Origin of the sequence: Dyella sedimenti, from assembly GCF_022760995.1 — a bacterium.
Taxonomy (GTDB): Bacteria; Pseudomonadota; Gammaproteobacteria; order Xanthomonadales; family Rhodanobacteraceae; genus Dyella; species Dyella sedimenti.
Genome location: NZ_JAKWJO010000002.1, coordinates 1 through 115,343 on the forward strand (window position 1 = coordinate 1; position 115,343 = coordinate 115,343).

88 protein-coding genes, 1 tRNA gene and 4 pseudogenes (1 of these 93 running past the window's edge) are annotated in these 115,343 nt (G+C 65.5%); 44 read left to right on the forward strand and 49 right to left on the reverse strand.

The features are described 5' to 3' along the window. A pseudogene (locus tag MJ605_RS05315) lies at window positions 1–225 on the reverse strand (type II secretion system protein GspE); the annotation flags it as partial. Window positions 226–526: 301 nt separating this feature from the next. On the opposite strand from MJ605_RS05315, the gene MJ605_RS05320 reads away from it, so the two are divergent. Continuing rightward, entirely contained in the window at window positions 527–1,315 is a 789-nt protein-coding gene (locus MJ605_RS05320; protein ID WP_243040034.1) for a TatD family hydrolase, read from the forward strand. 56 nt (window positions 1,316–1,371) lie between these two features. Here MJ605_RS05320 and MJ605_RS05325 read toward each other — a convergent pair whose 3' ends face one another. The 4 genes from MJ605_RS05325 to MJ605_RS05340 all read right to left on the reverse strand — a co-directional run bounded on the left by MJ605_RS05325 (window position 1,372) and on the right by MJ605_RS05340 (window position 4,846). Continuing rightward, entirely contained in the window at window positions 1,372–1,905 is a 534-nt protein-coding gene (locus MJ605_RS05325) for a pseudouridine synthase (protein WP_243040035.1), read from the reverse strand. A gap of 37 nt (window positions 1,906–1,942) precedes the next feature. Continuing rightward, window positions 1,943–2,836 carry a class I SAM-dependent methyltransferase gene (locus tag MJ605_RS05330; RefSeq protein ID WP_243040036.1) on the reverse strand — a complete coding sequence of 298 codons (894 nt, stop codon included), beginning with the start codon at window positions 2,834–2,836 and terminating at the stop codon, window positions 1,943–1,945. A gap of 145 nt (window positions 2,837–2,981) precedes the next feature. After that, window positions 2,982–3,776, reverse strand: a complete 795-nt coding sequence (gene thiM / locus MJ605_RS05335) for a hydroxyethylthiazole kinase (RefSeq protein ID WP_243040037.1) — start codon at window positions 3,774–3,776, stop codon at window positions 2,982–2,984. 158 nt (window positions 3,777–3,934) lie between these two features. Beyond that, complete coding sequence (locus tag MJ605_RS05340; RefSeq protein WP_243040038.1) at window positions 3,935–4,846, reverse strand: LysR substrate-binding domain-containing protein; 912 nt, start codon at window positions 4,844–4,846, stop codon at window positions 3,935–3,937. A 104-nt stretch (window positions 4,847–4,950) separates the two neighbouring features. On the opposite strand from MJ605_RS05340, the gene MJ605_RS05345 reads away from it, so the two are divergent. Continuing rightward, the gene (locus MJ605_RS05345; protein ID WP_243040039.1) at window positions 4,951–5,142 is read left to right on the forward strand and encodes a hypothetical protein; all 192 of its coding nucleotides are present in this window, start codon (window positions 4,951–4,953) and stop codon (window positions 5,140–5,142) included. A 60-nt stretch (window positions 5,143–5,202) separates the two neighbouring features. Here the strand turns inward: MJ605_RS05345 and MJ605_RS05350 are convergent, their stop codons facing one another. After that, window positions 5,203–7,407: a beta-glucosidase family protein gene (locus tag MJ605_RS05350; protein ID WP_345779517.1), complete on the reverse strand. Its 2,205-nt coding sequence runs from the start codon at window positions 7,405–7,407 to the stop codon at window positions 5,203–5,205. A gap of 130 nt (window positions 7,408–7,537) precedes the next feature. Between MJ605_RS05350 and MJ605_RS05355 the strand changes: the two genes are divergently transcribed. Continuing rightward, window positions 7,538–8,482, forward strand: coding sequence for an aldo/keto reductase (locus tag MJ605_RS05355; protein ID WP_243040040.1), 945 nt, complete (start codon window positions 7,538–7,540; stop codon window positions 8,480–8,482). A 12-nt stretch (window positions 8,483–8,494) separates the two neighbouring features. Here MJ605_RS05355 and MJ605_RS05360 read toward each other — a convergent pair whose 3' ends face one another. The 3 genes from MJ605_RS05360 to MJ605_RS05370 form a co-directional block, all read right to left on the reverse strand. Further along, window positions 8,495–11,431: a bifunctional diguanylate cyclase/phosphodiesterase gene (locus MJ605_RS05360; protein ID WP_243040041.1), complete on the reverse strand. Its 2,937-nt coding sequence runs from the start codon at window positions 11,429–11,431 to the stop codon at window positions 8,495–8,497. A gap of 155 nt (window positions 11,432–11,586) precedes the next feature. Beyond that, window positions 11,587–12,672, reverse strand: coding sequence for a TraB/GumN family protein (locus MJ605_RS05365; protein WP_243040042.1), 1,086 nt, complete (start codon window positions 12,670–12,672; stop codon window positions 11,587–11,589). A 330-nt stretch (window positions 12,673–13,002) separates the two neighbouring features. Continuing rightward, on the reverse strand, window positions 13,003–15,231 hold the full coding sequence (locus MJ605_RS05370) for an NADP-dependent isocitrate dehydrogenase (protein ID WP_243040043.1): 2,229 nt from the start codon (window positions 15,229–15,231) through the stop codon (window positions 13,003–13,005). 306 nt (window positions 15,232–15,537) lie between these two features. Here MJ605_RS05370 and cas1f point away from each other — a divergent pair, with 306 nt between their 5' ends. Further along, on the forward strand, window positions 15,538–15,981 hold the full coding sequence (gene cas1f, locus MJ605_RS05375; protein WP_243040044.1) for a type I-F CRISPR-associated endonuclease Cas1f: 444 nt from the start codon (window positions 15,538–15,540) through the stop codon (window positions 15,979–15,981). A gap of 188 nt (window positions 15,982–16,169) precedes the next feature. Here the strand turns inward: cas1f and MJ605_RS05380 are convergent, their stop codons facing one another. From MJ605_RS05380 to MJ605_RS05390, 3 genes are all read right to left on the reverse strand, one after another. After that, on the reverse strand, window positions 16,170–19,301 hold the full coding sequence (locus MJ605_RS05380; protein ID WP_243040045.1) for an efflux RND transporter permease subunit: 3,132 nt from the start codon (window positions 19,299–19,301) through the stop codon (window positions 16,170–16,172). A 325-nt stretch (window positions 19,302–19,626) separates the two neighbouring features. Next, window positions 19,627–22,863: an efflux RND transporter permease subunit gene (locus MJ605_RS05385; protein WP_243040046.1), complete on the reverse strand. Its 3,237-nt coding sequence runs from the start codon at window positions 22,861–22,863 to the stop codon at window positions 19,627–19,629. Between the two features lie 172 nt (window positions 22,864–23,035). Continuing rightward, window positions 23,036–24,328, reverse strand: coding sequence for an efflux RND transporter periplasmic adaptor subunit (locus MJ605_RS05390; RefSeq protein ID WP_243040047.1), 1,293 nt, complete (start codon window positions 24,326–24,328; stop codon window positions 23,036–23,038). 367 nt (window positions 24,329–24,695) lie between these two features. Here MJ605_RS05390 and MJ605_RS05395 point away from each other — a divergent pair, with 367 nt between their 5' ends. After that, window positions 24,696–25,193: a c-type cytochrome gene (locus tag MJ605_RS05395; RefSeq protein WP_243040726.1), complete on the forward strand. Its 498-nt coding sequence runs from the start codon at window positions 24,696–24,698 to the stop codon at window positions 25,191–25,193. A 140-nt stretch (window positions 25,194–25,333) separates the two neighbouring features. Here the strand turns inward: MJ605_RS05395 and MJ605_RS05400 are convergent, their stop codons facing one another. Further along, window positions 25,334–25,921: an acyl carrier protein phosphodiesterase gene (locus tag MJ605_RS05400; protein WP_243040048.1), complete on the reverse strand. Its 588-nt coding sequence runs from the start codon at window positions 25,919–25,921 to the stop codon at window positions 25,334–25,336. A gap of 45 nt (window positions 25,922–25,966) precedes the next feature. Between MJ605_RS05400 and MJ605_RS05405 the strand changes: the two genes are divergently transcribed. The 6 genes and pseudogenes from MJ605_RS05405 (at window position 25,967) to MJ605_RS05435 (ending at window position 34,263) form a co-directional block, all read left to right on the forward strand. Beyond that, window positions 25,967–26,656, forward strand: a complete 690-nt coding sequence (locus MJ605_RS05405) for an alpha/beta hydrolase (protein WP_243040049.1) — start codon at window positions 25,967–25,969, stop codon at window positions 26,654–26,656. 74 nt (window positions 26,657–26,730) lie between these two features. Continuing rightward, window positions 26,731–27,846, forward strand: coding sequence for a cell division protein ZapE (gene zapE, locus MJ605_RS05410; RefSeq protein ID WP_243040050.1), 1,116 nt, complete (start codon window positions 26,731–26,733; stop codon window positions 27,844–27,846). A 454-nt stretch (window positions 27,847–28,300) separates the two neighbouring features. Further along, entirely contained in the window at window positions 28,301–28,816 is a 516-nt protein-coding gene (locus tag MJ605_RS05415; RefSeq protein ID WP_243040051.1) for an Hcp family type VI secretion system effector, read from the forward strand. Window positions 28,817–28,884: 68 nt separating this feature from the next. Next, window positions 28,885–31,139: pseudogene (locus MJ605_RS05420) on the forward strand (type VI secretion system Vgr family protein); the annotation flags it as partial. Between the two features lie 260 nt (window positions 31,140–31,399). Beyond that, window positions 31,400–33,142 carry an esterase/lipase family protein gene (locus MJ605_RS05430; protein WP_243040052.1) on the forward strand — a complete coding sequence of 581 codons (1,743 nt, stop codon included), beginning with the start codon at window positions 31,400–31,402 and terminating at the stop codon, window positions 33,140–33,142. Between the two features lie 83 nt (window positions 33,143–33,225). Further along, on the forward strand, window positions 33,226–34,263 hold the full coding sequence (locus MJ605_RS05435; protein WP_243040053.1) for a T6SS immunity protein Tli4 family protein: 1,038 nt from the start codon (window positions 33,226–33,228) through the stop codon (window positions 34,261–34,263). A gap of 73 nt (window positions 34,264–34,336) precedes the next feature. On the opposite strand, the gene MJ605_RS05440 is transcribed toward MJ605_RS05435, so the two are convergent. Further along, complete coding sequence (locus MJ605_RS05440; RefSeq protein ID WP_243040054.1) at window positions 34,337–34,534, reverse strand: hypothetical protein; 198 nt, start codon at window positions 34,532–34,534, stop codon at window positions 34,337–34,339. Window positions 34,535–34,747: 213 nt separating this feature from the next. Between MJ605_RS05440 and MJ605_RS05445 the strand changes: the two genes are divergently transcribed. After that, entirely contained in the window at window positions 34,748–35,125 is a 378-nt protein-coding gene (locus MJ605_RS05445; protein ID WP_243040055.1) for a peptidase C13, read from the forward strand. A 265-nt stretch (window positions 35,126–35,390) separates the two neighbouring features. After that, complete coding sequence (locus MJ605_RS05450) at window positions 35,391–37,079, forward strand: putative bifunctional diguanylate cyclase/phosphodiesterase (protein ID WP_243040056.1); 1,689 nt, start codon at window positions 35,391–35,393, stop codon at window positions 37,077–37,079. Between the two features lie 80 nt (window positions 37,080–37,159). Here MJ605_RS05450 and MJ605_RS05455 read toward each other — a convergent pair whose 3' ends face one another. Both MJ605_RS05455 and MJ605_RS05460 read right to left on the reverse strand, forming a co-directional pair. Next, window positions 37,160–38,842 (reverse strand): AMP-binding protein, encoded by a 1,683-nt coding sequence (locus MJ605_RS05455; protein WP_243040057.1) that lies wholly within the window; start codon window positions 38,840–38,842, stop codon window positions 37,160–37,162. A gap of 118 nt (window positions 38,843–38,960) precedes the next feature. Then, the gene (locus MJ605_RS05460) at window positions 38,961–41,063 is read right to left on the reverse strand and encodes a TonB-dependent receptor family protein (RefSeq protein ID WP_243040058.1); all 2,103 of its coding nucleotides are present in this window, start codon (window positions 41,061–41,063) and stop codon (window positions 38,961–38,963) included. Between the two features lie 587 nt (window positions 41,064–41,650). Between MJ605_RS05460 and MJ605_RS05465 the strand changes: the two genes are divergently transcribed. The 6 genes from MJ605_RS05465 to MJ605_RS05490 all read left to right on the forward strand — a co-directional run bounded on the left by MJ605_RS05465 (window position 41,651) and on the right by MJ605_RS05490 (window position 49,274). Beyond that, window positions 41,651–43,450 carry a methanol/ethanol family PQQ-dependent dehydrogenase gene (locus tag MJ605_RS05465; RefSeq protein WP_243040059.1) on the forward strand — a complete coding sequence of 600 codons (1,800 nt, stop codon included), beginning with the start codon at window positions 41,651–41,653 and terminating at the stop codon, window positions 43,448–43,450. Between the two features lie 68 nt (window positions 43,451–43,518). Beyond that, window positions 43,519–44,355 carry a transporter substrate-binding domain-containing protein gene (locus tag MJ605_RS05470; RefSeq protein WP_243040060.1) on the forward strand — a complete coding sequence of 279 codons (837 nt, stop codon included), beginning with the start codon at window positions 43,519–43,521 and terminating at the stop codon, window positions 44,353–44,355. Window positions 44,356–44,368: 13 nt separating this feature from the next. Beyond that, a complete protein-coding gene (locus MJ605_RS05475; protein ID WP_243040061.1) occupies window positions 44,369–45,136 on the forward strand; it encodes a c-type cytochrome in 768 nt (255 codons plus the stop codon). A 34-nt stretch (window positions 45,137–45,170) separates the two neighbouring features. Next, window positions 45,171–46,283, forward strand: a complete 1,113-nt coding sequence (locus MJ605_RS05480) for an S-(hydroxymethyl)glutathione dehydrogenase/class III alcohol dehydrogenase (RefSeq protein ID WP_243040062.1) — start codon at window positions 45,171–45,173, stop codon at window positions 46,281–46,283. A gap of 32 nt (window positions 46,284–46,315) precedes the next feature. Further along, window positions 46,316–46,888: an S-(hydroxymethyl)glutathione synthase gene (gene gfa, locus MJ605_RS05485; RefSeq protein ID WP_243040063.1), complete on the forward strand. Its 573-nt coding sequence runs from the start codon at window positions 46,316–46,318 to the stop codon at window positions 46,886–46,888. 94 nt (window positions 46,889–46,982) lie between these two features. Beyond that, window positions 46,983–49,274, forward strand: a complete 2,292-nt coding sequence (locus tag MJ605_RS05490) for a TonB-dependent receptor (protein WP_279237462.1) — start codon at window positions 46,983–46,985, stop codon at window positions 49,272–49,274. Window positions 49,275–50,080: 806 nt separating this feature from the next. Here MJ605_RS05490 and MJ605_RS05495 read toward each other — a convergent pair. Next, window positions 50,081–51,940 carry a sigma-54-dependent Fis family transcriptional regulator gene (locus MJ605_RS05495; protein WP_425600987.1) on the reverse strand — a complete coding sequence of 620 codons (1,860 nt, stop codon included), beginning with the start codon at window positions 51,938–51,940 and terminating at the stop codon, window positions 50,081–50,083. Between the two features lie 342 nt (window positions 51,941–52,282). Between MJ605_RS05495 and MJ605_RS05500 the strand changes: the two genes are divergently transcribed. Next, window positions 52,283–52,693: an SRPBCC family protein gene (locus MJ605_RS05500; protein WP_243040066.1), complete on the forward strand. Its 411-nt coding sequence runs from the start codon at window positions 52,283–52,285 to the stop codon at window positions 52,691–52,693. Window positions 52,694–52,723: 30 nt separating this feature from the next. Here MJ605_RS05500 and MJ605_RS19285 read toward each other — a convergent pair whose 3' ends face one another. Continuing rightward, on the reverse strand, window positions 52,724–52,960 hold the full coding sequence (locus MJ605_RS19285; RefSeq protein ID WP_279237447.1) for a cysteine hydrolase family protein: 237 nt from the start codon (window positions 52,958–52,960) through the stop codon (window positions 52,724–52,726). Between the two features lie 417 nt (window positions 52,961–53,377). Between MJ605_RS19285 and MJ605_RS05510 the strand changes: the two genes are divergently transcribed. Continuing rightward, window positions 53,378–53,860, forward strand: coding sequence for a DUF421 domain-containing protein (locus MJ605_RS05510; protein WP_243040067.1), 483 nt, complete (start codon window positions 53,378–53,380; stop codon window positions 53,858–53,860). 30 nt (window positions 53,861–53,890) lie between these two features. On the opposite strand, the gene MJ605_RS05515 is transcribed toward MJ605_RS05510, so the two are convergent. The 4 genes from MJ605_RS05515 to MJ605_RS05530 all read right to left on the reverse strand — a co-directional run bounded on the left by MJ605_RS05515 (window position 53,891) and on the right by MJ605_RS05530 (window position 60,099). After that, window positions 53,891–55,444, reverse strand: a complete 1,554-nt coding sequence (locus MJ605_RS05515; protein WP_243040068.1) for a CehA/McbA family metallohydrolase — start codon at window positions 55,442–55,444, stop codon at window positions 53,891–53,893. A gap of 77 nt (window positions 55,445–55,521) precedes the next feature. Continuing rightward, window positions 55,522–58,332, reverse strand: a complete 2,811-nt coding sequence (locus MJ605_RS05520) for a TonB-dependent receptor (RefSeq protein ID WP_243040069.1) — start codon at window positions 58,330–58,332, stop codon at window positions 55,522–55,524. 131 nt (window positions 58,333–58,463) lie between these two features. After that, complete coding sequence (locus MJ605_RS05525) at window positions 58,464–59,591, reverse strand: FecR family protein (RefSeq protein WP_243040070.1); 1,128 nt, start codon at window positions 59,589–59,591, stop codon at window positions 58,464–58,466. Beyond that, window positions 59,584–60,099 carry an RNA polymerase sigma factor gene (locus MJ605_RS05530; protein ID WP_243040071.1) on the reverse strand — a complete coding sequence of 172 codons (516 nt, stop codon included), beginning with the start codon at window positions 60,097–60,099 and terminating at the stop codon, window positions 59,584–59,586. The genes MJ605_RS05525 and MJ605_RS05530 overlap by 8 nt, the downstream gene beginning before the upstream one ends. A 458-nt stretch (window positions 60,100–60,557) precedes the next feature. Here MJ605_RS05530 and fdnG point away from each other — a divergent pair, with 458 nt between their 5' ends. The 4 genes from fdnG to fdhE are packed head-to-tail and all read left to right on the forward strand — an operon-like array spanning window position 60,558 to window position 66,112. After that, window positions 60,558–63,569, forward strand: a complete 3,012-nt coding sequence (gene fdnG, locus MJ605_RS05535; RefSeq protein WP_486599038.1) for a formate dehydrogenase-N subunit alpha — start codon at window positions 60,558–60,560, stop codon at window positions 63,567–63,569. A gap of 10 nt (window positions 63,570–63,579) precedes the next feature. Next, on the forward strand, window positions 63,580–64,509 hold the full coding sequence (gene fdxH / locus MJ605_RS05540; RefSeq protein WP_243040072.1) for a formate dehydrogenase subunit beta: 930 nt from the start codon (window positions 63,580–63,582) through the stop codon (window positions 64,507–64,509). After that, window positions 64,506–65,165, forward strand: a complete 660-nt coding sequence (locus MJ605_RS05545; RefSeq protein WP_243040073.1) for a formate dehydrogenase subunit gamma — start codon at window positions 64,506–64,508, stop codon at window positions 65,163–65,165. Before fdxH ends, MJ605_RS05545 begins: the two co-directional genes overlap by 4 nt. Further along, window positions 65,162–66,112 (forward strand): formate dehydrogenase accessory protein FdhE, encoded by a 951-nt coding sequence (gene fdhE / locus MJ605_RS05550; protein ID WP_243040074.1) that lies wholly within the window; start codon window positions 65,162–65,164, stop codon window positions 66,110–66,112. The genes MJ605_RS05545 and fdhE overlap by 4 nt, the downstream gene beginning before the upstream one ends. Window positions 66,113–66,162: 50 nt before the next feature. Here fdhE and MJ605_RS05555 read toward each other — a convergent pair whose 3' ends face one another. Next, window positions 66,163–67,215, reverse strand: a complete 1,053-nt coding sequence (locus MJ605_RS05555) for a permease (protein WP_243040075.1) — start codon at window positions 67,213–67,215, stop codon at window positions 66,163–66,165. A 255-nt stretch (window positions 67,216–67,470) separates the two neighbouring features. Here MJ605_RS05555 and selA point away from each other — a divergent pair, with 255 nt between their 5' ends. The 3 genes from selA to MJ605_RS05570 all read left to right on the forward strand — a co-directional run bounded on the left by selA (window position 67,471) and on the right by MJ605_RS05570 (window position 70,947). After that, entirely contained in the window at window positions 67,471–68,907 is a 1,437-nt protein-coding gene (gene selA, locus MJ605_RS05560; RefSeq protein ID WP_243040076.1) for an L-seryl-tRNA(Sec) selenium transferase, read from the forward strand. Continuing rightward, a complete protein-coding gene (selB, locus tag MJ605_RS05565; protein ID WP_243040077.1) occupies window positions 68,904–70,838 on the forward strand; it encodes a selenocysteine-specific translation elongation factor in 1,935 nt (644 codons plus the stop codon). The genes selA and selB overlap by 4 nt, the downstream gene beginning before the upstream one ends. Before the next feature lie 12 nt (window positions 70,839–70,850). Further along, a tRNA-Sec gene (locus MJ605_RS05570) sits at window positions 70,851–70,947 on the forward strand. An 11-nt stretch (window positions 70,948–70,958) separates the two neighbouring features. Here MJ605_RS05570 and selD read toward each other — a convergent pair. Continuing rightward, the gene (selD, locus tag MJ605_RS05575; RefSeq protein ID WP_243040078.1) at window positions 70,959–71,999 is read right to left on the reverse strand and encodes a selenide, water dikinase SelD; all 1,041 of its coding nucleotides are present in this window, start codon (window positions 71,997–71,999) and stop codon (window positions 70,959–70,961) included. Window positions 72,000–72,129: 130 nt separating this feature from the next. Here selD and MJ605_RS05580 point away from each other — a divergent pair, with 130 nt between their 5' ends. From MJ605_RS05580 to MJ605_RS05590, 3 genes are all read left to right on the forward strand, one after another. After that, window positions 72,130–72,636, forward strand: a complete 507-nt coding sequence (locus MJ605_RS05580; protein ID WP_243040079.1) for a gluconokinase — start codon at window positions 72,130–72,132, stop codon at window positions 72,634–72,636. Between the two features lie 84 nt (window positions 72,637–72,720). Next, the gene (locus MJ605_RS05585) at window positions 72,721–73,278 is read left to right on the forward strand and encodes a carboxymuconolactone decarboxylase family protein (RefSeq protein WP_243040080.1); all 558 of its coding nucleotides are present in this window, start codon (window positions 72,721–72,723) and stop codon (window positions 73,276–73,278) included. A gap of 189 nt (window positions 73,279–73,467) precedes the next feature. After that, on the forward strand, window positions 73,468–74,310 hold the full coding sequence (locus MJ605_RS05590; RefSeq protein ID WP_243040081.1) for a helix-turn-helix domain-containing protein: 843 nt from the start codon (window positions 73,468–73,470) through the stop codon (window positions 74,308–74,310). 50 nt (window positions 74,311–74,360) lie between these two features. Here MJ605_RS05590 and MJ605_RS05595 read toward each other — a convergent pair whose 3' ends face one another. From MJ605_RS05595 to MJ605_RS05630, 8 genes are all read right to left on the reverse strand, one after another. Then, on the reverse strand, window positions 74,361–74,666 hold the full coding sequence (locus MJ605_RS05595) for a LysR family transcriptional regulator (protein WP_243040082.1): 306 nt from the start codon (window positions 74,664–74,666) through the stop codon (window positions 74,361–74,363). Between the two features lie 13 nt (window positions 74,667–74,679). Then, window positions 74,680–76,203, reverse strand: coding sequence for an efflux transporter outer membrane subunit (locus tag MJ605_RS05600; RefSeq protein WP_243040083.1), 1,524 nt, complete (start codon window positions 76,201–76,203; stop codon window positions 74,680–74,682). A gap of 10 nt (window positions 76,204–76,213) precedes the next feature. Then, complete coding sequence (locus tag MJ605_RS05605; RefSeq protein WP_243040084.1) at window positions 76,214–79,405, reverse strand: efflux RND transporter permease subunit; 3,192 nt, start codon at window positions 79,403–79,405, stop codon at window positions 76,214–76,216. An 11-nt stretch (window positions 79,406–79,416) separates the two neighbouring features. Next, entirely contained in the window at window positions 79,417–80,595 is a 1,179-nt protein-coding gene (locus MJ605_RS05610) for an efflux RND transporter periplasmic adaptor subunit (protein WP_279237449.1), read from the reverse strand. Between the two features lie 268 nt (window positions 80,596–80,863). After that, window positions 80,864–82,402: an MFS transporter gene (locus MJ605_RS05615; RefSeq protein WP_243040085.1), complete on the reverse strand. Its 1,539-nt coding sequence runs from the start codon at window positions 82,400–82,402 to the stop codon at window positions 80,864–80,866. A gap of 66 nt (window positions 82,403–82,468) precedes the next feature. Next, entirely contained in the window at window positions 82,469–83,437 is a 969-nt protein-coding gene (gene egtD / locus MJ605_RS05620; RefSeq protein WP_243040086.1) for an L-histidine N(alpha)-methyltransferase, read from the reverse strand. 1 nt (window position 83,438) lies between these two features. Next, window positions 83,439–84,680 carry an ergothioneine biosynthesis protein EgtB gene (gene egtB, locus MJ605_RS05625; protein WP_243040087.1) on the reverse strand — a complete coding sequence of 414 codons (1,242 nt, stop codon included), beginning with the start codon at window positions 84,678–84,680 and terminating at the stop codon, window positions 83,439–83,441. Between the two features lie 138 nt (window positions 84,681–84,818). Continuing rightward, window positions 84,819–85,418: a gamma-glutamylcyclotransferase gene (locus MJ605_RS05630; protein ID WP_243040088.1), complete on the reverse strand. Its 600-nt coding sequence runs from the start codon at window positions 85,416–85,418 to the stop codon at window positions 84,819–84,821. Between the two features lie 152 nt (window positions 85,419–85,570). Here MJ605_RS05630 and MJ605_RS05635 point away from each other — a divergent pair, with 152 nt between their 5' ends. The 3 genes from MJ605_RS05635 to MJ605_RS05645 all read left to right on the forward strand — a co-directional run bounded on the left by MJ605_RS05635 (window position 85,571) and on the right by MJ605_RS05645 (window position 87,897). Then, a complete protein-coding gene (locus MJ605_RS05635; protein WP_243040089.1) occupies window positions 85,571–86,470 on the forward strand; it encodes a LysR family transcriptional regulator in 900 nt (299 codons plus the stop codon). A gap of 238 nt (window positions 86,471–86,708) precedes the next feature. Continuing rightward, a complete protein-coding gene (locus tag MJ605_RS05640; RefSeq protein WP_243040090.1) occupies window positions 86,709–87,350 on the forward strand; it encodes a glutathione S-transferase N-terminal domain-containing protein in 642 nt (213 codons plus the stop codon). Window positions 87,351–87,381: 31 nt separating this feature from the next. Next, a complete protein-coding gene (locus tag MJ605_RS05645) occupies window positions 87,382–87,897 on the forward strand; it encodes an HPP family protein (RefSeq protein WP_243040091.1) in 516 nt (171 codons plus the stop codon). A gap of 40 nt (window positions 87,898–87,937) precedes the next feature. On the opposite strand, the gene MJ605_RS05650 is transcribed toward MJ605_RS05645, so the two are convergent. The 3 genes from MJ605_RS05650 to MJ605_RS05660 form a co-directional block, all read right to left on the reverse strand. After that, a complete protein-coding gene (locus tag MJ605_RS05650) occupies window positions 87,938–88,285 on the reverse strand; it encodes an FxLYD domain-containing protein (protein WP_243040092.1) in 348 nt (115 codons plus the stop codon). Between the two features lie 237 nt (window positions 88,286–88,522). Next, window positions 88,523–88,969: an RHS repeat-associated core domain-containing protein gene (locus tag MJ605_RS05655; RefSeq protein WP_243040093.1), complete on the reverse strand. Its 447-nt coding sequence runs from the start codon at window positions 88,967–88,969 to the stop codon at window positions 88,523–88,525. A 424-nt stretch (window positions 88,970–89,393) separates the two neighbouring features. Continuing rightward, window positions 89,394–91,043, reverse strand: coding sequence for a DUF6119 family protein (locus MJ605_RS05660; protein ID WP_243040094.1), 1,650 nt, complete (start codon window positions 91,041–91,043; stop codon window positions 89,394–89,396). A 1,251-nt stretch (window positions 91,044–92,294) separates the two neighbouring features. On the opposite strand from MJ605_RS05660, the gene MJ605_RS05665 reads away from it, so the two are divergent. Continuing rightward, window positions 92,295–93,299: an ImmA/IrrE family metallo-endopeptidase gene (locus MJ605_RS05665; RefSeq protein ID WP_243040095.1), complete on the forward strand. Its 1,005-nt coding sequence runs from the start codon at window positions 92,295–92,297 to the stop codon at window positions 93,297–93,299. Then, window positions 93,292–93,936, forward strand: a complete 645-nt coding sequence (locus MJ605_RS05670; RefSeq protein ID WP_243040096.1) for a hypothetical protein — start codon at window positions 93,292–93,294, stop codon at window positions 93,934–93,936. Before MJ605_RS05665 ends, MJ605_RS05670 begins: the two co-directional genes overlap by 8 nt. 3 nt (window positions 93,937–93,939) lie before the next feature. Here MJ605_RS05670 and MJ605_RS05675 read toward each other — a convergent pair whose 3' ends face one another. From MJ605_RS05675 to MJ605_RS05700, 7 genes are all read right to left on the reverse strand, one after another. After that, window positions 93,940–94,515 carry a hypothetical protein gene (locus MJ605_RS05675; RefSeq protein ID WP_243040097.1) on the reverse strand — a complete coding sequence of 192 codons (576 nt, stop codon included), beginning with the start codon at window positions 94,513–94,515 and terminating at the stop codon, window positions 93,940–93,942. Between the two features lie 4 nt (window positions 94,516–94,519). After that, a complete protein-coding gene (locus MJ605_RS05680; RefSeq protein ID WP_243040098.1) occupies window positions 94,520–95,347 on the reverse strand; it encodes a bis-aminopropyl spermidine synthase family protein in 828 nt (275 codons plus the stop codon). Between the two features lie 41 nt (window positions 95,348–95,388). Then, window positions 95,389–95,979, reverse strand: a complete 591-nt coding sequence (locus tag MJ605_RS19400) for an ATP-binding protein (protein ID WP_425600983.1) — start codon at window positions 95,977–95,979, stop codon at window positions 95,389–95,391. 129 nt (window positions 95,980–96,108) lie between these two features. After that, the gene (locus tag MJ605_RS05685) at window positions 96,109–98,637 is read right to left on the reverse strand and encodes a nuclease-related domain-containing DEAD/DEAH box helicase (RefSeq protein WP_243040099.1); all 2,529 of its coding nucleotides are present in this window, start codon (window positions 98,635–98,637) and stop codon (window positions 96,109–96,111) included. A 1,717-nt stretch (window positions 98,638–100,354) separates the two neighbouring features. Then, window positions 100,355–100,612: a hypothetical protein gene (locus MJ605_RS05690; RefSeq protein ID WP_201315210.1), complete on the reverse strand. Its 258-nt coding sequence runs from the start codon at window positions 100,610–100,612 to the stop codon at window positions 100,355–100,357. 2,308 nt (window positions 100,613–102,920) lie between these two features. Beyond that, window positions 102,921–103,142 carry a hypothetical protein gene (locus MJ605_RS05695; RefSeq protein ID WP_038615178.1) on the reverse strand — a complete coding sequence of 74 codons (222 nt, stop codon included), beginning with the start codon at window positions 103,140–103,142 and terminating at the stop codon, window positions 102,921–102,923. Window positions 103,143–103,236: 94 nt separating this feature from the next. After that, complete coding sequence (locus MJ605_RS05700; protein ID WP_201315209.1) at window positions 103,237–103,515, reverse strand: hypothetical protein; 279 nt, start codon at window positions 103,513–103,515, stop codon at window positions 103,237–103,239. 959 nt (window positions 103,516–104,474) lie between these two features. Here MJ605_RS05700 and MJ605_RS05705 point away from each other — a divergent pair. Next, window positions 104,475–104,927 carry a fasciclin domain-containing protein gene (locus MJ605_RS05705; protein ID WP_201315207.1) on the forward strand — a complete coding sequence of 151 codons (453 nt, stop codon included), beginning with the start codon at window positions 104,475–104,477 and terminating at the stop codon, window positions 104,925–104,927. An 81-nt stretch (window positions 104,928–105,008) separates the two neighbouring features. On the opposite strand, the gene MJ605_RS05710 is transcribed toward MJ605_RS05705, so the two are convergent. Continuing rightward, window positions 105,009–105,485: a hypothetical protein gene (locus MJ605_RS05710; protein WP_243040100.1), complete on the reverse strand. Its 477-nt coding sequence runs from the start codon at window positions 105,483–105,485 to the stop codon at window positions 105,009–105,011. Between the two features lie 27 nt (window positions 105,486–105,512). Here MJ605_RS05710 and MJ605_RS05715 point away from each other — a divergent pair, with 27 nt between their 5' ends. Further along, window positions 105,513–105,896: a hypothetical protein gene (locus tag MJ605_RS05715; RefSeq protein WP_243040101.1), complete on the forward strand. Its 384-nt coding sequence runs from the start codon at window positions 105,513–105,515 to the stop codon at window positions 105,894–105,896. Window positions 105,897–106,116: 220 nt separating this feature from the next. Here the strand turns inward: MJ605_RS05715 and MJ605_RS05720 are convergent, their stop codons facing one another. Continuing rightward, a complete protein-coding gene (locus tag MJ605_RS05720) occupies window positions 106,117–106,833 on the reverse strand; it encodes a Crp/Fnr family transcriptional regulator (RefSeq protein WP_243040102.1) in 717 nt (238 codons plus the stop codon). 480 nt (window positions 106,834–107,313) lie between these two features. Next, window positions 107,314–107,649 (reverse strand): hypothetical protein, encoded by a 336-nt coding sequence (locus tag MJ605_RS05725; RefSeq protein ID WP_243040103.1) that lies wholly within the window; start codon window positions 107,647–107,649, stop codon window positions 107,314–107,316. 1,158 nt (window positions 107,650–108,807) lie between these two features. On the opposite strand from MJ605_RS05725, the pseudogene MJ605_RS05730 reads away from it, so the two are divergent. The 4 genes and pseudogenes from MJ605_RS05730 to MJ605_RS05745 all read left to right on the forward strand — a co-directional run. After that, window positions 108,808–109,053 (forward strand): annotated as a pseudogene (locus MJ605_RS05730) (IS30 family transposase); the annotation flags it as partial. Window positions 109,054–109,602: 549 nt separating this feature from the next. Next, a complete protein-coding gene (locus MJ605_RS05735; protein WP_201315202.1) occupies window positions 109,603–109,809 on the forward strand; it encodes a hypothetical protein in 207 nt (68 codons plus the stop codon). A 336-nt stretch (window positions 109,810–110,145) separates the two neighbouring features. Further along, window positions 110,146–110,403: a hypothetical protein gene (locus MJ605_RS05740; protein ID WP_243040104.1), complete on the forward strand. Its 258-nt coding sequence runs from the start codon at window positions 110,146–110,148 to the stop codon at window positions 110,401–110,403. Between the two features lie 28 nt (window positions 110,404–110,431). Beyond that, window positions 110,432–110,731 (forward strand): hypothetical protein, encoded by a 300-nt coding sequence (locus tag MJ605_RS05745; protein ID WP_243040105.1) that lies wholly within the window; start codon window positions 110,432–110,434, stop codon window positions 110,729–110,731. A gap of 94 nt (window positions 110,732–110,825) precedes the next feature. On the opposite strand, the gene MJ605_RS05750 is transcribed toward MJ605_RS05745, so the two are convergent. Further along, the gene (locus MJ605_RS05750; RefSeq protein ID WP_201315199.1) at window positions 110,826–111,047 is read right to left on the reverse strand and encodes a hypothetical protein; all 222 of its coding nucleotides are present in this window, start codon (window positions 111,045–111,047) and stop codon (window positions 110,826–110,828) included. Window positions 111,048–111,340: 293 nt separating this feature from the next. Here MJ605_RS05750 and MJ605_RS05755 point away from each other — a divergent pair. Next, a pseudogene (locus MJ605_RS05755) lies at window positions 111,341–111,729 on the forward strand (transposase); the annotation flags it as partial. A 110-nt stretch (window positions 111,730–111,839) separates the two neighbouring features. Here MJ605_RS05755 and MJ605_RS05760 read toward each other — a convergent pair. Beyond that, window positions 111,840–113,144, reverse strand: a complete 1,305-nt coding sequence (locus MJ605_RS05760; protein WP_243040106.1) for a helix-turn-helix domain-containing protein — start codon at window positions 113,142–113,144, stop codon at window positions 111,840–111,842. A 348-nt stretch (window positions 113,145–113,492) separates the two neighbouring features. Between MJ605_RS05760 and MJ605_RS05765 the strand changes: the two genes are divergently transcribed. Next, entirely contained in the window at window positions 113,493–114,338 is an 846-nt protein-coding gene (locus MJ605_RS05765) for a hypothetical protein (RefSeq protein WP_243040107.1), read from the forward strand. Window positions 114,339–114,999: 661 nt separating this feature from the next. Here MJ605_RS05765 and MJ605_RS05770 read toward each other — a convergent pair. Next, window positions 115,000–115,239 carry an antitoxin VbhA family protein gene (locus tag MJ605_RS05770; protein WP_243040108.1) on the reverse strand — a complete coding sequence of 80 codons (240 nt, stop codon included), beginning with the start codon at window positions 115,237–115,239 and terminating at the stop codon, window positions 115,000–115,002. A gap of 76 nt (window positions 115,240–115,315) precedes the next feature. Then, window positions 115,316–115,343, reverse strand: the 3' portion of a protein-coding gene (locus MJ605_RS05775) for an HVO_A0114 family putative DNA-binding protein (protein ID WP_243040109.1). Its footprint extends 335 nt past the window's final position; 28 of the gene's 363 nt are visible here — the last part of the coding sequence; its start codon lies off the right edge, out of view; it ends in the stop codon at window positions 115,316–115,318.

Genomic DNA, 115,343 nt, shown 5'->3' on the forward strand with positions numbered 1-115,343 from the left:
CAACTCGGACCACGCCTCCGCCAGATCCCGCTCGGACACCAGCCCCAGCCGCGCCATCAGCGCCGTCAGCGTGCCCTCCGGCGTCTCTTCGTGCAGCCGGCGCGCGCGGGCCAGGTCCGTGTCTTTCAGGCGGCCACGGGAAACCAGCAGCGCACAGACCGCCGCCTCAGGGCTGTCCATCGCCACTCCCTCCTCGTTGGCCGCCGGCCTGACGACTGCCGACATGCGTTCACCCCGCTTAAGGACTTGTCACCGGTTTCGCGCACGCCGCCCCCAACGGCACCCAAAGACGCATTGGTAGCACACCCGTCGGTAGACACGCGAGCACGGTTTCTCACCCTGCCTCACGCATCGACCGCACCGGCGGCCTTGCGTTCCATCGGCGCAGCCTAGTCATGCCCGATGACCGTTTCCGGGCCGGATGCCGGCGCGTTCAGCCGCGAGCCATCCGCAAGAAGTCGCCGCCAGCACTTGCCCGGCGGGACCGCTCTGGGACAATGCCCGCTTTGGCCGGCCGCGAATGCCCATGCAGTTGATCGATATTGGCGCCAACCTGACCCACGAGTCGTTCCGCCACGACTTCGACGACGTGCTCGGGCGCGCGAAAGCGCATGGCGTGGCAGCGATGGTGGTTACCGGCGCCTCGCGCGACGGCAGCACGCATGCGCTGGCGCTGGCCCAGGCCCATCCGGGCACGCTGTATGCCACGGCCGGCGTGCACCCACACCATGCGGTGGAATACGACGACGCCACGGAGGCGCTGCTACGCCAGCTGGCAGCCCACCCCGAGGTACGCGCGGTGGGCGAGACCGGCCTGGACTACCACCGCAACTACTCGCCGCGCGACGTGCAGTTGGCCGTGTTCGAGCGGCAGCTGCGGATCGCGGCGGACCTGGGCAAGCCCCTGTTCCTGCACCAGCGCGACGCGCACTCCGATTTCGTCGAACTGCTGCGCCGCTACCGCGACAAGGTGCCCGCCGCGGTGGTGCATTGCTTCACCGACACCAGCGAGGCGCTGCGCGACTACCTGGCGCTGGATTGCCATATCGGCATTACCGGCTGGATCTGCGACGAGCGCCGGGGCACGCACCTGCGCGAGCTGGTGAAGACGATTCCGGCCCATCGCCTGATGATCGAGACGGACGCGCCCTACCTGCTGCCGCGCACGGTACGCCCGCAGCCCCCGCACCGGCGCAACGAGCCAATGTACCTGCGCCATATCTGCGAGGAGATTGCCCGCGATCGTGGCGAGCCAGCGGAGGTGACGGCGGCGAACAGCACGGCGACGGCGAGGGCGTTCTTCGGCCTGCCCTGACCCTCTATTCCTGCCGGTCGCGCACAGGGTGCGCTCCTACAGGGGAAACACAAGGGTCACGGCAACACGCGCGTCTCGCCCGGCGCCAGCCTGTCCAGCGCGTACGGCCCGATCCGCTCGCGAATCAAGCGCAGGGTGGGAAAGCCCACCGCCGCCGTCATGCGGCGCACCTGCCGGTTGCGGCCCTCGCGCAGGGTGACGCGCAGCCAACTGGTGGGTATCAGCTTGCGGAAGCGCACCGGCGGATCGCGCGGCCACAGCCAGTCCGGCTCGGCCGCGTGTTCGGCGCCGGCGGGCAGGGTCGGGCCATCGTTGAGCACCACGCCGCGCCGCAGGGCCGCGATCGCCTCGTCGGTGACCTGCCCATCCACCTGCACCAGGTAGGTCTTGGCCTGCTTGTGGCGCGGGTCGGTAAGCCGGTGCGCCAGGGCACCGTCGTCGGTGAGCAGCAGCAGACCCTCGCTGTCGTGATCGAGCCGACCCGCCGGATAGACGTCCTTTTGCCGGACGAACTCGGCCAGCGTGCGCCGCCCGCCCTCATCGCGGAACTGGCAGAGCACGCCGTAGGGCTTGTTGAGCGCGATCAGCATGCGGCAGCCACGCGCGCCAGGGCGCGCACCACGAAGCTCACCGCGACGACGCGGACGGCGCTTCCGGCTTCACGAAGCGCAGCGTCATGCGGTCCGATTCGCCGATGGCGAGGTACTTGGCGCGGTCCTGGTCGCCCAGGGCCAGCGTGGGCGGCAGTGTCCATACGCCCTTGGGGTAGTCCTTGGTGTCCTTCGGGTTGGCATTGATCTCGCTCTTGTCGTCGAGCTTGAAGCCGGCATCGGTGGCCAGCTTCACCACATAGCCGGTGGGCAGGTAGCCGCTGTCCTTGACCGCCGCCAGGCTGGCGTCGTCCGCGGCGCGGTGGTCGACCACGCCCAGCACGCCGCCGGGGCGCAGCGCCGCGTAGAAGGCCTTGAACATCGTCGGCGCGGTATCGGCCTCGACCCAGTTGTGCACGTTGCGGAAAGTCAGCACCAGGTCGGCCGAGCCGGGCGCGCCGAAGGCCGGCGCCTTGGGATCGAATTCCAGCACCTGCGCCTTGCCGTAGTGCGCGGGATCGGCCGCGAACTTGGCGCGCAGCCCGCCCAGGTCGCGGCTGGCCTCACCCTCGCCCGACGGTTTCACCACGGCGGCGATGTAGTGGCCGTTGTCGTGCAGCAGCGGCGCCAGGATCTCGCTGTACCAGCCGCCGCCCGGGGTGATCTCGATGACCGTCTGGTCCGGCCGGATGCCGAAGAACTGCAGCGTGGCCTTGGGGTGGCGATAGGCGTCGCGCGCCTTGTTCTGCGGCGAGCGCCAGTCGCCCGCCAGCACCTGGTCGAGTTGCGCGGCGGTGAAATCGCTGGCCGTGGTCGGCGGCACCAGCGCGCCCGCCGGCTGGTCCTGCACCTGCGCGTCGGCCGGCGCGGAACTGCTGCTGCAGGCCGCCAGCAATACGGCCGCCAGGCCAAGGATCGCACGGATTTTCATCGATTGCCCCTGGGAAATAGCGTCAAAACGGCGTGTACAGCATAGCGGCCCCAGCTTGCCGGCCACTACGTATACAAATGGTGGATGGACAAAGCCGATGCCTTGTCCTGCATCAAGCAGACCACGCCAAGCTGGAGGCGGCCTTTCATGCCGCCGCGCCGGCGCCGGACTGGCGGTGCACCTCGTCGATGAAGCGATACGCAAACGATCCCGGACCGTCGGCGGCGCGGCCGGCCCGTTCGCCAGCCTGCTTGAACAGGCCCAGCGCGGCCGCCGCCGCGCGCAACGGCTCGCCGGCGGACACGGCCAGCAGCGCGCCCATCACGCAGGTCTGGGCGCAGCCCATCGCAGTGACTTGCGGCATCAGCGCGCTGCCGCCATGGAAGCGCAGCGACCGGTCGCCATCGGTGACGACGTCGACCGGTCCGGTCACCGCCACCACCGCGCCATGCCGCCTGGCAAGCGCGATGGCGCTGTCCACCGCCTCATCCACGCCGTCGCGGCTGTCGATGCCCTTGCCGCGGCTGTCGCGCTCGTCGAGCGCAAGGATTTCCGAGGCGTTGCCACGGATGATGGCCGGCCGCTGCGCCAGCAAGGCCCTGACGGCCTCGCGCCGGAAGCCGGTGGCCTGGTGCGCGACCGGATCGAGCACCCACGGCTTGCCCATGGCGCGCGCGGCGGCGGCGGCCTTGAGCATCGCCGCCAGCCAGTCGCGCGAAAGCGTGCCGATGTTGACGGTGAGCGTATCGGCGATGCCGGCGAACTCCTCGACCTCCTCCACGGCATGCACCATCGCCGGCGACGCGCCCACCGCCAGCGTCAGGTTGGCCGCGTAGTTCATCGCCACGTAGTTGGTGATGCAATGGACGATGGGCATCTTGCGCCGCACCGCCTCGAACAGGGCGGCGTCCAGCACGGCGCCTTCGCGTGGGTCAGGCATGATGTGCTTCCAACATGGGTGAAAAAGGCGACACGATAGTCGCCTCCCGGCGCGAGGGCCATGCCTCCGTCGGATCCGCAGCATGGCGCTACTAGCTCCTCCCCCTGCGTGCAGGGGGAGGTTGGGGGCTTATGGTCCGCGGAGGCTTTGAACAGGCTCTAAAGGGAAACGCCCCGGCCCGCCGCCGACGACATCGCCTCGGCATACTTGCCCGCCTCGCACAGCAGCCATTCGCGGAAGATGCGCAGGCCCGCATGGTCCCTGGCGTGCTCGGGGTACACCAGGAAATAGGCTTCGGGGATCTGCTGGTAGCGCTCCCCCAGCACCTTGAGCAGGCCCGCCTCCACCAGCGGCCGCGCCATCACCATGCGCCCCAGCGCCACGCCCATGCCTTCCAGTGCGCCGCGCTGCAAGGCATCGGTATTGTCGAAATGCGCCACATAGCGCGCGGGCGGCTCGCCACCCGTGGCGGCGAACCAGTCGCGCCAGCGGTCGCCCGGGTCGCCCAGCAGCGGCCACCGGCTGAGATCCATGGGATCGGCGCCCGCCATGCGCTCGACCAGCGCGGGCGAGGCGACCGGCGCGATCCATTCGCCGAACAATCGCTCGGTGACCAGTCCCGGCCAGGGACCGCGCCCGTAGCGCATGGCGGCATCCACCGGATCGCGCTCGAAGTTCACCAGTTCCACGCTCGACTGCAGGTTGAGCTGCAATTCCGGATGCGCCGCCACCAGTCGCGCCAGGCGTGGCACCAGCCAACTGGACATCACACCGGGAATCGCACTCAGCGTCAGCACGTCGTCGCGGCGGCGGCGGAAGCCGGCCATGGCGCGCTCGATGCCCTCGACATGGTGGGCCACCGCTTCCATCAGGCGACGCCCCTCGGCGGTGAGCTGCACGCCGCGCGGGCCACGCTCGAACAGCTTGCGTTCCAGCCGCTGCTCCAGCTGGCGGACCTGGTGGCTGAGCGCACTGACGGTGAGGTTGGCCTGCTCGGCGGCCCGCGAAAGATTGCCCAGCCGGGCCACCTGCACGAACTGTTGGACGAGATCCAGCGAAACCCTCGCCATGTGAATTTTCCTCAAGGCTGGCTTGCGAATATATCGCTTTTTAGCCGCCTCCGAGACTTCTATCTTGAGTCATCTAGTACATGACAGTGTTTCGGGAGGACCTCGTGAGCTCGCTCTGGACCAACCTGCTGTTCCTGCACGGCCATATCAGCGACCCCGCCCTGGCACGCCGGCTGGCCGAGGCGCCCAAGCCTGGCCCGCGCCCCGGCGGCAAGCGCCGCCGCGTGCCAACCGTCCAGGCCAATACCCACAAGGCGGCACCACCCGCCGTACTGGCGCAGGGTGGCTGCGCCTGACACCTGCTCGTCCCCGCGGTAACTGGCCGGCGCCGCCCATCGCGGCGGCGCCGGCCCCTGTCAGAAGCGCGCCTCGGCAAGTTGCACGTTGACCGGCTCGCCCAGGTCGGCGGAGGAACGCCCTTCGTACACCGCGTACGAACCGCCGCGCACCACCCAGCCATGGGTGGCGGGGTCGAACTCGGCGAACAGGCGCCGTTCCAGCGGCATGGTGACTTCACGCTGCTCGCCCGGCTTCAGGAACACCTTGGCGAAGCTGGCCAGGCGCCTGGCCTTGGCGCCCGGCACCTGCACGTAGACCTGGGCCACCTCGGCGCCGGCGCGCGCGCCGGTATTGCGCACGGTGACCGTGGCCTGCACTTGGCCGCCGTGCGTGTCGAGCTTCAGCGGACCATGCTGGAAGCGGGTGTAGGACAGGCCATAGCCGAACGGGAACAGCGGCGCGATGCCGCGCGACTGGTACCAGCGATAGCCGATGTCGGCGCCCTCGATGCCGTAGTCCACCGTGGCCGGCGGCGTGCCGCCCGCGGCGGCGGGCAGCTCCGGGCGCGGCAGTTGCGACAGCTCGCGCGGCCAGCTCAGCGGCAGGCGGCCGGACGGATCGACCTTGCCCGACAGCAGGTTGGCGATGGCGGTGCCGGCGTCGCCGCCCGGATACCACACCTCCAGCACGGCGCCGACGCGGTCCAGCCAGGGCATGGCCACCGGGCCGCCGTTCTCCAGCACCACCACGGTACGCGGGTTGGCCCTGGCCACCGCCTCTACCAGCGCGTCCTGCCCATCCGGCAATGACAGGTCCGGTGCGTCGACCGATTCGGCCTGCCATTTCTGCACGAACACCACCGCCACCTGCGACTGCGCCGCCAACGCGGCGGCGGCGGTGACGTCCTCGCCGCCCGCGAACCGCACGCTCGCCTTCGGCGCCATCGCGCGGAGGGCCGCCAGCGGCGGATAGGGGTGGTACATCACCGGCCCCGGCCAACCGGTGGGCGCCAGCCCCGGCACCGCGTTGCCGCCCCTGGCGGTGACCAGCGAGGAACCGCCGCCGGCCAGCACGCCCTTGTCGGCATGCGCACCGATCACCGCCACCGAGGCCAGCTGGCCGGCGTCCAGCGGCAGCAGGCCGTGCTCGTTGCGCAGCAGCACGGCGCCGGCCTCCAGCGTCTCGCGTGCCACCGCCAGGTGCGCTACCTCGTCGATAGGCGCGGGCTTGGCCGGGTGCTCGAACAAGCCGGCGGCGAACATGCTGCGCAGGATGCGCCGCACCATATCGTCCAGGCGCGACTGGCTCACTTCGCCCTTGGCCAGCGCCTGGCGCAGCGGCGCGTCGAAGAACACCTGCGGGTCGAACACCTCGCCCGCCGACTCCTGGTCCAGGCCCGCGTTCACCGCCTTGGCCGCGCTGTGCACGCCGCCCCAGTCGGACATCACGAAACCCGGGTAGCGCCAGTCGCGCTTGAGCACCTGGTTCATCAGGTAATCGTTCTCGCAGGCCCAGTCGCCATTGACCTTGTTGTACGAGCACATCACCGCGCCCGGCTGGCCGCGTTCGATGGCCAGCTCGAAGGCGAGTAGGTCCGACTCGCGCATCGCCTGCTCGCCGATCTGCGCGCTGATGGTGCTGCGGCCGGTTTCCTGGTCGTTCAACGCGTAATGCTTGATGGTGGAGATCACGTGCGCGCCCTGCACGCCGCGGATCGCCTCGCCGACGATGCGGCCGGCCAGCAGCGGGTCCTCGCCGGCATACTCGAAGTTGCGGCCGTTGCGCGGCTCGCGCATCAGGTTGATGCCACCGGCCAGCAGCACGTTGAAACCCTTGGCGTGCGCCTCGGCGCCGATCATCGCGCCGCCACGGAAGGCCACCTGCGGGTCCCAGCTGGCCGCCATGACCGGGCCGGCCGGCAGCGGTGTGGCATGGTCGCCGGGGCGCATGCGGTCGGAGCTGGCCACGCCCAGCCCCGCGTCGCTTTCCTCCAGCGCGGGAATGCCCAGGCGGGGAATCGGCGGCACATAGCCGGCCGAGGCGATCGCGCCCCTGGGGAAGGGCTTGTCGGCGGGACGGTCCGGCCCCGCGTAGTAGCTGCGGATCAGCTGGAACTTCTCGTCCTGGGTCAGCCGCGCGAGCAGCAGCCCGGCGCGCGCGTCGGGCGGAAGCGTCGCATCGCCCCAGGGCCGCGAGGCCGGCGCCTGCGCCGAGGCCACGCCGATGCCCATGCACAAAGCCATCGCGATCGCGCACCGCGACGCCGCCGTCATGCCCATCATCCGTTCTCCTTCGCCCGTGGACCCGCGGCGCTCGCCCCGGCGTCACACGCATGGCGCTTATACTCGCGTGACTGGAGCTTGCGAGTATGCACCAAGCCCATCGCCTCTTCATCGAACACGGAGCATCCCCATGCAACTGCGTCCCCTCGGTCGATCGTCCCTCTCCGTCGCGCCGCTGGCCTTCGGCGGCAACGTATTCGGCTGGAGCGTGGACGAGCCGCGCTCGTTCGAACTGCTCGACGCCTTCGTCGACGCCGGCTTCAACCTCATCGATACCGCGGACGTCTATTCGGCGTGGGTGCCTGGCAACCGCGGCGGCGAGTCGGAGACCATCATCGGCAAGTGGCTCAAGCGCAGCGGCAAGCGCGACAAGGTGGTGATCGCCACCAAGGTGGCCAAGTGGGCCGAGCACCCGGGGCTGTCGCCGATAAACATCCACCAGGCAGTGGAAGGCTCGCTCAAGCGCCTGCAGACCGACTACATCGACCTGTACCAGGCGCACGAGGACGATGCCTCCGTGCCGCTGCAGGAAACGCTGGAGGCCTTCGCCAGACTGATCGAGCAGGGCAAGGTGCGCGTGATCGGCGCCTCCAACTACGGCGCGGACCGCTTCGCCGAGGCGCTGGCGATGTCGGCCCGGCTGGGCCTGCCGCGCTACGAGACGCTGCAGCCCGAATACAACCTGGTCAACCGCAAGGGCTATGAGCAGGAACTGGAGCCGCTGGTGGTGGCCGAGCAAGTGGGCGTCATCAGCTACTACGCGCTGGCCAGCGGCTTCCTCAGCGGCAAGTACCGCAGCGATGCCGATCTCGGCAAGAGCGCCGCGCGCCGCGCCGCCGTGCAGAAGTATCTCAACCCGCACGGCCTGGGCGTGCTCGCCGCATTGGACAAGGTGGCCGCGGCGCACGGCGCCACGCCGGCGCAGGTGGCGCTGGCCTGGCTGATCGCGCGCCCGGGCATCACCGCGCCGATCGCCAGCGCGACCAGCATTCCGCAGCTCAAGGAACTGTTCGGCGCGGTGGCGCTGTCGCTGGGCAAGGACGACATCGCGCTGCTGGACCAGGCGAGCGCCTAGAGCCTGAACGGGCTACTGGCCCCGCCCCGGCCTGGGCTTCAGCCAGTAGTCGACCGGCGCGGGATGCCCCAGCAGGTAGCCCTGCCCCATTTCGCAGCCCATGCGCAGCAGGGCGTCGCGCTGGGCCTGGGTCTCGATGCCCTCGGCGATCACGCGGATGTTCAGCGCGTGCGCCAGTGCCAGGATGGCCTCGACCACGGTGGTGCTGTTGCTGTTGGCCTTGTCCAGTTCCAACACGAAGGAACGGTCGATCTTCAGCAGCCGCAACGGCAGCGAATGCACGTAGCTGAGCGAGGAATAGCCGGTGCCGAAGTCGTCCAGCGCCGCGCCCACGCCGACCGCGCGCAGGTGGTCGAGGATGCCGCGCACGGACTCGGGATTGTCCAGCAGCGCGCCTTCGGTGACCTCGATCACCAGGCACGAAGGATCGAGCCCGCAGCGCCGGAGCATGTCCACGATGCGCACGTCGAAATCGGCGTGGCGCAGGTGCATGGCCGATACGTTCACGGTCATGAAAGCGTCGCCCGGGTCGTGCCGGGCCAGGGTGTCGCAGGCGGATTCGAACAGGTACCAGTCGATCGCCTCGATCAGTCCGCTGTCCTCGGCCACCTTGAGGAAGTCCGAGGGCTTGAGCGTGCCGCGCTGCGGATGGTTCCAGCGGATCAGCGCCTCGTAGCCGACCACGGCGCCGTCGCGCAGGCGCCGGATCGGCTGGAAATAGGGCTCGAACTCGCCGCGCTGCAGGGCCTTGCGCAGGTCGCTCTCCAATGCCAGCACGTCGACCGCGTCGCGGGCCAGCCGTTCGTCGAACACAGCATAGCGCTTGCGGCCCAGCTGCTTGGCCTGGTACAGCGCCACGTCGGCATCGCGCAGCAGCTCGTCCGCATCGCGATAGCTGGCATCGCCGATGGCGATGCCGACGCTGACGGAAGGCTCCAGTTCCTTGCCGGCGATGCGCAGCGGCGCGGAGATGGTCCGCAGCATGCGGTCGGCCACCGCGGTGGCGTCGGATACGGCCTGGACCTGTTCCAGCAGCATCGCGAATTCGTCGCCCGACAGCCGCGCCACGATCGCCGACTCGCCCGCGTGGCGGCGCAGCCGCTCCGACACCGCGCGCAGGAACTCGTCGCCCGCCAGGTGGCCGAGGCTGTCGTTGATTACCTTGAAGCGGTCCACGTCGAGGTACAGCAGGGCACAGCGGCGACCCGGCTCCTGCTGCATCCGCTCCAGCATGCGGTCCAGCTGGTCGCGCAGGTAGCCGCGGTTGGGCAGGCCGGTCAGCGGATCGTGCATCACCTGGTGGCGCAGTTGCTGCTGCACCTGTTCGCGGCGGGCGATCTCGGCGCGCAGCTCGCGCGTGCGTTCCTCCACGCGGTGCTCCAGCCGGGCGTTGGCCTGGTGCAGCGCGATGGCGGAACGGCGGCGGTAGATGCTGTTGGCGATCTGCAGCGCGGCGAAGCCCAGCAGTTCTTGTTCGGACAGCCCATAGCTCACCTTGCTGTCGTAGCTCTGCACCACCACCAGCCCGATCACCTGTTCGCCCACCCGCAGGGGCACGCCCAGCCAGCACGAGGCCGGCCGGCCGATATGGTGCGGCACCACCTCGCCGGAGGCGGCCAGCGCCGCGATGTCCTCCCGGCCGCCCAGCCAGGGGCGGCCCCGGCGCATCACGTACTCGCTCAGGCCGCGCCCCAGCGCGCGCGTCATGGTCAGGCGCACGCCGGCATCGAAGTAGTAGGGAAATTCCAGCTGCTCGCCGTCGGCGCTGAGCAAGGCGATGAAGAAGTTCTCGGCATCGAGCAGGCCGCCGACCACGTCGTGCACGCGTTCGTAGAAGGCGTTCTCGTCGATGTCGGCGGTGGCCAGCTGGGCCAGCTTGAACAGCGCCTCCTGCAGCATCTCGGCGCGCTGGCGCTCCAGCACTTCCTGGCGCAACTCGCGGTTGGCCTCGGCCAGTTCCCAGGTGCGCTGACGCACGCGCTGCTCCAGCTGTTCCTTGCTCTCTCGCCGTTCGAGCGCGGCGAGGATGTGGCTGCCCACGAATTCCAGCAGCGACATGTCCTCGCGCGAATACAGCAGGCCCTTGCCGTAGCTCTGCACCACCAGCGCGCCGAGCACTTCGCCTTCGCGGCGCATCGGCACGCCCAGCCAGTCGTCGCTTTCGGGGCCGGAAAGGATCAGCGGGCCGTTGACCTGGTCCAGCAACTGATCGCTGTTGCCCATCAGCGGCCGCCCTTCGGTGAGCAGGTACCAGGTCAGCGTGTGCAGCCGTTCCTCCAGCGGATACTCGTGCTCGGTATCCGGGGCGTCCTGGTCCTGGGTGTCGGCGTAGTAGAGGAACCGCAGCGTGCCGCGCTCGCGCGAGTAGCGCACGATGAAGAAGTTCTCCGCGTACATCAGCCGGCTGACGATGTCGTGGAAGCCACGCAGCATGTCCGGCATGTCAAGGTCGGAACCGGCCAGGTCGGAGATGGCGAACAGCGCGCGCTGCAGGTTCTCCGAATGCTCCAGCTGGCTGTGCGAGTGCTGCAGGTCGGCCAGGCGCATCGCATTGCGCAGCTGCGCCACGGCAAGCTGCAGGTAGGGATCCTCCGCCGGAGACGTGTGGTCGCCGCCGCGGGCCGGCGTCCACAGCAGCACCACCTGCTCCGTCGCCAGCAGCACGGTGGCGAGCCGCTTTCCATCGGGCGAGATCTCGACGCGGCCGGTGGCCAGGGCCCTGCGCGCCAGCTCCTCGTCGTCCGGCGCCTCGCCGCCGGTGCTCGCCACCTGGTCCAGCCCGGCATGCAGCCAGAGCACCACCGCGCGGGAAACCGGCCCCTGCCGCTCCACCAGCTGCACCAGCAGCCGCCCCACCTCGTGCGGCGCCGTGGCGGCCAGCAGCCGCGACAACCAGCTCGCCCGGGGCTCCCCGGTCAGGTTCATGAGCTTGATCGGCAGGCGGATCATGGCAGGCACATTGCTACATACCCCGATGGGACCGTGTCAATGTCAACCTGGACCCCGCATCCGTTCCGATCCCCATGGCCCAGGGTATCGGCCTCAGCCCGCGCGGACTTTAAATTGTCATCCGGGCCGCCTCCGCCCAGCGGCGGCAACGCGCGTCAGGGCGTGCCGGGCTGGGCGGCGGCGCTGCTGTCGTCGCCGCCATCGGGGGCTTCCACCTGGTAGCCCTGGGCCTTGAGCCGGGCGATAAGGCCATGCGGCGACAGCACGTCCTCCATGGGGAGCATGGCGAAGGTCTGGGCGTTCGCCGCCAGGGCCTGCCCGGCGGCCACCAGCCACATCGCCTGCGCCTTCTCCTGCACGTCGTTGAAGCCCAGCTGCCTGGCGAAGCCGGCCTCGGTCACCGCGGCGATGCAGGCTTCCCGCTGGTCGTTCAGCGACAGGCCGCGCAAGGCCTCGATGTCGCCGGTGGCCCAGGCATTGGCGCGCTCGGTGATGCGTCCCATGTCGCGCTCCACCGTGTCGAGCGTGCGGCCGAAGCACTCGCGGTCGTCCATGGGCGAGGACTTGAAGGTTCTCACGGCGTCGCGCGGCTGCTCCACCAGCAGGGTATAGCGGACGGTCTCGAAGCGCACGCCGTGCTTCCGGGCCAGCTCGCGCACGGTGTCTTTGACGCCGCCGGAAGCGGTCAGGCCATGGCGCTTGATCGCCTTGTCGTACAGTTCCACCGCCGCGAAGATCGGCCGCCAGCCCTCCACGCCGCGGTCGTTGCTCAGGTATTGCTGCTTGAGCGCCAGCCAGCGCGCATAGTCTGGCGCCGGCACCATCTGCTGCAGGGTCTGCCCGTCGGGGTTCTTGCGTGCGCCCACCAGCGAGGGCAGCAACAGCAACTTGCCGAAGAAGCTGGCCTTGGGCTTGAGCGCGATGGACGGCGGACCCAGCACCTCCTGCGAGCCGGCAATGGTCTGCTCCACCTCGTCGGTCTTCCACTGCATGCGGTCAGGCAGCGGCGAGAGCGTACCGAGCACCCACATCACGTGGTCGCCCTTGCTCACCTTCCACAGGCCGGGACCGGGCTGCACGCCGCTGACCGTCACCGCCTCCAGGTCGGTGACCTGGGACGGCGCCGTGGCCGCCGGCGCGGGCGCCTGCTGCGCGTACGCCGGAGCGCCCATCGCCAGGGCGAGCATGGCGGCCAGCATCAAACGCCGCGGCAAGGGCCGGGCGGCAGCAACGGATGTCATCGCGTCAGATTCCTTGGAGAGAGGCTGCGTTGAGACCGCCCGCGCCGAAGCGCGGTTCCGCCCGCAAGAGTTTTCGTTCATGGGTGGGTGGTTGCATTGTAGGGATGGGATGTGGGGATGAGTGGCAGGGGCGCCAAGGCCGGCCACTGGGGCCAGCCTGCGGGGCGTCGTTTTCCTCACTGTGGGAGCGCACCCTGTGCGCGACAGCCTTTCGTTTGCGCAGTCGCGCACAGGGTGCGCTCCCACAAAGGTTTTGGCAGGCATGCCATCCCGACCCCAAGAAAAAGGCCGCTTGCGCGGCCTTTTTCGAACAGCATGGCTATACGGCGATCAGCCCAGCGTCGCCAGCGCCTCGTTGAACGTCGGGCTCGGACGCATCGCCTTGCCGACCAGCTCAAGGTTGGCGTGGTAGTAGCCCTGGATATCCACTGGCTTGCCCTGCGCGCCGTTCAACTCGCCGACGATGGTCGCCTCGTTCTCGGTCAGCAGCTTGGCCAGCGGCGCGAACTTCGCCTTGAGCTTGGCGTCGTCGTCCTGCGCGGCCAGTGCCTGCGCCCAGTACAGGGCGAGGTAGAAGTGGCTGCCGCGGTTGTCCAGCTCGCCGACCTTGCGCGCGGGCGACTTGTTGTTGTCCAGGATCTTGCCGTTGGCCTGGTCCAGCGTCCTGGCCAGCACGCGCGCATCGGCATTGTCGTAGCGATTGGCCAGGTGCTCCAGCGAGGCGGCCAGCGCCAGGAACTCGCCCAGCGAATCCCAGCGCAGGTAGCCCTCTTCCAGGAACTGCTGCACATGCTTGGGCGCCGAGCCGCCGGCGCCGGTTTCGAACAGGCCGCCACCGGCCATCAGCGGCACGATGGAGAGCATCTTGGCGCTGGTGCCCAGCTCCATGATCGGGAACAGGTCGGTGAGGTAGTCGCGCAGCACGTTGCCGGTCACCGAGATGGTGTCCAGGCCCTTGCGGATGCGTTCCAGCGAGAAGCGGGTGGCCTCTTCCGGCGACAGGATGCGGATGTCCAGGCCGCTGAGGTCGTGGTCCTTCAGGTAACGCTCGACCTTGGCGATCACCTCGCGGTCATGCGCGCGCTGCGGATCGAGCCAGAACACGGCCGGCGTGTTGGACAGGCGTGCGCGAGTGACGGCCAGCTTCACCCAGTCCTGGATCGGCGCGTCCTTGGCCTGGCACATGCGCCAGATGTCGCCGGCCTCCACCGCGTGCTCCAGCAGCACGTTGCCCGCTTCGTCGGTCACCTTCACCACGCCATCGCCGGCGATCTGGAAGGTCTTGTCGTGCGAGCCGTATTCCTCGGCGGCCTGGGCCATCAGGCCCACGTTGGGCACGCTGCCCATGGTGGCCGGATCGAACGCGCCGTGCGCCTTGCAGTCCTCGATCACCACCTGGTACACGCCGGCGTAGCAGCGGTCGGGGATCACCGCCTTGGTGTCCTGCTGCTTGCCTTCCTTGTCCCACATCTTGCCCGAGTCGCGGATCATCGCCGGCATCGAGGCGTCGATGATGACGTCGCTGGGCACGTGCAGGTTGGTGATGCCCTTGTCGGAATTGACCATGGCCAGCTGCGGGCGCCTGGCATACTCGGCGCCGATGTCGGCCAGGATCTCCTCCTGCTTGGCCTGGGGCAGCGAACCCAGGCGCGCGTACAGGTCGCCGATGCCGTTGTTCGGATCGAAGCCGACGCTCTTGAGCGTATCGGCATGCTTGGCCAGCACGTCCTTGTAGAACTCGGTGACCGCCACGCCGAACATGATCGGGTCGGAGACCTTCATCATGGTGGCCTTCAGGTGCAGCGAGAACAGTACGCCCTGGCGCTTGGCGTCCTCGATCTGCGCGTCGATGAAGCTGGCCAGCGCCTTGCGGCTCATCACCGAGGCGTCGATGATCTCACCGTCCTTCAGCGCGGTCTTTTCCTTGAGCACCTTGCTGGCACCGTCCTTGCCGAACCACTCGATCTTCACGCTGGTGGCCTTGGGCACCACCACGGACTTTTCGCTGCCGTAGAAGTCGCCGCCGTCCATGTGCGCCACGTGGGTCTTGGAGTCCGGGCTCCAGGCGCCCATCTTGTGCGGGTGCTTGCGCGCGTAGTTCTTCACCGAGAGCGGCGCGCGGCGGTCGGAATTGCCCTCGCGCAGCACCGGATTCACCGCGCTGCCCTTGACCTTGTCGTAGCGCGCCTTGATGTTCCACTCGCTGACGTCCTTGGGCTCCTCCGGATAGTCCGGCAGCGGATAACCCTGGCCCTGCAGCTCCTTGATCGCGCTTTTCAGCTGCGGCATCGAGGCGCTGATGTTGGGCAGCTTGATGATGTTGGCCTCCGGCGTGGTGGCCAGCTGGCCCAGCTCGGCGAGGTCGTCGGCGATCTTCTGATCGTCGGCGAGAATGTCCGGGAACTGCGCGAGGATGCGTCCGGCCAGCGAAATGTCGCGCGTTTCCACGTCGATGCCGGCGGTGGCGGTGAACGCCTTGACGATCGGCAACAGCGACTGCGTGGCGAGGTACGGCGCTTCGTCCGTGAGCGTGTAGATGATCTTCGGCGTGTTCGACATTCGGGGACCTCGCTGGCTATGGCAATTCGGGATGGAACCGCGAGACCGCCCCTAGGGACTCAGGGCGATCAGACTCCCTATTGTCTCCCGATTGGACGTTGCCTGCCATGTGGCGACGGGGAATACCGTAGATGCTTGCGGCAAATACGCAAACGACCTAGGTTAGCCCGAGGTCGCCTTACCCGGTGGGCCAGTTGAACGGGGGTCTGGCCCGGGATATCCGCGCTTGCGCAGGCATGGCCAAGCTGGCCATCGGCGCGTCGACCCCAAGCGTTTCCAGGCGGCCATTTCCACCAAGGAGGGGCCATGCCGGACGATATTTCACCAAGCGACTTGAAAGCGATCCTGCATTCCAAGCGGGCCAACATCTATTACCTCGAACACTGCCGCGTGCTAGTCAACGGTGGCCGCGTCGAGTTTGTCACCGATGAAGGCAAACGGTCGCTGTACTGGAACATTCCCATCGCCAACACCACCACGGTGCTGCTGGGTACGGGTACCTCGCTCACCCAGGCCGCCATGCGTGAATTGGCCAAGGCTGGCGTGCTGGTCGGCTTCTGCGGGGGCGGCGGCACACCGCTGTTCAGCGCCAACGAAGTGGATGTCGAGATCGCCTGGCTGTCCCCGCAAAGCGAATACCGTCCCACCGAATACCTGCAGGCCTGGGTACGTTTCTGGTTTGACCAGGGAGCCCGGCGCACAGGGCAGCAACGTGACACCGGCTTCCCGCCGAACTTCACTGCCGCATAGGCAGCTCAGAAATTGTGAGTCTCGTATAGTGCCTGCGCGATCTTGTTCTCTGCACCATAGGCAGTCTGGAGGAATGGCCGCGCTCCGCATGGCAAGTTGCGCAACAAGATAGATCTCGAGCCAGCACGCAACGCAATGCCGCCGGGCCTTTCAGCACCCGCCACGTGCGAATAGTTGAGGCATTGTAATCAGGACTGCTCCGCCAGAGGAGCGCGCGCAGCATGACGACTGCGGCGCCGCACGCGCCAGGCGTGGAAGCGGTCGGACAGGCAGGAGAAGATCACGTACAGCGCGGGCGTGCTGAGCAGGGTCAGGCTTTGCGAGATCAGCAGGCCGCCGATCAGCGCGATGCCCAGCGGGCGGCGCAGGTCCGAGCCTTCGCCCAGGCCGATCGCGATCGGCACGGCGGCGAGGATGGCAACCATGGTGGTCATCATGATCGGGCGGAAGCGCACCATGCTCGCCTCGTAGGCGGCTTCCTGCGGGCTCAGGCCTTTCTCGCGCCGCTGCACCAGGGCGAAGTCGATCATCATGATCGCGTTCTTCTTGACGATGCCGATCAACAGCACCAGCGCGATCTGTGCGATCACCGACAGCTCGGTGTCGGTGATCCACAGCGCCATCAAGGCGCCCACGCCCGCCGCCGGCAGGGTGGAGAGGATGGTCACCGGGTGGATCAGGCTTTCGTACAGCATGCCCAGCACGATGTAGACGGTGACGATGGCGCCCAGGATCAGCCACAGCATGCCGCTCTGCGACTGCTGGAAGCGGCGGAAGTCGCCGCCGATGTTGATGCGGATGTCGCCCGGCAAGCGCATCTGCGAACCGGTCTGCTGGATGATCTGCAAGGCCTCGCCCATGCTCACGCCCGGCGCGAGGTTGAAGCTCATGCTCATCACCGTGTACTGGTTCTCGTGGGTGATCTGGGTAGGCGCCAGGCCCGCCTCCTGGTGCGCGAACGCGGTCAGCGGCACCATCTGGCCGGTGCTGCTGGCCACGTAGATGGCGTCGATCGCGGCGGGCGTGGCGGTCTGGTTGGGCAGCGCGTTGACCACCACCTTGTACTGGTTGAGGTCCGAATAGATGGTGCTGATCTGGCGCTGGCCGAAGGCGTTGTACAGCGCGCCGTCGATGGTGCCGATGCCCACGTTGAGGCGCGCGGCCTTGTCGCGGTCGATCACGATGTTCTGCTGCAGGCCGGCATCGTCGATGTCGCTGCCCACGTCCTTGAGCTTGGGGTTCTTCTTCAGCTCGGCCACCAGCCTGGGCAGCCATGTCTGCAGTTCATCGGGATCGTCGCCCTGTAGCGATACCTGGTACTGCGCGCCCTGGCTGGTGCCGCCGCCGCCGAAGCTGGGCAGGTCCTGGATCGGGCGCAGGCGCACGTTGAGGTCGGGGTAGCGCGCGGCCTTGGCGCTGAGGCGGGCCAGCGCGGTGAAGGTGTCGTCCTTGCGACCCTCGGCGTGGGTCTTCAGCTCGATGTCGAAGGTGCCCGAGGCGCCCTGGCGGCTGCTGCCCAGGCGCGAGCCGACGCGGGCCACGTCGCGGTCGTGCAGCAGCATCTCGATCAGGCGCTGCTGGCGCGCTACCGCGTCCTGGAACGACACGGTGGCGCCGGAGGTGGCGCGGCCACGGATCAGCCCGGTGTCCTGCGGCGGGAACAGGCCGGCCTTGACCTGGCCGAACAACACGATGGTGATGACGATCAGGGCCAGCGGCGTCAGCGCGAAGGACAGCGCATGCCTGATGGAAAACCGCAGCGCCTTCGCATACACCGCCAGCATGCCCGCCTGGAAGGCCTCCAGGGCAATGCCGATGCGCGTGGTGGGTTTGTCCTCGTCATGGCTGCTGAGGAACTGGCCGCACAGCGAGGTGGTGAGCGTGAGCGACACCAGCGCCGACACGATGATCGCGGCCACCAGGGTGACGGTGAATTCCTTGAAGAACAGGCCGGTGATGCCGCCCATGAACAGCAGCGGGATGAACACCGCCACCAGCGAGGCGGTGATGGAGACGATGGTGAAGCCGATCTCGCGCGCGCCGGCCAGCGCCGCCTCCACGCGCGTCATGCCCTGGTCGATGTGGCGCACGATGTTCTCGATCACCACGATGGCGTCGTCCACCACGAAGCCGATGGCGATCACCAGCGCCAGCAGGGTCAGGTTGTTGAGGGTGAAGCCCAGGATGTACATCACGATCGCCGCGCCGGCCAGCGACAGCGGCACCGCGGCGGTGGCGATCAGGGTGGGCGCCAGCCGGCGCAGGAACAGCGCCATGGTCAGCATCACCATCGCCAGGCTGATCAGCAGCGTGGCCTGCACCTCGTGCAGCGAGGCGCGGATGGTCGGCGTGCCGTCGAAGTACGGGGTCAGCGTGGTGCCCGGCTGCAGGTAGGCGCGCAACAGCGGCACCGCCGCCTTCACCCGGTCCACGGTGCCGATGATGTTGGCGGTGGATTGCCGGTACACGTACATCAGGATCGCCGGCTTGCCCTGGAACCAGGCCGCCTGGTACGCGTCCTGGGTGCCGTCGTAGACCCGGGCCACGTCGGACAGGCGCACCGGCACGCCATTGTGGGAGGCGATCACCAGGTTGGCGAAATCCTGCGCGGTATGCAGCGAATCGTTGGCGGCCACTGCCATGGTGGTCTTGCCATTGGACAGGAAGCCCACCGGCGAGGTGACGTTGGCGGCGGTGAGCGCGTTGCGCAGTTGGTCGGGCGACAGGCCCTGCGCGTTGAGCTGGCGCAGGTTCACGTCCACGCGGATGGCCGGCGTGGCCGCGCCCAGGATGTCCACCTCGGATACGCCATCCAGCTGGCGCAGGCGTTGGGCCAGCAGCGAATCGGCCACGTCGTACAGGTCGCGCGCCGACTGGGTCTCGGAGGTCAGCGCGAAGGCGATGATCGGGTCGTCGTTGGGATTGGCCTTCTGGTAGCTCGGCGGCGCATTGAGGCCGCTGGGCAGGTCCGACTGCGCGGCGTTGATCGCCGCCTGCACGTCGCGCGCGGCCGAATCGAGGTTGCGGCCAGCCTCGAACATCAGGAACACCTGGGTGCTGCCCAGCGAGCTGGTCGAGCGCAGCGTATCGATGCCCGGCACCTGGCCGAGGTGGCGCTCCAGCGGCGCGGCCACGGTGGAAGCCATGGTGCTGGCGCTGGCCCCGGCCTGGCTGGCCTGCACGAAGATCACCGGGAACTGCATGTTGGGCAGCGCGGCTACACCCAGCAGCACGTAGCAGATCAGGCCCACCGCGAAAATGCCCATGGCCAGCAGGGAGGTGCCGATCGGGCGGCGGATGAAGGGGCCGGAAATGTTCATGCCATCAAGAAGCCAGGGAGTTTGCCCGGATCAGCAGCCATACGGGCCGTGCCGGAGAGTGCGGGAAGTAGACGTATATACCGCAGATGGCCTGCAGAACGCATGACCTCGGGTTTTGGTTGAATCACTCCGCGCGCTCTGTAGGAGCGCACCCAGTGCGCGACCGGCGCGGAGCGAGGAGTGAGGAACAGCGAGTCGCGTACTGGATGCGCTCCTACAGGGGAAAGTCGGGAATCCGAGAACGCCGAAAGGGGCGCGCCGTATCGGCCGCGCCCCTTGCATGTTGTTCCGCTGGCCCGGTTCACGCCGGGCCATGATGGTCGTCTCACATCGCGCCCCGCGCCTGCGCCTTGGCCAACGCGCGATGCTCGCGCCGCACCCGCAGCCAGTCGGAGAAACGCTCCATGTAGAGGTAGATCACCGGCGTGGTGTACAGCGTTACCAGCTGCGACAGCAGCAGGCCGCCCACGATGGACACGCCCAGCGGACGGCGCAGCTCCGCACCGATGCCGTTGCCCAGCGCCAGCGGCAAGGCGCCGAGCATGGCCGCCGCGGTGGTCATCATGATCGGGCGGAAGCGCAGCAGGCACGCGCGGCGGATCGCCTCGCGCGGCTTCATGCCGTCGCGCTGCGCCTCGATGGCGAAGTCGATCATCATGATCGCGTTCTTCTTCACGATGCCGATCAAGAGCACGATGCCCACGATGCCGTCCACCGACAGGCTCATGCCGCACAGGATCAGCGCCAGCAGCGCGCCCACGCCCGCCGGGGGCAAGGTGGAGATGATGGTGAGCGGATGGATGTAGCTCTCGTACAGCACGCCAAGCACGATGTAGATCACCACGATCGAAGCGATCAGCAGCAGCACCTCGTTGGTCAGCGAGGTGGAGAATTCCGCCGCCTTGCCGATGAACTGTCCGCGCACCTGCGGCGGGAAGTCGAGCTGCTGCTCCACTTCGTGGATCGCCTTCACCGCCTCGGACAGCGAGTAGCCCGGTGCCAGGTTGAACGAGACGGTCACCGCCGGTAGTTGCTGCTGGTGGCTCACCACCAGCGGCGCGTTGGTGATCTCGGCGCTGGCCAGCGAGGCGAGCGGGATGGTGCCGCCCGCGCCGATGATCACGCCGGTGTTGGCCACGCCCAGGCCAGTGCTGGTGGAGGAGTTGCTCGAGGCCACCTGGCCGAACGCGGTGGCGTTGCTGCCGGTCAGCGCGCCGTTGCCGTTGCTCTTGACCGTGAGCTGGTTGAGCAGCGCGGTGCTGGTGCGGAATTGCGGCGCCACCTCCAGCACCACGCGGTACTGGTTGAGCTGGGTGAAGATGGTGGAGATCTGGCGCTGGCCGAACGAGTCGTACAGCGTGTCGTCGATGGTCTGCACCGGCACGCCCAGGCGGCTGGCCTTCTCGCGGTCGATGGTGAGCTTGAGCGAGGTGCCCTGGTCGGCCAGGTTGTTGTCCACGTCCGCCAGCTCAGGCCGCTCGCGCAGCGCCTGGGTCATCCGGGTGGCATAGCCGGACAGCTCGGTCGAGTTCACGTCGGACATCGAGTACTGGTACTCGGTGGCCGACACGCGGCTGTCCAGGGTCACGTCCTGCACGGGCTTGAGGTACAGCGCCACGCCCGGAATGCCGGCGGCCTCCCGCTGCAGGCGCGCCACCACGTCCTCCAGGCCGTCGCGCTGGCCGCGGTCCTTCAGCACGATGCTGAGCTGGCCCTGGTTGAGCGTGGGATTGATCGAGCCGGCGCCGATGAAGGCCGCCACGCCGCTCACCGCCTTGTCGCGGCGCAGGGCGTCGGCCACCGCCTTGGTACGCTGCTCCATCTGCGGGAAGGCGACGTTCTGGTCGGCCGCGACCACGCCGGTCACCAGGCCGGTATCCTGTTCGGGCAGCAGGCCCTTGGGAATCACGACGTAGAGGAACACGGTGAAGATCACCGTGGCGCCCGCCACCAGCATGGTGAAGCGTTGGTGGCCGAGCACCCAGTCCAGCGAATTCTCGTAGACGCCCACCAGGCGCGCCCACCAGGTGCGCTTGCCAGCGGCCGCGTGGCGCTCGTGGGCATCGTCGCCCTCCGGCAGCGCGTCGGGGTTCAGCAGGTAGGCGCACATCATCGGCGTCAGCGTCAGCGACACCAGCATGGAGATGGCCACCGCGATGGTGAGCACCCAGGCGAATTCGTGGAACAGGCGGCCGGTGACGCCGGGCATCAGCAGCAGCGGCAGGAACACGGCGATCAGCGACACGGTCAGCGACAGCACGGTGAAGCCGATTTCCTTGGCGCCGATCTCGGCCGCCTCCATGCCGTCCTTGCCTTGCTCGATGTAGCGCACGATGTTCTCGATCATCACGATCGCATCATCCACCACGAAGCCGGTGGCCACGGTCAGCGCCATCAGCGAGAGGTTGTCCAGCGACATGCCGGCGAAGGCCATCACGCCGAAGGTGCCCATCAGCGACAGCGGCACCGCCACCGACGGGATCACCGTGGCCCACAACCGGCGCAGGAATACGAAGATCACCGCTACCACCAGGCAGATGGTGAGGATCAGCGTGAACTGCACGTCCTCCACCGAGGCGCGGATGGTGATGGTGCGGTCGGCGAACACGTCCAAGTGCACATCGGCCGGCAGCACGGCCTGCAACTGCGGCAGGATGCTGCGGATCTGCTGCACCGTCTGCACGATGTTGGCGCCCGGCTGGCGGCGGATGTCCAGCAGCACGGCGGGCTTGCCGTTGGCCCAGGCGGCGAGCTGGTCGTTCTCCACGCCATCGATCACCTCGGCCACGTCGGACAGGCGCACCGGCGCGTTGTTCCGGTAGGCGATGATGGTGCTCTTGTATTCGGCCGCGTCGGCCAGCTGGTCGTTGGTGCCGATGCTGTAGGACTGCGTGGCACCGTTGAGCGTGCCCTTGGGTGCGTTGACGTTGGCCTCGGTGAGCGCGCTGCGCACGTCCTCCATGGTGAGGCCGAGGTTGGCCAGCTGCGAGGGATTGACCTGCACGCGCACGGCCGGGCGCACGTTGCCGGCGATCGACACCAGGCCCACGCCCTGCACCTGCGAGAGCTTCTGCGCCAGGATCGAGTCGGCGTAGTTGTTGACGTCGCGCAGCGGCAGGCTGTCGGAGGTGAGCTTGAGCGTGAGGATCGGCGCGTCGGCCGGGTTCACGCGGTTGTACACCGGCGGGTAGGGCAGCGTCGCCGGCAGCGTGCCGCGCGCCTGGTTGATGGCCGCCTGCACGTCCTGCGCCGCGATGTCGATGTCGCGGTCCATCGCGAACTGCAGCACGATGGTGGACAGGCCCGCCGACGAGTCGGAGGTCATCATGGTCAGGCCGGAGATCTGGCCGAAGTTGCGCTCCAGCGGCGTGGTGACCAGGGACGCCATGGTGGAGGCGCTGGCGCCGGGATACTGGGTGGTGACCACCAGGCTGGGCGCGTCGATCTCGGGCAGCGCCGATACCGGCAGCTCGCGGTAGCCGAGGATGCCGAGCAGCAGCACCGCCACCATCAGCAGCGAGGTGGCGATCGGTCGGCGGATGAAGAGTGTGGAGAAGCCCATGGGGTTAGCCGTCGATGTGTGTGGCGGGCGCCTGTCCTGCGGCGCCCCGTTTCGTTGCCGCAGGGGCTAGGGGGCGAATGGCGAGGGCGCAAGCCCGGGTCACCGCCGGCGGATGAATGGCGACGGACCCGACTGTCGCGCCCTCGCTACTCATCCCTCGCCCCTCTCTCCATCAGCCGCCGCGGCGACCGCCGCCCTGCCGTTGCTGGGCGCCCTGCTTGGCCTTGTCCATCTCGGCCGCCGTCGGCGCCGCCGGCACTTCGCCCGGCTTGAGCGCCTTGACCTTGCTGCCCGGCTTGAGTCGGAACTGACCCTCGGTCACCACCTGGTCGTTGAGCGCCAGGCCGGAACCGATCATCACGTGGCTGTCGCCCACCTCGCCGGTGACCTTGACCGGATTCATCTTCACCGTCTGGTCCTGCTGCACGAGATAGACGTAGTCGCCGTCCGGCCCGCGCTGCACCGCCTGCGCCGGGATCACCAGGCCGCCGGCCACGGTGCGCACCTTCAGGCGCACGTTGACGAACTGGCCCGGCCACAGGTCGCCCTTGGCGTTCTGGAACACCGAGCGCAGCTTGAAGGTGCCGGTGGTGGTGTCGATCTGGTTGTCCACCACGTTGAGCTGGCCGTCGTCGGCGATGGTGTGCGCGTCGGCGCGATCCAGCGCCAGCACTTCCAGCGGCGCGCCGCTGCCGGCCGCCTGGCGCACGATCTCCAGGTTCTGCTCGGGCAGGAAGAACATCACGTAGATCGGGTGGATCTGGGTCAGCGTGACCACGGCGGTGGTGGTGGTCACCACGTTGCCCGGGTCCACGTTGCGGATGCCGGCCACGCCATCGATCGGCGAGACGATGCGGGTGTAGTCCAGGTTCACCTTGGCCGCGCGCACCGCGGCCTTGTCGGCGGCGACGGTGGCGGTCAGGTTGGCCACGTTGTTGCGGAAGGTGTCCATGTCCAGCTGGGCGACGTAGCCCTTGGCCACCAGCGCCTCGTTGCGCTTGAGCGTGCTCTGCGCGGTGGCCAGCTGGGCCTCGTCCTGCTCCTGCTTGGCCACGGCCTGGTCATAGGCGGCCTGGAACGGGCGCGGGTCGATCTGCGCGAGCAGGTCGCCCTTCTTCACTTCCTGGCCTTCCTTGAAATTGATGCTCAGCATCTGCCCGCTGATCTGCGGGTTGATGGTGACGGTGTTGAGCGCCTGCACCGTGCCCAGCGCGGTGAGGTAGACCGGCACGTCCTGCTTGACCACCGGCTCGACGGTGACCGGCACCGGCGCATCCTGCCCCGGCTGGCCCTGGCCCGCGCCCGGCGCGCCGCCGGCCTGGCCCTGCCCCCTGTGCTGGCCACGATGCTGCCCCTGGCCGGCCGTACCTTCCTGCGGTGCCGGCTTGTGCAGCAAGCGGAATCCTACCGCTCCGACCACGATCACGGCCACGATGACCAGCGCGATCTTCCAAAAACGCGACATGAAAAACTCCCAGAGATTAAGCGGCGGGCCACCCGCCCCGCCGGCGCTGTTCGCGCGCCTAGATGTAGTACGTCGGGTGAAAGAATAGGGTCAGTTCAACGGGAATAGACAATGCCAGTTGACATGGGTGCCCCATGACCGATGGCAGGGTTTTGCGAGCATAGCCAAACATCATGACGAAAGCGGCATGAAACGGCGGGTTGACGCAGGGCCGGCCGGCCCGTTCCGGCCGACTGAAACTTGGCCCGGGCTTCGTCTATACTGCGGGCTTTGTTGTCTGAACCTATGCCAACCCGGCCGCAAGGCCGTCCATTCAAAATGGAGTGATTGCGTGAGCGGTTCCTCGACCAAATCCGACCAGAGCTTCATGCGCAGCTTCTCGCTGCTGATCGCGGGCCTGGGCGCACTGACCCTGATCCTGATCGTCGGCGCCTGGCTGATCTACGAGCACGAGCCCAAGGAAACCGATCCGCAAACCTCCCAGCAGGTGGCCGAGCGCATCGCCCCGGCGGGCGCGGTCTATGCCGGCGATACCGGCCGCGCCGCCATGCAGGCCGCGCAGGAGGCCGCCGCCAAGGCCGCCGCCTCGCAGGTGGCCTATGGTGGCACCACCGACGGCAAGACCATCTACGACAACCTGTGCCACAGCTGCCACACCGCCGGCGTGGCCGGCGCGCCCAAGCTCGGCGACAAGGGCAACTGGGGGCCGCGCATCGCCCAGGGCATCGACACCCTGGTCAAGCATGCGACGGAAGGCTACAAGGGCCCGGACGGCAACATGATGCCCGCCAAGGGCGGCAACCCGGCGCTGACCGACGCGCAGGTGAAGGCCGCCGTGCAGTGGATCGTGGACCAGGCCAAGTAAGGCCCGCTTCCATGGGACCAAAGCAAAACGCCGCCCCGAGGGCGGCGTTTTTCGTTCGCCTCCTCTCCCCCGGCGGGGAGAGGGAGCCAAGAGCCTGTTCACGATCTCCACGCGGGCTACGTGGAGATCGTGAACAGGCTCTAATGCCCCGCCTCGATCCACCGCGCGGCGAAGTCCCGCAGCTGCGGGAAGAACGCCTCGAAATGCATTTGCAGCAACGGGTCCAGTTCCATCAGCACCGGCAGCGCCTCGCCCACCGGGTTGGCTCGGCGCAGGCGATGGGAAATGCCATCCAGCGCCGCGCCCACCTCCTCGGTCCGTGCATAGCCCGCGGGCAGGGCATGGGCTTCCATGTAGTGCTGGAACCGCTGCAGCCCTGGCGGCAGCAAGGACTGGTGGCGGCGAAGCAGGTCGCGCACCTCGTCCGAATAGCCCCGCAGGTCGCGTTCGTCCCATCGTGGGAAATCGCGGGCCAGCAGGTGGTCGAACCACAGGTCCAGCAGGATGCCGCCATAGCGCCGGTACGGCGGCGGCAGCAGCGTCCGCGCCGCCGCCACGTCCGGATGGCCGTCGGTATAGGTGTCGATGGCCCGGTGCAGGCGGATGCCCGCGATCACTCCCGCCGGCAGTGCCGGATCGGGATGGCCGTGCACGAAATCGCCCATCAGGCCGCCCAGGCGCAGCCACTCGTCGTCGCCCGCCAGCAGCGCGTGCGCAAGATGATTCATGCCGGCGAGGCCTCCCGGACACATGTGGCGGTTATCATCTTGGCCATGAATCCCCTCGCGATACCCCCCCAGCCCGATCATTTTCCCGAGCAGGCCGCCAGCTTCGCGCTACCCGGGCCTGCCGGCAAGCTCGAAGCGATCAGCGACGTGGCCATCCCCGAGGAGGCCCGCCGCGGCACCGCCGTGATCTGCCATCCGCACCCGCTGCAAGGCGGCACCATGCACAACAAGGTGGTGACGATGGTGGAGCGCTCCCTGCGCGAATCGGGACTGGATACGGTGCGCTTCAATTTCCGTGGCACCGGCGAATCGGAAGGCGGCTACGACCACGGCAACGGCGAGGGCGACGACCTCGCCGCGGTGGTGGCCTGGGTGCGCCGCGTCCGTCCCGGCGACGCGCTGTGGCTGGCCGGCTTCTCGTTCGGCAGCTACGTCTCCATCCGCAACGCGGTGCGCCTGAGGGCCGATGCGCTGGTCAGCATCGCGCCGCCCGCCGGGCGCTGGCCGTTCGAGGACATCGCGCTGCCCACCTGTCCCTGGCTGGTGGTGCAGGGCGAGGCCGACGAGGTGGTCGATCCGCAGGCGGTGTTCGACTGGATCGGCGGCATGGCCCACAAGCCGGAGCTGGTGCGCATGCCCGAGACCAGCCATTTCTTCCACCGTCGCCTGATGGATCTGCGCGGCGCGATCAAGCACGCCGTGCAACCGTGGCTGCCGCCGTTGCGGCAGGACTGATGCCACGCCCGACGTTCCTGTCCGCTTCGATGCCACGCCGCCCGGCGATGCGTCCCTGAGAACCTGCCGTACCCATGAGTGATACCCCCCTGCTTTCCCCCAGCGCGCGCTATCACGAAGGCGTCGCCGCCCACCGCTGGGAGGCCGACCCGGCCCAGCAAGCCCTGCTGCCCGAGTTCGACCGCATGCATGCCGCGCTGGTCGCCGCCGGCAACGGCAATGGCGGCCTGTTCGGGCGACTGAAATCGCTGCTCGGCAACGACAGCCGCGAGGGCGTGCCGGGCCTCTACCTGTGGGGCAGCGTGGGCCGCGGCAAGACCTTCCTGATGGACCTGTTCGTGGCCAGCCTGCCGCAGGGCATGGCGCTGCGCCGCCACTACCACCGCTTCATGGGCGAGGTGCAGGACCAGCTGCGGGCCTTGGGCGAGCGGCAGAACCCGCTGGTCGAGGTGGCCGCCGAGATCGCCGCGCGCTGCCGCGTGCTGTGCCTGGACGAGTTCCTGGTCAACGACATCGGCGACGCGATGATCCTGGGCACCCTGCTGCAATCGCTGTTCGAGCGCGGCGTGACCCTGGTGACCACCTCCAACACCGCGCCGGCCAACCTCTACAAGGACGGCCTGCAGCGCGCCCGCTTCCTGCCGGCCATCGCGCTGATCGAGAAGCACTGCCGCGTGGTGCAGATGATCTCCTCGCAGGACTGGCGCCTGCGCGCGCTGACCCAGGCGCCGGTGTACCACACGCCGCCCGGCCCCGAGGCCGAGCGCGCGCTGAACCGCATCTTCGCCAGCCAGGCCGAGGGGCCGGTGCAGGAAGGCGGCGAGATCGTGCTCAACGACCGCCCGATACCCGTGCGCAAGCGCGCGGCCAACATCCTTTGGTTCGAGTTCGCCGCGCTGTGCGAAGGGCCGCGCGCGGTGGCCGATTACATCGCGCTGGCCAAGGCCGGCCCTGCGGTGATCGTTTCCAACGTGCCGCAGTTCACCATCTACACCGACGACGCGGCGCGCCGCTTCGTGCTGCTGGTGGACGAGTTCTACGACCGCCACGTGAAGCTGATCCTGTCCGCCGCCACGCCGATCACCGAGCTGTACGACGGCGAGCGCCTGCGCGCCGAGTTCGGGCGCACGGAATCGCGCTTGATCGAGATGCAGAGCGAGGAATACCTGGCGAGCGAGCATCTGCCTTAGAGCCTGTTCAAAATCTCGCTGTACCCCATACCCCCCTCCCAACCTCCCCCTGCACTCAGAGGGAGGAGCCAAAAACATGTGCGCTCCGGCCCCCTCCCCTGCATGCAGGGGAGGGGTGGGGTGCTCTGTGGCCCGTGAGGATTTTGAACTGGCTCTGAGTGAGCGGGCCAAAAATGGCTCGGTTCGGGCCATTTTTGGCCTGCGTGATCCTTATAAATCAAGGGTGTGGAAACATCGAGCCAGAAATGGCCCGATTTGGATGGCTAAACAGTGGTGCGGTATGCGGCAGGCTGCCACAGGTTGTGTGGGCAACAATTCGCTATGTCCTTGATGGACGGCGGTTTCCGGCGATTCGAATCGATGCTGGCATAGCTGTTGCTGTAGAGCTTCTTGCCAACACTGCATGGCATTGCGACCAGTACGGTCACTTCGATTCAATTCAAGGAGTTCCATCATGCCTACACCCGCCTATATTTCGATCCAGGGCAAGACCCAGGGCAACATCACGAAGGGCGCCTTCACCGCCGACTCGGTCGGCAATGTCTATCAGGAAGGCCACGAAGACCAGATCCTCGTGCAGGAGATCGAGCACAAGGTCACCACGCCCACCGATCCGCAAAGCGGCCAGCCGTCGGGCCAGCGCGTACACAAGCCGTTCGTGTTCACGTGCGCGCTCAACAAGGCGGTGCCGCTGCTGTACCAGGCGCTTGCCACTGGCGAGATGCTGCCCGAAGTGAAGACCGACTGGTATCGCACCTCCACGGACGGCAAGCAGGAACACTTCTTCACCACCAAGCTCGAAGACGCCACGATCATCGACATCACCACTGTGCTACCGCACGCGCAGGACACGTCGAAATCCGAATACACGCAACTGGTGCGTGTAGCGATGGCCTACCGAAAGACCAACTGGACGCACGACGTCGCCGGCACCGAAGCCTCGGACGACTGGCGCAAGCCGGTGGCCTGATGGCACGGGCGGGTTGCCCGGTCCTGGCCGGGTAACCCGCCATGGTTTGAATCGGCAAGGAGTGCGTGATGCGACATCAATCGGATCTTCGATTCAGCTTCGCGGTGAACGGGCTGGACTTCGAGGTAGTGGAGTTCGACCTGGACGAAGGGCTGTGCGCGTCGTACACGCTAGACGTGGCGCTGGCCAGCGCTGATGCGGCGATCGACTTCGGCCGCGTGCTCGACCAGCCCGCGGTGCTGACGATCTGGCAGGGGGGCGTGGCCGTGCGCCACGTGCACGGCCAGGTCTCCTCGTTTGAGCAGGGCGACACGGGTTTCCGACGCACGCGCTACCGCGCCGTGGTGGAGCCGACGCTGGCGCGCCTGGCGCTGGGCTCGGACTGGCGCATCTTCCAGCAGCAGAGCGTGCCGGAGATCCTCGCCGATGTGCTCGACGGGCAGCAGGTCGTGCACGTATCGACCACCATCACGGCAGACCACCTGCCGCGCGAATACTGCGTGCAGGCCGGCGACACCCACGCGTATTTCATCGAGCGCCTGGCACGCGAAGAAGGCTTCGTGTACGCCTTCCGCCACGAAGCCGACCGGCACACGCTGATGCTGACCGACCACCTGAGCGCCTTCGGGCGTGTGGCTGGCGGCCCGGTGACCTATAACCCGGCGCCGGGCGGCGACCAGCCGCAGCCGGCGCTGCGGCGGCTGCACTACGCCGAGCATGTCCGCACGGCACGGCAGACCCAGCGCGACTACACCTTCACCCACCCGCGCTACCCGCAGGAACACACCCCGCAGGCGCCCTCGCTCGACCACCAGGGCGACCACTACGAACGCTACGACTACCCCGGCCGCTACAAGCGCGACGCGGCGGGCAAGCCGTTCACGCAGAACCGGCTGCGCGGGCACCGGCGCGATGCGCAGGTGGCGCAGGTCGAGGGCGACGATGCACGGCTGGCACCGGGCCTGTCGTTCGATCTGGACGGCCATCCACGCGCGGAGTGGAACCGGGGCTGGCGCGCGGTAAGCATGCGCCACCACGGCGTGCAGCACACCAGCCAGCAGGAGGACGGCGCGCAGGCCACGCAGGGCACGCACTACAGCTACACGGCCGAGCTGGTGCCGGACGATACCGAGTGGCGCGCCGAGCCGCTGCCCAAACCGCGGCTGGACGGCCCGCAGATCGCCACCGTGGTCGGCCCGGCCGGCGAGGAACTGCTTACCGACGAATGGGGCCGGTGCAGTTTCCGTGGGACCGGCGTGGCGGTAATGACGAACGCAGCTCGTGCTGGATACGCGTCGCGCAGGGCTGGGCGGGGGCGACGTGGGGGCATATGGCAATCCCGCGCATCGGCCAGGAAGTGATCGTGACGTACCTGGATGGCGACCCGGACCAGCCGGTGATCGGGGGCCGTACCTACCGGGAAACCAACCTGCCGCCATACGAACTGCCGAAGCACCAGACGCTGGCGACGGTGAAGAGCAAGGAGTTCGGCGCGTGGCGGGCGAGCGAGCTGCGCTTCGACGACACCGCACAGGAGATCAGCGCGGCGCTGATGAACGACCACGGGTCGAGCGCGCTGCACCTGGGGTATCTGACGCATCCGCGCCCGGAGGGTGGCCAGCCACGCGGCGAAGGCTTCGAACTGCGCACGGACGAGCGCGGGGCGGTACGCGCGGCGAAGGGGCTGCTGGTGACGACCGAGGCGCAGCCACAGGCGAACGGCGGTCAGCTGGACCGCGCGCAGATCGTCAGCCAGCTGGAGGCGGCGCTCAAGCTGGCGAAGAGCCTGGGCGACTACGCAGGCCAGCACGAAGGTATCGCCCATGACGCCCAGGCGCAGCAGCAACTCAGCGAGTCGGTGTGCGACCTGGGACACGGCGCGAACGACGAGCCGAACGGCACGGGCGGTGGCGAGCCGGTGGTGGCGGTGAGCGCGCCGGCGGGGATCGCGGTGGCGACGCCGCGCAGTATCGCGCTGGTCGCGGGGCAGCAACTCAATGCGGTGGCGCAGGACCACATGCAGCTCACCTCGGGCGGGCGCACGGTACTCAACGCAGCGGACAGCCTGGGGCTGTTCACGCAGGGCGGTGAATTGCGGGCCATCGCGCATCAGGGGCCAGTGCTGGTACAGGCCCAGCACAACAAGATGCAGTTGCAGGCCCAACAAAGCGTGGAGATCACGTCGAGCCAGAGCCACGTACTGGCGGCCGCGCAAAAGCGGCTCACCCTGATGTGCGGCGGTGCGTACTTGCGGATGGAAGGCGGCAACATCGAACTGGGCATGCCGGGCACGTTCACCGTCAAGGCATCCAGCCACGCGTTCATCGGGCCCAGCAGTGCCTCCGCCGCATTCAACCAGTGGGATGCCACGCCGTTCGACCAGGTCTATGTGGTCCGTGACGAAGCCACGCTCAAGCCGTTGGCCAACACCCTGGTCGAGCTGTGTCGTCAGGATGGCACCTCACTGAGGTTGACCACCGATGCCGAAGGCCGCCTGCCGATCCAGAAGAGCCTGCTGATGGAACGCATGGTCCTGCGGATCGTCGGTGCGGCTGCGCCTTCCAATGATACTGAGCCGACCGTATGAACCAAGCCGCGACGAACAACAATGAAGTGCTGGTGCCGCGCACGCGTGATGCGGAGGGCCGGCCCGTTTATCAGGATCACCTCACACCCACCGAGGACACGTGCAGCAAGGTGCTGTTGGCCAAAAAGCCCGCGCCTATTCCGGTGATCTTCGTGCCCGGCATCATGGGCACGAACCTCAAGAAGAAGGGTTCCGACGAGGTGGTGTGGCGGCCACCGAACGTCGCGCTGAGCTTTGGCGATATTTTCGGTGCTCTGGGGACCATGCTCACCTGGTGGCGACGCGATGCCAAGGACCGGCAGGAGTTGCTTGACCCTGAAAAGACGGAGGTGGACGACCGCGGTCCGGTCGCGGTCGGTGAGTCGGGCCTGAATGAGGAAGCGGTGCGCTTGCGCGGCTGGGGCAAGGTGAGCCGCACGTTCTATCACCGCGCCATGGCGGTCCTGGAGCAGCACCTCGACCGCATCGTCAGCCAGGGCAAGGTGTGCGACTGGTGGCAGGGCGACGGCGCACACGATCCCGCCGACTACGGCGAGGAATTGGGCGGTATGCCGCCGCTGGGCGAGCCGGAGTTGTTCCAGGCCGCGCGCTATCAGTTCGACGTGTGGTGTGCCGGTTACAACTGGCTGCAATCCAACCGCAAGTCGGCCCTGGCCGTCGCCGACTATATCGAGAACACCGTCATACCCTTCTACCAGAAGAAAGGGGAAGTGACGGCGGAAACGGCCAGCAAGATGAAGGTCATTCTTGTCACCCATTCCATGGGCGGGCTGATGGCGCGCGCGCTCACCCAGATCCATGGCTATGCGCGGGTGCTGGGCGTGGTGCACGGCGTGCAGCCGGTCAGCGGCGCGCCGGCCATCTACCACCATATGCGTTGCGGTTACGAGGGCGTCGAGCAGGTCGTCCTCGGTGCCAATGCCGGCGAAGTGACGGCGGTGGTGGCACGCTCGCCGGGCGCGCTGGAACTGTGCCCGAGCGCGGAACATCGCGGCGGCCAGCCGTGGCTGTTCGTGCGAGATGGGGCGGGCCGCCTGTTGAGGGATGCCAATGGCCGGCCGCGCGCCTATCCGTCCGGGGGCGACCCGTATGAGGAGATCTACAAGAATCCCGACTGGTACGGATTGGTGCCTGAGCAGAATACGAAGTATCTGGATATGTCCGAGGAATCGAAGAAAAGAAGTGATATGCAAAACCCAAGGGGCGTCTTCAACACGCTGGTGGATAACGTAGCCAAGTTTCATCGCCATTTGCCCGCCGACAGTTACCACGCCCGGACCTATGTCCATTACGGCGCCGAGGACAGTCGGCCAAGCTGGCGCGACATGGTGTGGGAAGGCGATCCCGCCTCGTTGGAGGAACCCGGTCATGACCCACGGGACAACGGCAATGGCAGCTACAACGGGTGGTTTGGGCACGGCCTGCCCGAGGTGACGGCCAAGTCGATGAACGATGACGCACTGAGGCACGCCGGGTTGTTTCCCATGTCCGACGGCAGCGGTGGCGACGGTACAGTGCCGACCGACTCGGCGCAGTCGCCCGCCAAGGCAGGCAAGAGCAAGGGTGTCCAGGCCAGCTTTCGCCATGGCAGCAAGAGCAAGGGGGCGCACAATACAAAGAAGGGCTATGAGCACGCTGGCAGCTATAACGACGAGCGAGTGCAGTGGGCGACGCTCTACAGCGTGATCAAGATTGCGCAGGCCGCCGACTGGCACCCCGATGACGGTTGCGCCTCATGAACTGCCGCCTGTCCTGCCTGGTGATAGGCCTACTGCTGCTCGCTGGATGCGCGGCGGATTCCACGCGTTTGAGGAATAGTCCCATGGATAAGACCGGATGGATCACTCATTGCTTTGGACGGTTTCTGATTGATTTGCCGCCAACAGCCAATATCAAGACAAGCTATGTTTTTTGGCACGACTCGATCGATCGTTTGACCGACACGACGCCATCGTCGCTTCCCGCCCATCTGGATACGCTGGAAGGAAAACTAAAAGCACAGGTGCATGATAAGGGTGGAAACATGTTTATCCGTCGGGTTGATCTCGGCGGTGGTTCCACTGGATTGCTTTCCTGGTATAGCGAGGCGAGCAGGGGTATGCAGATTCTGGATACCTTTGTCATCACAAAGACGAACCCACAGGTATTCCACTGGCCAGCTGAGATGACGACGGACCGTGAACAGCGCGGCATCGAGATTGCCCGGTCGCTCGCCCGCAACATCCGCTCGCGCGAACCTAACGAAATCCCCAGTGAACCCGGCTTCTGCATCGACCATGGCCTGATTGCCGGAAGCGAGAGACAACGCGAGAGCTTTTCGGTTGGTGTGACGTTTCCCGATCATCCGGGAGCAATGCTTGATTTTCGCAGCAGTACCGGCGCGGCGGAAAAAACGCTGCTAGAGCGAATGGGGGGCTTTACGAAGAACGTGCTGACGGCAGTCGCTGGCATCAACGTGTTGCGCAAAGGGCGGCATGATGTTGGCCCACTGCCGGCGGAAGAGTATCTGGCTGCGGGGAGCGACAAAGGGCAGCGAGGCTATTCGTTCGCGTGGGATGTGAAGGGTAAGGACGACTCGCTCAGCGAACCCCATATGGCCGTTGGCTTGGGCGTGCTTGAGCGAGACCCCGACAGCAAAGGCAACCCGCCGCCGCCCGCATTCCGGTCGGACAAGGAAGCGCTGGACCTGTGGGACACGATCATCGATTCCATCCGGCTGCGTCCGGGCGCGGTGGGTACGCCGACCATGAGCAGCGTCGCACCGTCAGGTCCGGATGCCTCAGGCATCGCCTCGTCCGGAGCGCGCTCGGGCACGCCGTGCCCGTGGCCGGGCGAATGGACCTGCAACGAGGCGCCGTAGCTTGGCGTGCAGCGTTTCGCGCACGGTGAGCCGTTTCCCGAAGTCGATGGCAAGGCCGTGACATGGCGACTGGTCAAGGCGTATTGAGGATGCGACGTAGCTGGCGAGTGCTATGGGCCGGGATGTGCGTGGGCCTTCTGATGATGACATCCGTGGCAGCACCCTTGAGGAGTGTTCCCATGGATAAGACCGGATGGATCACCCATTGCTTTGGGCGGTTTCTGATTGATTTGCCGCCAAAGGCGGAACCGCCAGTCAGGCGCTTCGCCACGCGCGACTTCCTGGCGAGCACACCGGCTCAACGCGGGCTACGGGGAGATCGTGAACAGGCTCTTAGAGTGGGGATGGGGGATGGGGGATGGGGGTGCGAAAACCGTCTACCTGAGGCCAGCTTTCACGCCACGACAACGCGGGGACTTACGCTCCCATTCCTCGCTCCCTGCACGCGCTACCCTATGGGCAAGGCCGAACCACCGGAACCACCATGCTTCTCCTGCTCGCCCTCGCCCTGCAGCCAAGCCCCGCCGCGGGCGACGATTTTCACGCGCGCGTCACGCAGGCCAAGCTCGCCGAGGGCGCGGCGACCGGTCCGGCCTACCAGAAGCAGTTGTGGGACCGCATCGGTAACCCGACCACCGACGCCTACAAGGCCTGCCTGGCCAGCAACGCGCCGGCGGACAAGTCGCCCTTCACCCTGGTGGCCGACGTGCAGGCCGATGGCCACCTGGCGCGCATCGAGGTGCAGCCTCGGACGCCGGTGGCCCAGTGCATGGCGGGCCAGTTCGTCGGCTGGGTGCTGCCCGTGCCGCCCGCCAGGCCCGCGCCCTACCCGATCGAGATCGATTTCAGCATCAAGCAGTAGCCGCGCGACCGTCATCCGGCCATCCGTGCTACCCGATCCACCTTTTGGTGGCATTGCGACGCACCATACGGCTGCGTTAGCCTCGCCGCAGGAACGGGATAGCAGTCCCGAGGGGGTACTAGCGATGCGCACGACCGCGGGAACCATCCCGGGGCGGCACGCGGCCGGGCACCAGGAAGCTGCTTCCGCCGCCGCCCCATCCCCGACGCAGGCTGCCTCCGCGGAAGGATTCGCGGTACCCGGCTTCGATGCGGTGGTACGGCTAGTGACCCGCTCGCTCGGCGTGCCGCTGGTGTCGCTGGTGCTCCACGGCGGCACCGCCTACTGGTTCGCCGACGGCAACGAACTGCCCGCCCACGATCCGCGCACGCTGCATCCGCTCTACCTGGAGGCGGCGCGCAGCCTGACCCCGCACGTGGTGCTGGATACCCTCAAGGACGAACGCTTCCGCGATGCCGCGCTGGGCCTAGCCTCTGCGCCGGGACCGATCCGCTTCTTCGCCAGCGAGCCGGTGTGCACGCTGACTGGGCAGCAGATCGGCGCCCTGTGCGTGATGGATCTGGCGCCGCGCACCGCACTCAACGAGAGCGAGCGCACCTCGCTGCGCGATGCCGCTTCGCTGGTCGGTGCCGGCGTAGTGCTGCGCAGCTACCTGGGCCGCACCGATCCGATCACGCAGTTGCCGCACCGCTATGCGTTCTTCGACGACCTGCGCAAGCACCTGCAGGATGGCGCGCCGCACGCCTGGGTGATTGCCATCGACGTGGCGCCGGTGCAGCGCTTCAACGCCTTCATCCGCGCGATGGGACACGCCTACGCCGACGAGCTGATGCGCGCCGTGGCCAGCCGCACGATGGCATGGATACCGGCGGACACGCGCCTTTACCAGGTCGGCGCCACGCGTTTCGCCGCGGTGCTGCCGGACCGGCACGTGATCGAGGACAGCAGCCGTCTGGACGACCTGGTCGCGCGCCTGCGTCAGCCGTTCGATTGCCTGGGCATCCCGCTGACCATCCAGCCCGGCGTGGGCCTGCTGAAGATCAACGAACGCGAACTGCGCGGCGGCGACCCGCTGCGGCTGGTGATGAACGCCTCCCACGCGGCCCAGCACAGCGTGCGCGGCTGGGCGGTCTACGACCGCCAGCAGGACGAGCAGCAGCGGCAGGAATTCTTCCTGGTAACCGAGCTGGCCGCCGCGCTCACCGACCGCACCGAGCTGGACCTGCATTACCAGCCGCGCGTGGACCTGGACAGCGGCCGTTGCGTGGCGGTGGAGGCGCTGGCGCGCTGGCAGCATCCCACCCTCGGGCTGATCCCGCCCAGCAAGTTCGTGGGGCTGGCCGAGCGTGCCGGGCTGATGCGCTCGCTCACCCAATGGGTACTGGAACACGGCGTGGCGCAGCTGGCCGCCTGGCGGCGCCAGGGCCATGACATCCGGCTGTCGTTCAATGTCTCCAGCACCGACCTCGGCGCCGACCTGGTGGGCCGCCTGCGCCAGGTGGCCGAGCAACACAAGGTCGGCCTGGACATGCTGGAGCTGGAGTTCACCGAAAGCACGCTGATGGAGCATTCCGCCACCACGCGCCGCCACCTCGCCGCGATCCGGCAGCTGGGCGCGGGCATCGCCATCGACGATTTCGGCACCGGCTACAGCAACCTCGCCGCGCTGCGCCAGATGCCGGCCACCAGCCTGAAGATCGACCAGTCGTTCGTGCGCGGCATGGGCACCAGCCGGCACGACGAGGCCATCGTGCGCTCGGTGGCCGAGCTGGCGCACAGCATGGGTTTCCGGGTGGTGGTGGAAGGCGTGGAGAATCCCGACCTGTACGACAGCGTGCTCGGCATGGCTTGCGACGAGGCACAGGGCTTCCATATCGCCCATCCGCTGCCATCGGCTGAGGTGGTGGAGTGGCTTGCCGCGCATCGCGGCATGCTGGCGCGCCGCCCGGCCTGACACCCGCTTTGTTGCAGGAGCGCACCCAGTGCGCGACCGGCGAGGGGCCGGGGTCCGAAGGTCGCGCACTGGGTGCGCTCCTACAAGGGTAGCCGGGCCGCCAGTTCCCCGGCCATCGTCTCGCGCATCAGGTACTTCTGCACCTTGCCGGTCACCGTCATCGGGAACGCATCGACAAAACGCACGTAGTGCGGCACCTTGAAGTAGGCGAGATGGTGGCGGCAGTAGTCCTGGATCTCCGCCTCGCTGGCCTCGCAGCCCTCGCGCAGGCGCACCCAGGCGCATACCTGCTCGCCGAACTTCGCGTCGGGCACGCCGAACACCTGCACGTCCTGCACCTTGGGATGGGTGTAGAGGAATTCCTCGACCTCGCGCGGGTACACGTTCTCGCCACCGCGGATGATCATGTCCTTGAGGCGGCCGACGATGGTGCAGTAACCGGCCTCGTCGATCACCGCCAGGTCGCCGGTGTGCATCCAGCGTGCCTCGTCGATGGCCTCGCGCGTGCGCGCCTCGTCCTGCCAGTAGCCGAGCATCACCGAATAGCCGCGCGTGCACAGCTCGCCAGGCAGACCGCGCGGCACGATACGGCCGCGCTCGTCCACCAGTTTCACCTCCACGTGCGGGTGGATGCGGCCTACGCTGTCCACGCGCCGCTCCAGCGGATCGTCGATGGTGGACTGGAAGCTCACCGGGCTGGTCTCGGTCATGCCGTAGGCGATGGTCACCTCGCCCATGTGCATCTCGTTCACCACGCGCCGCATCACCTCGATCGGGCAGGGCGAGCCGGCCATGATGCCGGTGCGCAGCGAACTCAGGTCGAAGCGGGAGAACTCCGGATGCTCCAGCTCGGCGATGAACATGGTGGGCACGCCGTGCAGGCCGGTGCAGCGTTCCTCCTGCACCGCCTCCAGCGTGGCGACCGGGTCGAAGCCCTCGCCCGGGATCACCATGCACGCGCCGTGGGTGACGCAGGCGAGGTTGCCCAGCACCATGCCGAAGCAGTGGTAGAACGGCACCGGGATGCACAAGCGGTCCTGCTCGGTGAGGCGCATCGCCTCGCCGATGAAATAGCCGTTGTTGACGATGTTGTGGTGGGTGAGCGTGGCCCCCTTCGGGGCGCCGGTGGTGCCGGAGGTGAACTGGATGTTCACCGGGTCGTCGAAACCCAGCTCGCGCTGCAGCGCATGCAGGCGCGCCAGCGACGCATCGTCGGCCAGGCCCGCCAGTTCCCGCCACGGCCGCGTGCCCGGCGCCACGTCGTCATCGAGCAGGATCACCTCGCGCAGCGATGGCAGCCGCTCGCTCCGGAGCTGGCCGGGCGCGCAACCGGCCAGCTCCGGTGCCAGCTCGCCCAGGATGTCCAGGTAGTGCGAGGCCTTGAAGCGCCGCGGCAGCACTAGCGCGCGGCATTCGACCTTGGTGAGCGCGTATTCCAGCTCGTGCACGCGATAGGCCGGGTTGATGTTCACCAGGATCAGCCCGGCCTTGGGCGCGGCGAACTGCAGCAGCACCCATTCGGCGCGGTTGGGCGCCCAGATGCCGATGCGGTCGCCCCGCTGCAGGCCCAGCGCCAGCAGGCCGGCCGCCACGCGCTCCACCTCGGCGTGGAACTGGCGATAGTCCAGGCGCACTTGCTGCGCGCGCACCACCAGCGCCGGCCGCTCCGGATGGGCCGCGGCGATGCGGTCGAGCAGCGAGCCGACGGTGTCGCCCAGCAACGGCTGTCGACTGACACCTTGCACGTAGCTCACCGCACGCATCGGTTCATCTCTTCAGGAAAGGGCGACCGAGGATAGCATTGGGCCAGGCAGCCAACAGCATGCCTGCATGTACTCCCTCCCTTGCCGACGGGAGAGGATTGGGGAAGATTCAACGGCTTCAGAAACTCAACCGCGCCCCGAACATCCAGGTACGGCCCGGCGCGGGCTCGTAGTAGCGGCCGTTGCTGTCGTTGACGATCACCGAGCCGATGTAGCGGTGGTCGGCCAGGTTGTCCGCGCGCGCGCTCAGTTGCAGGCGCGTGCCCTCGCCGAGCGCGAAGGTGTAGCTGACGTCCGCGTCGGCCACCAGGTAGCCCGCGGCGACGGCGGTGCCGATGTCGTTGGCGGTGGTGTCGCCCGCGCCGCTCAGGGTCAGGCCCTCGCGCCAGCCCAGCTCGCCGCCGTGCTGCAGCCGCAGCGAGCCGTAGTTGCGCGGCACGCCCGGCATGCGCGTGCCGGCGCGTATCAGCGTATTGGGCGCGGCGCACGGCGTGGTGAGGCAGGTGAGGTAGGCGCTGCGGAAGGTCGCCAGCAGGTGGGTATAGCCGGCGATCAGGTGCCAGGATGGCGCGAGCTCGCCATCGAAGGACAGCTCGATGCCCTGCCGCCGCACGTCGGGCACGTTGAGGTAGGTGGTGCGCCCGTTGAGGCTGGCGGCGACGGCCAGCTCGTCGCGGGTGTTGGCGCGGAACAGCGCGGCATTGAACGACAGCGCCTGCGCCGGCTGCCACTTCGCGCCCACTTCGTAGTTCTGGCTGCGCGCCGGCCGCAGGTTGAAGGCGAGGCCGGGGCCGCCGTCGCTGCGGTAGCCCAGCTCGTTGTAGCTGGGCGTCTCGAAGCCCTTGCCGTAGCTGGCGTACAGGCGCAGCGCGTCGGCAAGGCGCCATTGCAGGGCGGCGACCGGCGTGGTCGCCGAGTAGTTCACGTCGCCGCTGTTGTCGGGATTGAGCGGGGTAATGTAGTAGTCGTGCTCGCTGAAGCGCACGTCGTCGTGGCGCAGGCCCAGCATCAGCGCCCAGGCGGGCGCGAAGTGCCAGTACCACTGCGCGTAGGCGTCCATGTTGTTGACGTTGTCGTCCTCGTCGCGGCGCAATGCACCCTTCACGCCTAGCGTGTCGCCGACGAAGTTCTCGTAGCCCAGGCGATGCTGGCGCTGGTAGTCGCCGCCAGCGCCGACCACGAACTCGTAGTCGCCGCTGAACAGCTCGCCGCGATGCGTCCAGCGCAGGTCGGCGCCGCCGTAGTGCGTGTTGGGTTCCACCACGCCGCCGGGCTGCTGCGGGTTGGCCTGGGTGGCGACGGGGATCGACTGGTACTGGGTGATCTCGCGCTGGCCGTAGTAGACCATCGCGCGCCATTGGCCGCTGTCGCCGGATGGGCGCTCGTAGACCAGGCCGAGCTGGTCCTGCCGCGTGCTTTTGCGCGTGTCGTACTGCAACGCCACCGGCGCGGCCTGGCGCGGATCGGCCTGCACCTGCGCCTTGGTCAGGCCCATCGGGTCCTGCGCCACTGGCTGGTTGAAATGGTTCACCACCAGGGTCAGCGTCTGGCCGTGCCCGAGGTCGAAGCCCAACCGGGCATGCGCCGTCTGGCGGTTCACCCGGCTGTGCTCGCGGTAGCCGTCGGAGAGGAACTGCGAGGCGGCGATGTTGTAGTCCATGCTGCCGGCGGTGCCGCGCGTATCGACCAGGTAGCGGAAGCTGTCGTTGCTGCCGCCGTACATGCCTACCGTGGTCTGCGGCGTGGGCGTGCCCGGCGCGCTCCACAGCTGCACCACGCCGCCGGCGGCATTGCCGTACAGCACGGAGAACGGGCCGCGCAGCACCTCCACGCGATCAGCCACGTCGAAGTCGAAGTGCGAGACCTGGCCCTGCCCGTCCGGCAGCGTGGCCGGTATGCCGTCCAGGTACAGGCGGATGCTGCGCACGCCGAAGGTGCTGCGCGAGCCGAAGCCGCGGATGGAGATCTGCTCGTCCTGCGCGTAGTTCTGCCGGTCGCGGGCGAGGATGCCGGGCACGCCCACCAGGGTCTCCGACAGGTTCACGCCGGGATCGCCCGCGTCGCCCGGCGCCACCTTCACCACGCTGAGCGAGGCGGGCACGTCGATGGGCGGGATGTCCATGCGGCTGGCATTGACCTGCACGGCGGAAAGCGTCGCCGTGCCCGCCGGCGCCATCTGTTGCGCGAACGCGACGCAGGGCGCCAGCGCGGCGCCTGCCATGCCTGCCACCGCACGTAAGCAACGCAAGCGCATCGGGCTTCTCCCATGACGGCCATCGCAGCGACGCATCATCGCGATGCATGCGGTGCGGATGCAAGACGGCGTTGATGCCACGCTCATTCCCAAGAGCTTGTTCGGAGTCTCCGCGTGACAGAGCACCCCTCCCCAGCCCTCCCCTGCATGCAGGGGAGGGAGTCAGTGCGGGCCCGCTCTTGGCTCCTCCCCCTGCTTGGCAGGGGGAGGTTGGGAGGGGGTGCTTTGCCATGCGGAGACGTCGGACAGGCTCTTACGTCGAGGAACATGCGCGATCTCCTTCGCGTGCACGATGCGACTTTCGTCTAAACACGTTGGACGAGTGCCCCACTTCTGCAGCAAGCACTGTGGCGTTATGGGGACACTGCGCCGCCGCGCCGCCGGCGCGCGACGCCCATGACGAGCATAGGCCAATGATTGTTCGGCCATTTTCCCCGGCGCAGGAATCTGGCACGTGGGCTGCTACATGCCTCGTGCAATCACCTGTGCCGATACACGCGGAGCAATGCGGACACCGGCGCGACGTCGTTTCCACGAGTCCGGGGAGAACCCTCATGCCCAGCCTTTCCGTATGCCTTTGGCGACAAGCCGGCGCGATCGTGGCGCTTGGCCTGGCGCTGCCCTTGGCCGCATCGGCCAACGAGCAGCTCGACAAGCTGTCCCAGGATCACAACCAGTGGGTGATCCCCGCGGGCAACTACGCCGGCACGCGCTACAGCACGCTCAACCAGATCAACGCCGACAACGTGAAGAATCTCCACGTCGCCTGGACCATGTCCACCGGCTCGCTGCGCGGGCATGAGGGCCAGCCGTTGATCGTGGGCGACACGCTGTACTTCGAAAGCTCGTTTCCCAACTACGTGTATGCCGTATCGCTGAAGGAGCCCGGCCGCATCCTGTGGAAGTTCGCCCCGCAGCAGGACAAGTTCGCGCCTTCGGTGGCGTGCTGCGACGTGGTGAACCGTGGCGTGGCCTATGCCAACGGCGTGATCTTCGCCAACGCGCTCGACGGCTTCCTGTACGCGCTGGACGCCAAGACCGGCAACGTGAAGTGGAAGGTGCAGAACGCCGACCCGAAGCTCGGCCAGACCCAGACCATGGCCCCGTTGCCGGTGAAGAACCTGGTCATCACCGGCGTCTCCGGCGCAGAATACGGCGTGCACGGCTACGTGACCGCCAACGACGCGGCCACCGGCAAGCAGGTGTGGCGCGCCTACAGTACCGGCCCGGACGACCAGCTGCTGTTCGATCCGGACAAGACCATCGACGGCGCCACGCAGAAGCCGGTCGGCAAGGACTCCAGCCTCGCCTCCTGGCAGGGCGACCAGTGGAAGCTCGGCGGCGGCACCACCTGGGGCTGGTACACCTATGACCCGAAGCTCGACCTGCTCTACTACGGCACCGGCAATCCTGGTACCTGGAATCCCACGCAGCGCCCGGGCGACAACAAGTACTCGATGTCGATCATCGCCCGCGACCCGGCGACCGGCAAGGCGAAGTGGGTGTTCCAGATGACGCCGCACGACGGCTGGGACTACGACGGCGTCAACGAAAGCATCCTCACCGACAGCACCATCGACGGCAAGACCGTGCCGACGCTGACGCATTTCGACCGCAACGGCTTCGCCTATGTGCTCGACCGGCGCACCGGCAAGCTGCTCTCGGCGAAGAAGTTCGACGCGGTGGTGAACTGGGCCGACCACATCGACCTGGCCACCGGCCGCCCGGTGCTCAACCAGGCGATGATGACCAAGGAAAACGTCAACGTGAAGGGCATCTGCCCGTCCTCGCAGGGTAGCAAGGACCAGCAGCCGGCTTCCTACGATCCCGAGACCAAGCTGTTCTACGTGCCCACCAACCACGTGTGCATGGACTACCAGGCCTTCAACGTGAAGTACAAGGCCGGCTTCCCGTACGTGGGCGCGCTGGTGAACATGTATCCGGCCGACCACGGCGAGGTCGGCGGCCGCTTCATCGCGTTCGACCCGGTCAGCGGGCAGACCAAGTGGGAGATCAAGGACCGCTTCCAGGATTGGGGCGGCGCGCTCACCACCGCCGGCGGCCTGGCCTTCTACGGCACGCTGACCGGCGAGTTCCGCGCGGTGGACAGCAAGACCGGCAAGGTGCTGTGGCAGTTCAAGGCGCCGTCGGGAATCATCGGCAACCCGGTCACCTACACCTACGGTGGCAAGCAGTACGTCGCGATCCTGAGCGGCGTGGGCGGCTGGGCAGCGATCGGCCTGGCCGAGAACCTGAGCAAGGCCACCGAGGGCCTGGGCGCGGTCGGCGCCACCGCCTCGCTGGCCGACTACACCAACCTCGGCGGCACCCTGCTGGTGTTCGCCCTCGATTGATCGCCCGCGCCGGCGGCGCCCCTGTCGCGCCGCCGGCCCCCTTTTGTGACGCCACCGGAGTGACATCCATGCGCACCCGCTTTCCCTTGATGCTGCTGGGCCTGGCGCTGGCCGCCGCGGGCGCCTGCCATGCGCAGGCCGCCGGCAAGACGCTGAAGGTCTGCGCCGATCCCGATTACCTGCCCTATTCCAACCGCGCCGGCCAGGGCTTCGAGAACGCCGTGGCCGAGACCGTGGCCAAGGCGATGGGCGCGCGCCTGGAATACGTCTGGGCAGACCAGCGCGCGCACGGTGGCTTTCCCGAGTACCTCGCGCGCAACCTCGACAGCGGCAAGTGCGACGTGGTGATGAGCATGCCCTACGGCAACGGCGAGGAGCTGACCACCGATCCCTACTACGTCTCCTCCTACGTGTTCGTGTTCAAGAAGGCCAAGGACTACGACCTGCAGGACATGAACTCGCCCGAGCTGCGCAAGCTGAAGATCGGCTTCGAGTCGGATACGCCGGTGGAGGCGGGCCTGCAGTTGCGCGGCATGGTGCAGGCGGCTACCGCCTTCGACGTGGGCGAGACGTCGGGCAAGTCGCCGCGCAGCATGCTGCAGGCGGTGGAGGACGGCAGCATCGACGTGATGATCACCTGGCAGCCGGCCATCGGCGCCTTCCTGCGCGACTACCCTGACCTGACCACGGTGGCCCTGCCCAATACCCGCGCCACCGGCTCGCCGGAGATGTACTCCTTCCCGATGTCGATGGCCGTGCGCAAGGACGACGAGGCCCTGCGCAAGGCGCTCAACGCCGTGATCCAGCAGCAGCAGGGCACGCTCACCGGCGTGCTCCACCAGCACGGCGTGCAGCTGTTCGGCGACGACGAGGGCGGCGGCGCCCATCCCATGGCCAACCTGTAGGGAGGAACGATCGATGCATCACCTGCTATCGGGAAGCGTATGGCGTGCCGTGGTGTCGGCGTCGCTGTGTATCGCCGTCACCCTGTCCTTCGCCAAGGCCGCACCCGATATGAGCAAGGGCGAAGCGGTGGTGAAGGGCAGCGACTGCCTTTCCTGCCATGCGGTCGACCACAAGGTGGTCGGGCCGGCGTTCCAGGACATCGCCAAGAAGTACGGCGCGCAGCGCTCCCAGGTGGTTGCCACGCTGGTGAAGAAGGTCAAGCAGGGCGGCAGCGGCGTGTGGGGCGATGTGCCGATGACGCCGCATCCGCAACTGAGCGACGCGGACCTGCAGGCCGCCGTGGACTGGGTGCTCTCGCAGCGGCCCGGCCAGGGCGGCGCGGCGGCGGCGGCCACCGCCGCGGCCGGGTCCCCGCACACCTACAAGAACGACGAAGGCAAGCCGGTTACCGCCGATTTCCAGGTCTATCTCGACGACAAGCCGCCCAAGGTCACCGACGACGTGTTCCACGGCTACGAGAACTACAACTCCTACTGCTTCCGCTGCCACGGCGGCGACGCGGTGGGCGGCGACATCGCGCCGGACCTGCGCAACTCGCTGGCCCAGGGCATGACGTGGAATACCTTCCTCAGCACCGCGATGGCCGGCCGGCCGGACAAGGGCATGCCCGCGTGGGCCGGCTTCTTCGAGGAAAAGGACCTGCGCCAGATCTACGAGTACATCAAGGCGCGCCAGCTCGGCCTGGTGCAGCAGGGGCGGCCGCCGTCGCGTCAGGATTGATAGCATTGACGCCCTCTTTCGACCAGGAGCCATCATGAAATCTCGCGCCGCCATCGCCTTCGAGGCCGGCAAACCCTTGACCATCGAGGAAGTGGACGTGGCCGGCCCCAAGGCCGGCGAAGTGCTGGTGCGCATCGTCGCCACCGGCGTGTGCCACACCGATGCCTTCACCCTTTCCGGCGCCGATCCGGAAGGCCAGTTCCCCGTCATCCTCGGCCACGAGGGCGGCGGCATCGTGGAGGAGGTCGGCCCCGGCGTCACCACCCTCAAGCCGGGCGACCACGTGATCCCGCTGTACACGCCCGAATGCGGCGAGTGCGAATACTGCCGCTCGAAAAAGACCAACCTGTGCGTGAAGATCCGCGCCACCCAGGGCAAGGGCCTGATGCCCGACGGCACCTCGCGCTTCTCGCTCAACGGCAAGCCGATCCTGCACTACATGGGCTGCAGCACCTTCAGCCACTACACGGTGCTACCGGAGATCGCGCTGGCCAAGATCGCCAAGGAGGCGCCGCTGGAAAAGGTCTGTCTGCTCGGCTGCGGCATCACCACCGGCATCGGCGCGGTGCTCAACACCGCCAAGGTGGAGCCGGGTTCCTCGGTGGCGGTGTTCGGCCTGGGCGGCATTGGCCTGGCGGTGGTGCAGGGCGCGGTGATGGCCAAGGCCGGGCGCATCCTGGCGGTGGACACCAACCCGGACAAGTTCGCGATGGCCAAGGCGATGGGCGCCACCGACTTCGTGAACCCGAAGGACTATCCCGACACGCCGATCCAGCAGGTCATCGTCGACCTCACCAACGGCGGCGTGGACTACTCGTTCGAGTGCATCGGCAACGTCAACGTGATGCGCGCGGCGCTGGAATGCTGCCATCGCGGCTGGGGCGAGTCGACCATCATCGGCGTGGCCGGCGCCGGGCAGGAGATCAGCACCCGCCCGTTCCAGCTGGTGACCGGCCGCGTGTGGCGCGGCACCGCCTTTGGCGGCGTGAAGGGACGCAGCCAGCTGCCGGGCTATGTGGACCGCTACATGAGCGGCGAGATCCAGATCGATCCCTTCATCACCTACACCATGGGACTGGACGACATCAACCACGCCTTCGACCTGATGCATGAGGGCAAGAGCATCCGTTCCGTGATCGTCTACTAGCGGCGCCAAGGCGCCATCGCGAGGACAAGGCCATGAGCATCGCCATCCATCCATCGGTCGACAAAGGCATCACGCCAGGCAAGACAGACTTTTCCGGCGGCACCCTGGTGTGCCACTGCAAGGAGCGGCCGGTGAAGGTCAGCGTGGGCACGCAATCGGCCCACAACCACGTTTGCGGCTGCACCAAGTGCTGGAAACCGGATGGGGCGCTGTTCGCCATGATCGCGGTGGCGCCCCGCGACAAGGTCAAGGTGACGGAGAATGAGGACAAGCTCAAGGTCGTGGACGAGAAGGCCACCATCCAGCGCCACGCCTGCACCGTCTGCGGCGTGCACATGCTGGGGCGCATCGAGAACACCGGCCACCCGTTCTACGGGCTGGATTTCGTCCATACCGAACTGTCGCCGCAAAACGGCTGGTCCGCGCCGGAGTTTGCGGCCTACGTCTCTTCCATCATCGAGTCGGGCTTCGACCCCAAGCGCATGGACGAGGTGCGTTCGCACCTGCGCGAACTGGGACTGCCGCCCTATGACTGCCTGTCGCCGCCGCTGATGGACTTCATGGCCACCAAGATCGCCCAGGCTTCGGGTGTGCTCAAGGCCTGAGCAGGAACACCGCACGGATACCGGACGTGGCGCCCCCGCCACGTCCGGCACCGTGCGCCGGCGTGCCGGCCTGCTGCTGGCGCTGCTCGCGTCGATGGCGCACGCGGACGAGCCGCCGCAAGTGGTCAACCTCGCACCGGTCACGGTGGTGCCCGCGCCATTGCCGGGCCTCGGCATCGACGCCGCCATCCTGCCCTACCCGGTGCAGACCCTGCGCTACGACGAGCAGCGCGACGCCGCCGGCGCCAACCTGGTGGGCGTGATGAACACCCGCCTCACCGGCGTCAACATCAACGACGTGCAGGGCAGCCCGTTCCAGACCGACGTGACCTTCCATGGCTTCCGCGCCTCGCCCACGCTGGGCGCGGCGCAGGGCATCTCGGTGTACCTGGACGGGGTGCGCGTCAACGAGCCGTTCGGCGACATCGTCAGCTGGGACATGCTGCCGGAATTCGCTTTCGAGTCGGTGAGCCTGCTGCCCGGCGCCAACCCGGTGTTCGGCCCCAACACGCTGGGCGGCGCGATGGTGCTGACCACCAAGTCCGGCCTCAGCTCGCCCGGCTTCGATGCGGACCTGTCCTATGGCAGCGGCGCGCGCAAACGCGCCGATCTCTCCTACGGCGCCAGCAACGCGCAGGGCTGGCACTTCTTCATGGCGGGCACCACTTTCAACGAGAACGGCTGGCGCCGCGATTCGCCCGGCCAGCTGGGCAACCTGTTCGTGAAGTTCGGCCGCCAGCACGGCGACGACGACTGGGACGTCAGCGCGCTGTACGGCAGCAGCCGGCTGATCGGCAACGGGTTGCTGCCCGGCACGCGCTACGACGACGACAGCGGCACGTTCGCGCCCGGGCTCTACCAGCACGATCGCCGCGCCATCTACACCGCGCCGGACATCACGCGCAGCAGGGCGGCCGAGCTCGCCACCCACTACACCCATCACTTCGGCCAGGACACCCAGCTCACCGCCCTGCTCTACACCCGCCACACTCGCCGCGACACCGTCAACGGCGACGCCAACGACGACTACGAGGATTTCGTCGACGACTGCGGTGCGGGCTACGACGATGCGGGCGCGCCGCTGCAGGACGACTGCGACGTGAGCCGGGGCCAGGCCGATGCGCTGCATACCGGCGTGCTCAACAGCACCTTGAGCCGCCAGCAGGGCCAGGGCGCCGGGCTCAACCTCAGCACGCACCAGGGCGCGCACCAGATCGCCGTGGGCGCCACCTTCGACCGCAGCAGCGTGCGCTACGCGCAGTACGAACAGGACGCGTGGCTGGACGAGGCGAACCGCGTCGTCTATGCCGATGCCGCCGCGCCGGTCGATTTCGTCTCCGGCGTCGGCGGCGGCAGCAACGCCGTGGGCATCTACGCCACCGACACCTGGGCGATCACGCCCAGCACCCACGTCACCGGCTCGCTGCGCTGGAACGACCTGAGCCTGCGCAGCCGCCTGTCCACCGACGATGGCGCGCAACCTATGCAGCGCAACGCGTACCGCAAGCTCAATCCCGCGCTGGGCGTCACCCAGGCACTGGGCCGCTGGGTGCTGTTCGCCGACCTGGCGCAGAGCAACCGCGCGCCTACCGTGATCGAACTGGGCTGTGCCGATCCCGCCCAGCCGTGCCGCCTGCCGACCGGCCTGCAGGCCGACCCGCCGCTGCGCCAGGTGGTGTCGCGCAGCGGCCAGCTCGGCGTGCGCTGGCAGGATGCGGACCGCCTCGACTTCAACGCCACCCTGTACCGCACCGACAACCAGGACGACATCCTGTTCCTCAGCGCCCCCACCACGCAGCAGGGCTACTTCGCCAACGTGGGGCGCACCCGCTACCAGGGCGCCGACCTGGACCTGGGCGGCCACCAGGGTGCGTGGTGGTGGCACGTCGGCTACAGCCTCCTGCTGGCCACCTATGAGTCGTACGGCGAGCTGATGGCCGGCGACCGCACCATCGACACGCGGCCCGGCATGCGCATCGCCGGGCTGCCGCGGCACAACCTCAAGTTCGCGCTCGACTGGAACGCCACGCCGAAGCTGACCCTGGGCGGCGACCTGATGGCCGTCTCCTCCAGCGTCAGCAACGGCAACGAGGATGGCCGCATCAGCGACGACGACCCCGACGTGCGCGCCGACTGGAGCACACCCGGTTACCTGCTGGTGAACCTGCGCGCCAGCTACTCACTCACTGCGGCGTGGCAGTTCTATATACGCGTGGACAATGTATTCGGACGCCGCTACGCCACCTATGGCGCGGTGGCCGACGACGTGCTGCCGGACGGCCGCCTGATCCGCCCGCAGGTCGCGCCGGGCGAGGAACCGGCCACGCTGTTCGTGGCGCCGGGCGCACCGCGCCTGGTCACCGCCGGGGTGCGCCTGCACTTCTGAGCCAGGCCGATCAGCGCGGAGTCTCAGCTGGACATCTCCATGTCGAAGGGCCGCATTCCGCTTTTTACGAATCACGGCCGCCCTGTAGGAGCGCACCCTGTGCGCGACCTCCTTTCGCCTCGGTCCGCCCAGCTCGTCGTCCCGGCGCACCCCACAAAAGGGGGCAAGGGCCGGGATCCAGGGCGCTATCGCTCGATTGTCGCGTCTCCGCCAGCTTGATGCCTATGCGGCAGACGTTTCACCCCTGTAGGAGCGCACCCTGTGCGCGACCGCCTTTCGCCTCGGTCCCCACCGCTCGTCGTCCCGGCGCACCCCACAAGAGGGGGCAAGGGCCGGGATCCAGGGCGCTATCGCTCGGTTGTCGCGCTACCGCCAGGGTGCCGCCTACGACCGAAGGAAGTCCCCGTGGGACGCGGCGGGCGTTTCGACGTCCTGCCGGCGACGCGAAGCTAGTCCCCGTGGGGCCGCCGAGTCACTTTTCTCTTGCTGGCCCAAGAGAAAAGTAACCCAAAGAGAATGGCCTCACAGGCTCGCAGCGCCGTGTTGAATACAAGCCCGGTGGACCGAGGCCAGCTCGATTGGTGACGTGCTACCTCGAACGGCGCCGCTACCCCGCAACGCGCCATGGCGGTGAGGGGACGCAGCACTGCGGCAGATACAAGCCTTAAAGACCTCGCAAGCCGAATCAGTGTCTCCTTCAGCCACATCCAGCGGCTACCCCGCAGGGCGGTGATGCACTGAGGACTTAAAGCCTGTTCAAGATCTCGACGCACCTGCGCGCCCACCAATCTTCCCTGCGACCGCGCTCACCCCGGCGGATCGATGCCGTGCTTGTGCAGCTTGCGGTAGAGCGTGTTGCGGCTGATGCCCAGCGACGACGCCGTGCGGCTGATGTTCCACTGGCTGTGTTCCAGTTCGCGCAGCAATGCCGCACGCTCGGCGGTGCGCAACGGTGGCTCCGGTTCCATGGCCGGCACGCTCGCCTCGCCGCCACCATGGCCGACGATTTCCTGGGGCAAGTTGCCGGGCAGGATGATGGTGTCGCTGCATAACGCCGCGGCCGTGCGCAGGGTGTTGCGCAACTGGCGGATATTGCCCGGCCATGCATAGTTGAGCAGGAGCGCCAGCGCCTCGGGGCAAAGGCGGATGCGCGCCTGGCCCTGGCTTTCCTCGGCCAGGATCGCGTCGATCAACGCCCGCTTGTCGGTGCGCTCGCGCAATGCCGGCAGTTGCAGGGTGATGCCGTTGAGGCGGTAGTACAGGTCCTCGCGGAACTCGCCCGCCTGCACCATCTTCTGCAGGTCCTGGTGGGTGGCGCTGATCACGTGCAGGTCCACCGGGATGGCGCGCTCGCCGCCCAGCGGCATCACCTCGTGCTCCTCCAGCACGCGCAGCAGGCGGGTCTGCATGCGCAGCGGCATGTCGCCGATCTCGTCGAGGAACAGGGTGCCGCCGCTGGACTGGCGGATCTTGCCCAGGTGGCCGTCGCGCGAGGCGTCGGTGAAGGCACCGCGCGTGTAGCCGAACAGTTCGCTCTCGATCAGCGTCTCGGGAATGGCCGCGCAATTGACGGCCACGAACGGCTTGTCCGCCCACGCGCTGGCCAGGTGCAGCGCCTTGGCCAGCGCCTCCTTGCCGGTGCCGGTCGCTCCTTGCAGCAGCAGCGGCACGCGCCGGCCGAACAGCTGCCGGCCGCAGTTCATGTTGTGCTGCATGCGCGCATCCTCGCCCACGTAGCGGCGCGAGGCGGCGTTGTCGCCGGGCCTGATGGCGCCCCCCATGGCGGGCGGGCGGACCATGGCGAAGAAGCGCCGGCCATAGGCCACGTCGCGCACCGGCCACAGCGTGGTGGCGTCGGCGTGCGCACGTTCCTCCAGCACGCGGAAATCGAAGGGAAACACCGTATCCAGCGCGCGGCCGACCAGTTGGTCGCGGGCCATGCCGAGCTGGGCCAGCGCGCTCTCGTTGACCGCGCGCACCACGCCGCCGTCATCCACCGCCAGCAGCGCCTCGTGCAACAGGCCCACGAATTCCGGCCGGCTGTGGAAACGCATGATCCACTTGTCGCGGCACTCGGCCAGGAAGTGGCAGCGCGAGATCAGGTTGGCCGACATCGCCACCAGGGCCATGGTGTGGCGCTGGATCAGCCGCGTGTCGGCGGCGTTGACAGTGGAGGCGTCCAGCACCGCCAGCACGTCGCCCTGGGTATCGAGCACCGGCGCGCCCGAGCAGGAAAGGCCGGTGTTGGAATAGAGGAAATGCTCCTGGCGATAGACCGTCACCGGGCTGCGTTCGATCACGCAGGTGCCCATGCCGTTGGTGCCCTCGTAGCGCTCGCTCCAGATGGCGCCGCTGCGCAGGCCGGCCTCGCGGAATTCGCGCCTGAGCGTGGGATCGGTGATGGCGCCGAGGATGGCCGCCTCCGCGTCGCACAGGATCACCGCGTAGCCGGAACCGGCGATCTGCTCGTAGAGATTCTCCATTTCCGCGCGAGCCACGTTGAGCAGCTCGCCGAAACGCTGCTGGCGTTCCAGCAATGAGGCATGGTCGAGCACGGGCGTGCGGCGCGGCCCACCGCTCTCGATGCCGTATTCCTCCACGCACCGCTGCCAGGACCTGGCCACCAGCGGTGCCACCGCGATATCGCCGAAGCGTTCGCGCAACATGCCCTTGATACGAGGGGAGGCAGCGGTCTGCAAGGCTTGGCCCATGCGCAACTCCATCGTGAGCGGAATGCGGCGGAGGGCATCACGTACGCGGGCGGCCACGTAGCCGTGACATCCTCCATGAGACGGTTTCTCAACCTACTGCCGTTTCCCTCGGCGACGCAAACCGCAGTGCAACATCTGGCGCGCTGTGTCACGCCCGCTGTCCCGGAACAGCAACAGCCGTCACGCCGTGAACACATGGAAACCCCAAGGCGCGGCGCACTTTCGCGCGCCGCGCCTTGGCCCGCCTCTTGCCTGCCTCGAAGGGCTCGTGCCACACGCGGGCGCGGAGGGGAACCTATGCCGGAAGTTCGGGTAACGCAGGAGCTCTCCAGCCCGGCCGAGGTGGTCTGGGCGCTGATCGGCGACTTCGGTGCCCTGCATCGCTGGCACCCGGCGGTGCGCGGGCTGGACCTGTCCTGGGAAGGCCGCATCCGCACCCTGCATTTCGCCGACGGCACCCGCGCGGTGGAACGGCTGGAAACCCGCAACGATGCCGCCCGCCGCTATGTCTATGCGTGGGTGGACGGCCCATTGCCGATGCGCGGCTGCCGCGCCACCCTCCAGGTGACCGCGCACCACCGCGGCTGCACCGTGACCTGGTCGTGCGTGTTCGAGCCCGCCGAGGCCCACGAGCACGCCGTCCACCAGGCCCTGCGGCACCACTACGCCGAAGGACTCACCGCATTGGCCCTGGCGCTGGCCGGCTGAGGATGGTGGGCCTGGCGCGGCTGCGCCCACTCACTTCCCAAGTTGCGCCAGCCAGGCACGCCAGGAACACACGCAGAGCCCCAGGCTTTCGCGCATGAGATCGAGCGCGCGTTCGCCACGCCCGCGCGTGGCCGCCGCCAGATCCTCCAGCACCGCCACGCGCACGCCCCGCACGTGCGCATCGATCGCCGTGCACAGCACGCAGGCGTCGGTGGCCGCGCCGCCTACCGCCAGCCGCTGCACGCCCAGCGAACCGAGCAGCGGCATCAGCTGTCGAGTGGCGCGATTTCAGCAGGGCGATGTCGGCCGGTTGCGGATGCAGGTGCTCCAGCAGCTCGGTGGATGCAGGCGGGCCTTCCCCGGCGGTGAACGCCAGCACGTCCTGCCAGGTCTCGTGCCAGTGCCCGAAGTTATCGTTGGCGTGGACCACCGGGACGCCGCGCCGGCGGCAGGCGGCTGCGGCGGCGACCGCCGGCGTCCCCGCCAGCTGGGCCTGCGCCAGCGCCGCGCCGCCCACGGGCTATGCCGCGGAGCGGCGACCGGTCCCCACCCGCGCATCCGAGAGTCCCTTCACGGTTTGATGATCGCTTTTCGGCATGGGATCGCTTCCATGGGGCTTAACCTCGCAGCAGGCGGATCGTGCGGTTGCCGGTGTCGACCCGATGGCGCAGAGGAGAGAAGCGTATGTCAACGTTTGCACTGACCGAACCGTGGTGGCACTACCTCATTCGCGGCGCGCTGACCTACCTGGGGCTGCTGGTGCTGATGCGCGCCTGCGGCAAGCGCGCCTTCGGCGAGATGTCCGCCTTCGACGTCATCGTGCTCGTACTGGTCGGCGGCACGCTGCGCTCGGCCATCACGGGCGACGACAAGTCGCTCACCGCGCCGTTCATCGGCGTCGCCGCCATCCTGACCACCGACGCGCTGCTGGCCTGGCTGTGCACCCGCTGGCCGCGGCTCACCCGCTGGGTGGAGGGGCGGCCGGCCATCATCGTTCGGGCAGGCCGGCGGGAACACCGGACGCTGCGGCGCGAGAACGTGCCCGAGGCCGTGTTCGAGCGCGCGCTGCACAGCCAGGGCCTGGAGACGGAAAGCGACATCGCGCTCGGGCGGCTGGAGCCGAACGGCAAGATGACCTTCATCCGCCGCAAGGCGACGGGCGGATAGCGCGGCGCCAAAGCCCTGGCCGTTGCCGGCTCAGGAAGGCGGCGCCGCGCCCTGGCCTTCCACGTAGACGGGATTGCCCACCAGCAGCAGCTCGTTGGACGCGTCGCGAACATTGGCCCGGATCCAATGGCGCTGGCCGTCGCCGGTCCAATCGAAGGTCAGCGTTTGCCGCGGCGTGCGGATCGTCGTCTCCGCACCCGGCGCATACGGATTGCCGTCCACCAGGACTTCCACTCGCGCCCCGGCCGGCGCCGTCGTGCAAATGGTAAAGCGCACCTTGTCGCCCTTCCCGGCGACCAGCGTATCGCCCATCTCCGCCTGCCGGCCATGCACGCTGGCCGCCAGTTCCAGCATGCGGTCGCGCGTGCCCTGCACATCGACGAACACATGGCCCGCGCGGATCGCGTCGAGGATCGCGGCCATCGACAGCGCGCGGGCGTGCACCACCGTGGTCGGCATGCCCAGCGCGCTGCTGCCGCCCGGCAAAGGCCACTGATGATTAGCGTCATGATTGTCGCTGCCGCCCACGCCGGTCAGGTGCAGGCCCTTGTCCAGTTGCGCCTGCCAGAACGGAATGCCCGAGTAGGCCGGGCTCAGCGCATCGCGTCCGTTGACCACCTCGATGGCCTGCACCAGGCGCATGTCCACCGGCTGCTTCGGCGTCCAGCCGCAGCCCATGCAGGTTTCGTCGTTGGGCCGGATCGGGTGGTTGATGGAGATCAGGCCCTTGAGCCCCGTCGCCTCGCGCAGCAGCGCGTTCCAGTCCGGCACCGCCGGGCTGCCGACGCGGAAATCGAGCGGCTCGGTGGTGCCGAACAGGTTCGCATGGCCCTGGAAGGTGGTCACTTCGCGGGCCGGGATCAGCAGCAGGCGGTCGAAGTACGGTTGCAGCTCGCGCAGGTCGTTCGCCTGCGCCACGGTGTTGTGGTCGCTCAGCGCGATGAAGTCCAGCCCGCGCCGCGCCGCCTCCAGCACGGTGAAGATCAGCGGGCATGGCGCCCGCGCCTCGCCGCTCTGCGTCTGGCAACTGCCGTCGCTGTGCGCGCCGTGCATGTGCAGGTCGCCGCGATACCAACCCGCCTGGTCGCGCAATGGCGGGTTGAGCACCTCCGGCAACCATGCCGGATCGCCCGGGTGGCCGAACCACACCTTGGCGGTGAAGTCGGCTTCCACGCCCGCGCGGATGTTGGGAATGCCCAGCAGCAGCGCCCAACGCCCGGCGCGGATCGGCCCCGGGAAGAACGATGGCGTGGCATCGGTGGCGCTCACGGTCACCACCTGCTTGCTGCCGCCGGACCAGCCGCGCAGGCCGTCCTTGCCGCGGAAGCCGTCCGGCCCCTCCAGGCCGAGATCCACCGTGGTGCGCTCGGCGCGTCCGCTGTAGTCGAACTGCACGGTGACGCGGTTGACGCCCTCGGGCACCTCAAAGGGCACTTCGCGATAGGTATGGATATCGCTGCCTTGCAGGTGTCCCTTCAGCACCAGGTCCGGCGCCGGTTCGGCGGCGCACGCCGCGCCGGCCAGCACCAGCCAGGCCAGCGCCAGCAGGGAATGAAGATACGAACGATGCGACGGATGGCTCATGGGGTCTTCCGGTTTCATGCGAAAACCGTCCCGCGCATCGCCATGCGGTGCGATGCGCGGAACGCCGGGCACAGCGGTCAGAAGCGGTACATGACCGATGCGCGGAACGAACGGCCCAGCAGCGGACGGGCGATGAACACGCCCTTGCCGGCGTCGCTGCTCGCCAGCTCGCCCGCGCGGGGATTGCCCTCGGTCAGGCCCAGCGAGTTGTTGAGGTTGTCGGCGTACAGGAAGAACGAGAGTTCCGGGCTCAGCTGGTAGCGCGCGCTGAAGCCGATGGTGTGGTACTGCGGCAGCACCACCGAGTTGGCCGTGTCGACGTAGCGCTTGCCTTCGTATTCGTAGGTCATCTGCAGGCGCAGCTTGTCGTTGAGCAGGTTCACGCCCGGCACGATGCGGAAGCTGGTCTTGGGAACGCGGATCAGCTGGTTGTCGTCGTAGTCCAGCAGCACCGGCGCGCCGGCCGTGATGGTGGTGTAGCGCAGGCCCTTGTACTCGGGATCCTGCAGGGTGGCGGTGTACTGCACGTCGAAATAGCGCGAGGGATAGAACGTGCCCTCCAGCTCCACGCCGTAGGTCTTGGTGTTGGCGTAGCCCGTCTGCGGCGTGGAGACGCCGGTGTTCGGGTCGAACACGTAGTTGCTGAAGTTGACGTTGTCGTAGCGGGTGTAGAACAGCGTCGCGTACATGTCCATGTAGCGGTTGCTGTACTTGTAGCCCATTTCCGGCAGGATCATGGTCTGCGTGATCGGCGTCGCCGTCGGCGTGGTGATGTACGAGCTCAGGTTCGGCAGGCGGAAGGTGGAGGTGTAGCGGGCGAACACGCCCTGGTGGTCGCTGAACTGGTAGTTGGCGCCGAGCGTCCAGCCGAGCTTGTCGAAGCTGTGGTCGTAGTCGGCGTACTGGCCGCTGCCGGTGATGATGGTGGAGGTGGCCGGGGTGCCCAGGTCCACCGTCATCGGCTGCTCGGTCCAGCCCTTGGTGTTCACCCGCTCCCAGCGCAGGCCGCCATCGATGCGCAGCGCATCGTCGACCTGCCATTCGTCCGAGGCGTAGAACGCGTTGGTGTTCGAGGTGCCGCTGGCGTGGGCCCACTCATAGCCGTAGCCGTAGATGCCGTTGTCGGTGAGCTTGCCGAGCGGGTTGCCGGCGGCGTCCACCGCCACCACGTCCAGCAGGCGGGCGTTGTCGCGCGCATCCAGCACCGCGGTGGACGAATAGCGGTCGAAGCTCTGGTTGAAGTGGGCGTAGTAGTAGCCCAGCGTCACGTCGTGGGTCTGCTCGCCGAACTCGAACTTCCGCAGCAGGCGGGTATCGCTGGTGAATTCGTTCATCGGCATGGTGATCCCGCGCAGGCCGCCGAGCACCACCAGGCCGTTGCCGTTCTGGTTGGCGTTGTTGAACAGCTGGCCGTTGTCGACGTAGCGCAGCTGCATGCCGGCGGCGCCGGGGTAGTACTGGGCAAGGCGGGACTGGGCGGTCGCCAGGAAATCGTCAGCCGTCTGCACCGCGTTCGGGTACACGCCGTTGCGCTGCGTGTCGGTGTCGCTGTAGCGCAGGTTTTCCGCGATCTTCCAGTCCGCGCCCAGGTTGTAGTCGAACTTCACCGTGAACTGGGTGCGCTTGACCTGCGTGCCCAGGCTGTTGTCGAAGTCGTACAGGCTGCCGTTGCCCTGGATCATCTTGATGTGCTCGGTCTCCGGCCCGGCCAGCGTGCCGTAGTTGCCGTTGAAGCCGGGCACCGCCACCAGTTCGTCGCTGGCGTTGCGGTACATGGGAATGCCGAGGTCCAGCGCCACCTTGTCGTCCATGCGCTTGATGTCGAAGCTGACGCTGCCGTTCTCGAACTGGCGCGACAGCGTGGCGCGCAGCTGGCCGCCCTGGTCGTTGGTGTAGCCCGGGCTGCGGATGCCGTTGTCCTGGCGGTAGAAGCCGCCCGCGCTCAGCTTCCAGCCGTCGCCGATCGGCGTGCCGTACCAGAAATCCAGGCGATTGAGGCCGTAGTTGCCGACCGTGTATTTCACCAACCCCTCGGCCGTGTCGCCGACCTGGCGCGGGATGAAGTTGATCGCGCCGGCCGGCGCGTTCGAGTAGAAGATGGACGACGGGCCACCACGCACCACCTCGATGCGCTCGATGGTCTCATCGAGGCGGAAGGCCTGGTCCGCGTTGAGGTAGCCCAGCGCGGGGTCGTGCTGCACCGGGATGCCGTCCTCCAGCAGGTTCACCGAACCGAAGCCGTCCACCGGAATGCCGCGCGCGCGGATGTTGCCGCTGGCCTCGCCGCCCGAGGCCTCCACCCAGAAGCCCGGCACCGACTTCATCGCCTCGGTGACACTGGTCGGTGCCTGCATGCGCAGGCGGTCCTCGTCGATGGTGGTGACCGAGTAGCTGGTCTGCGCCTTGGTGCGCTCGTCGACGCCCGAACGCGCCGTCACCACCACCTGGTCCAGGTCCTTGGCGCCCTTGCCGCTGCCCGGCGTGGCGTCGGCGACATCGGTGACCGGTTCCGTTCCCGCGCTACCGGCCGTCGTCACCGCAGCGGAGGCCGGATTGCCCGCATTGGCTGCCACGTTTCCCGGGACGATCGTCACCGTGTTCGGCGTGACGAGGCGATAGGTCAGGCCGGTGCCCGCCAGCAACTGGCGCAGCTGCTGCTCCGGCGGCAGGCCCGCGTCGGCGCCCGGGCTGCGGACGGTGTCGGGAATATCGGCGCCGTAGACCACCTGCATGCCCGCCTCGTGCGAGAAATTCTCCAGCGCCCTGGCCAACGGCATGGGTGCGATGGCGACGGTCGGCGCCGGGGAGGAGGAGGCATCGGCCCACGCGGCGAGCGGCGTGGCAAGACCAAGGGCCAGGGTGATTTGGAAGGCCAAACGTTTACGCATGTGGGAAGCAACCTTGAGAGGGTAACGGGATGGCGGTGGCGATCGACGCATCGCGCGTTTCTCGCCGGCCCATACCTTTCAAGAGCCTCCCGGTCGGCAAACCGGGTACCCCGGATTCGATGAATCTTTTCTTACAGGCGTCGCGACTTCGCCTCGGCCTGGGCCGATACCGCCACGATGCGCACGCAGTCCTTCTCCTCGATCACGCGGACGTCGGGCAAGGTGGAAAGATAGGCGGTGAAGGCCTGTGGATTGTCGGCGTGGAAGATGCCGCTGATGCGCTCGCCCGCGAGCTTCTCGTCCTCGATGCGCAAGGGCCTCGCCGTATAGGCGTTGAAGCGGCGCGCCACGTCGCCGATGGTCTCCCGCTGGAAGCGGATCTCCGCGGGCAGCCACGCCGTCACCTGCGCCAACGCCACGGGATGCACCGCTCCCGCCGCCGCCTTGCCCAGCTCGATCTGCTGGCCGGCCATCAGGTCGGCCACGGCGTCGCCCTGCAGCCACGCATCCGCCGCGCCCCTGGCGGCGGATGCCGGCGCGTTGAGCACGCGCACGCGGCCGCTGATCACGGTGAGCGTATCGCCCGTGGCGTCGCGCCGGACGTCGAACACGGTACCGATGTCCTGCAGCACGTGTCCGCCCACGTTCACCAGCATCGGCCGCGCGGCATCCTTGCCGACGTCGAACAGGGCGTTGCCGCGCACGACCTCGATGCGGCGATAGGCACCGTCGTAATGCACGTCGATGGCGCCTCCCCGGTCGAGTTGCACCAGGGTGCCGTCGGGCAGGCTGACCGAGCGGACGGCCTGCGCATCGCCCGCGTAGCTTCGCTCCACCTGGCCGTGCATGGCGCGCCAATGCGCCACGCCCAGCCACGCCAGCGCGACCGCCGCCACCACGCCGGCCATGCTTGCCAGCGCCTGCCGGACGCGCGACGCATGGCGCCGCGGCGGGCGCGGCTCGCGCGGCGTGCCGCCGCCCAGGCGCGGGAACATCACCACCGGATTGTCGCGCCCCGCCTGCTCCACCAGCTCTTCCGGCGTGAGCGTCTTGCGGCCGGCGGCCACCTTGAGGTCGCCATGCATGCGCGCTACCGCGAAATACTCCGCGACATGGCGCGGCGACGCGCGCAGCCAGTTGAGGAAAGCCACGCGCTGGCGTTCGTCCAGCGGCTCCTGCTGCTCGATGTACCAGGCCACCGCCTGCTCGGAGACGCGCCGGGCCTGCCGGGCCGCGTCGAAGGGCGTGCGCTCACTCATAGTCGGCCATCCTCTGCCGGCATGCCGCCAATCCTTTCACGATGTATTTCTTCACCATGTTCGTGGAGATGGACATCCGCCCGGCGATCTCGCGGTAGGACATCCCATCGCGGTAATGCATGATAAGTACCGCCCGGCACTTGGGCGACAGGCGGTCGATCAGCTCCTCGAGCTGCTTGCGGCGCAGCTCGCTGTCCATGTCCGCTTCGAGGTTGGTGGGCGCCACCAGCTGCTCCACCACCTGCTCCAGCTCGTCGCTGCCCAGCGGCTGTTGCTGGCGCAGCACCGCGTGCTCCTTCACCAGGTTCGCGGCCACGGTGAAGAGATAGGCTTCGGGGCTGCGGATGTTGGCCGCGTCGGAGGGCTCGATGCGCAGCAGGCGAAGATAGACTTCCTGCACCAGGTCCTGCGCATCCCATCGATGTGCCACGCGGCGCAGCATGTAGCTGCTCAGCGTCGCGCTCTTTTCGGCGAACAGCGCCGACCATTTACCATGCTTCTCGCGCACCGCTCCTCCCTCGACCGTGTTCGCCGAAAGCGGGCTACGGCACTCCGACGGCCCGGGAGCCTAGGGGCCGGTCATGACGGCTATGTGAAATGCGGCGGCCGAGGCCCGTTTCCGGGCAGCGGCGCAAGGTTTGGCCGCATGCGCGCACGCCAGCCCACGGGATGGCGCGGGCGGCTTCACCGTTTCATCCTTCCCGGCCGCCCGGTACGGATGGCGGCGGGGCAACGGCGGCAAGCCGCAAACATGAACGCGGCCGACTCCCTACGGGGATTTATGCTAACTTCGCGGGCAGGTCGCGGGATTCGTTCCCGCCGACTTCACGGTGATCTTCGAGCCACGTCCACCGCCCGCCGCCGGGCGGTTGTCCAGCCAACCTCCCGGGAGCACCAGCGATGTCACTCACACGTCGCGAATTCATCAAGTTCACAGGCCTGGGACTGGCCGCATCGAGCCTCGGCATGCTCGGCTTCGGCGCTTCGGGCGAAGCGCAGGCCGCCGCCGTACGTCCCTTCAAGCTCACCCATGCCACGGAAACGCGCAACACCTGCACGTACTGCTCGGTGGCCTGCGGCATCCTGATCTACAGCATGGGCGACCGCGCCAAGAACGCGCGCTCGAACATCATCCACATCGAGGGCGACCCGGACCATCCGGTGAACCGCGGCACGCTGTGCCCCAAGGGCTCGGCCCTGCTCGACGTGGTGCACGCGCCCACCCGCCTGAAGGCGCCGCGCTACCGCCCGCCGGGCGGCACCGAGTTCAAGGAAGTCTCCTGGGACTTCGCGCTCGACCGCATCGCCCGGCTGATGAAGGACGAGCGCGACAAGCACTTCACCGCCAGGAACGCGGCCGGCACCACCGTCAACCGCTGGACCAGCGTGGGCATGCTGGCGGCCTCGGCCTCGTCCAGCGAAACCGCCTACCTCACCTGGAAGGTGGCGCGTTCCCTCGGCATGGTGGTGTTCGACAACCAGGCGCGCGTCTGACACGGACCGACGGTGGCCAGTCTGGCCCCATCATTCGGTCGCGGTGCGATGACCAACACCTGGCAGGACATCAGGAACGCCAATCTCGTGATCGTGATGGGCGGCAATGCCGCCGAGGCGCATCCGTGCGGCTTCAAGTGGGTGATCGAGGCGAAGATCGAGAACGGCGCCAAGCTCGTCGTGGTCGACCCGCGCTTCACCCGCACGGCATCGGTGGCCGACTACTACGCGCCGATCCGCCCGGGCACGGACATCGCGTTCCTGAGCGGGGTGATGCGCTACCTGCTTGAGAAGGACGCCATCCAGCACGAGTACGTGCGCGCGTACACCAACGCCAGCCTGATCGTGAAGGATGGCTTCGGCTTCCAGGACGGCCTGTTCAGCGGCTACAGCGAGGAAACCCGCAGCTACGACAAGTCGAGCTGGGACTACGAACTGGACGAACAGGGCTACGCCAAGTCCGACGACACCTGGCAGCACCCGCGCTGCGTGATCAACCTGCTAAGGCAGCACGTGGCCCGCTACACGCCCGAGACGGTCTCGCGCATCTGCGGCACGCCGCAGGACAAGTTCCTGCACATCTGCGAGCTGATCGCCGCCACCGCGGCGCCGGACAAGGCGATGACCAGCCTGTTCGCGCTGGGCTGGACGCAGCACTCGGTGGGCGCGCAGAACATCCGATCGATGGCGATGATCCAGCTGCTGCTGGGCAACATCGGCGTGGCCGGAGGCGGCATGAACGCCCTGCGCGGGCATTCCAACATCCAGGGCCTGACCGACGTCGGCCTGCTCTCCAACCAGATGCCAGGCTACCTCAACCTGCCGCTGGACAAGGAGACCAGCTTCGACGAGTACATGCGGACCAAGCAGTTCAAGCCGCTGCGCCCGGGCCAGATCAGCTACTGGCAGAACACCCGCAAGTTCGTGGTGAGCCTGCAGAAGGCGCTGTGGGGCGACGCCGCCACCAAGGACAACGACTGGTGCTATGACTGGCTGCCCAAGCTCGACGTGCCGCTGTACGACATCATCCGGGCCTTCGAGATGATGAACAACGGGCAGATGGGCGGCTACATCTGCCAGGGCTTCAACCCGCTGCAGGCGTTCCCGGACCGCGGCAAGATCCGCCGCGGCCTCAGCAAGCTGAAGTTCCTGGTCACCATGGATCCGCTGGATACCGAGACCTCGCGCTTCTGGCAGGACTTCGGCCCGCAGAACCCGGCCGACTCGGCGGCGATCCAGACCGAGGTGTTCCAGCTGCCGACCACGTGTTTCGCCGAGGAGAACGGCTCGCTGGTCAATTCCGCGCGCTGGCTGCAATGGCACTGGAAGGCGGCCGACGCCCCGGGCGAAGCGCAGTCGGACATCTGGATCATGGCCGGGCTGTTCCACCGCCTGCGCGAGCTGTACCGCAAGGAAGGCGGCGCCTTCCCCGATCCCATCCTCAACCTGACCTGGAAATACACCGATCCGGTCGATCCCGATCCGGAGGAACTGGCCAAGGAAATGAACGGCCGCGCGCTGGCCGACCTCGAGGATCCCGCCACCAAGGCCGTGGTCACCAAGGCCGGCACCCTGCTGGACGGCTTCGCCCAGCTGCGCGACGACGGCAGCACCGCCTCGGGCTGCTGGATCTTCTCCGGCTGCTTTACCGAGAAGGGCAACCAGATGGCCCGCCGCGACGCCACCGATCCACGCGAGCAGGGCATCGCGCCCAACTGGGCGTGGGCATGGCCCGCCAACCGGCGCATCCTCTACAACCGCGCCAGCGCGGATCTGGACGGCAAGCCGTGGAACCCGGCCAAGCCGGTCATCGCGTGGAACGGCAGCAAGTGGGTGGGCATCGACGTGCCCGACTACACGCCCACCACCAAGCCTTCCGACAGCGTCGGCCCGTTCATCATGAACGCCGAGGGCATGGGCCGCCTGTTCGCGCGCGACATGATGGCCGAGGGTCCCTTCCCCGAGCACTACGAACCGCTGGAATCGCCGGTGGAGAACGTGCTGCACCCGAAGGTGTCGCACAACCCGGTGGCCCGCGTGTTCGACGACGACCGCGCCGCTTTCGGCAGCCCGAAGAACTTCCCGTACGTGGCCACCACCTACCGCCTCACCGAGCACTTCCACTTCTGGACCAAGCACGCGCTGATCAACGCCATCCTGCAGCCGGAGGAATTCGTCGAGATCGGCGAGGCCCTGGCCAGGGAAAAGGGCATCGCGCAGGGCGGCTGGGTGAAAGTGTCCTCCAAGCGCGGCGTGGTGGTGTGCAAGGCCTACGTGACCAAGCGCATCAAGCCGCTCACCGTGGACGGCAGGCCGACCCACGTGGTCGGCGTGCCGCTGCACTGGGGCTTCACCGGGCAGGCCAGGAAGGGCTACGGCGCCAACACGCTGACGCCCTCGGTGGGCGACGCCAACACCCAGACGCCGGAGTTCAAGGCGTTCCTGGTGAATGTCGAAAAGACCAGCGCTCCGATGACGGCCTGAGGCGAACGACATGTCCGACCTGCAATCGCAAGACTACGTCCGGCGCTCCGCCTCGACCATGACGCCGCCCAAGGCGCGCAGCCACGAGGACCAGGTAGCCAAGCTGATCGACGTCAGCCGCTGCATCGGCTGCAAGGCCTGCCAGTCGGCGTGCATGGAATGGAACGACCTGCGCCAGGAGATCGGCCACTTCGAAGGGTCTTACGAGAACCCGTCGGACTTGAGTCCCGACGTGTGGACCCTGATGAAGTTCGCCGAGTACGAGAACGAGCAGGGCAACCTGGAATGGCTGATCCGCAAGGACGGCTGCATGCACTGCGAGGACCCGGGTTGCCTGAAGGCGTGCCCGGCGCCCGGCGCCATCGTGCAGTACGCCAACGGCATCGTCGACTTCATCAGCGACAAGTGCATCGGCTGCGGCTACTGCGTGAAGGGCTGTCCGTTCGACATCCCGCGCATCAGCAAGACCGACCACAAGTCCTACAAGTGCACGCTGTGCTCGGACCGCGTGTCGGTCGGGCTGGAACCGGCCTGCGTGAAGGCCTGTCCCACCGGCGCGATCATGTTCGGCTCCAAGAGCGACATGAAGGACTGGGCCGGCGAACGCATCGAGGATCTCAAGTCGCGTGGCTTCGACAAGGCTGGCCTGTACGATCCGCCGGAAGTCGGCGGCACCCACGTGATGTACGTGCTGCACCATGCCGACAAGCCCTCGCTGTACTCGGGCCTGCCGGACAAGCCGCGCATCAGCCCGGTGGTCGGCGCGTGGAAAGGCATCCTCAAGCCCCTCGCGCTGGTCGGCATCGGCCTCGCCGCCCTGGCCGGACTGTTCCACTGGGTCACCGAGGGGCCGAACGAAGTCACCGAGGATGACGAGGCCGAAGGCGCGCGCGTGCTAGGCGAATCCAAGCCCGAACCGGAAACGGAGACGACGCCATGAGCCGTCCGAAAACCGTGATCGTCCGCTACACCACGGCCAACCGCGTCAATCACTGGATCACCGCGATCTGCTTCGTGCTGCTCATGCTCTCGGGCCTGTCGATGTTCCATCCGATGCTGTTCTTCCTGTCCGGCCTGTTCGGCGGCGGGCAGTGGACGCGGGCGGTGCATCCATGGATCGGCGTGGTGCTGCTGGTCAGCTATCTCGGCCTGATCGTGCAGTTCTGGCGCGAGAACCTCTGGCACCGCGACGACGTGGCCTGGCTCAAGGCGGCCCGCTTCGTCATCGCCAACGAGGAAGAAGGCGCGCCGCCGGTCGGCCGCAACAACGCCGGCCAGAAGGCGGTGTTCTGGTCGATGGCGCTGTTGATTCCGGTGCTGTTCTTCAGCGGCCTGGTGATCTGGGAAGTGTATTTCGGCGACACCACTTCCATCCCCGTGCAGCGCGCCGCCGCGCTGATCCACAGCGTGGCGGCCATCGCGGCCATCATCATCTGGATCACCCACGTGTACGCGGCGATCTGGGTGCGCGACTCGGTGCGGGCGATGACCCAGGGCTACGTCACGCCTGGCTGGGCCTGGCGCCACCATCGCAAGTGGCTGGCGGAAGTGGCGAGCGGCCAGCACGGCAAGCACGTCGTCAGGAAGCGTCCATGAGGCAGGCCGAAGCGCCTCCCAGCGGCAAGTGGACCGGCCCGTCCCACGCCGGCGTCAAGGCGCCCGAGCCGATCCTGCCGCCCGATCCGGCCACGCGCTTCGCCGCCACCGCGCAGCGGCTGGAGCGGCTTGCCGCCGGACATCCGCTGGAGGCCTGGCTGCGCTTCATGGCGGAACTGGCCCGGGCGCAACATGCCGTGGCCACCGCGCTGGCCCCGGCCGCGACGCCCGATCCCGCCATCACGGCGCAGGCCATCGAGGCGCGCCTGCCGCCGCTGGCGGCGGACGGCCATCGCCGCGACGCCAGCTGGCGCGCAGGACTCGCCCTGCTGCTCGACACCATCGGCCGCAGCGAACTGCCGCTTGCCGCGCGAGACGCCATCGCGTCATTGCAGCAAAGCGACGGCGCCACGCTGGAGCAGTTGGCCGACCGCTTCCTGCGCGGCGCCCTGGCTGCCGCCGAGGTAGGCTCGGCCGTCTATGTGGCCGCCGCCCTGCAGGTGTATTTCACCGGCTCGGCCGCGCGCCTGAAGGCCGGGGACCTGCGGCTGCTGGAGGAGCGCGCGCTCTGTCCCTGCTGCGGCTCGCCCTCGGTCGCCGGGCTGATCGCCGCCAGCGGCGGCACGCCTGGCACGCGCTACCTCTACTGCTCGCTGTGCTCCACCGCGTGGAACCACGTGCGCGCGGTGTGCATCACCTGCGGCGGCACGCGCCGGCTGTCGTTGCAGGCGATCGAAGGCGACCCCGGCCTGGTCAAGGCCGAGACCTGCGGCGAATGCCATACCTACGCCAAGCTGCTGTACCAGGTGCAGGACATGCAGGCCGATCCCTACGCGGACGACCTCGCCTCGCTGGGCCTGGACCTGCTGGTCGCCGAGGCCGGCTACGCCCGGCACGCACCGAATCCGCTGCTGCTGGTGGGTGACGGCGAAGCTGTGGCCGGTTAGCCATGGCCTGGGCATTCCTGATTGCCCCCTCCCGATGGGAGAGCGATTTGTCAATGCATCCCCAGCAACGACGCGAGCGCGCCGGCCAGGATGCCGAAGCCCACCACCGCCACGGCAACCGCCACCAGCACCCGCACGGGGAAGGACCGACCCAGCATCGCCAATGAGGGCAGGCTCACCGGGGGCAGGGTCATCAACAGGGCGGCGGCCGGCCCGGCGGCCACGCCCAGCGCCAGCATCGCCTGCACGATCGGCACCTCGCCGGCGGTCGGTATCACGAACAGCATGCCGGCCAACGCCAGCGCCACGATCCATAGCCATTGGTCGCCGATATCCGGTCCGACGTGCGGGAACATCCAGGCGCGCACCGCGCCCAACAGCAATACGATCACCACGTACTCCGGAATCAGCCGCAGCGCCATCCGCGCGAAGATCCACGCCCAGCGCCGGCCCACCTCCGGCCACGAGCGCGGCTCGGGCGCCGTGGCGGGCAGATCGACCGTCGCCGGCCCATCGCGCTCCGTCATCCGGCTGGCCAGATAGCCCAGCCCGAACACCATTGGCAGGCCCAGCAGCATGCGCAGCACCGTCCAATGCCAGCCGAGCACGAAACCAGTGAACACCAGCGTGGCAGGGTTGAGCACCGTGTTGCCGAGCCAGAAGGCAATGGCCGCGCCCGGCGCCGCGCGGTGCTCGCGCAGGCCGATGACCACCGGCGCCGCGCAGCAGGTGCACATCATGCCCGGCACCGCCAGCAGGCCGCCGGCCAGCACGCTGCCGAAGTCGCGACGACCCAGCGCGCGCTGCACCCAGTCCACCGGCAGCAGGGCCTGGATGCCCGAGCCCAGCAGCAGGCCCAGCACCATCGCCTGCCAGATCGCCTTGCCATAGGCCAGTGCGTAGCCCAGCGCCGCGCTCCACGATGGCGCGGGCGGACTCGCCGCATCGCCCATCAGGATCGAGTGGCCGATGGAATGATGCGACGCGGCCACGAAGGCGCGACCGTAGTACGGATACCACTTCACGTAGAACAGGCCGGCGACGGCCAGCAGGGCGAAGACGGACCAGCGGACGGTACGGGCTGTAGTCGATGCGACGGCCATGGATCCCCCTCTGCGAACAGTCGGGATGCAGGCCCTACAGGGCACGACGCCGCCCGCTGGAGACCGCAGGCCAGATGCGCTGCGGGGCGGGCAGAGGCTTGAGTAGCGGCGGCGGCGATGCCGCCGCGTGGCAGCATGCTACAGCCCCCGGCCAATGTCACCAGGCATGCCTTGACCCTGCCCGGCCCGCCACGCAGCATACGAGCCACCTCCACGTTTCCTCCATGCCCCGCCTCAGCGGCCGGGAGGTAGGCGATGTCACCGGACCAGCGCATGACCCAGCCCGAGGCCACCCACCTGCGCCAGCTTCCCGCCGTCGCCGCCGTGCTCGCCACGCCCGAGGCAGAAGCGCTGCGGGAACGGTACGGACGCACCGCCACCACCGGCGCGATCCGCCTGGCCATCGACGATGCGCGCGAAGCCTTGCGCGCCGGCGAAGCCACGGCGCCCGGCGTGGCCGAGCTCGCCCGGCGCGCCGGCCGGAAGCTGGCAGCAGGCGCAGCCGGCCTGCGCCCGCTGTTCAACCTCACCGGCACCGTGCTGCACACCAACCTCGGCCGCGCGCTGCTGGCCGAGGCGGCGGTCGAGGCGGCGGTGGACGCCATGCGCCACGCGGTGGCGCTGGAATACGACCTGGCAACCGGCATGCGCGGCGAGCGCGACGACCACCTGCGCGGCCTGCTGCGGGAGCTGACCGGCGCCGAGGACGCCACGGTGGTCAACAACAACGCCGCCGCCGTGCTGCTGTGCCTGAACACTTTCGCGCTGGGGCGCGAGGCGGTGGTCTCGCGTGGCGAGCTGATCGAGATCGGCGGTGCCTTCCGCCTGCCCGACATCATGGCGCGCGCCGGTGCACGCATGGTCGAGGTGGGCACCACCAACCGCACCCATCCGGCCGACTACCGCGACGCGCTCAACGAGCGCACCGGCATCGTGCTCAAGGTGCATACCTCCAACTACCGCATCCAGGGCTTCACCGCGGACGTCGGCGCGCGCGAGCTGGCCGCCATCGCCGATGCCGCCGGCGTGCCGCTGCTCAACGACCTGGGTTCCGGCAGCCTGCTCGACCTGTCGCGCTACGGCCTGGCCCGCGAACCCACCGTGCGCGAGGCGGTGGCCGAGGGCGCGCGGCTGGTCACCTTCTCCGGCGACAAGCTGCTGGGCGGGCCGCAGGCGGGTTTCATCGTCGGCGACCGCATGTTGATCGAGCAGGTCAACCGCAATCCGCTCAAGCGCGCGCTGCGCGTGGACAAGCTGCGCCTGGCCGCGATCGAGGCCACGCTGAACCTCTACCGCGATCCCGACCGCCTCGCCGGACGCCTGCCCACCCTGCGCTTCCTGGCGCGCCGCCAGGCGGACATCGCGGCGCAGGCGCACCGCCTGCGCCCGGCCGTGGCCGAGCGGCTCGGCGACGCCTTCGTGGTGGAGGCCGGCGACTGCCGCAGCCAGGTCGGCTCCGGCGCGCTGCCGCTGGATACGCTGGAAAGCACCGCGCTGCTGGTCCGACCACGCGGCAGCCAGCACGCGCTCGAACGCCTCGCCGCAGCATTGCGCGCGCTGCCCCGCCCGGTCATCGGCCGCGTCGCCGACGGTGCCCTGTGGCTGGACCTGCGCTGCCTGGACGAGGCGGACGAGGCGCCGCTGCTGGCCTCCCTCGCCCAGCTCGGCGCCGGCGCCAGCGACACGCCATGATCGTCGGTACCGCGGGGCATATCGACCACGGCAAGACGGCGCTGGTCAAGGCGCTGACCGGCGTCGACACCGACCGCCTGAAGGAAGAGAAGGCCCGCGGCATCACCATTGACCTGGGCTTCGCCTACCTGCCGCTGGCGGACGGCGCCATCCTCGGCTTCGTCGACGTACCGGGCCACGAGCGCTTCGTGCACACCATGGTGGCCGGCGCCAGCGGCATCGACCTCGCCCTGCTGGTGGTGGCGGCCGACGACGGCGTGATGCCGCAGACGCTCGAACACCTGGCGATCCTGGACCTGCTGCGCGTCGAGCGCGGCCTCGTCGCGCTGACCAAGGCCGACCTGGCAACGCCCGAACGGCTGGCCGAGGTCGCCGCGCAGATCCGCGAGGCGACCGCCGGCACCGTGCTGGAAGGCGCCGGCATCCTGCCGGTATCCGCGAGCACCGGCGCGGGCATCGACGCATTGCGCGAGCGCCTTGCCGAGGAAGCGGGCCGGCTCGGCGAACGGGCCGCCGACGGGCGCTTCCGCCTCGCGGTGGACCGCGTGTTCACCCTGCCCGGCATCGGCGTGGTGGTGACCGGCACCGTGCTGTCCGGCGTGGTGCGCGTGAAGGACATGGTGCGGCTCAGCCCGTCCGGACTGGCCGCGCGCGTGCGCTCGCTGCATGCGCAGAACCGCCCGGTGGAAAGCGGCAAGGCGGGCGACCGCTGCGCATTGAACCTCACCGGCGAAGCTATCGCCAAGGAAGCGATCCACCGCGGCGACATGGTGCTCGATCCGTTCCTGCATGCACCGACCGACCGCATCGACGCGCGCCTGCACCTGCTGCCCGGCGAACCCAAGGCCATCGGCCAATGGTTCCCGGCGCGCCTGCACCACGCCGCGGCCGAGGTCGGCGCGCGCATCGTGCTGCTCGACCACGAGCCGCTGCGGCCCGGGCAGGCGGCGGACGTCCAACTGGTGCTCGACCGCCCCATCGCCGCCGCCGCGCTCGACCGCTACGTGCTGCGCGACGTTTCCGCCCAGCGCACCATCGGCGGCGGCCAGTTCATCGACCTGCGCGCGCCCTCGCGCCGGCGGCGCACCGCCGAGCGCCAGGCCCAGCGCGCCGCGCTGGCCATCGCCGATCCCCGGCAGGCGCTGTCGAGCCTGCTCGACACGCCACCGTTCGCATGGGACCTGCTGGCCTTCGCGCGGGATCGCGCCCTGTCCGAAGCATGGCTGGAAAACGCCACCGCCGCGCTCTCGCCGGTGGTGTTCGACCTCGGGGAACAGCGCATCGCGCTCGCCCCGCCACACTGGCAGCGTTTCGTCGCGGGCATGACCGCGCACCTGGAAACCTTCCACGCGGCCCAGCCGGACCTGCAAGGCATCGGCCGGGAAAAACTGCGGCTGGCCCTGCAGCCCCGCCTGCCCGTGGCGGCCTTCGCGCTGGCCCTGCAACATGCCGATCTTGCCGGGCGCGTGGTTCGCGACGGCGCCTTCGTGCGGCTGGCCAGCCATACCCTGCAACTGGGCCCGGAGCGCGAGGCGCTGTGGCAGGCCATCGCCCCGCTGCTCGGCGGCGAAGCGCGCTTCCGCCCGCCGCGCGTGCGCGATATCGCCGGTGCCCTGGGGCGCCCGGAAACGGAGATCCGGCAGCTGATGACGTTCGCCGCGCGGCTGGGCCTGGCGGACGAGGTGGCGCACGACCATTTCTTCCTGCGCGCGACCATGCACGAGATGGTGCTGATCGCGCTGGACCTCGCCGCGCAGGCGGCGGACGGCCGCTTCACCGCCGCGCAGTTCCGCGATCGCCTCGACAACGGTCGTAAAGTGGCCATCCAGATACTAGAATTTTTCGACCGGCAGGGCGTCACGCTCAACCACGGCACCCTGCGCCGCGTGCAGGCGCGCTACTTGGACCTGTACGGGCCCGTTCCGCTTTGATCCGCATTGCCTGGAAGAGCATCGTCTCCGGTGGGACGTCCGGACTTCAAATCCGGGTGAGGCAGCCAAGACTGCCTTGGGTGGGTTCGACTCCCACGCTCTTCCGCCACCACGCGGCGCTCAGTCCACCTCGATGCCCGGCGCGCCTGCCACCGCCTCGCCGATGATGCTCGCGCGCGGATAACCCGTCGCCTCGATCATCGCCCGGATGGCCTCGGCCCGCCCGGCCTCGCACGCCACCAGCAGGCCACCGGAGGTCTGCGGATCGGTCAGCAGGGCACGGCGCCACGCCGGCAAGTCCGCCGGCAGCGCCACGCTATCGCCGTAGCTGTTCCAGTTGCGCTGCGAGGCGCCGGTCACGTAGCCCGCCTGCGCCAGCGCCTTGGCCTGGGCGAGACAGGGCACGCGCGCCTGCGCGATCCGCAGCCGCAGGCCGCTGGCGCGCGCCATCTCCAGGCCATGGCCCAGCAGGCCGAAACCGGTGACGTCGGTGATCGCGTGCACGTCCGCATCCTGTGCCAGTTCATGGCCGATACGGTTGAGCAGCGTGGTCGAGGCCAGCATCTCCTCATAAGCCTCCGCCGGCAGCGCCTGCTTCTTGAACGCCGCCGAATAAATGCCCACGCCGATGCCCTTGGTCAGGATCAGCGCATCGCCCGCGCGCGCGCCGCCGTTGCGGCGCAGGTTTTCCGGCGCGCACAGCCCGGTCACCGCCAGGCCGTAGATCGGTTCGGCCGAATCGATCGAGTGGCCGCCGGCGATGGGAATGCCGGCCTGCGCGCAGACCGCCTCGCCACCGGCCAGGATCGCGCGCACAGTTGCCACGTCCAGCTTGTCCAGCGGCATGCCCAGGATGGCCAGCGCCATGATCGGCCGGCCGCCCATCGCGTAGACGTCGGACAACGCATTGGCCGCCGCGATGCGGCCGAAATCGAAAGGATCGTCCACCACCGGCATGAAGAAATCGGTGGTGGCGATGACGCAGGTGCGCTCGTCCACCTGCCACACGGCCGCGTCGTCGCTGGCCTCGGTGCCCACCAGCAGCGACGCGTACGGCAGCGCCGCCGGCTTGTCAGCCAACAGCTGCTGCAGCACGGAAGGCGCGAGCTTGCAGCCGCAGCCGCCGCCGTGGGCGAGGTCGGTCAAACGGATAGCGCTCATGCCAAATCCTCCGAAAGCCCCGATAGCGCGGCGGACAGATGCACAGCATAGCGAAAACCGTAGAAAAGCCGGGAACACGCGCACAGCGGTTACGATGCCGCCAGTGGTGACATGCGGCGGGAACCCATCCATGACGAATACCATGCGCGCCATCGTGGCGATGGGCGTGGCCGGTTGCGGCAAGAGCAGCGTCGCCACCGCCTTGTGCGAGCGCCTCGGCGCGCACCTGATCGAGGGCGACGCCTTCCACCCGGAACGCAACATCCACAAGATGGCGTCCGGCACGCCGCTGACCGATGCCGATCGCCAGGACTGGCTGGATGCCCTGGCGCGCGAACTGGCGCATGCCGTCGCCAGCCATCGCCGCACCGTGCTGACCTGCTCGGCGCTCAAGCGCCGCTATCGCGAGGTGCTGCGCGCCGCCGAACCTGGGCTCGGCTTCGTCTTTCTGGCGTTGCCACCCGAGGAAGCCGCCAGGCGCGTCGCCCAGCGTTCCCACCATTTCATGCCGGCGACGCTGGTCGAAAGCCAGTTCCGCGATCTCGAACCGCCCACCGGCGAACCACGCGTACTGACCGTGGACGCCACCGACCCGGTGGCTGTCCTGGTCGAGCGGATCATGGCCTGGTGGCAATGACATGGGATGTCATTGGCGCGCCGCGGGAACCATCCTACCTTCGATGTCCGCGCGGCCGTTCGGCCGCAACGCCAAGGAGATCCCATGTCGCTCTATCCCGTCCTTACGATCGATTCGGCCCCGGCACCGTCCAGGCCCGCACTACAGCAACTGCAGGCCGCGTTCGGCTTCGTCCCGGCCATCGCCGGCGCGATGGCCGCCTCGCCGCCCTTGTTCAAGGGTTTCGTCGGCCTGTTCCAGCAGGTGCACGCAAGCAGCCTCACGGAGGGGCAGATCCAGGTATTGCTGCTGACCAATGCGGTCACCAACGCCAGCGAATGGGCGGCCGCGTTCCATACCGCGCTCGCCCTGAAGCAGGGCGTCCCACCCGCCGACGTCGAGGCCATCCGGCACGGCGGCCTGCCGGGCGAGGCGCGGCTGGCCGCGCTGTCGGCGCTGGCGCGCGCCCTGATCGAGAAGCGCGGCCACGTCTCTGTGCCGGAACGGGACCGCTTCTTCAATGCCGGATTCAGCGCGGAGCAATTGCTCGAAGTCATCGCGGTCGTCGCCGCCTCCACCATCACCAACTACACGGGCAGCATCGCCCGGCCGCCACTGGAGGAAGCGTTCCAGGCATTTGCCTGGCGCGCCCCGGCGCCATGAAAGAGCCGTCCCAAGGGCCTGTTCAGCATCTCGGTGTGGCCACAGAGCACCCCTCCCCAACCCTCCCCTGCACGCAGGGGAGGGGCCGGAGCGCGCATGTTGTTGGCTCCTCCCCCTGCGTGCAGGGGGAGGTTGGGAGGGGGTGGCTGGGATAACACCGAGATGTTGAACAGGCTCTAAGGAGTACCGATGAACACCCTCTCTTCCAAGCCGAAACCACCGGCCAGCGAGTTCGGCGGACTATTGCGCTACTGGCGGGGCGTGCGCGGCGCGAGCCAGCTCGCGCTGTCGCTCGAGGCGAATCTGTCGCAGCGCCAGATCAGCTTCATCGAGAGCGGACGCAGCGTGCCGAGCCGCCATACGGTGCTCAACCTCGCCCAGACGCTCGACGTGCCATTGCGCGAGCGCAACGCCCTGCTGCTTGCCGCCGGCTATGCGCCGCTCTATTCGGAAGCGCCATGGAACGCGCAGGAGATGCAGGGCGTCACCCGGGCGCTGGACCGCATGGTCCGCCAGCAGGAACCGTTCCCGGCCATCGTGATGGACCGCCACTGGAACGTGCTGATGACCAACGATGCGGCGCAGCGCTTCTTCGGCCGCTTCATCGACATGGCGGCCCGCCAGGGGCCGCGCAACATGCTGCATCTCCTGTTCGACCCGCGGGGGATGCGGCCGTTCGTGGCCGATTGGCCCGACGTCGCCCGGAGCCTGCTGCAACGCGTGCATCGCGAGTCGGTCGGCCATGTGATCGATGGCGGCACCCAGCAGCTGCTGGAAGCCCTGCTTGCCTATCCCGAGGTGCCGGCCGACTGGAAGTCGCGCCACGCGTCGCCGTCGCCGGCGATGCCGGTCGTGCCCATCGGCTTCGCCTGGAAGGGCGACATCCTGCGCTATTTCTCGATGGTCACCACGGTAGGCACTCCGCAAACGGCGGCCGCGCAAGAGCTTCGCATCGAATGCATGTTCCCCGCCGACGAGGCCACCGAGGCGCGCCATCTCGCACTTTTCGCCTCGCGTCCCGGTGCGGCCTAAGAGCCTGTTCACGATCTCCACGTAGCCCGCGCGGAGATCGTGAACAGGCTCTAAGCTGGCGCCCCACGCGGGATCGTGTGGGTATCGCCCGGCTTCGCCATGGGCTCGATCGTCCGGAGCGCATGCTGCGTCATCTGCACCGCCAGCTTCGCCTCGGCATGGAACGCCCGGCCCGCTGCGGTTGGCTCGATCGTCCGGGTCGTCCGGTTGAGCAGCGGCACGCCGACGCGTTTCTCCAGCCGGCTGATGGACTTGGAGATGGCCGACGGCACCACGTCGAGCTCCCTGGCCGCGTCGGCCAGGGAACCCGTATCCACGGTGCGGACGAAGTTGAGCATGGCGGTGTACCAGTCCATACGTCGCCATCCCTCAACGGCTTGCCTGCGCCGTCGATCCGTCGGCGGCGGGCGCTTCGTCCCAGCCGCCGCCCAGCGCGCGGATCAGGTTGACCGTCGCGTTCGCCTGCACGCCGGCAAGCTGGACTTCCGAGCGGCGCGCCTGCAGCACGGTGCGCTCGGCATCCAGCACGTCGAGATAGGCCACGGCACCTTCCGCGTACTGCTTGCGCAGCAGTTCCGCGGCGCGCGTGGAGGATTGGACGGCGGCGGCGGCGGTGCGGGTCTGGTCATCCAGGATGCGCAGGTCGGACAGGCTGTCCTCGACCTCGCGGAACGCCACCAGCACCTGCTGGCGGTACCTGGCCACGTCTTCCTCGTAGGTCGCCTTTGCGTTGGCCAGGTCGCCCTTGCGCCGGCCGCCATCGAAGACCGGCACGTTCAAGGCGGTGCCGACCAGCGGCCCGAGCAGGAACGTGCGGCTCGACCAATGGAACAGGCTGCCCAGCGAGGACGATTCGAAACCGCCCGTACCGGTCAGGGACAGCGAGGGGAAGAACGCGGCCCTCGCCATGCCGATGCGCTGGTTGGCCGCCTGCATGGCATCCTCGGCCGCCGCGATGTCCGGTCGGCGCTCCAGCAGCGTGGAAGGCAGGCCCGCGGGAAGGCGCAGGCGCACGGACTCGAGTGGCTTCGGCGCCATCGAGAAATCGGCCGGCGGCTTGCCCACCAGGACGGCGAGCGCATGCTCGGAGGCGGCGCGCTGCCGCTGCACGGTCATGGCATCCGAGCGCGCGCTTTCCAGTTCCGCCTTGGCGCGGGCCACGTCGACCTCGCTGATGTCGCCCTCGTCGAAGCGCCGCTGGACGAGCGCGAACGCCTCCTCGCGATACTTCAGCGCCTGCTGGAACACGGCCGCTTCCGCATCGAGCTCCCGCAGGTTGAAATAGTTCGTCGCCACGTCGGCCTGCAGCGCGAGCTGCACCGAGCGGAACATGGCCTCGCTCCGCGCGGCGTCCGCCTTGGCGGCCTTCACGCTGGAAGCCACGCGGCCAAAGAGATCCACCTCGTACGAAATATTGCCCTGGGCGCGCCACAGCGTCTGCGGCGGAACGGTCTGCCCCGCCGGCAGCGACTGCGAGGCGCCGGACACCTGCTGCCGGGTCGGCCCAAGGCCGGCATCCAGCGTGGGAAACAGCGCGCTGCGGGCCACCTGGGTCATGGCGCGGGCTTCGTTCACCCGCGCGGCGGCCGCCTTCAGGTCCTGGTTGGCCTCGAGCGCCTGGCGCTCGAGGTCATTCAAGGCGCTGTCCTCGAAGACGGTCCACCACTCGCCGCGCGGCGTAGCCTCAGCGGGGCGCGCCTCCTGCCAGGTGCCGGCCGTCTCGCCCGGCGCCAACAGCTCGTCGTTGGAGATGCCGGTGGCTTCTTTGTAAGCCGGCGGCGTCGCCATTGAGGGACGACTGTACGTGGGCGCCAGGGAACATCCGGCCAGCGCCAGCAATGCGGCCAGCGAGATGGAGAACTTGAACATGCGAAGGGACGTTTTGGCATTCATGGCATTCACCTCATTCAGTGACCGGAGCGGCCGGTGACAGGTGGGCATGCGTGCCATGCTTGTCCACGATGCGTTGCGAACCGGACAGCTTGCGGATAAGGACGTAGAAGACAGGGGTCAGCATCAGGCCGAAGAAGGTGACGCCGAGCATGCCGAAGAACACGGCGATGCCCATGGCGCGGCGCATTTCCGAACCCGCGCCCGTGGAGGTGACCAGCGGGATGACGCCCATGATGAAAGCGAAGGACGTCATCAGGATGGGACGCAGGCGAAGGCGGCTGGCCTCGATGGCGGCCTCGATGACACCGCGGCCGTCCATCTCGAGCTCGCGCGCGAACTCGACGATCAGGATCGCGTTCTTTGCCGACAATCCCACCAACACCATCAAGCCGATCTGGGTAAAGATGTTGTTGTCGCCGTGGGTCAGCCACACGCCGAACAGCGCGGACAGAATGCTCATCGGCACGATCAGCAGGATGGCCAGCGGCAGCGTCAGGCTTTCGTACATCGCAGCCAGCACGAAGTAGACGAGCAATACGCTGATCGGGAACACCCACAGGGCGGAGTTGCCGGCGAGGATCTGCTGGTAGGTCAGGTCGGTCCATTCGAACTTGATGCCGCGCGGCAGCGTTTCCTCCGCAATGCGTTCCACCGCGGCCTTGGCCTGGCCGGACGAATAACCCGGCGCCGGACCGCCATTGATGTCGGCGGCGGTGAAGCCGTTGTAGCGCACCACCATCTCCGGGCCGTACGTCGGCGAGACCTTCACCAGCGACGACAGCGGCACCATGTCGCCGGCGGCGTTGCGCGTCTTGAGCAGGCCAATGTCGGCAGCGGTGGCGCGGAACGGGGCATCCGCCTGCGCACGCACCTGGTAGACACGGCCGAACTGGTTGAAGTCGTTGACGTAGAGCGAGCCCAGGTAGATCTGCATCGTCTCGAACACATCCGTGATGTTCACGCCGAGCTGCTTGGCCTTGACGCGGTCCAGATCGACATTGAGCTGCGGAACGTTGATCTGGTAACTGGTGAACATCGGGCCCAGTTCGGGCGCCTGCGCCGCCTTCTTCATGAAGGCCTGCGTCGCCGCGTTGAGCGCCTCGTAGCCCAGCGCGCCGCGATCCTCGATCTGCAGCTTGAAGCCGCCCAGCGTGCCCAGGCCCGACACCGGCGGCGGCGGGAAGGTGGCGATCTGCGCGCCCTTGATCTCGGCGGCGTACTTCGCGTTGAGCGCCGCCGCGATCTCGGCGGCCGACTCGCCCTTGCCGCGATGCTTCGACGGCTTGAGGATCGGGAACACGAGGCCGCTGCTGGACGAGTTGGTCAGGCCATTGACGGACAGGCCGGGGAACTGGGTGACGCGCTCCACGCCCGGCTGCCTGAGGGCGATCTCGCCCATCTTGCGGATCACGTCTTCGGTGCGGTCCAGCGACGAGCCGGCCGGAAGCTGGGCGATGCTGACCAGGTAGTCCTTGTCCTGCGCCGGCACGAAGCCACCCGGCACCGTCTTGCCCAGCAACACCGCGCCGGCCAGCAATGCGCCGTAGACCACGAGCATCGCGGCCTTGCGTTGAATGACGCGGGACGTCGCCGATCCGTAAGCCTCCGAGCCGCGATTGAACAGGCGGTTGAACGCATGGAAGAAGCGGCCGAACACCTTTTCGATCACCAGGCTCAGCTTGTCCTTGGGCGCATCGTGGCCCTTGAGCAACAGAGCGGCGAGCGCGGGCGACAGCGTGAGCGAGTTGAAGGCCGAGATCACCGTGGAAATGGCGATCGTCATCGCGAACTGCTGGTAGAACTGGCCCGTGAGGCCGGACATGAAGGCCAGCGGCACGAACACGGCGACCAGCGTCAGGGCGATGGCGATGATCGGCCCGCTGACCTCGCGCATGGCCTGGTAGGTCGCATCCCGCGGCGACAATCCGTTGGCGATGTTTCGCTCGACGTTCTCGACCACGACGATGGCGTCGTCCACCACGATGCCGATCGCCAGCACCATGCCGAACAGCGACAGCGCATTGATGGTGAAGCCGAAGCCCAGCATCAGGGAGAACGTGCCTACGATGGACACCGGCACGGCCAGCAGAGGAATCAGCGAGGCGCGCCAGGTCTGCAGGAACACGATGACCACCAGCACCACCAGCGCGATGGCCTCGAACAGCGTGTGGACCACCGCGTCGATGCTCTCGCGGACGAACTGGGTGGGGTCATACACGATGTCGTACTTCACGCCATCGGGCATGTCCTTCTGCATCTCGGCCATGGCGGCACGGACGTCGTCGGAGATCTGCAGCGAATTGGCGCCCGGCTGCTGGAAGATCACCAGCTGCACGGCCTGCTTGTCGTCCAGCATGGCGCGCAAGGCAAACTCGGACGACGACAGCTCCACGCGGGCCACGTCCGACAGCCGCGTCACCGCGCCATCGGGAGAGGTCTTGAGGATGATGTCGCGGAACTCCTGCTCCGACTTCAGGCGGCCCTGGGCGTTGACGCTCAACTGCAGCGGCACGCCGCGCGGCATCGGCGGCGCGCCGATGATGCCGGCGGCCACCTGGACATTCTGTTCGCGGATGGCGGCGACCACGTCCGATGCCGTCATGCCCTTCTCGGCGACCTTCTGCGGATCGAGCCACACGCGCATGGCGTAGTCGCCGGCGCCCCACAGCGCCACCTCGCCAATGCCCTGGATACGCGACAGGCGATCCTTGACGTTGATGAGCGCGTAGTTGCGCAGGTAGGTCAGGTCGTACTTGCCATTGGGCGACACGATGTTCACGCCCATGGTCAACGTGGGCGAGGACTTCACCGTCGTCACGCCCAGGCGCTGCACGTCTTCGGGGAGACGCGGCAGCGCCTGGTTCACGCGGTTCTGCACGAGCTGCGCGGCCTTGTCCGGATCGGTGCCGAGCTTGAACGTCACCGTGGTGGTCATGTTGCCGTCGCTGTTGGCCTGCGACTGCATGTAGAGCATGTCCTCCACGCCGTTGATCTGCTCCTCGATAGGCGCGGCGACGGTCTCGGCGATGACCTTGGGGTTGGCGCCGGGGTATTGCGCGTGCACCAGCACGGACGGCGGCACCACTTCCGGGTATTCGCCCGTGGAAAGCCTGGTGAGCGCGATGAGTCCGGCGAGGAAGATCACCGCGGACAGCACCGCGGCGAAGATCGGCCGGTCGATAAAGAACTTGGATAGGTTCATGGCCGTATTCCTCAGGCGGAAGGCGCCGCGGCGCCCGTGCCGGCAGCCATCTTCACCACGGTGGGCTGCACGGTTTCCTCGGGCTTGGTGCGCTGGACGCCATTGACGACGATGCGTTCGTTCGGCCGCAGGCCGGACGTGATGATGCGAAGGCCCTCGTTGATGCCACCGAGCGTCACCTCGCGGTAATGGACCGTGTTGGCCTGGTCGACGACCAGGACGTACTTCTTGGCCTGGTCCGTGCCGATGGCCGAGTCGTCCACCAGGATGGCCGGATGCGGCGCGGCCCCGCCGACCTTGATGCGCGCGTACAGGCCGGGCAGCAGCGCCCCATCGGCGTTGTCGAAGCGCGCGCGCACGCGGATCGTGCCGGAGGTGGTGTCCAGGTGGTTGTCGACCGAATCGACCACGCCCTTGCGCGAATAGCCGTCCTCGTCCGCCAGGCCAAGATCGACGGGGACGTCGCCATGGGCGTTCTTGCGCAGGTATTGCAGATAGGTCTGCTCGTCGACGTTGAACGAGGCGTAGATGGGCGCGACCGACACCAGCGTGGTCAGCACCGGCGCATTGGCGCCCGCGGTGACGACGTTGCCGATGGTCAGTTCCGCGCGCGAGACGCGGCCGGCCACGGGCGCCGCCACGCGGGTCCGCGCCAGGTCGATGCGGGCCGCCTCCAGGGCGGCGCGGGCGGCCTTCAGGTTGGCGCTGGCCTCGCGTGAGGCGTTCTGCTTTTCGTCGTAGTCGCGGCGGGCGATCGCATTGCTCTGGATCAGCCGGTCCGCGCGGGCGGCGTCGGAACCCGCGTAGGCCATGCGCGCCTCCGCCGCGGCGACCTCGCCGGCCGCGCGGTCCACGGCGGCCTGGTACGGCTCGGGATCGATCACGAAGAGGACCTCGCCCTTGCCGACGAGCGCGCCGTCCTTGAACGGGATGGCCACGATGCGGCCGGAGACCTGCGGGCGGATCTCGACGCGCTGGATCGCCTCGAGACGCCCGGAATAGGACTGCCATTCCGTGATGGGGTGATAGAGGACGTCCGCGACATCGACCTGGACCGCGGGTGCGGTTCCGGCGATGGCGGCCGCGTGAGCCTCGCCACCCTGCCCGTGCACCGCGTAGATGCCCATGGCACCGGCGGCGACGAAGAGGGCGGCAAGGGCGATGGACAGCCGTTTGCGTGGGGTGGACATAGCAACTCCTGGAACGGGAACGTGGGATGGACGGGTTCAGCCGCAGGTCCCGGACGAGTCGCTGGGGGTGCCTACGCTGGACGATGCGCATCATCGCTTTCGCCCCAGCGTGGATAAACAGCACCCATGTCGTTTCTTTGTAGAACAAGAAGCGTCAATAAGCGCTTGAGAGCCTGTTCAAAATCGTGACCACAGGCCCCCCCTTCCTACGGTCGCAGGGGAGGCCGGGAGGGGCGCGCGAGGGGCGCCCTTGGGCATGGCCAGCTCTTCAGGCCTGCTCGTCGGCGAGGGCCGGGCTGGCTGCCCGCACCGGCCTGGCCAGGAAGGCGAAGACCACCAGCGCCGACAGCACCGTGATCGCCGTGAGGATGTGCAGCAGGCTCTGGAACGCGTCCGCGTAGCTCGACGCCAGCACGCCCGGGGCCATCCCGGGCAGGGTCTTCACCGCATGCGCCAGGTCGCCGGTGGCCACGCGATGCGCCGCTTCGGCCACTGCGGCGGGCGGCAGGCCCATAGCGGCCGCGTCCAGGTGGGAACGGACCAGGCCCGCCAGGAGGGCGCCGACGATCGCGAGGGTCACGCCCTCGCCGGCCACGCGGGCGGTGTTGAAGATGCCCGCCGCCATGCCGGCGCGCTCCTTCGGCACCACGCTCACCGACAAGCCGTCCATCAGGCCCCATGGCATGCCGGCGCCCACGCCGATGACCGCCATGGGCGCGACCAGCGCGGACAGGGCGTCGCCCGCCTCGAACAGGCTGAGCCAATGCAGTCCCGCGGCGGCGACCAGGAAGCCGACGCCGGCCAGGACGCCCGCGGAGATCCAGCGCGTGAGCGTCGCCACGACGATGGGCACGACGAGCATGGGCAGGGAGAGCGCGACCATCAGCAGGCCGGCGCGGATCTCGCTGAGCCCTTCCACGCCGACGAACCGCAGCGGCAGCATCACCACCAGCACGATGTAGGCGAAGCAGGTGCCGATCGGCAGGATCTGCACGCCCACGAAACGCCCCAGCCGGAACAGGCTCAGGTCGAGCATCGGCCGCGCCACCCGGCCTTCGATCTTGATGAAGGCGGCCAGGCACAGCGCCGACCCGGCCAGCGCAAGCACCACCCAGGGATTCAGCCAGCCGCTCTCGGGCGCCTGGATCACCGCGCAGGTGAACAGCACGAGGGTGGCGGTGAAGCTGAGGGCGCCCGGCCAGTCCAGGCCCTGCGCGCCGGGGTCGCGCGTCTCCCGCATCCTGGGCACGCCGAAGGCCAGCGACAGGCCGCCCAGGACGGCGGTCAGCACGAAGATCGAGCGCCATCCGAACAGGTCGATCAGGCCGCCCGCGACGAGCGGGCCGAACGCCAGGCCGACGCCGAAGGTCGTACCCAGCATGCTGAAGGCCCGCGCGCGGCCGGGGCCGTCGAACTCCTGCGCCAGCGCGGCCGTGCCGCTGGCGAGCGCGGCGGCGGCCGCGACGCCCTGCACCGCGCGCAGCACGTCGAGCATCCACACGCTGGGACTGGCCGCCAGCGCGAGCGACACCACGCTGAACAGCGAGATGCCGAACGCGAAGAGCCGCTTGCGCCCGAACTGGTCCGCCAGGGAGCCGGCGGCCATCAACAGGCTGCCGAAACTCAGCATGAAGGCATTGGTGATCCACGCCAGGCCGGCGGGATCGCCGCCGAACTCGCGGCCGATGGCGGGCGTCGCCACGGCGCCGCCGGTGAAGCTCAGCGGCAGCACGAGGGCCGAAAGGCAGACCGCGCCTAGGATCACCAGGCTGTCCCGCCGGGTGTGTGCTTGGATGTGCGATGTCATGGCATGTCGTCGATAGGGGCCACGGCGGCGAGGCCGCTCGCGGCGTGGAGGATGGGCGGCGCTTCGCTAGAGGGTTTCGAGCCAGTGCACGCTGAAGAGCCGCTCCGGATCGGTCCAGCACGCCGCCGGCCGGAAGCCCGACGCGCTGGCCAGCTCCCGCACCGCCTCGATGCTGTACTTGTAGGAGTTCTCGGTGTGGATGGCGTCGCCCTCGGCGAAGGCGAAGCGGCGCCCGCCGACGGTGACCCGTTGCGCCTTCGCGCTGACGAGGTGCATCTCCACGCGCCTCGTCATGGGCTGGTAGCAGGCGTAATGGTGGAAGGCGCGCAGGTCGAAGTCCGCGCCAAGCTCGCGGTTGGCGCGTGCCAGCAAGTTGAGGTTGAAGGCCGCCGTCACGCCGCCGGCGTCGTTGTAGGCCGCGTGGAGCATGGCGGGGTCCTTCACCAGGTCGATGCCGAGCAACAGCCCGCCCCCGCGCAGCAGGCCGGCGAACCGGCGCAACAGGGCCCTGGCCTCCGCGCCATGGAAGTTCCCGAGCGTCGAGCCCGGGAAGAAGCCCACCCGGCGGCGCCCGTCGGGCAGTGCGAACGGCTGCGTGAAGTCCGCCGCCACCGGAACGATCCGGAGCGCCGGATGGATCGCCTGGAGCGCCGCGGCGGCGCCGGCCAGGTGGTCCCGCGAGATGTCGACCGGCACGTAGCGCAGGGAGGCCGATGCCGCGTCCATGCCGCCGAGCAGAAGGCGGATCTTTTCGAGCGATCCCGCGCCGAACTCCACGAGGTCGGCGTCGGCGCCGATCATGCCGGCCATCTCGCGGGCATGCTCGGCGAGTATCCGTGTCTCCACGCGCGCCGGGTAATACTCCGGCGTGCGGCAGATCCGCTCGAACAGCGCCGATCCTTCCGCATCGTAGAAATACTTGGCGGCGATGGTGCGTGGGCGGCTGCCCAGGCCCGCGACGAGGTCGCGCGCGAAGGCGCCGCGCTCGCCGGAGGGCAGGCGCGCCGCCGTGGATGTCGTTGCCGTCGTCAGCATGTCATGCCACCCGCGCCAGCCGGATGCCCGCGAACTGCCATCGCGCGGCCGGCGGGAAATAATTGCGGTAGCTGGGCCTCGCGTGGCCCAGCGGCGTGGCGGCGCTGCTGCCGCGCAGCACCATCTGGCCGCTCATGAACTTCCCGTTGTACTCCGCGGCCAGGCCGCTCCACGGCCTGAAACCGGGATAAGGGTCGTACGAGGAGCGCGTCCACTGCCACGCATAGCCGATCAACTGCTGCATGCCACGCAGCGACGAGGCAGCCTCCCACTCGAACTCCGTCGGCAACCGGCTGCCCCGCCAGCGCGCATAGGCATCGGCCTCATAGAAGCTGACGTTCGTGACGGGAGCCGACGGCTGCATGGGCTGCGCGCCCGACCATCCGAACACATGCCAGTCGTGGCCCGCGGGCTCGATCCGGGGATCGTCGCGAGGTATCCAATAGAGGGGGTGCTTCCAGCCTTCCGACTGGACGACCCGCCAGCCATCGGCCAGCCAATGGCGCGGCTCCTCATAGCCGCCGTCAGCCACGAAATCGGCAAACTCGCCGCAGGTGACCAGGCGGTGCGCCACGGCGAAGGGCTGCAGGTAGACCTTGTGCGGCGGCGACTCATTGTCGAAGGCGAAGGAAGTGCCGGAGGCGCGCCGCCCGATGGTGGCGAGACCGCCGGCGTGCCCGATCCAGCGCATGGGCGCGGCCTCTTCCGCCAGGTACGGCCTGGGCGCAGGCCCGTAGGCGGGCAACTGCGGATGCCGCGAGAAGGCATGGAGTATGTCGGTGAGCATCAGCTCCTGGTGCTGCTCCTCGTGGTTCAGCGCCAGGATCAGCGCGCGTTCGAGCGCGGGCCAGCGGGCGTCGGATACCTCGTCCAGCAGGGCGAGGACCGCCTCGTCGACGATGCGCCGGTAATCGAGCACCTCGGCCAGCGACGGACGGGACAGCAGGCCACGGTCGGCCCGCGCTACCCGCGCGCCCAGCGCGTCGTAGTACGAGTTGAAGATCGCGTCGTAACGCCTGTCGACGGCGCGGTACGCGGCCGCGAAGGGCTGCAGCACGAACTTCTCGGCGAACCACGTGGTGTGCCCGAGATGCCACTTGGTCGGGCTGGCCTCCGGCATGGATTGCACGGCCTGGTCCTCCTCGCTCAGCGGCGATGCCCGGTGCAAGGTCGCGGCACGCACCTGGCCGTAGTGCTCCAGCATCCGGGTGCGCGCGGGAGCATCGTTTCGCAATGCATTCATGTCGTGGGGTGGATCGCGGCCATGGGCCTGATCCCAAGGAGTATTCGCCGTGGGAAGGCGGCGATAAATCAGAGAACCGGCGACGCCTTGTCGCTCCGCGGGAGACAGTGACCCACGGCCACGTACCGCCGGCGCGGCTCACCCGCCTTCCCGTTGCGCCATGTGCCGGCGCAATGCCTGCGCCAGCGCCTCGACGTCCTCGTCGGCGGCGCAGGCGTGCCACAGTTCCTGCTGGAGCCGCAGCACGTACTCGGCGTTGCTGCCATAAGGGCCGTACGCCTGCGCGACCAGCGGCGCCACGGTGACCACCGAGTGGTCCTTCTCGTAGGCGGGATGGCGGGGATTGCTGGCGAAAATGATCGCGGCGACCTGCCTGCCATCGTCCAGCCCCACGGTGGCCCAGGCGGGTTCGTAGGCACCGGTCAGCATCTCCCGCCGCCAGAGCAGGTCCAGTTCCTCCCGCAGGCGAGCGGGCGGGATGCGCAGGGCCACGCCACGGATCGCGCCGTCCGCGGGCTCGATGGCCAGCATCCGGCCCGGGCGCGCCTCGCTGCCCCGCCCGAGCGTCATCCGCAGGTTGAAGCAACGGCGCCAGCCCGGCAGCGTCGCCCAGGCCCGGGCGTCGTAGTGGATCATCGGGTTCCAGATCAGGGACCCATAGGCGAACACCCAGGTTTCAGCACTTTCCGCCGGCCGGGCGGCCAAGGTCGCTTCCAGCGACGCCTCGATCTGCCGCATGCTCCATAACCCATCCTTCCCGCCATTCTCGAGGAGATCCAGGTACCTGCCGGAAGCGATGAGGTCTCTCGTCAACATGCCGGCATGGTATTTTCTGCCGATTGACCGATAAACAGGCCAGCCAGATACTCTTTGGCGCCCAGGAGGACACAATGAACGAGCGTGCCGATGCCTCCGTCGCGGAGATCGTGGCCTTCACCGCCGTTGCCCAGACCGGCAGCTTCACGCGCGCCGCCGAGAACCTCGCGACCAGCAAGTCGAACGTCGGCAAGGCCGTGCAGCGGCTGGAGGCCCGGCTGGGCACGAAGCTGTTCCAGCGCACCACGCGCGCGGTCCACCTGACGGAGGACGGCGAAATCTACCTGCAGGCCTCCCAGGCCGCGCTCGCCGGACTGCGCGATGCCGAGCAGGCGCTGGCCGCGCGGCGGGCCGAGCCCATCGGCAAGGTCCGCGTCGACCTGCCCGCGGGTTTCGGACGGCTGTTCCTCGCCACGCTGGCCGAGCTGCGCGAACGCCATCCCCTGATATCCCTGGAGCTCGCCTTCAGCGACCGCATGTCGGACCCGGTCGCGGAAGGCTGGGACATCGTCGTGCGCATCGGGGAATTGCCCCCCGACAGCGACATGGTCGTGCGCAAGCTGTGCCAGCTGAGCAACGGCCTGTACGCCGCGCCTTCCTACCTGGCGCGCAAGGGCGAAGTCGCGGCCGTGGCCGACCTGAGCACGCACGACGCCGCCATCTTCCGCGCCTCGTCGGGGCGACTGCGCCCCTGGAGCGTCAAGGACGGCAGCACCGTCCGCGAGATCGCGCCCAGCCCCGCCCTGGTGGTCGCCGACGGCCAGGCCCTGATCGACGCCACCGTCCAGGGTTTCGGCATCTCGCAGATCTTCGACCGCGTGGCCAGGCCGCTGGTGGACAGCGGACGGCTGGTGCACGTGCTTCCGGACGCCGACGTGCCGGGGCCGCCGGTGCATGCGCTGATTCCGTTGGGGCACCGCATGCCATCCCGGACCCGCGTCGTGCTCGAGCAGCTGGTGGCGTTCCTGCGCTAAGAGCCTGTTCACGATCTCCGCGCGGGCTACGTGGAGATCGTGAACAGGCTCTAAGGCGCGGCTGCGCCCGATAGCCCGCCGCAGGCGCCACGGCACGGGGCTGTGGTCCGAATTGTATCTTCAATGCATACAGTCAGGATCAGATAAGGCCGTTTATCGCCCCAGGCGAGAAGCCTAGATTGAGCCCATCGCGACGGGCCCCACCGGGGCCGGCGACATGCCATCGAGGTTTCCCGCCATGAAGCTCTACATCGCCGAAGCCACCTGCTCGCAGGCTGTCCAGGTCATCGCCAACGAACTGGGCCTCGACCTTGAGCTGGTCCACTACAACGTGTACGACAAGTCGCTGTCCAACGGCGGCGATTTCTCGCACGTCAACAAGCAGGGTTACGTGCCCGTGCTCGAGCTCGACACGCCGGACCAGGACCGGCTGACCGAAACGGTGGTCATCCTGTCGTACCTGGCGGACCGCTTCGACAAGGACGCGCGCCTGGCCCCCGCGCGCGGGACGCCGGAGCGCTGGAAGCTGGAACAGCTGCTGGTGTTCACCGCCACCGAGCTGGCCCAGAAGCACATCCCGCTGATGCGCAAGCTGCTGACCGAGGAAGGCACGGCGTTCAACCGCGCCAAGCTCGTCAACGGCTACACCGCGCTGGACACGCTGCTGGCCGACGGCCGCCCCTACCTGACGGGCGACGGCTTCACCATCCTGGATGCCTACGTCTGGGCCACGATGTGGCACAAGCGCTCGGGCGCGGAAATCTCCCACCTGAAGAACCTGATGGCCTACCAGGCCCGCATCGATGCCCGCCCGTCCGTGCAGAAGGCGCTGCGGGAGGAAGCGGAAACGGTGGCCGCCCACGTGGCCCGGGCCGCGTGACCGGCGCCCGGGAACACAGAAGGCACCGGCCATGTCCGCCGCACCGTCCAGCGCCAGCCACGATGGCGTCCGGCTGTACTGGCTTGCGGCGGCGCTGTTCCTGAACATCGCGGCGGTGGGCTACCTTCCACCGCTGCTGCTGGACCGGCCACCCGACGCCTCGCTGCTGGTCGCGCCCATGGGAGCCTCGGCCCTGCTGATGCTGGTGGCCCCCGGAAGCCGCTATGCCCAACCCTGGACGGTGATGATCGCCAATACCGTCGCCGCGGCGATCGGCCTGGCGGTGCCCCACCTTATCGCCTCCCCGGTATTCGCCAGCGCCACGGCCCTGGCCCTGGCGGTGGCCGCGATGGGCATGCTGCGAACCATCCATCCTCCCAGCGGCGGCCTCGCGCTGCTGGCCGTATCACTGGGCGCCCAGCCATGGCCGGCAAGCCTGGCCTTCGTGGTCGACAAGGTGATGCTGAGCTCCGCCGTGCTCGTGGGCGTTTCCATCGGCTTGAACCGTCTCGCCCGCCCGTTTTTCGATCCGGCGCGGCGCCCATGACTTATCCGGCGACGCCAGACCGGTAGGCCGGTGCCCCGGGCTACCGGGCCTCGACCTGCAGCAGCCGCGCCCGGCTCACATTGCCCCGCGCGGGCGCATGGAACTTCCACACCTGGCCGGGCGCGAGGTCATGCGCCTCGGCCGTCGCACGCCCGATCGCATGTCCCCTGGCATCGAACAGCCGGAAGCTGATCCTTACCGTGCGCACCCGCGCGCGGCCCGCATTGGACAGCGTTCCCACCACCTTGTTGCGTCCGGGTTTCACGTCGCGCTCGACGCGATAGGCCCCGACGTGCAGGCCATGTTTCGGAGGCGTGCCGGCCCGCGTGGGCGACGAGGCCAAGCCAACACCAAGCAGCATCAACGATAAGGTCAGACGGAGATTCATCGACTTCTTTCAGGACGTTTCAGGACGGGAGGACCAAACGGGCAGGCCGCGAAGCTTCGGCCCGGCGCCGCCACCGTGGGGGCGCGCATCATACCCGCCGCCCGCGCCCGGCATTGTGGGCCCGGTTCCATATCGCGGGCATTTATCGCATGCCCAGCCATGGACGAAGGGGATGGCAGGTGAGCGCCATCACGCCGGACCAAGACTTCACCTGGACCATGCGCATGGCGTAGCTCATCAACTGCTCCTGGCACGTGACATCGGTACGTAGTCGCGGTAACCATTGTCGACAAGACCACTCTCGGCATCGTAGTACTGGCCGGGGAAACGCGGGTTGTAGACGAAACCGGTGGTCGAGGTGGGCGGCTGTCCACCAAACGGGTTGCCCTGATAGCTCCACTGCCAGAGCGTGTTGCCATTGCCATCAGCAATGGCTCGCGGGGTATTTGACCCATCAGCGGTGACATAGCTGATCGTGCTCGTCACCCCGGTGGTATCCACCACCGCCACCGGCAGACTACCGAGCATGACGTAGTCGCGGGTAGCCGTTGTGAACATGTGGCTGGCCAAGGCCAGTTCTAGTCGGACGGTATTGGGCTTCTTGCCTTCGCCCAGCCTGTGGTCGCGATAGCGGGCAACTAATTCAGCATTGATGGCTGCCAGCGAGTACTTTTCGAAGAACAAGCGCAACTAGGCAGCCTTAAGCCTTTCGGCGCGTTGCGTTGATTCTTTCTTGGTAGGCGTGACCTCGGCGGGGTAGCGATCCAACGCCACACCAAATGTCATTCGTTCAGTAGGTGCGCGATCGATGAATACACCGCGGACCATCTGGTCCTCTGGCGCGCCCAGTCTTCCGCGTCACGTTTCGTGCGAAACGTCTTTGCAGCGGTCGGCCACCCCTGCTTGCGGATAACTGCTTTCCAGGTTCCCGAAGGAGTCTTTACAAGAGTCGCCATAGTTTGGGCACGTTTCAGCGGTGTACCGAAACTGCCCCTTGGACCAAGGGACTTGCAAGTCACCTTCTGTTCTTTAAAGCATAAGTGGCCGCGTCGTTGAAGCATAAATTGGCCACCGACGCGAGCACCTTGCCGGCTCTGGCAGGCCCTTATCATTCCTCGTCGGCAGCTACTCCGTCGGATGCAGGCTTCTCAATCAACTCAATCGCTACTGGAATTCCGAACTGCTGAATGCGTTCGGCTGCGGCCTGTAAGCTGACCTTGCTAAAGAAGGGGAGATCCAACCTTCCGTCCACGTAGGGCTTCCGCATGATTCCATACACGACCTGATATGTGTCACGGGCGAAGCGCTCCGTACTCTTCGGAAGAATGGTCTCGAATCCTCTCCGTAAAGAACGAACTTTTGATCTGAGCTTCTTGCGGAAATCTGCATCGCTGATAAATGCCTCAGCACTTACAACGCCCTGTGACCAAAGGTGACTAATCGGACCAGAAGAATGTCCGTCCTTGAGATGGATAAACTGTCCCTCTTCAGACAGAAAATCGCATGGCTCCAGATTTGCGTACTTAACACCTCGTGGATTAATCTTCGTTTGATCCAACATCAGAAGATCTTTTCGTTTAGCAGCAATGTCTTCGATGAGCTCTTGTTCGTTGAGACACGCCGTCTTACCGATTATGCTTACCTTGGGAATTGCATCAAAAAATCGCTCTACTTGTTCTTTAAAATTCTTCTGAATGCGATACCAGTTTCCTGCAAAAAGTACGTAGTACTCCTCGCTACCACTCTCACCAAGCGAGGTTTCGAAGACGAAGCAATCATAGACTCTCCATTTCTCAGAGAAATTTTCGTCACCCTCACCTTTGGACTTGACGCGATGCTTCTCTTTAATGGCAGATACATCACCATCAAACCCACAGCGCTCCAGCTCACAGACGTAGTCTTCGATGGAAAGGCTATAGAAGTTCTTTCCATGACTCCCAAAACCGTTGTAATGCAGCTCACCTCCCTCGGTATAGCTCACAATCTCAGGGGGAGCCATGTGGAGATCTGATGCATTTCCGTTGCGAAGCTCATCGATAGCTTCAAAGAGCTTGCTGTCTAACGCCTCGATGACGTCTCTTTCGACAACTACACGCATGTTGTCGACCCAAGCGAATTCTTGTAGATATGCCTTGAGATCATACGCTGCGACAATCTCTAAGCACTTCTCCTGAAGAGTGTTGACCTCAACGTCGCAAACGATCGACAGGCTGTCCTTTCCTGCCACAAACTTAGCAAACCCGCTGCTTCTTGGTGTTCCGCCGGCCACCCGCGCGAGGTCACGCAGCATGTCTACGCCAAAAGCCTGTATGTCGCTATCTTTGCTGGCCTGAACACGTTTCTGAAAGGTCACAGCATCCGGAGTGGCCAGATCAAGGGTTCGGAGACTACCGCGTGGCACTGTGTTCAATGTCACCCTAAGGCCGAACTGCCGTTCAAATGCGTCGTCATCGAGCGCGATGTGGATATGCCCGAAGCAAACAGCCGCAATCCGCGCACCAGCAGGCATGAAGATCACCGCTCCCGCACCACCCGTGAAGATGTTTTCTGGAACCTCGCCAAAACCTTCTGAGATGAACGTTTTCCAAGAGGGTGGATTTGAGTAAATCTGCCCCACAAAGACTTCCGCATCGTCGACGCCCATCCAGGAGCTCCGCTCCAACGCCCTGCTTGCACCAGGTGCGAACGTCGCGCCAAATGCGTCAGCTATCGACTTACCCTGTCGTAGTAGGCGCACGTTAAGTGTACGAGTAGCCATCCTAGCCGGCCTCTTGGATTTGGGGATTTTATTTGTAAAGTCAGAACGAAGCTGGACTATCGTGCTTGTGCATCGACGAACTTTTTGAGGATTGCCGCCGAGGGATAACTTGACATCGAGGCGATGCCATTGGCTAGCTCAACGGGAAAGAGCGCGCCCTCGAACTTGTGGCTAACTAGCGACCCCAGGCGCATAGGAGCCCCTTAGCTCCATCATTCCAGCCGTCCACTCTTCCCTTGTCTGCGCCGCGCACACTTCGCGATACTTCGCCAGAGAGCTTCCTGTAAGAAGAACCGGCATGGCGAGGCGAACGAAAGCTTGGCCCGTCAACTTGGCTCGGAATAACACCGGATAGCTCGCCCCGGACGATTCTGAATAGCTATAGCGAACGACCGAAGTAACCTGAGATGCGCCGACTGGGTTGCTACTTACGAGGTTGCGTACTGCACGATGATCAATCGCCTCATCGTTTCGTTGTGAAACAAGTGAACTCGATGACTTGCAGATCAAAGCGTAGTGCGATCGTTTCTGTAACCCAAGCTCTGATTGCCCTCTGCTCGTCACAAGCATGTGAGGAGGCAACAGCTCGGTCTCGCCCTGTTCTGACACAAACCCCAGCCACATTACGATGGAGGTTGGCGCAACATCTATGGACTTTGGTGCGGCCTTCATCGGCGTGAATAACGTTTCGAGGTCCTGGACGCTTTCTGTGGAGCGTGCATATCGAATTGCTGGCCCAACAGAATTGCCGATACCCCACGCGAAGATGCCACCCCCACTCGCGCGCTCGAGCTCTTTCCGCCTAATAATGTCGGCCAGCTGCTGGCCGGCTTCCGTGCCCATTTTCGTCCAGCAGAACACCGAAGGAACCCGCGTTTGGCAGGCCTTTTGTGCTGTTGACTGAACCAAAGATTTTGTCGACGGGGGCATGGTTGGCCAGGGGGATTGAACGTCCTTCAGTATAGTGAAAAGATACCCAGAAAATTGCCCGGAGTCGCTAGTCGGGCACGAAATTACCTTCATGCTAGGGCCTTCATTTGGCCCTCCACGCCGAGCTCGCTGCGTGGCTGCCGGACGCAATATGCCCGGCCACTGGATTTTGAACCGCGCTACAAGACTACTGGGCTGTACGCACTCCTCTAGAGGTTGCAGCTGTGAGTTGGTGAGCGTGCAGAGATCGCTGGAAATGCGATCAAGACAAGCGTCAACGTGAGCTTGCGCGGTACTACATTATTGAAGAGGGGGTGCGTCGTGACGGAAAACGCCGCTGATTTTAAAGCCAGGCTAATCCGAAGGGCGGGCCTAAGTGAGGCTGCCGTGGACGCTGCGTGGCCCGAGTGGTGGAGCGATGCTGCTGAAGCGTCGCCTTCCGCGAATGCGGAACTTCGCTTCACCTTAGCCCGCAAGCTGGGCCTAGATCCACGCTCCTTAATGGGCAAGGGCCAGCCCAAGTTCATTTGGGACGACTCGGCCAGATTTAAGGGCTTCAGCGGAGATCCGAGCGGCGAGAGACCCATTCTCTCCTCCTTCGGAATGGCACTTTGCAGAATGTTGCTAGGGGCCGTGCCAGACGCCATCCCGGTTGAGCCCATCTCAGCACTACGGCTTCGCAAATCAATCCTGAGCGGAAGGCAGGATATTGGGCTGTTGGAGCTTCTCTCAACAGCTTGGGCGATGGGCATTCCCGTCATTCACTTGCGTGTCTATCCGTTAACTGCAAAGCGCATGAGCGCCATGAGCGTGAGACTCGGCGAGCGCTTCGCTATCCTCGTGGCGCGGGATGCAATGTACCCCGCGCCAGTGGCCTTCCATGTCGCTCATGAACTGGGCCACATTTTCCTGGGGCATCTGCAAGACGGGCACTCCATTGTAGATCTCGAGAGCATCGACGAACTTTCGTCTGGCGCTGATCCTGAGGAGCAGGCTGCCGACGCCTACGCGTTGGAACTGTTGACTGGTCGCCCCTCTCCCGAGGTCGTAGTTGAGGGCCCTGGCGCAGGAGCACGACAGCTTGCGAACGAGGCGATCCGAGTTGGACAGATCGAGCATATCGAGCCAGGTACTCTTGCCATGGTCTATGGCCACGCGACAAAAGCGTGGCCCACCGCCATGGCCTCACTTAGGCACATATATGGTCAGCCCATGGACGCATGGAGGGTGATCAATCAGGTCGCACTTCGGCAGCTTGATCTAAGCCAGTTGAACGACGAATCGGAGGCTTTCGTGCGCGCGGTTATGGGGGCTACCCATGGCTAACGCTGCTATAGACAACGATGTGATATTGAAAGGCGTTTGCTACGGATTCCTTGGCATTCTCTTGGGATCGCTACCCGACGGGCCTTTCAATTATGGAATTCTCGGAACAGCTCGCTTCGTGCTACCTAAGGCGCTAAAAAAGCGACCACCTAAAAGATTCGATGTCGCTAAAGCAGACCTTAAAAAGGTGCTTGCAGAATTCGAGACTTTGGAGCCAACCGATACAGAAGCGGCGCTTGCAGCGGATCTCGAATTTGAGGCGCAGAGGCAGGGCTTGCCGGTTCACGCAGGGGAATGCCAGTTAATAGCAATGCTCGCGCTCCGTAATCTGGATCACGTTTTAACCGGCGATCGCAATGCCATCAAGGCACTTGCCACCTTGACGCTGCCAGTTTCCATCGAGCACCGATCCCTTGAAGGGAAGTTCATCTGCTTCGAGCAAGCAATCCTACACCTGATTGCGGCACATGGCGCAGCAAGGGTGCGAGAAGCAATTTGCGCGGAGCGCGACGTCGACACATCAATGCGCCTATGCTTTAGCTGCTCTTCACCTGAAGTTCCACAGAGCTCATGGATCAGCGGCATCAATAGCCATGTTGCTGATCTTCGATCGGTTGCTGGACCGCTTTTACGGTAGGAACTAGCTGTTACGCAGAAACACTGAATAGGGCGCCTTGAGTCGCGCCACAAGACCGATCTCAACTGCTTCTTCGTCTGAGGCGAGCGGAATGTCGATGCCCTCCGTGAGTTGCAGACATGCCTTATCGACTCGGCCAGCGATGTAATCACTCCCGAGCCTTCCCGCATTTTCGCCTATCGCAACTTCCGTCCTTGCAAGGGGCAACCTAAAGCTATCTGCGTGCAAATCTTCGACGACAAGCGCATAGCGAGAGCCTCGCACCTCTATACCTCGGGGTACATCGACCCAGTTCCTGCCATCGATCGAGTACTGATCCGCCGGCAGTGGCTCCGCCCAGTGATTTGAATCCATCTTTTGCATCACTAAGTGAATCGGATTTCCGATCCTTTCGTGATCAGCGGCAAATGATTGAACGCGATTAGGGTGACATGTACTACCACCATACCCCCAAAAAGCCACGCCGGCAGTATCAATCTCCTGCAGCTTTCGCTGGATGATCTCGTCCAATGGTTCTCGGGCATGAATACCAATCTTCATGAAGAGAACAGGTGCCCCAACTTTCAAGATTGCGCTCATCTACTTAGCCCTCCATGGATTCAATCGAATATTCTTCGTCATGCGCCTTGCCATAGTCGACGCGCTTCTTCTCGCGGACATATCGAATGGTGAGCGGCTGGCCACGACCATAGAAATTGGCGAGACGGTCTTGTTCGAGAGGATTACTTATCGGAGTCGCGCGATCTCCGGGAAGCGCCCTGATGAACAAGTTGCACGAACGAAGCTCTGGAGCGTCGTCCAGGTGATATAGGTGCATCTTGGAGTGCATCTTTTGGACGTATTGGTCCGAAGCCAGCGCAAACTTTTGGGCTTCAGCTAAGACAAACTGCGGCCAATCACGGTCATGATCATCAGCAATAACCACAAGACCCTCACCAGCGTAGCCGGTCACCTCGAGCCCGCGCTGCATGAATGCTTTTACGCTTTCGCCGCCATTGCTCGCACCCCATGGTGGATTTGTATAGAAGCAATCAAACTTGCCGATCACATCAGAAGGCAACGCCTCAGCGCAATTGTAAAGCCTGGCGGTCAATCTGGTGATCCCAGCATAGTCTGCGAAACGCTCTATTGCACTGCAAATTCGCTCGTCAAAATCGAACACTGTGATCTCATCAGGCCCCTCGTCGAAGATATCGCGAGCTTGGAGCAACGCTACGCAAACGCTGATCGCATCTCCGTCGCCGATGAATGCCAAGCGCTTACCCTTTGCCCATCTCGCGACCAGTTCACTTTGAAGCACCATATCGCCCGTCTTCATATAGATCTGATCAAAATCACGAAGTGGGCGCGGCCTATTTTGAACAACGTCCGAAACGGCGTTGATCGCATCTTTCAAATTGATATCTCGCATGGCAGCCTGATTTCCCCTGCAAGGTATTGTGCACGAGCTAGTTATACGTCTAAGCGCAACAACCTCTTGACCTGCTGCATGAGCTCATCCCGTGGAATCTCGCTATTGAGCAGGTAGCAAGGTCGCCCCGTTATCACAGCATACTGTGCAACCACAGAAGCCTGCAGTTGTACATGAAGAGCGAGTTCAAACGGACTTGGTAGCGGACGCCCTTGAGGGTTCGCCGATATCCGCGCGCCCAGTACATGCGGATCTGCGTAAAGGCATACGAAAACGTCCACCTCCATCGCCCGAATGTCTTCGTCCGAAAAGGGTGTAACTCTGAAGCCGTAGTCTTCCTTCGTTACGGGATGGCTGTCGATCAAAAGATGCCTTGCGGACTCACGAGTGACCCTGCTTTCCGTAAGAAGCAGTTCATCGACACTTTGCACGTCCTCGGCTGATATTGACCGCGCCGACTCTCGCCGAATGTCTATCTCGTCAAGGAGCGACCCGCGCTGCTGATTTACATAGTCCCGCAGACGCTCGCTATAGCAGAAGCAATCAATGTTGGAAGCCGATTCTGTGAGCGCCGAACATAGCGTCGATTTCCCTGTCGCGGGGGCGCCCGTTATGTAAACCACCTTCCCCATATCCACTCCCCTGCAGGCTACCCTCTTCTTCGGGCCAGCTTCCTTGGAAGGCAAAATTTGGCCTTAGTCACTCGGATGTAGGCAATATCCCATTTGGCTTAATGGCGACGAGTAATGAGAGTCCGGCCATTAGTTTGCATGCTTCTTGGCTGAGGAAGCGTCAACTGGCGCCACTCGATAGTGTCCCTTCGAAACTTTGGCGAGATGGCCACGCCTCAGAGCCAGTGAAGCGGCCAGGGAAAAGTCCTGCTTCCATTTCTCAATCGAGACATTCACAGGCATGCGGTAGCGCTGAAAGAGCTCAGCGGCCACGGCTGGCACATGAATATCCTTACCTGGCGGCAATAGGTTGATCAGCGAATACACAAACGCCAGCGTTGCTCGATAAGTTCCCCGACCGCCTGACACCTGATCCGCACCTAGGGGCTCCCTTTGCGCTTCACGCACTGAATACCGTAGTGCAGCACCCGCTGCGAGCGAAAATGGCAGTTCCTGACGGTCAGAAGTCGGGAGCGCCGGAGGTGGCAACTGCAACAAGCGATCCAGATAAGAGATCTCGTCGAAAGCGGTGTCATCGAGATGCACGTCCTCACTCGAGGACTGGCATATCTCACATTCGAAAGGTAATTCTGCGTACCTGGGATTTGCTCGCTGCGGCGTCACGCAAATACAAGCCTCACAGTACAGCAGACTGCACGAAACGGCGCCAACACCACCCTCGGCCACATTCGCGACGGGACTTCCTTTGTAGACTAACCTAAGTGAATCTTGGCGCCAGGAGTACACTGCGGCTGAATAACGGGATGCCAGATAGTCAACCCAGAACTCCGATAACTCATCCTCAATCTCTACCACCCAAGCGCGCCATTCCGGCAGCCAACCCATTGGCACGGTCTTCAGCTGCAACCATATCGGCTTATGCTTGGTGCGGACGATCTCGCCAGGAAAGGCATTTTTACGCGCCGACTCCGCCTTTCTAACGTTCTCAGGTGCGCTAAATAAGGTCGCGTGAAACTGGCATTGTGGGCCGCGAATGCCGAGTACCTCAGCATCGTAGAGCGCAATGCAGAGGGTCGTCGCCCGCGAATACGCGCAAAACAGCTCGTAATCATCCATCGTTTGGGCATCGCAAACTACGATAATAGGGGACTCCAAACCGCGAAATCTGGACAAGGTTTCGTATCGAGCCAGATGCGTATACTCGTCTCCACGTGCCCAGCCATACTTGCTTAGAACTACAATGTCATGCCGCGCCATTCCTTCGGCGGCAAGGCGAACGAGCGCATTCTTCAAAGCCTCATGCACATCGGAAACAAGGTGTTCTTCAAGGGCATCCGCCTCCAGTTCACGTGGTATATGTAACTGGTGCGCTGGACGCACCACGGCCTTTAACCGCTGATAGACCGCGTGAGGGGAGCGCAAGGCAATAGTTAGAGCGTACGGAAAGGTCGTACCCAGGGCATGACAGAGCGTTGCTAGCGAAGATCGGCCTTCCTCAAATGCAAAGACCTGAGTCTCATCGCAGAAAGCGGCTAGGTGGCGATTTCCATGCCAGTGGCTTAACCAATCGACCCATTCCTTACGGAATGATTGCGCCTCATCTATCAGCAGCGCATCAGCTTTGTCCAGCAGGCATGCCTCAGCGGCAGAAGTCAGATCGGCAAGGCAACCAGTGTCCAGCCATGCCCGGTCCAATTCACGATCGCCCTGTGTTCGGCCGGTCGCACCGCGGCAGAACGCATGCCAAGTACTGACACGCAAATGTGCGTGTTGACCAATTTGTCGCCGGATGTAGTCGGCAAGCAATGCGTTGTAAGTCAAGACAAGAACGGTGCGTTTCGTGTTGATAAGCCGCCGCGCACTTTCAATCAAGACTAAGGTTTTTCCCGTACCGGGCCATCCAGTAATAACTCGATGTTGACCGGCCATTACATCGTCTACCACGCTAGATTGCTCAGGGGTCAGTCGCAGCCAGAACTTGTCATCCCAGATTGCCCTTGAGGCCCAGGATGGCGTGCCGTCGTATGCCGGGCATAGTGTGGTGATGAGTGAAGCCATGCGACTCTTACCGAGGATTCGGGAGCCAAGTGCTTTACGCCAGTAACGCATGATGGAGCCAATGCGCGCCCCGATGTTCACCAGCTGAGGTCTATCTACGACGATGGTCTCAGGTGGATCGACGGTGCGATCCGTCAGGGCAGCGCTAACGGTTTGCCCGCGGAAGTCGCTGTGCGGAAAAACCAAACCGTAGCCAATGCGAAGGCGTAGCGTCGGATCGATGCCCAACCACCTGGCGAGACCGTGCACGTTACGTCTGACCTGCTCTACCGCGCGGCTCGATGTGGCGCTATCAACATGGACAAATGCGAGCCCTTGAACCTGGTGAACGCCTCCCTTCACCTCCAGCGCCAACACTCCGAGTTCCGGGTGAATGACGAGGAAGTCTAGTTCACCAGTAACCGCTGACGGCGCTACGCCGGCAAGTTGGTAAGCTGCGCTACTTAGCCACGGCAGACTATGTATGACCACGAACTCATCGCTCAACTGGTCTTTAAGTAGATGATAGAGCAGCGTTTCACCTGTGCTGCCGGTAGCAGCAGGTCCGCAAGCAGGAATCATATGCGCCAACTGTGAATCTCCCTTTTGCTTCCTTGCCAACGTCGGCTACAACAAGCAACTTATTCAGAAACCAGTAAGTACCGTGCAAACGCAGGCTCGGAGTTCCACGCGCGTCAGAAATTTGACGCGCATTTACCCGCAGATCCGCAAGCCGAAGACAATATAGCGCCCTCGCTAGCGAGCCTTATAGAGGGAGGGCATAGGCGTTCGCACTGGCTTTTGAGTGCCAGCTACCGTGTCATTTGTTGAAAGCTTCGCAGATCACTACTTGCAGGCATTCAACGAGGACGATGCCACGAAGCGTGGCTTGCGAATTGCGGAGTTCTTTACCCTGGACACCAAATTCACTGATCCCGGAGCGGTCGTCACGGGTCTCGACTTGCTCAATGAACTAATGGGGCATCTGCACCAGCGCTTCCCGGGTTGGAAGTTGTCGCGAGAAGGTGACGTCAAGGTCGTCGGGCATTACGCACGCGTTCCTTGGAAGATGGGTCCAGCAGACGGTACAAGCCATGGTTCGCGGCGAGGACGTCACCGAGATTCGTGGCGGAAAGGTCGCCTCGACCGTGGTCTTTGTTCTCTGGATGAAGTGAACCCGCGAGCCCCACCGAACGGGTGGGGCCCGGCCGCCGCGAGTGCACGTATTGGCGCCTTTTGATCCAGCAAGCCGCTGAGAAGGCAGCGCACGGCTCTAATAGGGAGCCCGATCCGGATCACCACCTGCGCCATGTACGCCATCCCTAGTGACAGGGCCCGAAGCCATAGTTTGCGAAGGACATTTCGCCTTCCTTATTTCGTCAAGCGCCTGCAGCCCCGGGACCCAGAGAGCAGAGCTGGCTTTGGCTCAGTGCGGGGTGCGATACGCCAGGGCAAGAGAGATGCTGCACGGTTGCGCCGGGATCAGATGGATCCCGGCGCCACACACTCATGGATGGTCAAACTTAGGAAACGTCCCTCATAGTTTGATTGTTTTGGTCAAACTATGTGAGAACCCGCACTTCACCAAGACTGCTTAGAAATATGGTGGGCCCACCAGGATTCGAACCTGGAACCAAGGGATTATGAGTTCACCAGAAATGCAGCGAACCTTTAGAAATCAGGGTTAAGCCACGCAAACCTGCTAGAACATGTATTGCTTTAAATACATCAACTTAGCGAATCATGGCGCAACCCTGTAGGTATGCGCGGTGTACTGCCAATGTACCGATCAAGCGATATTGCTGTTTGGCGTGTCCCAGTAACCACATTGGCCCACATGCCCCCGTAAGCCCATCGTACGCTGGCACCCCGACAAAGTGGATCAATCGAACTAATCAGTCGTGCTCATCGCGCCAGCATCTAGACCGCCGCTGGTCCATGAACCGCATTCGGCCAAACGCGGCCCTCTGATGTTTCCGACCACGAGGTCACCGTCACCGATGAAGCACTCCACCAGGGGCCTCAACACCTCATGCACCGATCCTCACGTTGTACCCAAGCGCTCGCAGCCCTTTGCTAGTTCGCATGTTTCGCGGCGGAAATTCATCTGGACGTGCCCAGCCCACGATTTCACCAAGACTACTCAGACCAATGTGTGGGATCGCCCACTCGTCGCTTCGGATAGCCACCACGCTTGTTCTTGTGTGATACGCGACTACGTTCGACGCCACGGCCGCTTGCCAGAAATCATTGTCGTTGATCACGGCAGTGAGTTTGAGTCGGTCTACTTCAAAGCACTTCTCGCTAGGTACGGAGTTACGAAACACGAACGGCCACCTCACGACCCCCGCTTCGGCGGGCGCGCCTGCGCGTCCATGATGAGTCCGGGTCGCTTGATCACCGAATGTTTGGCGCCCTTGGCGGTGAGCTGGTAGGACCACAGGCCGTCACTGTACTCGTCCAGCCCGGGCTTAATCATCTGTTGCAACGTTTCGGGCGCGATCAGCCGGCCAGCGAACAGGGCATGGGCAAACTTCAGCAGGTCGCCCGTGGTGGCATACTTGGCGTCGGCGGCGTACCGGTTTTTTGGATACACCGACACATCCCAGGACAGGACTTTTCTATCGTCGGGATACTAATATGTATCCGCGAGTCGATCCACGATATCACCGTGATGAGGCACGCCGCTGTCGATAATGTGCAGCGGGCCACGATGTCAGCCCAAAAGAGATCAACCTCTCCATGCTCGCGTCTAACCCGCGACCTTGCTTTCAGCGCAAAAGACGCTCTGGAAGGACTGGGTGTCATGAACGGTGTGTCAGCCGCTTTCCGCGTGGTAGGCGGTATCCGCTTCACATCCATCTGGCCGCTACGCGCCACTTGCAAGTCCAGGCTGCCGTGGTGTCAGTGAAAACCTCGCCATTCGTCAACATCGGCCCCCCGGATCTTTGCGATGATGCCAAGATACCCACCGGCAGTGCTCTACTGACTTCCAGCTTGGCGTGAGCTTCCGCTCGCGAGATGCCACGTCGGCGCAGGCCCCGGCAACCAGGGAATAGGACGACCAAGGCGCGACTCGACAGACCATGACTATGATGGAGGAAGTGACATGAGCAAGGGTATGGATTCGAAGAAATCCGACAAGAAGAAGCCGGCGAAGACGATGAAAGAAAAGAAGGCGGCCAAGCAGGAAAAGAAGCGGAACGCGAAGTAAGCAGGCACCTCTGCCCCGAAGCGCCCGCTTTCAGGGTGTCTTGCGGAGATGGTTTCTCGTTCGAGCGCAGGCATTTGACGGCGCTAACGCCTGCGTCCAACCGATAGTGTCGAAAAAATCGCTTCCGAAATTTCGGGCCTCTCGAAGCCCGAAGCCCGAAGCATCGGCCACGACAATCGCTTCCCGGCGAGTTCGAAGCGAAACATCTCGAAGAATCGAACCGTCGTGGGCGCCGCGCGCGATAATTCGCGCCCCATTTTTCTTGGCCAGGCATTTTCAGCACCATCGACCCGAAACGCACATGGCGGACTGCCCTGCCTCTTTCGAGGATCTCGGCGCGCCGTTGGCGTCCGCCAACTGAATAAGTAACAGACGTAGCCGTATGATGGGTGTCCCACACAGGGAGTCATACGAATATGACGGCGAATCCCGATCCGACCGCGGAAGGCCTGCTTCGCTATAGGGCAACGAAGGGATTCTTTGACCTTGCCGAATTCTTTCTAGTACGCAAGGGAGCGTCTCGACTTGTGCCATGTCGATGTAGATCCGGTTGTCTCGATCCTTGCATGGGTGGGTGTGGCTGTCAGGCGTGCGCCTGGCGGTCGGCAGCGGATGGCCAACCATCGAAGAGAGATTGGTTGCAACTTTGAGCTGCGGGAGAGCCGTGCACGGCAGCTCCCTGAGCGCCAGGGAAGCGTCTCCGTTGCCTGAGCTCGGGCAATGTCCGCCTTTGGCCGGAAGCGGGCGTTGCGACGACACAAGAATTTCGGATCGAAGGTAGTCCGCGAGTTCTGGCTGTGTGTGGATTCTAGTCCCGCCACCGAAGCAACTCATTACGTTGAAGCAGGATCACAACAGCCCCGGAGATGACCAGGGATTTCATCTCGGTTTGCTGGCTGCGCCGTCAAGAAAGCGCATTTGGCAAGGCCGTGACACGCGCCTTCACTCTGCCCGCTGAGGCCTAAGGGGATGGCTTCGCATGCAACCACCTTGCCCAAGGTGTCGATATCTTTGCGATGACCGACCTTGCAAGACACGACGACCCGCCTACGACGGCCTGCCTGTATCAGAGGACTAGCATCATGAAAGTGCTCGTTGCCGCCGCCTTCCTCCTGGGGGCCACCTCGACGTGTTGGGCGCAGCAGACGAGCTCAACGGATGAGTACCATCGAGGTTATCTCTGGGCTCAAATACATGACGTCGACAACACTTCGACCTGCGTCGGTATATCCGAGTCTTTCAGCGAGGGGTGTGCAGCCTTCGTCGCAGATAAGCGCATGTCCATATTGGGGGATGGAAGGTCGACTATGCCACCCTCGACAAATTCCACCCCTGGAGGCAGCCTGCACGACCGCAAGGATGCCTGTGCAGCGTCCATCCGACTGGAGCAAGCGTCCAATCAATTGGCGCGCTGTGCCATAAGTCCCGAACCCAGTGATGGCTGCGTAAGCGAATATCGCGATGTTCGCGATACCTTCAGCCGCTACTCGAGCATGTCGCACAGCGCTGGCGAGGCGTGCAAGTAGGCAAGCTGGATTTCCATCATCGTTGGGGCCGGGAAAGATGATGGAACCTGTAGCTCAGGCGAGGCAAACCTCGTCATCAATTCGATGATCAGCCATCCAGCCGGCAGCAACTCGCCAGTGTTGGAGGAAAGGGATGCACCCTCGTCATGCAGTTAGAAAGGCACCTAGCTGGTTTGGACCCACGCAAACTCAATGTCATCCTGAACGGCCTCGTTGATCTCGCCGTCCGGAACGCCCAGAAGTTCGTTGATGCGTCCATGTCGCATGCCGAAGAAGATGCCGCTACGCCGGAAGGTGGCGGTCCACGTGACGCGATCAGGGTTGGCGCGCTCGTAATCACCTTCGTACGTAAAGCCGTTGGTGGTCTTGCCGGAAATACTGGTCATGATGGCTTCCTTTGGGGTAGATCGTCTTTGCGCCTTCCGTCCCTGGATGGGGGCCGGCGTGGAAAGGTCGAGCGTTGTTGGCCAGCGACTACCGTCAGCGATTGGCAAGCTCAGCGTTTAGGCAGGGCGCACCGTCGTCGTCCATACGATCGGCGTCCAAGTCTAGGCGGTTTTTGGGGGACTCCAGCAAGTCGACCTTCGGCACGACTTCACTTCGTCGTGCTGTAGCCTTGGCTCGCGGCGAGGCCACCGATGCGTCGTACCCCGGAAACCAGCGATTGCGCTGCTCGTTGTCTACAGCCTCGGAAAGGGGCTGGAAGTGCAGCTTATGAGGGTGGAAGTAGAGCGAATTCGTTTGATTGATGATGTACATGGAGTTGCCTCGAGTGTCGACCTGCATCCCTCAGGTCTAAGCAAGCGCTAGCCCGCGGCTCCGGCCAAGGCGGATAAAACTCAGAGGCCTTGCAAGAAAAACTACAGATAGTCTGAGGCAGCCGAAGCGGGTCTAACGAAGCCCCGGTGCACGATCAACATGCGCTTTCTTCTGTTACGCCGCTGTAAGGTGTCGCCAGGATGCTGGCCCGACTTTCTGCGAAGTCGCGCCTACCGGTTGCTCACCTGCTTCCACGTGCGCCAGCACTCTCAACCATCGAATTGAGCTGAGATCTGCGACCTCCTGGCGCACCACGTAGACAGCGCTGTAATAGCCGGGCAGCCACCGATCGGGGCATTGGCGGTCATAGAGCCTGGGAGGAATGAAATACACGCCGTTCATAAATTCACCTGGAGTATGGCTCGCGTCAAACGAGCGTAGGCGGACCGCAGTCCGCAACTCCAGCAAGACAAGAACCGGAGATGAATCAAAGGGCGTCAGGGAAAGTGACGCGCGATTGAGGCGCGGGGAATGAGTTCCAGAAGATTCAGCGCCCGGCGAGCGTGCGCCACTCACTGTGACGAGGACGTGCGGTCTGTCGACAGACAATTGTGTCGGTTCTTTCGCCATGTCTTGGGGCGTCGACTTAGAAGGTGTGTGATCACTAGATCGCCCTATTGAACGGACGAATGAGAGTTGCTTTGTATTGCATTGCCTATGGAGCGATGGAGCCCAGTACGCCGGGCATCTCGCCTGACTCATTCAGGCACATCACTCTCAGCTAACAACCACACGCGCATGCTGCTCGGGCGCCAGGAATGAAAGTCTCCTCCTTGGCAGGCGTCTCAGTTACGCGGTCCTCTCCCTAACGCCATCTGAGTTCTTCTCCGGTCTGCATCGGAGGTCGCGGCTTCGGTCGCTCCAAATCCGCCACGCGGATCACAACTCAAGGCAAATTCATGTCCATTCATGATTCCAACATTTCTCGCGTTCCTGGCAAGAACATCGTCGAGACAGCAGCCGCCAACGGCTCGTTCCATACGCTTAGCAAGGCTCTCGAAGCGGCAGGACTCACTAACGTCCTGAAAGGTACGGGCCCTTACACCGTGTTTGCGCCGACGGATGCGGCGTTCAAAAAACTCCCGAAGGGCACACTGGAAAACTGGCTGAAGCCAGAAAACAAAGCGGAGTTGATCTCTGTACTGAAGTACCACGTGCTGCCGGGCCGGGCATCGGTCGTTGAGGTCGGGAAACTGACCGCGCCGAAGATGCTGCAGGGCCAGACTGCAGCGATCACAAAGGACGGTGACAAGCTCAGTATTGGCGGCGCCACCATCACGGGGCCGGACATCGCCTCGAGCAACGGCATCATCCATGCGATCGATGCGGTAATCGTGCCCACTAAGCACTAACGACAGGATCTTGTGGTGGGGACCGCTCCACCACAAGACGCCATACGGATATGGGGTCGGATGACACTTGCCTGGAAGAGGCTAGTGCCGAGAGTGCGGCCCTAGGGCGTCACTACCTCTCGTGGCACAAATAGCTCGCTCGACATCCACGGCAGAGCCGGTGCTGTATTCCGGCCACAAGAGCGGATTCTCTGTGGGGACGCTTGCATCCAGCAGTTCAATCGATGTCGCGTCAACGAGTTCCATGAGATGACGAACATCGTCAACGGGCATTTCATCGTCCAACGCCACCGTAACCACAGTGTGGCCCATCTGTGCCGGCCCGGGAGGATGGCTCGGTGATCGAAGCTCCGATGCATTCTGGCCTTCTCGATGGCCCTGATGACTGATATGGGACACAACAGATGTCGGCGCACTTGAACTTGCGGCTGAGTTTCCTACGCTCTCATCCACACAAGCCAGCACATGCGCGCGTCGCACGCCCCTTGCCAACAGCTTGTTGATAACGGACGCGGCTGCAAACTGACTATCAAATTTAGCAACAATGAGGTTGGACATACTCGGATATCCTCGTTGGCAATACGCGTGGCCATGCTACGTCATCGCCTGGAATCGTTCCGTGAGAGCCTCATTACGCGTAACGTCAGGCGAGAAATCTGGGAAATTGCTGCGCAACGGCGGCTGGACATCCTGCTAATGCATGGACGGCAACACGACTTCGAACTACTGAGGTGCGCCATGACCACGGATCCACATCTAAGCGCCAACAACCTTCTGAGGGACTTTGATGTCCTGCTCGATCAAAATCAACGAGTGCAGAAGGAGAACGATTTGCTGCGCCTTGAGCTGATGCGACACCCCTCGGGTGCAATGCAGATTCGTTCGGTAGAGCGATCCCTGGGGCGGGCCTATCGCGACATCCACAGTGAACAGGGTGGCATCGCCAGCGCAGCCTATACAGTCGAATGAGGCTGCCGTTGAACGCGGATGCTCGAATGAGCGGCCACCCCGCAAGGCACCCTGAAAGGGACGCGACACACCTTGGTGCGCCGCGCGTTCCGCAGTGATGCGCCGACGCTCATTTGAAGTAGCGCGGCCTTGGCAGTAAAACCCGCCATCACCATTTCTGAAAGAGCGGTCGCTCAGCGCAGTTTATTGGGGGCTTCGCGGATCACGCTGGAATTGGGGCTCAGGTCGTGGGCGATGGCAGAAGGCGGTCATACTCCTTCTTGACCACGGCATAGCACTCGCAGGTCCGTTTCTCGAGTCCCACGCGATCCAGCACGGTGATATGCCCTCGCTGGTAGCGAATCAGCCCTGCCTGCTGTAGGTTGCCCGCCGCCTCGGTAACACCTTCGCGGCGGACACCCAGCATGTTGGCGATGAGCTCCTGTGTCATCACCAACTCCATAGAATGCAGGCGATCGAGGCTTAGTAGCAGCCAGCGGCACAGCTGCTGGTCCAACGAATGGTGGCGATTGCACACCGCCGTCTGCGACATTTGGGTGATAAGCGCCTGGGTGTATCGCAGCAGCAGATGAAGTACAGGTCCCGCGCGGTTGAACTCCCGCAGCATAAGGCTCGCCTTCAACCGAAACCCTTGGCCAGCGCTCTGGACCAGTGCCCGGCTCGGCGTGGATTCGCCGCCCATGAACAGCGAAATGCCGACGATGCCCTCATTGCCGACCACAGCGATCTCGGCCGAGGCACCGTCTTCCATCACATACAGCAGTGAAATGATTGAGGTCGTCGGAAAATACACATGGCTTAGTCGGCTGCCGGACTCGTACAGCACCTTGCCGAGCGGCATATCGACAGGCTCAAGGTGCAAGGCCCATCGAGCCCATTCGGCATCTGGCAACGCCGCAAGCAGCCGGTTCTGCCTCGGGTCGGGAACAGCAGCCATACCTGTCCTCATCGTGCCCTTTGGCAGATTTTAGCACCCTGCTGCTCTGTTTCGCGGAAGGCGGGATCCAGTACGGCAAGTCTCCTGAACCCATCGCGCTTGGGTAGCGATGCTGGCTCCTGGCGTGTTCGTCGGCATGCAGGGACAGAAGAGGGTGCGCTCTGCACCCTCAGCTTGTTATCGCGGGTCAGTTGCGAGACCGCACTCAAGTCGCCAAACCGGTATGAATCACGATTCGGAGTTGAAATGGCTGTCTGCAAGCGGGCGCGTGGCTGGCCTCTCTTCCTTGTCGGCTAAGGAGCCGACTGCGGCACCCTTGGGCTAGAGACATGGGTGCATGCCGCAGCTGCGATATCAGCTTCGGCGCCTCCTGTGACCTCTAGGACCCTAGGACCGCCGTAAGACAGCGAATGCAGGATCACAGGTAATAGACACCCATTGCGGGGAGGTGTCACTGTGATCAAGTCACATCCCCGAAACTTACGGGCGTGGCTCAACGAATCGAGGCTCACGCCCCATGCGCACGGCAGACACCATGCCGCGTCCCCTTCGTGTAATGCCAACATGGTAGTCCGCCATACCGTTAACGTTGGCGCCATCAAGCGAACCAACCGGCTCAACCAAGTCCTGTGCCATTAGCCTATCGGCACTAGCCATCGGCATATTCAGCAACTCGCCGTAGCTGAGGGAGAACAAGTAGTTGATGTCATCCTGTCTCAGACTGTCGTCTGCGGGCATGGCCAAAACCTCAAACACGTTAAAAGCAAGCTTGATTGAAGACTCGTGCGACTTCTGTACGGCACGCAACATAGCCATTGGCCAAACCTCTGACGCCTCCCTTGGCTAGTACCTCAGGGCTTGTCTCCCCAGGATCGCTCGATGTCCACCATAAGGGCAGTCTGAAGGCCCCGCTGCGTCAGTGCAGCAACGTGAAATACGCGACCATGGCGTACACCATGACAGTCGCCTTTCCGACGATAAGTGGCTGCCCAGACCACGCTGTCCTGGGCAGCTGTGGCGTACGTCGCCGTGTAGTCGAAACCGTTGCCCGTGATACCGGCAAGCTCAGACATGGCCTCATCAGACATGGCATACCCCAATTCGCACCCAATTCGCACCAAATGCCATGCTGTCTTCTGGACGACTATCCATCTGTGCGGTTCCAAACATACACAGCCGTCGAACCGGCGTCGGTAAAACCTGACATGTCCGTGTGCCGCAAGCACGCCAACGGGCATACGTGTGCAGTCGGCACGGACGCCAGAGCTGAGGGGACGTCGGGACGCCTGGCAAAGGGGCGAGTCCAAAATGCGGTCAGTTCTTAGCCACCGCCGTGGCGCCAGTTGTCTGTACGAGTGCGGGGTAGCAATCAGCAATCATTAGAATCCGTAGGCAAGCATGAAGCTAGGCCAAAAAGATCGACTTGATGGCGTATGGACTTGCCATTCGCCGCAGCGGAGGATCTTGGGGCGGCTAGTCTGGGATGACTCCGACAGAGCGCCCATTGCTGGAAGAGAGATCGCCCGTTGCGGTTTGTGGAGAGGATCCAAATGACGATTCTACGTGGCGTGTTTGGCCCCTACAGTTACGAAGGCTCCTATACGACGCGTCGAGATTACGCAGTCTGGCGCGCACTGCTTTGGAGGGACGGCGAATTTCAAGGAGAAATGGGTGGTGAGCTACTGCAGGCTTCGCACATTGCAGTCCTGGATAGCGCTTTCATCCACGCCCTGGTGCAAAGCCGCATTGCTCCCTTACTCACATTTGGAGCGTAGCCGCCATGCGCTCGCCGTCGCCGCCCGGCTCTTTCTGTCGCTGACTTACCAGTGTTGTCTGATGATGACGTGACGCTCCGTAGCGCCATGAGTATGGGTATCGCGCAAAGGATCGTTCGGAAGGCAAGCAACGTCTGTCTTCGAGTGCGACTTCAGTCGGTCGACGCAGCACACTATGCCTCGTGAACTGTACAAGTGACTAACCTGTGGTCGCGGCAAGGAGATGGCGGACCATCAGCGCTTCACGCTGGCAACCGGTATCCAGGTCTACTTCTTCGACCCGCAAAATCCATGGCAGTGGGGATCGAACGAGAATACCAACGACCTGCTTCGCCAGTACTTCCCCAAGGGCGCGGACCTCACGGGCTAAACTCAGTGCCCTGGCTCGGGAGTTGAATGAGCGACCAAGGCCGAGATGCTCAATTTCGAAACACCGGCCGAATGATTCCAACAATGTGTTGCAACGACCGACTGAAGTCGCAAGCCTGAGCGGACATTCCTCATGGCTGGCCATCGATGCCGCAGTCGGTCGCTTGTGTTGGCTTATCTTCAGCTGCCATCCCTTCATAGCCGTGGCCTGCGCCAGATCACCATCATGTAACAACTACAAGCGCATGCTGCTTGGACGCTAGGATAGAAAGTCTCCTCCCTGGCAGACGTCTCAGTCACGCGGTCTTGTTCCTGACGCCCTCTGAGTACCTCTCCGATCTGCATTGGAGTCGCGGATTTTGTCCGCTATGGATCCTTGTCGCGGACCCCTAATAGTGAAATCGAATTATCATGTCCAACAACGAAGCCAGCCTCTCTAGCGCTGGTAGCAAGAAGCTCGTCGACACAGCGGCCGCCAGGCAAGGCGGCGGGCGATGATCAAGGGTGCTGCCGAAAGGTTGAGATACTTCTTCCGTCCGTTCCGCAGGGGCGAGTATCAGCATGCGCCCTCCATTGAAGAGCTACACCTCATGCATCAGGAGCGATCGCCACGGGCAACCAGCTTATGGCGCAAGTTTATTTACGCGCTCACGGAAATCGGGCGGCGGTAATGCATATGGCCATGACAAGATCGCAGCTTGTTGACGAGTTGCTTGCTCTGGATGAAGAGTTGCTCAGAATCGATGCTGATGGTGTGCAGGAGGAAGCGGTTCAAAAGACGCTTCAATACGCAGTGAATGCATCGACGCAGACCGTCGGTCAACGAGATTGACTCTGGTGGTGGGTCCAATTCTATGCGGTTATGGACCACCGAGCGGCGCGACTCGTTTCGCCATTGGCTGCGTGCGCGTTGCGTTGAGAAGAAGCTCAAGGCCGGGGCTGTTCCGTTCCGGTCTGTTTGTCTCTGTCACTTGGATGTGCCTTAGACCCAACGCGGATATCGGTACCCGCGAGCATTGGTGCCATCGTCTTCTGGCGTGTTCACGGCGTCGGGCGAGCCACATTGGCTATCGCGCATGGCGACGCGCGCTTCGGATCTCAAGACCTTAACGGTCCCGTTCCTCTGGTTGGCGTAGCGTAAATCCGCTCGGAGATTCTGGAGGACGTAATGCCTATCGGTGCCGGGTTGCAGCAGGACGACGTCAACTACCTGTTCTCGCTCAGCTACGGTGAGCTACTGAGCATGCCGCTGGCCAGTGCCGACCGCCTTATGGCTGATAAACTGATTGAGGCCGTTGGAACGCTGGACGGTGCCGCGGTTACCGGCCGGATGCTTTACAACGTGGACATCACGCGAAGGGGGCGCCTTATGGTGACTGCTGTTCTCGGTGGTCACGATAGGCGATTCATCGCACCGCATTCCTAGCTGACGATGGCAACATGGTACCCGTCACATGACGTCGAACGATATTCATTTGGTCGGTCATTTGGTTCTACCCGCGACGCTCCACCCTGTCGCCGGCGACGAGCCCATGTCGAAGCTCCACCGCCGCGACCTTGAACAGGTCCAGCTCAATCGACTCATGGTGCAGTTGCCTCGCCTGCTACAAGAGTTTCCCGATCCAGCGGACCTCTTGTCGGCCTTCGCCGGGCTGGCTGACTTGATTTTCGATGCTGCCGGGCCTGACGACCACGACTGGATCACCTGCCAGATCAACGCCATGTTGGAAGCTCGCGGAATACTCGTCCGCTAACGGCTCGGATGAATATCCATCTGGTGCGGGCACAAGCCCCGCGAGCCTTCGCTGGGCGCTCAAGGCTTCCTTGTGGTCGGCCACAAGAGGATGACTAGGCTGCCGGATAGGGCATGCGGTGACGAGTGCAGATCCAATCAATCATCCCCCGCACCCAATCCTCGTCCTCACGACTGGATTGCGCCAGGACATCAGAAAAGACCCCGTCGGTAGATTCAAAAAACTCCTTGTCCTTGGGGTATTTAGTACGCAACACAGATACCGTTACATCCACCCGGCTTAGCAAGCCGCGTAAATCTTGGCGTGACTTAGACATGGGTCTGCTCCTGCTGTTAAGGCAGAGATGGTTCGAGAGGTGTCTGCTAGATGGTGATTGGGGCAGCAAGGAGGATGATTCCACGCTCCCTGAGATCACTTTGCGCGTGCCGCTGTTAGTCCCATGTAACGAGACAGGGAAGGGCTTCGGTCTGCTTGGCAGGAGCGGGGCTCGGGGTTGGAGTTGCCTTCGTCTGCCAGAGATCGCCGATCTCTGCTTGAGTGCTACCCGGCTACTGGTACACCCCCGATTCCGTAGACACCTGATAGTGTCTATTGAGGATCGGAGGATCTATGACCAGCAAGCGTTTCACCGACGAGTTCAAGGCCGAGGCGGTCAAGCAAGTCAGCGAGCGTGGGTATCCCGTGGCCGAAGTGTCCGAGCGGCTGGGTGTGTCCGTTCACAGCCTTTATGCATGGCTTCGTGAGCGCGGCGTCAGCCGCGATGCGCGCAAGGCCCAGAAGGACGTTGATCTGGTGCAGGAGAACGCTCGACTTCGCGCCGAGCTGCGTCGCGCCGAAGAGGAGCGCGACATTTTAAAAATGGCCGCCGCGTACTTTGCCAAGGAGTAAGGGCGAAGTACGCCTTCATGCAGGCCCATAGCCAGCGGTTTCGCGTCGTCACGATGTGTCGTGTGCTCAAGGTCAAGCGCAGCGGTTACTACGCATGGTTGAAGCAACCGCTTGAGTTGCCGTTTGCGGCCAGATCCGGTCGATGGCTCGCTACGATCTAGGTGTCTCCGAGTTGATCACCTGTGATCAGTTCAAGTGATCAGCTCCAACAGTGTCTGCACTAGGCGCCACCACGTCGCTTCAGCGAGGTGCGCACCGTGTGCTTCAGATGTCCTACCTCGCCCGCAATTTCGGCGACACCTTTTCCTTTTCGGTGAAGGGAAAAGATCAACTCCAATGTGGTGTCTTTGACCCGCGGTTCGCCAGTTGTTGGGCTGACATGCGTTTCGCGGCCCCTTGCTTCTACGACAAGGCGAAGGCTTTTCAGCGCCTTCGATACTGCTTGCCGACTGACTCCAAGTTCCCTGGCGATGACTGCTTGCGACAGCCCCTTCTTCCACAGGGCGAAGATCCGCTCTTTCAGTGAACTGTGTTGAGACTTCGTGGATCGGATACGTACGAGCCCAGAGTGCACTGTGTCGTAGGCTGTCTTCCGCGTCTCCTGCTCATCCGCGCCGCGGGGAGCGGGAAATCGCAACCAGAGTTCCGACTCGACCATGCTCGTCATTGAAGCGAGCTCTCTCTGGAATGCTTTCTTGTAATAAAGATCCGCGCGGTATCGAGATCCCGGATCACTTGGGTTGTGTTCGGCGCAGAAGCGATCACTGATCCGGGCAACGCGGGCTGGCACGGGCCATGGCCAGCCCAGTTCCTTCAGTGCTTTTGTCCGGGCAGACACTCTCCAGCAAAGCTCGCAGAAGGCCTCTGATGGTCTTCGCTGCTTTTCGTCAGCCACCGCGCCGAAGTCAATGTCGAGCCCTCGTAGAGGCCGCCGGCGGCGCACGAAATCCAGGATGCTTCGCATCGTATCCAGCGAACCCACAATGCGCCTGGAGACGCTGTTCGTGACTTCGCCCGCTCGTGTCTTTTTGTCGATGCCTCGGATGACTTGTCGGACATTCTCATTCCAGACGGCCAGCCGCGCGATGCGCCAGTCGACTTCCGCAATCCAGTTGGGCCGGGTTGCTTCCTTCAACACAGATCTTCCGTCGGGAAGCACGCCCACCGGGCGGACTGGAGACCCAAGTTCCGACAAGTCCGGGGCAATAAACGACTTCACCGGCCTTTTGCCGAGTGGGATCCAAGGATGATTGATTGTGCCTTCCACCAGTACGTCTGAAAAAAGGTCTGGCAGGAGTCTCCGCAGGTCGGGCCAACTACTGATCAATTTCAGGATGCGCCCGAATGGTTCATCGAGATGACGTCGAAAGAGACCGCGGATTGAATATCGCCTCGAGGTCAGGCTGTGGGAAGGCGTGAGCGACGCGCGGAAGCCTTTGACGGCGAGTGCGAGTTCGGGATCACATCCCTTGAAGGGCCGGAGCAGTCGGACATCCATGTCGAACTTCTCCGCACGCGTGATCATCCGAGTGTCAACTTCTTTGTTCCGAAAATGGTCCTATTCTAGGCGTTCTTATCCGTAGCCTGCAATCACTCCTCCACATGGATTGATAGCAATGACAACCGAAGAGCTACTTATCAGTATCCACGGCCCATGCATGACACTTGCAGCGGTGGCGAAGGTACTCTGTCGAAGCGAAGCTGGGCTGAGAGTGTCCCTTGGCAGGGCCTCAGAGTTTTCCCGAAGGCTGCGTCTCGCGCGTGTTCGCTATGGGCGGAGGGTCCTGTTTAGGACAATCGATGTGGCCCGCCTTCTCAGCGAGCGGTTTGACGAGCAAGGTCACGGCGCTGAGCGGCTCACTGGATAAGTGCCATGAGTGACATCGTCGTTCTGCGACGGCGCCACAAGCGCCACTTCACCACACTAGACAACGACCTTATCCGAGATTCCCGTCTGAGCTGGAAGGCAACAGGTTTGCTTGTCTACCTCCTGTCCCTCTCGGAGACCTACAAGCTGCACATATCTAGGCTATCCAAGCAGAAGCTCGACGGCCGTGACTCCACGATGTCCGCCATCCATGAGCTGCAGCGTGCAGGCTATGTGACCATCGAGCAGTCCAGAGGGTGTGAAGGAAGGTATGGGACCACCGTATGGACCATTGATGACAGCGCCTGCAGCAGGGCCGGTAGCTCGGACTTTCCACCGTCAACGGAAAACCCGTTTACGGCCGAACCCCGCACGGTTGAGCCGGAACCGGAGACTCCGAGCCTAAGAAATACCAATACAGAAAGAACTTCTCAAAGGACTACTAGTAGTACGGATGCAAGCAATTTGGACGTGGGGATCGCTTATCCCCGGTCGCTGACAAATGACGAGCGCGATGCAGTCTGGAGTGTGGTCCATGACCTGCATCCCCGCGACGCTCAGGCGGTTGTGGATGAGCTGGCTGGAGCGATGGCCATTCCCGGTCGAATTGCGGGATCCCCGATCGAATACGCCAACGGCATCGCTAGGAAGGCCCGGGCTGGCGAATTTGTTCCACGCCTTGCAGTTCGCGTGGCCAGAGACCGGGTAGCTGCCGCAGAGAGGGAGGCTGCAAAGCGGAATGACCAACACAAGCGCGGTGAGCGAAGGGCGCCAACCGAGCAGACCCGGGAGCTCCTGAAGAAGACCGCCGCCCTACTTCACATCTCTGCCCCCGGTATCACGGCGAACTAGGGACTGAGCAACGAGATGACCGAGTGGGACTTACCGCATGTGGGAGGGCGTCCGGGGAGGCTGGCGGCACCCAGCACTCGCATAGTGGAACATAAAGGAATGCATGACACTTCGCCCAGATTCCCCTGTCAAATGGCGTTCTGAAGCCATTTGAAATGTCGTACAGCTAACGATATGTGTACGACAATTTGTACGACAGCTTTGAGGCCTCATCGACAGCTCGAGCCGTTTGGCTCCTGCACGAATTTTTCGGACTCCGGAAAAGTCCTGCGCTTCGCTTCGCCTCGCGTGAAATTTTCGGGCTCCGAAGAAGTCCCGCGCTTCGGTTCACCCCACGCGAAATTTGCGGACTTCGCAAAACAGTCCCCGCCCCGGTTCGCCCAATGCGAAATTTTCGGACTCCGAAAAGGTCCCGCGCTTCGGTGCGCGCCCGTTCAAATTGCGAATCACGCCCCAGTACGTCAGCGCGGCGCACAGAGCCAATAGTGGAACATAAAGGGCGTGCCACGTTTCGCGTATATCTGCCCGCCAAATAGCGTCACGAAGCCATTCGCGCTGTGCCACGGAAATGTCTGTGCGTAGCACAGTCTGTGCTACGGCCGAGGAGTGGATGGCGAGCGATCCCTGCGGCGAAATTTGCGGACTCCGCAAAAAAGGCCGCTCAGCGGCCCGCATCCTCTCGTTTCAAGGATGGCGCCGGCACTCCAGGCTTTCCGCCGCTTTCGTGTCGCGGATCGACAAGTTCCTGCAGGGTGATTTCGCCCTCGATGTAACGGCGAGCACGTTCTTCGGTCGCCTCGTCGGGCTTGAAGCCGGAGAGGCCTACATTGGCGCGTGCGCCGTCGACATGCCTCTGCCGGAGGGCGCGCTCTTCCAGAGTGATGGCGGGGAACTTGGCCATTGGAGTCTCCTATACCAAAGGTAGGGAAGTGCGCTGGGGTTGAGATAGCCGCGACGACACGGTCCTTGTCCGTCCGCTAGTCGACATTGGCCGGTGACTTGGAG

Coding starts and splice junctions, on each gene's coding strand:
- MJ605_RS05320 (WP_243040034.1), top strand. CDS start 527: ATGCAGTTGATCGATATTGGCGCCAACCTGACCCACGAGTCGTTCCGC.
- MJ605_RS05325 (WP_243040035.1), bottom strand. CDS start 1,905: ATGCTGATCGCGCTCAACAAGCCCTACGGCGTGCTCTGCCAGTTCCGC.
- MJ605_RS05330 (WP_243040036.1), bottom strand. CDS start 2,836: ATGAAAATCCGTGCGATCCTTGGCCTGGCGGCCGTATTGCTGGCGGCC.
- thiM (WP_243040037.1), bottom strand. CDS start 3,776: ATGCCTGACCCACGCGAAGGCGCCGTGCTGGACGCCGCCCTGTTCGAG.
- MJ605_RS05340 (WP_243040038.1), bottom strand. CDS start 4,846: ATGGCGAGGGTTTCGCTGGATCTCGTCCAACAGTTCGTGCAGGTGGCC.
- MJ605_RS05350 (WP_345779517.1), bottom strand. CDS start 7,407: ATGATGGGCATGACGGCGGCGTCGCGGTGCGCGATCGCGATGGCTTTG.
- MJ605_RS05355 (WP_243040040.1), top strand. CDS start 7,538: ATGCAACTGCGTCCCCTCGGTCGATCGTCCCTCTCCGTCGCGCCGCTG.
- MJ605_RS05360 (WP_243040041.1), bottom strand. CDS start 11,431: ATGATCCGCCTGCCGATCAAGCTCATGAACCTGACCGGGGAGCCCCGG.
- MJ605_RS05365 (WP_243040042.1), bottom strand. CDS start 12,672: ATGACATCCGTTGCTGCCGCCCGGCCCTTGCCGCGGCGTTTGATGCTG.
- MJ605_RS05370 (WP_243040043.1), bottom strand. CDS start 15,231: ATGTCGAACACGCCGAAGATCATCTACACGCTCACGGACGAAGCGCCG.
- cas1f (WP_243040044.1), top strand. CDS start 15,538: ATGCCGGACGATATTTCACCAAGCGACTTGAAAGCGATCCTGCATTCC.
- MJ605_RS05380 (WP_243040045.1), bottom strand. CDS start 19,301: ATGAACATTTCCGGCCCCTTCATCCGCCGCCCGATCGGCACCTCCCTG.
- MJ605_RS05385 (WP_243040046.1), bottom strand. CDS start 22,863: ATGGGCTTCTCCACACTCTTCATCCGCCGACCGATCGCCACCTCGCTG.
- MJ605_RS05390 (WP_243040047.1), bottom strand. CDS start 24,328: ATGTCGCGTTTTTGGAAGATCGCGCTGGTCATCGTGGCCGTGATCGTG.
- MJ605_RS05395 (WP_243040726.1), top strand. CDS start 24,696: ATGCGCAGCTTCTCGCTGCTGATCGCGGGCCTGGGCGCACTGACCCTG.
- MJ605_RS05400 (WP_243040048.1), bottom strand. CDS start 25,921: ATGAATCATCTTGCGCACGCGCTGCTGGCGGGCGACGACGAGTGGCTG.
- MJ605_RS05405 (WP_243040049.1), top strand. CDS start 25,967: ATGAATCCCCTCGCGATACCCCCCCAGCCCGATCATTTTCCCGAGCAG.
- zapE (WP_243040050.1), top strand. CDS start 26,731: ATGAGTGATACCCCCCTGCTTTCCCCCAGCGCGCGCTATCACGAAGGC.
- MJ605_RS05415 (WP_243040051.1), top strand. CDS start 28,301: ATGCCTACACCCGCCTATATTTCGATCCAGGGCAAGACCCAGGGCAAC.
- MJ605_RS05430 (WP_243040052.1), top strand. CDS start 31,400: ATGAACCAAGCCGCGACGAACAACAATGAAGTGCTGGTGCCGCGCACG.
- MJ605_RS05435 (WP_243040053.1), top strand. CDS start 33,226: ATGGATAAGACCGGATGGATCACTCATTGCTTTGGACGGTTTCTGATT.
- MJ605_RS05445 (WP_243040055.1), top strand. CDS start 34,748: ATGCTTCTCCTGCTCGCCCTCGCCCTGCAGCCAAGCCCCGCCGCGGGC.
- MJ605_RS05455 (WP_243040057.1), bottom strand. CDS start 38,842: ATGCGTGCGGTGAGCTACGTGCAAGGTGTCAGTCGACAGCCGTTGCTG.
- MJ605_RS05460 (WP_243040058.1), bottom strand. CDS start 41,063: ATGGCAGGCGCCGCGCTGGCGCCCTGCGTCGCGTTCGCGCAACAGATG.
- MJ605_RS05465 (WP_243040059.1), top strand. CDS start 41,651: ATGCCCAGCCTTTCCGTATGCCTTTGGCGACAAGCCGGCGCGATCGTG.
- MJ605_RS05470 (WP_243040060.1), top strand. CDS start 43,519: ATGCGCACCCGCTTTCCCTTGATGCTGCTGGGCCTGGCGCTGGCCGCC.
- MJ605_RS05475 (WP_243040061.1), top strand. CDS start 44,369: ATGCATCACCTGCTATCGGGAAGCGTATGGCGTGCCGTGGTGTCGGCG.
- MJ605_RS05480 (WP_243040062.1), top strand. CDS start 45,171: ATGAAATCTCGCGCCGCCATCGCCTTCGAGGCCGGCAAACCCTTGACC.
- gfa (WP_243040063.1), top strand. CDS start 46,316: ATGAGCATCGCCATCCATCCATCGGTCGACAAAGGCATCACGCCAGGC.
- MJ605_RS05490 (WP_279237462.1), top strand. CDS start 46,983: ATGGCGCACGCGGACGAGCCGCCGCAAGTGGTCAACCTCGCACCGGTC.
- MJ605_RS05495 (WP_425600987.1), bottom strand. CDS start 51,940: ATGTTGCGCGAACGCTTCGGCGATATCGCGGTGGCACCGCTGGTGGCC.
- MJ605_RS05500 (WP_243040066.1), top strand. CDS start 52,283: ATGCCGGAAGTTCGGGTAACGCAGGAGCTCTCCAGCCCGGCCGAGGTG.
- MJ605_RS19285 (WP_279237447.1), bottom strand. CDS start 52,960: ATGCCGCTGCTCGGTTCGCTGGGCGTGCAGCGGCTGGCGGTAGGCGGC.
- MJ605_RS05510 (WP_243040067.1), top strand. CDS start 53,378: ATGTCAACGTTTGCACTGACCGAACCGTGGTGGCACTACCTCATTCGC.
- MJ605_RS05515 (WP_243040068.1), bottom strand. CDS start 55,444: ATGAGCCATCCGTCGCATCGTTCGTATCTTCATTCCCTGCTGGCGCTG.
- MJ605_RS05520 (WP_243040069.1), bottom strand. CDS start 58,332: ATGCGTAAACGTTTGGCCTTCCAAATCACCCTGGCCCTTGGTCTTGCC.
- MJ605_RS05525 (WP_243040070.1), bottom strand. CDS start 59,591: ATGAGTGAGCGCACGCCCTTCGACGCGGCCCGGCAGGCCCGGCGCGTC.
- fdxH (WP_243040072.1), top strand. CDS start 63,580: ATGTCCGACCTGCAATCGCAAGACTACGTCCGGCGCTCCGCCTCGACC.
- MJ605_RS05545 (WP_243040073.1), top strand. CDS start 64,506: ATGAGCCGTCCGAAAACCGTGATCGTCCGCTACACCACGGCCAACCGC.
- fdhE (WP_243040074.1), top strand. CDS start 65,162: ATGAGGCAGGCCGAAGCGCCTCCCAGCGGCAAGTGGACCGGCCCGTCC.
- MJ605_RS05555 (WP_243040075.1), bottom strand. CDS start 67,215: ATGGCCGTCGCATCGACTACAGCCCGTACCGTCCGCTGGTCCGTCTTC.
- selA (WP_243040076.1), top strand. CDS start 67,471: ATGTCACCGGACCAGCGCATGACCCAGCCCGAGGCCACCCACCTGCGC.
- selB (WP_243040077.1), top strand. CDS start 68,904: ATGATCGTCGGTACCGCGGGGCATATCGACCACGGCAAGACGGCGCTG.
- selD (WP_243040078.1), bottom strand. CDS start 71,999: ATGAGCGCTATCCGTTTGACCGACCTCGCCCACGGCGGCGGCTGCGGC.
- MJ605_RS05580 (WP_243040079.1), top strand. CDS start 72,130: ATGACGAATACCATGCGCGCCATCGTGGCGATGGGCGTGGCCGGTTGC.
- MJ605_RS05585 (WP_243040080.1), top strand. CDS start 72,721: ATGTCGCTCTATCCCGTCCTTACGATCGATTCGGCCCCGGCACCGTCC.
- MJ605_RS05590 (WP_243040081.1), top strand. CDS start 73,468: ATGAACACCCTCTCTTCCAAGCCGAAACCACCGGCCAGCGAGTTCGGC.
- MJ605_RS05595 (WP_243040082.1), bottom strand. CDS start 74,666: ATGGACTGGTACACCGCCATGCTCAACTTCGTCCGCACCGTGGATACG.
- MJ605_RS05600 (WP_243040083.1), bottom strand. CDS start 76,203: ATGAATGCCAAAACGTCCCTTCGCATGTTCAAGTTCTCCATCTCGCTG.
- MJ605_RS05605 (WP_243040084.1), bottom strand. CDS start 79,405: ATGAACCTATCCAAGTTCTTTATCGACCGGCCGATCTTCGCCGCGGTG.
- MJ605_RS05610 (WP_279237449.1), bottom strand. CDS start 80,595: ATGTCCACCCCACGCAAACGGCTGTCCATCGCCCTTGCCGCCCTCTTC.
- MJ605_RS05615 (WP_243040085.1), bottom strand. CDS start 82,402: ATGACATCGCACATCCAAGCACACACCCGGCGGGACAGCCTGGTGATC.
- egtD (WP_243040086.1), bottom strand. CDS start 83,437: ATGCTGACGACGGCAACGACATCCACGGCGGCGCGCCTGCCCTCCGGC.
- egtB (WP_243040087.1), bottom strand. CDS start 84,680: ATGAATGCATTGCGAAACGATGCTCCCGCGCGCACCCGGATGCTGGAG.
- MJ605_RS05630 (WP_243040088.1), bottom strand. CDS start 85,418: ATGCGGCAGATCGAGGCGTCGCTGGAAGCGACCTTGGCCGCCCGGCCG.
- MJ605_RS05635 (WP_243040089.1), top strand. CDS start 85,571: ATGAACGAGCGTGCCGATGCCTCCGTCGCGGAGATCGTGGCCTTCACC.
- MJ605_RS05640 (WP_243040090.1), top strand. CDS start 86,709: ATGAAGCTCTACATCGCCGAAGCCACCTGCTCGCAGGCTGTCCAGGTC.
- MJ605_RS05645 (WP_243040091.1), top strand. CDS start 87,382: ATGTCCGCCGCACCGTCCAGCGCCAGCCACGATGGCGTCCGGCTGTAC.
- MJ605_RS05650 (WP_243040092.1), bottom strand. CDS start 88,285: ATGAATCTCCGTCTGACCTTATCGTTGATGCTGCTTGGTGTTGGCTTG.
- MJ605_RS05660 (WP_243040094.1), bottom strand. CDS start 91,043: ATGGCTACTCGTACACTTAACGTGCGCCTACTACGACAGGGTAAGTCG.
- MJ605_RS05670 (WP_243040096.1), top strand. CDS start 93,292: ATGGCTAACGCTGCTATAGACAACGATGTGATATTGAAAGGCGTTTGC.
- MJ605_RS05675 (WP_243040097.1), bottom strand. CDS start 94,515: ATGAGCGCAATCTTGAAAGTTGGGGCACCTGTTCTCTTCATGAAGATT.
- MJ605_RS05680 (WP_243040098.1), bottom strand. CDS start 95,347: ATGCGAGATATCAATTTGAAAGATGCGATCAACGCCGTTTCGGACGTT.
- MJ605_RS19400 (WP_425600983.1), bottom strand. CDS start 95,979: ATGGGGAAGGTGGTTTACATAACGGGCGCCCCCGCGACAGGGAAATCG.
- MJ605_RS05695 (WP_038615178.1), bottom strand. CDS start 103,142: ATGACCAGTATTTCCGGCAAGACCACCAACGGCTTTACGTACGAAGGT.
- MJ605_RS05700 (WP_201315209.1), bottom strand. CDS start 103,515: ATGTACATCATCAATCAAACGAATTCGCTCTACTTCCACCCTCATAAG.
- MJ605_RS05705 (WP_201315207.1), top strand. CDS start 104,475: ATGTCCATTCATGATTCCAACATTTCTCGCGTTCCTGGCAAGAACATC.
- MJ605_RS05710 (WP_243040100.1), bottom strand. CDS start 105,485: ATGTCCAACCTCATTGTTGCTAAATTTGATAGTCAGTTTGCAGCCGCG.
- MJ605_RS05720 (WP_243040102.1), bottom strand. CDS start 106,833: ATGGCTGCTGTTCCCGACCCGAGGCAGAACCGGCTGCTTGCGGCGTTG.
- MJ605_RS05725 (WP_243040103.1), bottom strand. CDS start 107,649: ATGGCTATGTTGCGTGCCGTACAGAAGTCGCACGAGTCTTCAATCAAG.
- MJ605_RS05735 (WP_201315202.1), top strand. CDS start 109,603: ATGGCGCAAGTTTATTTACGCGCTCACGGAAATCGGGCGGCGGTAATG.
- MJ605_RS05740 (WP_243040104.1), top strand. CDS start 110,146: ATGCCTATCGGTGCCGGGTTGCAGCAGGACGACGTCAACTACCTGTTC.
- MJ605_RS05745 (WP_243040105.1), top strand. CDS start 110,432: ATGACGTCGAACGATATTCATTTGGTCGGTCATTTGGTTCTACCCGCG.
- MJ605_RS05750 (WP_201315199.1), bottom strand. CDS start 111,047: ATGTCTAAGTCACGCCAAGATTTACGCGGCTTGCTAAGCCGGGTGGAT.
- MJ605_RS05760 (WP_243040106.1), bottom strand. CDS start 113,144: ATGATCACGCGTGCGGAGAAGTTCGACATGGATGTCCGACTGCTCCGG.
- MJ605_RS05765 (WP_243040107.1), top strand. CDS start 113,493: ATGAGTGACATCGTCGTTCTGCGACGGCGCCACAAGCGCCACTTCACC.
- MJ605_RS05770 (WP_243040108.1), bottom strand. CDS start 115,239: ATGGCCAAGTTCCCCGCCATCACTCTGGAAGAGCGCGCCCTCCGGCAG.